This is a genomic window from Halomonas sp. IOP_14 (assembly GCF_021021315.1).
GTDB lineage: Bacteria > Pseudomonadota > Gammaproteobacteria > Pseudomonadales > Halomonadaceae > Vreelandella > Vreelandella titanicae.
The window spans coordinates 1-115,343 of sequence record NZ_JAINWD010000013.1; the positions used below are offsets into that span (position 1 = coordinate 1).

General features: G+C 55.5%; 99 protein-coding genes (1 of these 99 running past the window's edge). 50 read left to right on the plus strand and 49 right to left on the minus strand.

The features are described 5' to 3' along the window. The 7 genes from K7H09_RS11300 to K7H09_RS11330 all read right to left on the minus strand — a co-directional run. The coding region (locus K7H09_RS11300) for a non-ribosomal peptide synthetase (RefSeq protein ID WP_230804650.1) at positions 1–8,476 on the minus strand (8,476 nt) is incomplete at its 3' end. 51 nt (positions 8,477–8,527) lie between these two features. Then, positions 8,528–9,529: a TauD/TfdA family dioxygenase gene (locus tag K7H09_RS11305; protein ID WP_190373841.1), complete on the minus strand. Its 1,002-nt coding sequence runs from the start codon at positions 9,527–9,529 to the stop codon at positions 8,528–8,530. Beyond that, complete coding sequence (locus K7H09_RS11310) at positions 9,462–10,274, minus strand: 4'-phosphopantetheinyl transferase family protein (RefSeq protein WP_022522942.1); 813 nt, start codon at positions 10,272–10,274, stop codon at positions 9,462–9,464. The genes K7H09_RS11305 and K7H09_RS11310 overlap by 68 nt, the downstream gene beginning before the upstream one ends. Beyond that, entirely contained in the window at positions 10,252–10,992 is a 741-nt protein-coding gene (locus K7H09_RS11315; RefSeq protein WP_141439803.1) for a thioesterase II family protein, read from the minus strand. Before K7H09_RS11315 ends, K7H09_RS11310 begins: the two co-directional genes overlap by 23 nt. Next, positions 10,982–11,227: an MbtH family protein gene (locus K7H09_RS11320; protein WP_022522944.1), complete on the minus strand. Its 246-nt coding sequence runs from the start codon at positions 11,225–11,227 to the stop codon at positions 10,982–10,984. The genes K7H09_RS11315 and K7H09_RS11320 overlap by 11 nt, the downstream gene beginning before the upstream one ends. Before the next feature lie 255 nt (positions 11,228–11,482). Continuing rightward, positions 11,483–11,701 (minus strand): FecR/PupR family sigma factor regulator, encoded by a 219-nt coding sequence (locus tag K7H09_RS11325; RefSeq protein WP_230804654.1) that lies wholly within the window; start codon positions 11,699–11,701, stop codon positions 11,483–11,485. 129 nt (positions 11,702–11,830) lie between these two features. Then, on the minus strand, positions 11,831–12,340 hold the full coding sequence (locus tag K7H09_RS11330) for an RNA polymerase factor sigma-70 (RefSeq protein ID WP_167522510.1): 510 nt from the start codon (positions 12,338–12,340) through the stop codon (positions 11,831–11,833). A gap of 255 nt (positions 12,341–12,595) precedes the next feature. Here K7H09_RS11330 and K7H09_RS11335 point away from each other — a divergent pair, with 255 nt between their 5' ends. The 4 genes from K7H09_RS11335 (at position 12,596) to fhuF (ending at position 17,030) form a co-directional block, all read left to right on the plus strand. Beyond that, positions 12,596–14,218: an ATP-binding protein gene (locus K7H09_RS11335; protein ID WP_269063987.1), complete on the plus strand. Its 1,623-nt coding sequence runs from the start codon at positions 12,596–12,598 to the stop codon at positions 14,216–14,218. 110 nt (positions 14,219–14,328) lie between these two features. After that, positions 14,329–15,126: an inositol monophosphatase family protein gene (locus K7H09_RS11340; protein ID WP_141439807.1), complete on the plus strand. Its 798-nt coding sequence runs from the start codon at positions 14,329–14,331 to the stop codon at positions 15,124–15,126. Positions 15,127–15,325: 199 nt separating this feature from the next. Next, positions 15,326–16,093, plus strand: a complete 768-nt coding sequence (locus tag K7H09_RS11345; protein ID WP_133732970.1) for an ATP-binding cassette domain-containing protein — start codon at positions 15,326–15,328, stop codon at positions 16,091–16,093. Between the two features lie 148 nt (positions 16,094–16,241). Further along, entirely contained in the window at positions 16,242–17,030 is a 789-nt protein-coding gene (gene fhuF, locus K7H09_RS11350) for a siderophore-iron reductase FhuF (RefSeq protein ID WP_141439808.1), read from the plus strand. A gap of 24 nt (positions 17,031–17,054) precedes the next feature. On the opposite strand, the gene K7H09_RS11355 is transcribed toward fhuF, so the two are convergent. From K7H09_RS11355 to K7H09_RS11375, 5 genes are all read right to left on the minus strand, one after another. Beyond that, positions 17,055–18,707: a multidrug ABC transporter permease/ATP-binding protein gene (locus tag K7H09_RS11355; protein ID WP_141439809.1), complete on the minus strand. Its 1,653-nt coding sequence runs from the start codon at positions 18,705–18,707 to the stop codon at positions 17,055–17,057. Positions 18,708–18,905: 198 nt separating this feature from the next. Continuing rightward, a complete protein-coding gene (locus K7H09_RS11360) occupies positions 18,906–19,994 on the minus strand; it encodes a DUF1513 domain-containing protein (RefSeq protein WP_141439810.1) in 1,089 nt (362 codons plus the stop codon). Between the two features lie 3 nt (positions 19,995–19,997). Then, the gene (locus tag K7H09_RS11365) at positions 19,998–21,023 is read right to left on the minus strand and encodes an imelysin family protein (RefSeq protein ID WP_141439811.1); all 1,026 of its coding nucleotides are present in this window, start codon (positions 21,021–21,023) and stop codon (positions 19,998–20,000) included. A 23-nt stretch (positions 21,024–21,046) separates the two neighbouring features. After that, complete coding sequence (locus tag K7H09_RS11370) at positions 21,047–22,516, minus strand: di-heme oxidoreductase family protein (protein WP_141439812.1); 1,470 nt, start codon at positions 22,514–22,516, stop codon at positions 21,047–21,049. 91 nt (positions 22,517–22,607) lie between these two features. Beyond that, positions 22,608–23,906 carry an imelysin family protein gene (locus K7H09_RS11375; protein ID WP_230804658.1) on the minus strand — a complete coding sequence of 433 codons (1,299 nt, stop codon included), beginning with the start codon at positions 23,904–23,906 and terminating at the stop codon, positions 22,608–22,610. A gap of 206 nt (positions 23,907–24,112) precedes the next feature. Between K7H09_RS11375 and K7H09_RS11380 the strand changes: the two genes are divergently transcribed. Next, a complete protein-coding gene (locus K7H09_RS11380; protein WP_230804660.1) occupies positions 24,113–24,979 on the plus strand; it encodes a LysR family transcriptional regulator ArgP in 867 nt (288 codons plus the stop codon). A gap of 207 nt (positions 24,980–25,186) precedes the next feature. Continuing rightward, complete coding sequence (locus K7H09_RS11385; RefSeq protein ID WP_141439814.1) at positions 25,187–26,992, plus strand: sensor domain-containing diguanylate cyclase; 1,806 nt, start codon at positions 25,187–25,189, stop codon at positions 26,990–26,992. Between the two features lie 16 nt (positions 26,993–27,008). On the opposite strand, the gene K7H09_RS11390 is transcribed toward K7H09_RS11385, so the two are convergent. Further along, positions 27,009–27,566 carry a cytochrome b gene (locus tag K7H09_RS11390; RefSeq protein WP_141439815.1) on the minus strand — a complete coding sequence of 186 codons (558 nt, stop codon included), beginning with the start codon at positions 27,564–27,566 and terminating at the stop codon, positions 27,009–27,011. A gap of 129 nt (positions 27,567–27,695) precedes the next feature. Then, the gene (locus tag K7H09_RS11395; protein ID WP_009286891.1) at positions 27,696–28,568 is read right to left on the minus strand and encodes a LysR substrate-binding domain-containing protein; all 873 of its coding nucleotides are present in this window, start codon (positions 28,566–28,568) and stop codon (positions 27,696–27,698) included. A 101-nt stretch (positions 28,569–28,669) separates the two neighbouring features. On the opposite strand from K7H09_RS11395, the gene K7H09_RS11400 reads away from it, so the two are divergent. Beyond that, positions 28,670–29,548, plus strand: a complete 879-nt coding sequence (locus K7H09_RS11400) for a DMT family transporter (protein ID WP_141439816.1) — start codon at positions 28,670–28,672, stop codon at positions 29,546–29,548. A 125-nt stretch (positions 29,549–29,673) separates the two neighbouring features. Here the strand turns inward: K7H09_RS11400 and K7H09_RS11405 are convergent, their stop codons facing one another. Then, positions 29,674–31,119 carry a hypothetical protein gene (locus K7H09_RS11405; RefSeq protein WP_141439817.1) on the minus strand — a complete coding sequence of 482 codons (1,446 nt, stop codon included), beginning with the start codon at positions 31,117–31,119 and terminating at the stop codon, positions 29,674–29,676. Between the two features lie 325 nt (positions 31,120–31,444). Between K7H09_RS11405 and K7H09_RS11410 the strand changes: the two genes are divergently transcribed. The 3 genes from K7H09_RS11410 to K7H09_RS11420 all read left to right on the plus strand — a co-directional run bounded on the left by K7H09_RS11410 (position 31,445) and on the right by K7H09_RS11420 (position 35,868). After that, on the plus strand, positions 31,445–31,825 hold the full coding sequence (locus tag K7H09_RS11410; protein ID WP_027957199.1) for a septal ring lytic transglycosylase RlpA family protein: 381 nt from the start codon (positions 31,445–31,447) through the stop codon (positions 31,823–31,825). A 227-nt stretch (positions 31,826–32,052) separates the two neighbouring features. Continuing rightward, complete coding sequence (locus K7H09_RS11415) at positions 32,053–33,051, plus strand: NADP-dependent oxidoreductase (protein WP_009286888.1); 999 nt, start codon at positions 32,053–32,055, stop codon at positions 33,049–33,051. Between the two features lie 261 nt (positions 33,052–33,312). After that, positions 33,313–35,868 carry a glucose/quinate/shikimate family membrane-bound PQQ-dependent dehydrogenase gene (locus K7H09_RS11420; protein WP_141439818.1) on the plus strand — a complete coding sequence of 852 codons (2,556 nt, stop codon included), beginning with the start codon at positions 33,313–33,315 and terminating at the stop codon, positions 35,866–35,868. A 93-nt stretch (positions 35,869–35,961) separates the two neighbouring features. On the opposite strand, the gene K7H09_RS11425 is transcribed toward K7H09_RS11420, so the two are convergent. Next, positions 35,962–38,025, minus strand: coding sequence for a TonB-dependent receptor family protein (locus tag K7H09_RS11425; RefSeq protein WP_230804662.1), 2,064 nt, complete (start codon positions 38,023–38,025; stop codon positions 35,962–35,964). Positions 38,026–38,179: 154 nt separating this feature from the next. Here K7H09_RS11425 and K7H09_RS11430 point away from each other — a divergent pair, with 154 nt between their 5' ends. The 6 genes from K7H09_RS11430 to K7H09_RS11455 all read left to right on the plus strand — a co-directional run bounded on the left by K7H09_RS11430 (position 38,180) and on the right by K7H09_RS11455 (position 43,591). Continuing rightward, the gene (locus tag K7H09_RS11430; protein WP_009722289.1) at positions 38,180–38,353 is read left to right on the plus strand and encodes a YqaE/Pmp3 family membrane protein; all 174 of its coding nucleotides are present in this window, start codon (positions 38,180–38,182) and stop codon (positions 38,351–38,353) included. Positions 38,354–38,545: 192 nt separating this feature from the next. Continuing rightward, on the plus strand, positions 38,546–39,523 hold the full coding sequence (locus K7H09_RS11435) for a GlxA family transcriptional regulator (protein WP_022523622.1): 978 nt from the start codon (positions 38,546–38,548) through the stop codon (positions 39,521–39,523). A 183-nt stretch (positions 39,524–39,706) separates the two neighbouring features. Beyond that, positions 39,707–40,693: a TRAP transporter substrate-binding protein gene (locus tag K7H09_RS11440; protein ID WP_022523623.1), complete on the plus strand. Its 987-nt coding sequence runs from the start codon at positions 39,707–39,709 to the stop codon at positions 40,691–40,693. A 60-nt stretch (positions 40,694–40,753) separates the two neighbouring features. Beyond that, on the plus strand, positions 40,754–41,251 hold the full coding sequence (locus K7H09_RS11445; RefSeq protein WP_022523624.1) for a TRAP transporter small permease: 498 nt from the start codon (positions 40,754–40,756) through the stop codon (positions 41,249–41,251). Beyond that, complete coding sequence (locus K7H09_RS11450; protein ID WP_027957204.1) at positions 41,248–42,528, plus strand: TRAP transporter large permease; 1,281 nt, start codon at positions 41,248–41,250, stop codon at positions 42,526–42,528. Before K7H09_RS11445 ends, K7H09_RS11450 begins: the two co-directional genes overlap by 4 nt. A 46-nt stretch (positions 42,529–42,574) precedes the next feature. After that, complete coding sequence (locus K7H09_RS11455) at positions 42,575–43,591, plus strand: proline racemase family protein (protein ID WP_141439820.1); 1,017 nt, start codon at positions 42,575–42,577, stop codon at positions 43,589–43,591. A 44-nt stretch (positions 43,592–43,635) separates the two neighbouring features. On the opposite strand, the gene K7H09_RS11460 is transcribed toward K7H09_RS11455, so the two are convergent. Both K7H09_RS11460 and K7H09_RS11465 read right to left on the minus strand, forming a co-directional pair. Continuing rightward, the gene (locus K7H09_RS11460; protein ID WP_230804671.1) at positions 43,636–44,898 is read right to left on the minus strand and encodes a dicarboxylate/amino acid:cation symporter; all 1,263 of its coding nucleotides are present in this window, start codon (positions 44,896–44,898) and stop codon (positions 43,636–43,638) included. A gap of 63 nt (positions 44,899–44,961) precedes the next feature. After that, on the minus strand, positions 44,962–45,906 hold the full coding sequence (locus tag K7H09_RS11465) for an AraC family transcriptional regulator (protein WP_027957206.1): 945 nt from the start codon (positions 45,904–45,906) through the stop codon (positions 44,962–44,964). 210 nt (positions 45,907–46,116) lie between these two features. Between K7H09_RS11465 and K7H09_RS11470 the strand changes: the two genes are divergently transcribed. Both K7H09_RS11470 and K7H09_RS11475 read left to right on the plus strand, forming a co-directional pair. Further along, on the plus strand, positions 46,117–46,857 hold the full coding sequence (locus tag K7H09_RS11470) for an SDR family oxidoreductase (RefSeq protein WP_141439822.1): 741 nt from the start codon (positions 46,117–46,119) through the stop codon (positions 46,855–46,857). A 404-nt stretch (positions 46,858–47,261) separates the two neighbouring features. Then, positions 47,262–47,468 (plus strand): cold-shock protein, encoded by a 207-nt coding sequence (locus tag K7H09_RS11475; protein ID WP_007111402.1) that lies wholly within the window; start codon positions 47,262–47,264, stop codon positions 47,466–47,468. 139 nt (positions 47,469–47,607) lie between these two features. On the opposite strand, the gene K7H09_RS11480 is transcribed toward K7H09_RS11475, so the two are convergent. Next, positions 47,608–48,474: a putative RNA methyltransferase gene (locus K7H09_RS11480; RefSeq protein WP_141439823.1), complete on the minus strand. Its 867-nt coding sequence runs from the start codon at positions 48,472–48,474 to the stop codon at positions 47,608–47,610. Between the two features lie 36 nt (positions 48,475–48,510). After that, positions 48,511–49,440: a DMT family transporter gene (locus K7H09_RS11485; protein WP_141439824.1), complete on the minus strand. Its 930-nt coding sequence runs from the start codon at positions 49,438–49,440 to the stop codon at positions 48,511–48,513. 97 nt (positions 49,441–49,537) lie between these two features. Between K7H09_RS11485 and K7H09_RS11490 the strand changes: the two genes are divergently transcribed. Beyond that, positions 49,538–50,473, plus strand: coding sequence for a LysR substrate-binding domain-containing protein (locus K7H09_RS11490; RefSeq protein WP_138799706.1), 936 nt, complete (start codon positions 49,538–49,540; stop codon positions 50,471–50,473). Positions 50,474–50,512: 39 nt separating this feature from the next. On the opposite strand, the gene K7H09_RS11495 is transcribed toward K7H09_RS11490, so the two are convergent. Further along, a complete protein-coding gene (locus tag K7H09_RS11495) occupies positions 50,513–51,250 on the minus strand; it encodes a helix-turn-helix domain-containing protein (protein ID WP_141439825.1) in 738 nt (245 codons plus the stop codon). Between the two features lie 159 nt (positions 51,251–51,409). Between K7H09_RS11495 and K7H09_RS11500 the strand changes: the two genes are divergently transcribed. Next, a complete protein-coding gene (locus K7H09_RS11500; protein WP_141439826.1) occupies positions 51,410–54,883 on the plus strand; it encodes an acyl-[ACP]--phospholipid O-acyltransferase in 3,474 nt (1,157 codons plus the stop codon). Between the two features lie 232 nt (positions 54,884–55,115). After that, positions 55,116–55,463 carry a DUF952 domain-containing protein gene (locus K7H09_RS11505; RefSeq protein WP_039858901.1) on the plus strand — a complete coding sequence of 116 codons (348 nt, stop codon included), beginning with the start codon at positions 55,116–55,118 and terminating at the stop codon, positions 55,461–55,463. Position 55,464: 1 nt separating this feature from the next. On the opposite strand, the gene K7H09_RS11510 is transcribed toward K7H09_RS11505, so the two are convergent. After that, on the minus strand, positions 55,465–56,220 hold the full coding sequence (locus K7H09_RS11510; RefSeq protein ID WP_041157703.1) for an alpha/beta hydrolase family protein: 756 nt from the start codon (positions 56,218–56,220) through the stop codon (positions 55,465–55,467). Between the two features lie 182 nt (positions 56,221–56,402). Between K7H09_RS11510 and K7H09_RS11515 the strand changes: the two genes are divergently transcribed. Next, the gene (locus tag K7H09_RS11515; RefSeq protein ID WP_141439828.1) at positions 56,403–57,179 is read left to right on the plus strand and encodes a glutamate racemase; all 777 of its coding nucleotides are present in this window, start codon (positions 56,403–56,405) and stop codon (positions 57,177–57,179) included. A 16-nt stretch (positions 57,180–57,195) separates the two neighbouring features. On the opposite strand, the gene K7H09_RS11520 is transcribed toward K7H09_RS11515, so the two are convergent. From K7H09_RS11520 to K7H09_RS11545, 6 genes are all read right to left on the minus strand, one after another. Continuing rightward, positions 57,196–57,627, minus strand: coding sequence for a helix-turn-helix domain-containing protein (locus K7H09_RS11520; protein ID WP_022519612.1), 432 nt, complete (start codon positions 57,625–57,627; stop codon positions 57,196–57,198). Positions 57,628–57,719: 92 nt separating this feature from the next. Continuing rightward, complete coding sequence (locus K7H09_RS11525; protein ID WP_141439829.1) at positions 57,720–59,447, minus strand: mechanosensitive ion channel family protein; 1,728 nt, start codon at positions 59,445–59,447, stop codon at positions 57,720–57,722. Positions 59,448–59,636: 189 nt separating this feature from the next. Then, a complete protein-coding gene (locus K7H09_RS11530) occupies positions 59,637–60,170 on the minus strand; it encodes a GDYXXLXY domain-containing protein (RefSeq protein ID WP_141439830.1) in 534 nt (177 codons plus the stop codon). Next, positions 60,167–61,237, minus strand: a complete 1,071-nt coding sequence (locus tag K7H09_RS11535) for a DUF4401 domain-containing protein (RefSeq protein WP_230804673.1) — start codon at positions 61,235–61,237, stop codon at positions 60,167–60,169. The genes K7H09_RS11530 and K7H09_RS11535 overlap by 4 nt, the downstream gene beginning before the upstream one ends. Next, positions 61,234–62,205 (minus strand): DUF2157 domain-containing protein, encoded by a 972-nt coding sequence (locus K7H09_RS11540; RefSeq protein ID WP_230804675.1) that lies wholly within the window; start codon positions 62,203–62,205, stop codon positions 61,234–61,236. Before K7H09_RS11540 ends, K7H09_RS11535 begins: the two co-directional genes overlap by 4 nt. A 58-nt stretch (positions 62,206–62,263) precedes the next feature. Continuing rightward, on the minus strand, positions 62,264–63,919 hold the full coding sequence (locus tag K7H09_RS11545) for an FMN-binding glutamate synthase family protein (protein WP_230804677.1): 1,656 nt from the start codon (positions 63,917–63,919) through the stop codon (positions 62,264–62,266). A 174-nt stretch (positions 63,920–64,093) separates the two neighbouring features. On the opposite strand from K7H09_RS11545, the gene msrP reads away from it, so the two are divergent. Both msrP and msrQ read left to right on the plus strand, forming a co-directional pair. Then, on the plus strand, positions 64,094–65,110 hold the full coding sequence (msrP, locus tag K7H09_RS11550; protein ID WP_141439834.1) for a protein-methionine-sulfoxide reductase catalytic subunit MsrP: 1,017 nt from the start codon (positions 64,094–64,096) through the stop codon (positions 65,108–65,110). After that, positions 65,110–65,730 carry a protein-methionine-sulfoxide reductase heme-binding subunit MsrQ gene (gene msrQ / locus K7H09_RS11555; protein ID WP_027957221.1) on the plus strand — a complete coding sequence of 207 codons (621 nt, stop codon included), beginning with the start codon at positions 65,110–65,112 and terminating at the stop codon, positions 65,728–65,730. Before msrP ends, msrQ begins: the two co-directional genes overlap by 1 nt. 29 nt (positions 65,731–65,759) lie before the next feature. Here the strand turns inward: msrQ and K7H09_RS11560 are convergent, their stop codons facing one another. Beyond that, on the minus strand, positions 65,760–66,338 hold the full coding sequence (locus tag K7H09_RS11560) for an NAD(P)H-dependent oxidoreductase (protein WP_230804679.1): 579 nt from the start codon (positions 66,336–66,338) through the stop codon (positions 65,760–65,762). Between the two features lie 183 nt (positions 66,339–66,521). On the opposite strand from K7H09_RS11560, the gene K7H09_RS11565 reads away from it, so the two are divergent. Then, positions 66,522–67,424: a LysR family transcriptional regulator gene (locus K7H09_RS11565; RefSeq protein ID WP_022519622.1), complete on the plus strand. Its 903-nt coding sequence runs from the start codon at positions 66,522–66,524 to the stop codon at positions 67,422–67,424. 9 nt (positions 67,425–67,433) lie between these two features. Here K7H09_RS11565 and K7H09_RS11570 read toward each other — a convergent pair whose 3' ends face one another. The 6 genes from K7H09_RS11570 to K7H09_RS11595 all read right to left on the minus strand — a co-directional run bounded on the left by K7H09_RS11570 (position 67,434) and on the right by K7H09_RS11595 (position 74,082). Next, positions 67,434–68,303: an alpha/beta hydrolase gene (locus K7H09_RS11570; protein ID WP_230804681.1), complete on the minus strand. Its 870-nt coding sequence runs from the start codon at positions 68,301–68,303 to the stop codon at positions 67,434–67,436. Between the two features lie 31 nt (positions 68,304–68,334). Further along, the gene (locus tag K7H09_RS11575; protein ID WP_230804683.1) at positions 68,335–70,743 is read right to left on the minus strand and encodes a TonB-dependent siderophore receptor; all 2,409 of its coding nucleotides are present in this window, start codon (positions 70,741–70,743) and stop codon (positions 68,335–68,337) included. 83 nt (positions 70,744–70,826) lie between these two features. Next, on the minus strand, positions 70,827–71,801 hold the full coding sequence (locus K7H09_RS11580; protein ID WP_022519625.1) for a FecR domain-containing protein: 975 nt from the start codon (positions 71,799–71,801) through the stop codon (positions 70,827–70,829). After that, positions 71,798–72,322: a sigma-70 family RNA polymerase sigma factor gene (locus tag K7H09_RS11585; RefSeq protein WP_022519626.1), complete on the minus strand. Its 525-nt coding sequence runs from the start codon at positions 72,320–72,322 to the stop codon at positions 71,798–71,800. Before K7H09_RS11585 ends, K7H09_RS11580 begins: the two co-directional genes overlap by 4 nt. 268 nt (positions 72,323–72,590) lie before the next feature. Continuing rightward, positions 72,591–73,214: a LysE family translocator gene (locus K7H09_RS11590; RefSeq protein WP_138799691.1), complete on the minus strand. Its 624-nt coding sequence runs from the start codon at positions 73,212–73,214 to the stop codon at positions 72,591–72,593. Positions 73,215–73,422: 208 nt separating this feature from the next. Then, positions 73,423–74,082, minus strand: a complete 660-nt coding sequence (locus tag K7H09_RS11595; protein WP_138799690.1) for an NADPH-dependent F420 reductase — start codon at positions 74,080–74,082, stop codon at positions 73,423–73,425. A 100-nt stretch (positions 74,083–74,182) separates the two neighbouring features. Here K7H09_RS11595 and K7H09_RS11600 point away from each other — a divergent pair, with 100 nt between their 5' ends. Beyond that, complete coding sequence (locus K7H09_RS11600) at positions 74,183–75,076, plus strand: LysR family transcriptional regulator (protein WP_138799689.1); 894 nt, start codon at positions 74,183–74,185, stop codon at positions 75,074–75,076. A 9-nt stretch (positions 75,077–75,085) separates the two neighbouring features. Here the strand turns inward: K7H09_RS11600 and K7H09_RS11605 are convergent, their stop codons facing one another. Then, positions 75,086–75,577 (minus strand): MmyB family transcriptional regulator, encoded by a 492-nt coding sequence (locus K7H09_RS11605; protein ID WP_230804687.1) that lies wholly within the window; start codon positions 75,575–75,577, stop codon positions 75,086–75,088. 143 nt (positions 75,578–75,720) lie between these two features. On the opposite strand from K7H09_RS11605, the gene K7H09_RS11610 reads away from it, so the two are divergent. After that, positions 75,721–76,887, plus strand: a complete 1,167-nt coding sequence (locus tag K7H09_RS11610; RefSeq protein ID WP_230804689.1) for an MFS transporter — start codon at positions 75,721–75,723, stop codon at positions 76,885–76,887. A gap of 68 nt (positions 76,888–76,955) precedes the next feature. On the opposite strand, the gene K7H09_RS11615 is transcribed toward K7H09_RS11610, so the two are convergent. Together K7H09_RS11615 and K7H09_RS11620 are read right to left on the minus strand one after the other, a co-directional pair. Continuing rightward, positions 76,956–77,852 carry an NAD(P)/FAD-dependent oxidoreductase gene (locus K7H09_RS11615; RefSeq protein WP_138799686.1) on the minus strand — a complete coding sequence of 299 codons (897 nt, stop codon included), beginning with the start codon at positions 77,850–77,852 and terminating at the stop codon, positions 76,956–76,958. Between the two features lie 147 nt (positions 77,853–77,999). Continuing rightward, a complete protein-coding gene (locus K7H09_RS11620) occupies positions 78,000–78,449 on the minus strand; it encodes an Rrf2 family transcriptional regulator (RefSeq protein ID WP_027957229.1) in 450 nt (149 codons plus the stop codon). 265 nt (positions 78,450–78,714) lie between these two features. Here K7H09_RS11620 and K7H09_RS11625 point away from each other — a divergent pair, with 265 nt between their 5' ends. From K7H09_RS11625 to K7H09_RS11635, 3 genes are read left to right on the plus strand one after another with little or no spacing between them, the layout of a single operon-like run. Further along, positions 78,715–78,933 carry a DUF1656 domain-containing protein gene (locus K7H09_RS11625; protein WP_230804691.1) on the plus strand — a complete coding sequence of 73 codons (219 nt, stop codon included), beginning with the start codon at positions 78,715–78,717 and terminating at the stop codon, positions 78,931–78,933. Between the two features lie 23 nt (positions 78,934–78,956). Then, positions 78,957–79,841, plus strand: coding sequence for an efflux RND transporter periplasmic adaptor subunit (locus K7H09_RS11630; protein WP_230804693.1), 885 nt, complete (start codon positions 78,957–78,959; stop codon positions 79,839–79,841). 3 nt (positions 79,842–79,844) lie between these two features. Next, on the plus strand, positions 79,845–81,920 hold the full coding sequence (locus K7H09_RS11635) for an FUSC family protein (RefSeq protein ID WP_230804696.1): 2,076 nt from the start codon (positions 79,845–79,847) through the stop codon (positions 81,918–81,920). A 44-nt stretch (positions 81,921–81,964) separates the two neighbouring features. Here K7H09_RS11635 and K7H09_RS11640 read toward each other — a convergent pair whose 3' ends face one another. Then, positions 81,965–82,903 carry a LysR family transcriptional regulator gene (locus tag K7H09_RS11640; RefSeq protein ID WP_230804698.1) on the minus strand — a complete coding sequence of 313 codons (939 nt, stop codon included), beginning with the start codon at positions 82,901–82,903 and terminating at the stop codon, positions 81,965–81,967. Positions 82,904–83,042: 139 nt separating this feature from the next. Here K7H09_RS11640 and K7H09_RS11645 point away from each other — a divergent pair, with 139 nt between their 5' ends. The 4 genes from K7H09_RS11645 (at position 83,043) to K7H09_RS11660 (ending at position 86,289) form a co-directional block, all read left to right on the plus strand. Further along, positions 83,043–83,435 (plus strand): RidA family protein, encoded by a 393-nt coding sequence (locus K7H09_RS11645; protein WP_230804700.1) that lies wholly within the window; start codon positions 83,043–83,045, stop codon positions 83,433–83,435. A gap of 370 nt (positions 83,436–83,805) precedes the next feature. Then, positions 83,806–84,549, plus strand: a complete 744-nt coding sequence (locus K7H09_RS11650) for an SDR family oxidoreductase (protein WP_230804702.1) — start codon at positions 83,806–83,808, stop codon at positions 84,547–84,549. Positions 84,550–84,616: 67 nt separating this feature from the next. Then, on the plus strand, positions 84,617–85,144 hold the full coding sequence (locus tag K7H09_RS11655) for a TetR/AcrR family transcriptional regulator (RefSeq protein ID WP_089705670.1): 528 nt from the start codon (positions 84,617–84,619) through the stop codon (positions 85,142–85,144). Continuing rightward, entirely contained in the window at positions 85,141–86,289 is a 1,149-nt protein-coding gene (locus tag K7H09_RS11660) for an MFS transporter (protein ID WP_230804704.1), read from the plus strand. Before K7H09_RS11655 ends, K7H09_RS11660 begins: the two co-directional genes overlap by 4 nt. 57 nt (positions 86,290–86,346) lie before the next feature. Here K7H09_RS11660 and K7H09_RS11665 read toward each other — a convergent pair whose 3' ends face one another. After that, entirely contained in the window at positions 86,347–86,568 is a 222-nt protein-coding gene (locus K7H09_RS11665) for a hypothetical protein (protein WP_230804706.1), read from the minus strand. Between the two features lies 1 nt (position 86,569). Then, positions 86,570–87,574: an NAD(P)-dependent oxidoreductase gene (locus tag K7H09_RS11670; RefSeq protein ID WP_230804708.1), complete on the minus strand. Its 1,005-nt coding sequence runs from the start codon at positions 87,572–87,574 to the stop codon at positions 86,570–86,572. An 88-nt stretch (positions 87,575–87,662) separates the two neighbouring features. Here K7H09_RS11670 and K7H09_RS11675 point away from each other — a divergent pair, with 88 nt between their 5' ends. After that, a complete protein-coding gene (locus K7H09_RS11675; protein ID WP_230804710.1) occupies positions 87,663–88,256 on the plus strand; it encodes a TetR/AcrR family transcriptional regulator in 594 nt (197 codons plus the stop codon). Positions 88,257–88,262: 6 nt separating this feature from the next. On the opposite strand, the gene K7H09_RS11680 is transcribed toward K7H09_RS11675, so the two are convergent. After that, positions 88,263–89,156: a LysR family transcriptional regulator gene (locus K7H09_RS11680; protein ID WP_230804712.1), complete on the minus strand. Its 894-nt coding sequence runs from the start codon at positions 89,154–89,156 to the stop codon at positions 88,263–88,265. A 109-nt stretch (positions 89,157–89,265) separates the two neighbouring features. Between K7H09_RS11680 and K7H09_RS11685 the strand changes: the two genes are divergently transcribed. After that, positions 89,266–90,105, plus strand: coding sequence for an SDR family oxidoreductase (locus tag K7H09_RS11685; RefSeq protein WP_230804722.1), 840 nt, complete (start codon positions 89,266–89,268; stop codon positions 90,103–90,105). 71 nt (positions 90,106–90,176) lie between these two features. On the opposite strand, the gene aroQ is transcribed toward K7H09_RS11685, so the two are convergent. The 4 genes from aroQ to K7H09_RS11705 form a co-directional block, all read right to left on the minus strand. Then, positions 90,177–90,797: a gamma subclass chorismate mutase AroQ gene (gene aroQ, locus K7H09_RS11690; RefSeq protein ID WP_227404459.1), complete on the minus strand. Its 621-nt coding sequence runs from the start codon at positions 90,795–90,797 to the stop codon at positions 90,177–90,179. A gap of 110 nt (positions 90,798–90,907) precedes the next feature. Next, positions 90,908–91,831, minus strand: a complete 924-nt coding sequence (locus K7H09_RS11695) for an AraC family transcriptional regulator (RefSeq protein WP_230804724.1) — start codon at positions 91,829–91,831, stop codon at positions 90,908–90,910. Positions 91,832–92,128: 297 nt separating this feature from the next. Further along, the gene (locus tag K7H09_RS11700; protein ID WP_230804725.1) at positions 92,129–93,055 is read right to left on the minus strand and encodes an HD-GYP domain-containing protein; all 927 of its coding nucleotides are present in this window, start codon (positions 93,053–93,055) and stop codon (positions 92,129–92,131) included. A 136-nt stretch (positions 93,056–93,191) separates the two neighbouring features. After that, positions 93,192–95,021, minus strand: coding sequence for a GAF domain-containing protein (locus K7H09_RS11705; protein ID WP_230804726.1), 1,830 nt, complete (start codon positions 95,019–95,021; stop codon positions 93,192–93,194). Positions 95,022–95,326: 305 nt separating this feature from the next. Between K7H09_RS11705 and K7H09_RS11710 the strand changes: the two genes are divergently transcribed. The 6 genes from K7H09_RS11710 (at position 95,327) to K7H09_RS11735 (ending at position 102,731) form a co-directional block, all read left to right on the plus strand. Continuing rightward, positions 95,327–96,025 (plus strand): substrate-binding periplasmic protein, encoded by a 699-nt coding sequence (locus K7H09_RS11710; RefSeq protein ID WP_230804727.1) that lies wholly within the window; start codon positions 95,327–95,329, stop codon positions 96,023–96,025. 1,000 nt (positions 96,026–97,025) lie between these two features. Continuing rightward, positions 97,026–97,475, plus strand: a complete 450-nt coding sequence (locus K7H09_RS11715) for a (2Fe-2S)-binding protein (protein WP_230804728.1) — start codon at positions 97,026–97,028, stop codon at positions 97,473–97,475. Positions 97,476–97,573: 98 nt separating this feature from the next. Beyond that, entirely contained in the window at positions 97,574–99,688 is a 2,115-nt protein-coding gene (locus tag K7H09_RS11720) for a xanthine dehydrogenase family protein molybdopterin-binding subunit (RefSeq protein ID WP_230804729.1), read from the plus strand. 31 nt (positions 99,689–99,719) lie between these two features. Beyond that, positions 99,720–100,658 (plus strand): XdhC family protein, encoded by a 939-nt coding sequence (locus K7H09_RS11725; RefSeq protein ID WP_230804730.1) that lies wholly within the window; start codon positions 99,720–99,722, stop codon positions 100,656–100,658. Positions 100,659–100,849: 191 nt separating this feature from the next. Beyond that, positions 100,850–101,602 carry a DeoR/GlpR family DNA-binding transcription regulator gene (locus K7H09_RS11730; protein ID WP_230804731.1) on the plus strand — a complete coding sequence of 251 codons (753 nt, stop codon included), beginning with the start codon at positions 100,850–100,852 and terminating at the stop codon, positions 101,600–101,602. Continuing rightward, entirely contained in the window at positions 101,595–102,731 is a 1,137-nt protein-coding gene (locus tag K7H09_RS11735) for an MFS transporter (RefSeq protein WP_230804732.1), read from the plus strand. The genes K7H09_RS11730 and K7H09_RS11735 overlap by 8 nt, the downstream gene beginning before the upstream one ends. 101 nt (positions 102,732–102,832) lie before the next feature. Here the strand turns inward: K7H09_RS11735 and K7H09_RS11740 are convergent, their stop codons facing one another. Both K7H09_RS11740 and K7H09_RS11745 read right to left on the minus strand, forming a co-directional pair. After that, entirely contained in the window at positions 102,833–105,889 is a 3,057-nt protein-coding gene (locus K7H09_RS11740) for an efflux RND transporter permease subunit (RefSeq protein ID WP_230804734.1), read from the minus strand. After that, positions 105,886–107,007 carry an efflux RND transporter periplasmic adaptor subunit gene (locus tag K7H09_RS11745; protein WP_230804736.1) on the minus strand — a complete coding sequence of 374 codons (1,122 nt, stop codon included), beginning with the start codon at positions 107,005–107,007 and terminating at the stop codon, positions 105,886–105,888. The genes K7H09_RS11740 and K7H09_RS11745 overlap by 4 nt, the downstream gene beginning before the upstream one ends. Before the next feature lie 213 nt (positions 107,008–107,220). Here K7H09_RS11745 and K7H09_RS11750 point away from each other — a divergent pair, with 213 nt between their 5' ends. The 5 genes from K7H09_RS11750 (at position 107,221) to K7H09_RS11770 (ending at position 111,812) form a co-directional block, all read left to right on the plus strand. Then, positions 107,221–108,036, plus strand: a complete 816-nt coding sequence (locus K7H09_RS11750; RefSeq protein ID WP_230804738.1) for a MipA/OmpV family protein — start codon at positions 107,221–107,223, stop codon at positions 108,034–108,036. Beyond that, a complete protein-coding gene (locus K7H09_RS11755) occupies positions 108,036–108,722 on the plus strand; it encodes a response regulator transcription factor (RefSeq protein ID WP_009286853.1) in 687 nt (228 codons plus the stop codon). The genes K7H09_RS11750 and K7H09_RS11755 overlap by 1 nt, the downstream gene beginning before the upstream one ends. Then, a complete protein-coding gene (locus K7H09_RS11760; RefSeq protein ID WP_022519825.1) occupies positions 108,691–110,055 on the plus strand; it encodes an ATP-binding protein in 1,365 nt (454 codons plus the stop codon). The genes K7H09_RS11755 and K7H09_RS11760 overlap by 32 nt, the downstream gene beginning before the upstream one ends. Positions 110,056–110,104: 49 nt before the next feature. Further along, positions 110,105–110,530, plus strand: coding sequence for a Rid family hydrolase (locus tag K7H09_RS11765; RefSeq protein ID WP_039858846.1), 426 nt, complete (start codon positions 110,105–110,107; stop codon positions 110,528–110,530). A 130-nt stretch (positions 110,531–110,660) separates the two neighbouring features. Further along, entirely contained in the window at positions 110,661–111,812 is a 1,152-nt protein-coding gene (locus tag K7H09_RS11770; protein WP_230804740.1) for an alpha/beta hydrolase, read from the plus strand. 847 nt (positions 111,813–112,659) lie between these two features. Here K7H09_RS11770 and K7H09_RS11775 read toward each other — a convergent pair. Next, on the minus strand, positions 112,660–113,019 hold the full coding sequence (locus K7H09_RS11775) for a winged helix-turn-helix transcriptional regulator (RefSeq protein WP_138799637.1): 360 nt from the start codon (positions 113,017–113,019) through the stop codon (positions 112,660–112,662). A 213-nt stretch (positions 113,020–113,232) separates the two neighbouring features. On the opposite strand from K7H09_RS11775, the gene K7H09_RS11780 reads away from it, so the two are divergent. The 3 genes in view from K7H09_RS11780 to K7H09_RS11790 are tightly spaced (at most 12 nt apart) and all read left to right on the plus strand, a layout consistent with a single transcriptional unit that may run on beyond the window. Further along, a complete protein-coding gene (locus K7H09_RS11780) occupies positions 113,233–113,862 on the plus strand; it encodes an NADPH-dependent F420 reductase (protein WP_230804742.1) in 630 nt (209 codons plus the stop codon). 12 nt (positions 113,863–113,874) lie between these two features. Then, entirely contained in the window at positions 113,875–114,894 is a 1,020-nt protein-coding gene (locus K7H09_RS11785; RefSeq protein ID WP_138799635.1) for an alcohol dehydrogenase catalytic domain-containing protein, read from the plus strand. 10 nt (positions 114,895–114,904) lie between these two features. Then, positions 114,905–115,343, plus strand: partial view of an alkene reductase gene (locus K7H09_RS11790; protein WP_138799634.1) — the beginning only. The gene runs 662 nt beyond the window's last position; 439 of the gene's 1,101 nt are visible here — the first part of the coding sequence; it begins with the start codon at positions 114,905–114,907; the stop codon falls past the right edge of the window.

Below are 115,343 nucleotides of genomic sequence, written 5' to 3' on the forward strand. Positions count from 1 at the left end.
CATAGGCGAGATGTTCACCGTGCAGTGCCACCTCCGGGTTGGTTGACGCATGATGCGCCACGTCCAATTGATCCAGCTCGATAACGCCAAGGCTCTCAGACACCGGCAACGTATTGCGAAGGTGCTGTTGGGTAAGCAGCAGCTCAATACCGCTGTCTTCAACCATATAGGCCAGACGTTCGCTGGGGTAATCCGGATCCAACGGTACATAGGCGCCCCCCGCTTTAAGAATGCTCAGCAGCCCCACCACCATCTCGATGGAGCGCTCAACAGCGATGCCTACTCGAGTCTCAGGTTGTACGCCTAAACCAATCAGATAGTGGGCCAAGCGATTGGCCCGGGTGTTAAGCTCGGCGTAGCTGAGATGCTGATCATCGAAAATGAGGGCTGTAGTTCCAGGCGCCATATCGGAACGACGCTCAATCAAACGATGGATCGGGGCTTCCCATTCGTAATGCTCATCATTGACGCTCCACGTCTCAAGCTGTTGCTGCTCAACGTCACTTAACCAGTCAATGTCACCGACTCGGCGAGTAGCCGACTCACTCAACTGTTTCAGCACTCCCACCAGATGCTGGATCAATATCTCGGCAGCGGCATCATCTAACTGTGACCGTGAATAGCCGCAGCAAAGCTCCAACGCTTCCTTATGGAAGACGACCAGCGTGACGGGATAATTGGTTTGCTCGCGGTTATCCACTTCGCCGAACGTCAGCCCGCCTGGCAAATTCTGGTGTAACGCGGCATCAACGGGATAGTTCTCGAATACCACCAAGCTATCGAACAGTGCCTGGCCACCCTGCCCCGCCCAGCGTTGGATTTCGTATAGCGGCGTATGCTCATGCTCGCGACTCGCCAAGTTTTGTGCCTGTAACAGGCACAAACACTCGTTGACGCGAAGCGAGGGATCCAATGAAACAATGACTGGCAAGGTATTAATAAATGGGCCGATCAAGTTTTCTGCTGCCGGTAGCTCAGCGGGTCGTCCAGCCACGGTAGCTCCAAAGCAGATACTATCTTGTCCCGTATAACGTGCCAGCAGCAGCGCCCAGGCACCTTGCATTAAAGTATTGAGCGTTACACGAGTCGCTTTGGCGAAATCCTCCAACTGCTGAGTAGTCGTGCTATCTAGTGACAGGGATATCTCTCTGTACCCAGCTTGCGCCTCGTAAGGTCTAGGGGTGGTGCTCACTAGGTGCGTGGGTGCATCGAGACGCTGCAGCTGGTCACGCCAGTAAGTCTCACTGGCATTGGTGTCACGACGCTGTAACCATGCAATGTAATCACGATAGCGTCCTTCTGCAGATGGCAAGGCCTCTCCGGCGTAACAGCGCAACACCTCGCCCATCAGTTGCGACGTACTCCAGCCATCCAGCAGCAAATGGTGGCGCGTCCAGATAAAGCAGTATCGGGTTTCTGCAATTCGCACCAACGCCAAGCGCATCAGCGGCGGCGCCGTCATGTCGAACGGTTTCCGCTGCTCCTGGGCCAGTCTCTCAAGCGCCGCTTTTAGATCCACTCGTTCGCGCCAATCCACTTCAAACCACGGCAGATCAACGTTGCGCGCCACCCACTGCAACGGCATTCCAGCACTCTCCAGGAAGCCACTGCGCAGAACCTCATGGCGCGCGAGTACTGCTTGCCAAGCGAGCTGGAAGCGTTTGACATCCAGGTCGTCAATTTCTACCTGCAACTGGTTCAGATAGGCTGAATCTTGGTCATCGTAAAGGCTGTGGAACAGCATGCCCTGCTGCAACGGGGACAGTGGGTAGAGATCCGCCAGCTGGTCAGTGTCAACAGGCAAGCCGTCAAGCTGCTCTTGACTCAGCCCCGCCAGCGGGAAGTCCGAAGGTGTTGCGCCACGAACGCCACTAGCACAGTGCTCAATCAATACCTCTAGTTGCGCTTGGAAGCTTACTTGCAAGGCATGTATCGCTGCCTCGCTGTGAATCTCACGACTGTAATTCCAGTCGAAGCGCAGTTGGCCATCTTGAACCCAGGCCACCACCTCAATCCAGGTACGGCGCTTGCTTTGGGGCGCGCGAGCCTGCCCTGCATTCTCTTTAGCGAGCCGCCAGGCCCCATCGCCCTGTAGGGAGCGATCCAACTGGCCTAGATAATTGAAGGTGACCTGGGGGTAGGCACCACTAACCAGCGCGGGCTCTTCTTTCAAATAGCGCAGCACGCCGTAGCCGAGCCCCTTTTCAGGCACTTGGCGAAGTTGTTCCTTGATGGCTTTTAGGCTTGTACCGGGCTCCGCATTACCTGGGGTCAGGCGAACCGGGTAAAGCGAGGTGAACCAACCTACGCTGCGACTGAGATCGACACCCTCGAACAGGTCTTCGCGACCATGGCCTTCCAGTTCAATCAGTACGCTATCTCTCTCTGCCCATTGGCACAAGGCGCTCGATAGTGCAGTGAGGAGCAGGTCATCTACCTGGGTACGATAGGCTTTATGCACCGGCCCCAGCAGTTGCGTGGTGGCCTCGGTAGGCAAGCTGCCAACGAGCGATGCGGTATCGGCGACGGTGTTGCTGCCATGGGGATTCCGTGCCGGTAGGCTGGGCTCTGGCGCTGTGACGAGACTTTCCCAATAGGAGCATTGCTCAGCCAAAGCCTCCGATTTGACATAGTCGGCCAGGGCACGCGCCCACTCATCTAGCGAGGTGGTTGCCGGTGGTAGGTCGACTGTCTTTCCTGCATTTAACTGCGCGTAGGCCGTTTGCAGGTCGTCGAGGATCACGCGCCACGAGACGCCGTCCACCACCAGGTGGTGAGCCACTAGCAGCAATCGTCCGCCGCGCTCGCCTCCCAGTGCCATCCAGATAGCACGGAACGGCCGCGCCAAACTCAGACTGCGTTGCGCAGCATCGGCAGCCTGGGGGATGGCCTGCGCCGGATCCGCATGATCGCTTACGTCCACGTGCTCGAAGAGATCGTCGGCTAGCTTGCCATAGGCTTGTTGCCAGCTATCACCAACGCGCTCAAAGCGCAGCCGTAAGGCGCTATGGTGATCTACCACTGCCTCAATGGCACGCCGTAGCAGCGCGGTATCTACACCACTGTCCGCTTCCAGCATCAACGACTGATTCCAGTGGTGTGGCTCGGCAAAGTTCTGCTCGAAGAACCAGCGCTGTACCGGCAGCAGCGCAAAGGAAGCAGTCTTATTGGGCGCAGCCGCTTGTTTAGGAGCGGTAGCAGCCAAGGGCGTGGCCATCGCCGCCACTGCGGCAATGGTCTGCCCTTCCATCAACTGCTTGGGCGTTACCTTGTAGCCACGCTTGCGCGAGCGCGCGACGATCTGCAAGCTGAGGATAGAGTCACCACCCAGCTCGAAGAAGTTGTCGTTGCGCCCCACCTGCTCGCAGCCGATTACGTCGGCCCAGACTGCGGCTAGGGTTTCCTCCGCTGCTCCCTGGGGAGCTTCGAATGCTTTATCACCACCCGCTTGTACTGGATCGGGCAGCGCCTTGCGATCTAACTTGCCATTGGCGGTTAGCGGTAAGGCATCTAGCCGTACTATGGCACTGGGCACCATATAGTCCGGCACGCGTTCGCCAAGCTGCGCGAGTAACGCGGCGTAATCGACGTCGCTCCCGGCTGCCATAACCACGTAGGCGAATAGTTGCGCGCGGCCTTCCTCGTTTTCCCGCGCTACCACTTCGGCCTCTGCGATGCACGGTTGATCGCGCAGCAGGGTAGCGATTTCGCTCGGTTCAACCCGATAGCCGCGAATTTTGACCTGATCATCCACACGGCCAAGGAACTCCAGGCTACCATCGGCCAGTTGGCGCACACGATCACCGCTGCGATAGAGCCGCTCCCCCGCATGGAAGGGGCTGGCAACGAAACGTTCCGCCGTTTGCCCCAGCCGCTGTAGATAGCCTTGCGCCAGCCCTGGGCCGCCCAGGTAGAGCTCACCGGCAACACCCTTCGGCACCGGATTAAGCCAGGGATCGAGCACATAGGCCCGAGCATTGGCCAGCGGTGTGCCTATCGGCAGAGTGCTGGCAGCTCGATCGGCCATGTCGGCTTGCTGGGTGAGAATACCGACAGTGGTTTCCGTGGGGCCGTAGTGATTAAGCACTTGGCAGGTTGGCTTAAGCTCGGCGAGACGCTCCAGTAGCGCCCAGTCGGTAGCTTCGCCACCCAGAATCAAGCGCTCTTGCGGAAGTACATCCGCTGGGCTTGCGGCACTCAGCAGCGCCCGCAGGTGGCTGGGCACAATCTTGAGCACATCCACCTGCTGTTCCCGCATATAAGCCGCAAAGGCATCCGGGTCGAAGGCGCACTCGGGAGAAATGAGGTGCAAGGTGCGGCCGGTGCACAAGGCACCAAACAACACCGTATGCCCCAGATCCGCCGCCACCGTCGACACCATAGCCAGGTTGTGGGCATCCTCTGGTAGCGCCAGCGCCTCCAGAACGCCCTGCACATAATTGGCCAGAGCACCGTGACTCACCGCCACCCCCTTGGGCTTGCCCGTGGAACCAGAGGTATAGATCACATAGGCGGTCTGCTGGGGATGAATGACGGGCAGTTCGTGCTCTACGGCAGCCGGAATATCGTCGATAAACGCCAGCTCCATTACCGGAATGTCATCACTCCAGCCGCAAGGCGTGCTGCTCAGTAGTAAGCGAGCGCCACTGTCAGCCAATTGATAGGCCAAGCGGTCGCTCGGCAGTTGTGGATCAAACGGTACGAAAGCCCCGCCCGCTTTGAGTACGGCGAGAATGCCGAGCACGTACTCGCACGAACGCTCAGCGTGAATGGCAACACGCACCTCGGAACCAACGCCTTTTGCGATTAGTGCCTGTGCCAGATTCTGGGCTTGGGCATCCAGGCTGGCATAGGTATAACGGTACTGCCCGTCGTTTACGGCTAACTCATCAGCATGAGCTGCCACCACTTTCGACAGCAGGGTGGGTATAGCCTGAGTGAGAATCTCGCTTTGGTTTCCTTCCAGCACGGAGATAGGCTCAGGTAGCGGCAGCATCGCAGTGTGAGACCGCGGATCAGCTACGACCTGCTCGGCCAGGAATCGGAATGCCTGGCAGAAACGCTCGATCGTGGTGGCATCGAATAGCTCAGCGGAGTAAGCGAATAGACCTGCTATTCCCTCGGGTTCATCGCAAAAATCGAGACTCAGGTCGAAGTGAGCAATACCCGTGAACACCTGCTCGGCTTGAATGGCTAGGCCAGCCACATGGCGCTCCGCCTGCCACATTTCCTGCTGAGTACACTTCACCTGAAATAGCGGATGTACCCCCGGTTGCCGTTCGAGCTGTAGCGCCTCCACCACTTGATCGAAGGGGACATCCTGATGCAGCTGGGCATCGATCAGGGTAGCGTTCACCTCATCTAACAAACGTTCGAAATTTCCAGTGGGATCAATCTGAGTCCGCAGCACAACGACATTGATAAGATACCCAATTAAGCCCTGAAGCTCGGCTTTATGCCGATTGGCAATGGGAGCCCCCACCTTGATATCTGTCTCACCGCTAAAGCGATACAACGTCTGCTTCAATAGCGCCAAGATCACGGCGTAGAGTGAAACGTTTCTTTCACGGGCTAGGCTACGTAGCTGCTCGCTCAACTCGCAGGTAAGCGTAAAGCGTAGATGGCCTTCGCTCGGTGCGGATATCGCTTGGCGTGGGCGATCCAAAGGCAATGCTAGCGGAGGATGATCCCCGGAAAGGCGTTCACACCAGTGAGCAAGTTGGTTCTGTCGCTCACTACTATGTCTTTCAATACTATGCTGCTGGCGCTGCTGCCAAACCGCATAATCTGCGAACTGTATTGGCAGTTGTGCAAGCTTGGCTTCTAGCTGAATGCACACGCCTTCATAAAGTGCGCATAGATCATCGATGAGCACCTGTACTGACCAGCCATCACCAGCGATGTGGTGCTGAACGATAGCTAACACATGGTGCTCCGCGGACAAGCGGTAGAGGGCGACGGTTAAGGGAGGCGCCTGTTCAAGATCAAAAGGCTGCCGCGCCAGTTGAGTGAGTGCGTCATGCAGTACCTGCTCCTGTTCAACCACGGTATCACCGGGTATATCGTTACAGATCAGCTCAGGACTCCAGTCCTGCGCTAGCCGCTGAACAGGTTCTCCCGCCTCACTCAAGGGGTAGTAAGTACGCAAAATATCATGGCGCTGTACCAAGGCCTCCAGTGCCACATTGAGCGCTGATAGATCCACCCCCCCCTTGAGATGCAGCGCCCCTGCCATATTGTAACCAGCGCTCTGGGGATCGAGTTGCCACGTCAACCATAGGCTTCGCTGCCCTTCTGACAACGGTATATCGCCTTGACGTTGATCATCTTCAAGACGGGGAATGGCCATCCCTCGTTGATCCGATGATGCCGCCAAACGTGCTTCGATAGCGTTAGCCATGGCAGACAAGCGCGGTTGCTCGAACAGCGAGTGCAGAGATAGCTCGACGCCCCAGTAATCACTGATGATGGCGGCTAGCCGCACCGCCGCCAGAGAATTACCACCGCTGGCGAAGAAATGAGCATCGCTGCCTAGCGGCTTACTTTGCGACTGGGTGTCGTCATCCCCCAGCACCTGGTGCCAGAGCTTCGCTAACGCTTGCTCCGTTTCGCTTCCAGCTTCCGCAGTAGAGTGCGATGACTTTCCACCACCAGCATCCTCATCGCTGCCGCCACTGACAAAACGCCCAAAGGCGTGAATGGCGTAGGCATCCAGGCTACCCGCCTCCCAGCCTTGGCGGCAGGTGCTGCGCTGCAATTTACCGCTGGAGGTTTTGGGAAGACCGCCTGGGTTGAGCAGTAGCACTACCGAAAGCGGCTCATGGCAAGTGCTCCCCACTGTCTCGCTTAGCGCTTCGACCAACTTCTCGGCGGGCACTAGCTTCTGTATGCCGCGGGAGACTTCTGCCGCAATGCCAATCCCTTCAGCGCCTTCCGGCGTGGTCACTGCAAAGGCCGCCACGCGCCCTTTGCGCACTGCTTCCACCTCGGCTTCGATAGCGCTCTCGATATCCTGTGGGTAGACGTTATGGCCGCGCAGAATGATCAGGTCTTTAATACGCCCAGCGATATACAGCTGCCCTTCGTGCAGAAAGCCCAGATCGCCGGTGCGCAACCAGCGATCATCGCGGGCGTCGTGGTTCTGTGCATCAGCATCATCGGTGCGCTGCCAACTGACCCCATCGCGGGTAACAAAGGCTTGCGCTGTTGCTTCTGGGTTCTGCCAATACCCGTGCGCCACGCTAGGCCCATTGACCCAGATCTCGCCGACTTCACCACTGGGCAGCGAGTGAAGCCCCTCAGGGTCGACAATATCGATAGCGTGACCGGGTTCCGGTGTACCGCAGCCCACCAGGGTGTTGCCTTCAACCGCTGAAACAGCCTTTCCCTCGGCCAGCGACTGTTGAGAAAAAGCAGTACCCACCACGCCCGTACCGCGCGAATTACAGCTAACCAATAGCGTTGCTTCGGCCAAGCCATAACAGGGTGCTGCGGTATCAGCGGCAAAGCCCGCTGGGCGGAAGCGTTCGATAAAGCCCGTGAGGGTATCGTGGCGTACCGGCTCGGCGCCTGAGAACGCGACCCGCCAGCTAGATAAGTCGAGCGCCTCAAGCTGCTCGTCACGGATACGCTCAAGACACAGTCGATAGGCGAAATCGGGGCCACCACTAATGGTGCCCCGGTGGCGGGAGATCGCTTCCAGCCAGCGTACCGGCCGCTGTAAAAAGAAAGTGGGGCTCATCAATACCGCAGGGATACCGCGATAGATGGGCTGCAGCAGGCCACCGATCAGCCCCATGTCGTGGTAAAGCGGCAGCCAACTGACGAAAACATCGTCGGCACCAATCGAGAAGCCCGTCTCAATAGCACGCTCGTTCGCCATCAGATTGCCATGGCTCACCATCACCCCTTTGGGAGTGGCCGTGGAACCTGAGGTGTACTGTAAAAAGGCGAGATCACCACGCTTTGGGCGATGCTCAATCCAGTGTTCAGCGCGGCTCTCATCTACGGCATCCACGGGGATCAGTTCGGCGCTGCCGAAGCCTTCGCTTGCAGATGCGACCACATCGATAATCGTTGTAGAGGTGAGCACACAGGCCGCCTGGGAGTCGGCGGCAATGGCGAGCAGACGTGCCAGATGTTGCTGCTTGGCCGACTCCGGAGGAAAGACCGGCACGGCAATCACCCCGGCATATAGGCAGGCAAAGAATGCCACCACGTAGTGCTCATCGTTATCCAGCAGGATTAAGGCACGCTCACCAGCCGGGAACCGCTGTTGGAGCTCGCTGGCCAGGGCGCGGGAACGCCGTTCCAGGGTGGCGTAGTCAAGGGTGGTCTCACCTTGTGCGTTCACTACAATCAGCGCCCTGTCACTGGGCCTTTCCCGGGCCAGGCGACTTAAATGCTCAACGAAGCTGTGGTTAACAACGTTATGGGACGGGTGGCTGTTCATCGTCTGGGCGTGCCTTATATTCATATGCGTACCTGCTGGAACTCCTGGCCGTGGCGTGGGATTGAGCCGTTGTATTCAGTCTTTGGAGAGGTTGCCGTGACCTTCCGCCATGGCGACGACGACTTTGCGCGGCCCTTTGAACGGCGTGCGCGCATGGGCGACCAGCATGTTGTCGAGCATTAGCACATCGCCTGCCTGCCAGGGGAACATCACCGTTTCGTCGGCCAGTACGCCGCGGATCTCATCGAAGATGGCATCGTCGATGGGGCTACCATCGGCAAAGAAGACGTTGCGCGGCATGTCTTCGGGGTCTAGCAGCTCTTCCAGCGACTCTCGTACCTCTGGCTGCAGGTTGGAGACATGGAAAAGATGGCCTTGGTTGAACCACACCTGCTCACCGGTGACAGGGTGAGTCTCTATGCTTTGGCACAGTTGGGTGGTACGCAGGTCGCCATCGGGCTTCCACTCACAGCGAATACCCGCGCGCTGGCAGAATGCCTCCACTTCAGCGCGGTCTTCGGTGTTAAACACCTTTTGCCAAGGCATATCGAAATCGCCGTAGTTGCGTACGTAGAGAATGCCGGGGGCAAAGCGCTCGCGGATCTCTGCGGGCATACGGCGGTAAATAGCGCGGCTATCGGCTATCGGCGTCTCTCCACCTTCGGGGGAAGCGGTGACACAGTGGAACCAGATTTTCATCGGCCACTCGCGGGTGTAGGCCTGCTCATTGTGGAGGGGAATATGTTGATGAGCGGGGTACTCGGTCGAGGTATAAATGCCTGACGAAACCGCTGAACGCGGTGTTGAGGCGAACTCATAACTCAGCAGAGGATGACCAAAGGCGGCAGCAAACTGCTGAAAATCGTCCACGGAGGGAACATCGAAACCTCTTAGCAACACCCCACCGACTCTGGCCACCAGCGTCTCAATATCCGCGCGCAACTCGCCAAAGGCTTCCAGCAGTGGCTGCCCTGGGTAGGAGGGAGAAATCATAATGGGCAGCTCCGAATCAGCAGGCCCCTGACGTTTGGATATGGTGTTGGTTTGTTGCGTTGGTGTTGCGCTTTGGCTGTCCATTATTGATCTCCTGAAAATTCGTTGAGTAGCGTTTGCCCTGGGCGTTTGTGTGGGAATAGCCTGAATCGACATAGCCTGAATCGATATAACCCAGGGCAGCGGCATAGCCACTCGGCGCTGGCAGCGGCCATGCTTGCAAAGGTGATGACACGGGAAGCGAGTGCTCAAGGTGATAGGTGCCTGGCGACCCTAAAGAGGAAGTGATCGAGAGCGCCTGCAAATGATCAGCGATGCCCAGGCCCAGGGCTTTGAGCACCGCCTCTTTAACCACCCAGCGCTCCATGAAGGGCAGTGCGATGCCGTCGCGTGCGTGGTCGAGCTGCTCACTCGGCGATAGCACCAGCCCTTGCAGCGGCGCCAGTTCGGCCTCGGGTCGGCAACGCTCAATATCGACCCCCACCGCTCCGCCGGGAGCAATCGCGATCAGGGCGACATGGCCAGAGTGGGAGACATTGAAAGCAGGCCCATCAGCGTTTTCCAACGCTGGTTTGCCGTAAGCGTTCTGAGTGAACACCAACTTTTCTGGCGCTATACCGGTGTGCGCTGATAGCAGTCGCCGCAGGGCCGCTCGAGTCGCCACGGCGCGTACGACATCGGCGTGACGGCGAAGCCGCTGGGCGCGCTGCCACTCGGCTCGACTCAGCAACCGATCATCTTCGTCAGCCACCGGGGCGTTCAGACCGAGCGATAAGCGCCAGACTTCAAGCCCCTCAGGAGCCCCTTCAGCTAACTGCAGGCGCTGCATGGGGCACCTCCTCAAGCCGTCGAGTCAGCGCCCGTTCGATAGTCTCCAGCACTTGTGCTTGCTGCTGGCGAATAAAGAAGTGCCCTCCTTCGAACCAGTCCAACGAGAACGCCCCGCCCGCTTCTCGCTGCCACGCTTCTAAACGCTCTCTTTCGATATCGTCATCGCGCCCTGCGAGTACCTGTAAGGGATAACCAAACGGCGACCCGCCGCGATAGCGGAAACTGCGGCAGAGGCGATAGTCCGCCGCCAACACATCAAGAGTGAGGCGCAGCAGTTCCGGGCTTTCGAACACTTCCTCTGGGGTGCCGCCCTGTTGGCGTAGATCCGCGATTAAGGCCTTATCGTTATCAAGCCCCGCTAAACGCTCTGAGTCGCGCATTGAGGGTGCCGCACTGCCTGAGGCGAATAGCATCCGTGGCTGAGGTCGCCCTACATCGCGCAAGCGAGCTGCCATGCCGTAGGCCAACAACGCCCCCATGCTGTGACCGAACAGGGCAAAGTCGCCGCGCATCCGCGTTGCTTGCTCTTCGCACAGCCGCACGACCTGGGACTCGAAGTCATCGATGAGCGACTCACCCAGGCGCTCACCACGCCCAGGCAGCTCGACGGGATATACCTCGATCCAGGCGGGCAACTGACGCTTCCAGCGCAGATACATGGTGGCGCTAGCCCCGGCACAGGGCAGGCAGAGCAGTCTTAAACGCTTAACCTGCATCCACCTGCTCCGCCTCAGCGTTAGCCTGCTCATCCATCCACTGGCGCAGCGACAGTGGCCGCATATCAGTCCAGGTCTTTTCGACGTAGTCGAGGCAGGTTGGCTTATCGCCGAGTACGCCGGTATCGGTCCAGCCAGCGGGAATCGCTTTCCATTCTGGCCAGAGGGAGTACTGCTCTTCGTGGTTGACTAATACACGGAAGACACCATCTTCACGATCAAAACAGCTTGTCATGGGACTAACCTCATCGTTGCCAAAGGAATGAGAAATAAAACGCAATTACTTCTCATTACTCAATGACGAGTGAGGCGTCAGAAAATTTAATGTTGGGGTAGGAAAATAGAAAAAATAAGGGGAGGGGCCGCTAGGGCGTAGGCATAGAATTACCTTTGCCAGACTAAGAATTGCACCAGTAGGAGGAAGCTTTAGCTCGCGACCATTTAGTTAGCCTGACAACCGAAGGAGGAGAGTAAAAAAAACAGTGACTGATCAGTTGCGCTCATCACCACTTGGAATCATCCCCGTTAGCAGCCATAGCTGTTCGGCTTCACGAAATACACGGCGGTGCTGAGAAGAAGCCGCTAACCACGCATGAAGCGCCTCGCGATCAGCGTCGCTCAACGTCTCTTCATGCTCGCGCATCAGCCAGTCTAGCGCCGTTTGCCAAACGGCATCATCGCCGCTGTCGTTATCCATCGTTACTGTCAAACCTCGCTACTGCTGCCTGCTGAACACCTGTCTCGGGAAGCGTGTAATATTATCAACGCTATTTGCTGACAGTGTAACAAAGCGACAACAAAGAAGGGACGGAACGTGGGCTTACCGATCTGGCAACGTTTAACCTTGTAGCGACTGGCGGCAATGCGTCAATGCATCGCGAATCATAAAATTAACTAACGTGGTGGAAATACCTAACAAGTGAGCCACTTCCCGCTGCGTATGACTTCCCGAACGATAGAGCTCAAAAGCGCGCCGCGTACGCTCAGGCAGCTCGTCCAACGCGTCCACCACCTGTGCCAAGGCCTGGCGGTCAATCGCGATCACCTCTGGAGAGTGTGACGCGTAAGAGGCGGCCTCCCCTTCCTCTTCTTTTGCAAACAAAGTTGACTCAAACGCCGAACGGCGGCAGCGGTCAATGGCGAGGTTGCGCACCACACGTGACACATAGGATATGGGCTGCTTCACCTCAAAAAGCGTGGTTGCTTCCGAAATTTTCAGATAGGCATCCTGCACAACATCATCGGCTTGATCAGCATTGCCCAATACTCTTGCGGCGACACAGCAGAGCCGGGGCCGCTGATTAACGAAGATATCTTCTAACTCAGCGCTCCAGGTCTGGGTATCCACAGCTCGGCCTCCTGCCTTGATTAACACCACGGAATAAATGGCAATAATTATTATTTGCGTTAGAGCCTGACAAGTCAACTGGTGAGAGCTAACTCACTTTTTATAACGATATGCTTGTTGGCAGCACTACTTCATGAGATGTTTCTCGTCTCCTCTCCAGCCCTTGTTACTTCGTTGCCACCAACGCCTTTACCTTAGCTGCGAACAACACTCGGCGCGCTGACGACTCGTGGCTAGGCATTTCAGCCCCTGAGCATGCTAAACTACTGCTGCTCGTATCGCTGTTTCTTGCTCTGGAGACCCACCGTGACGGATGCCCACCGCCGTAAGCTACCCATCGGGATTCAGACGTTCTCGGATATCCGCGAAGGGAACTATTACTACGTCGATAAGACACCGCACATTGAGCGTTTGGTTAACCAGAACAAATACTACTTCCTCTCGCGGCCACGCCGCTTCGGCAAAAGTCTCTTGCTGGACACCCTACGTTGCCTGTTTGAAGGTCGCCAGGCGCTGTTCGAAGGGCTGTATCTCCACGACAGGTGGGATTGGCAGCAGCGCTACCCGGTGATTCGTATTAGCTTTGCCGATGGCGTGATGCAGAGCCGTGAAGGGTTGGATGAACGTATCCGTGAGCAGCTACGCGTCCAGCGTGAGCAACTCGGCATTACCCACCACCATAAAACCGATATACCGGGTGAATTTTCTGCCCTCATTCGTGCCGCCCACCAGCAGAGTGGTCAGCGGGTGGTCATCCTGATTGACGAGTACGACAAGCCGATTCTGGATAACATCCTGGCGCCGGAGCGTGCCCGGGAACTGCGCGAGGGTTTGAAGAACCTTTACAGCGTGCTGAAAGACGCCGACCCGCACCTACACTTCGTGCTGCTTACCGGCGTTTCCAAATTCAGCAAGGTCAGCCTGTTTTCGGGCTTGAACAATCTCCGCGATATTACCCTTTCGCCCGACTATGCAACCTTGTGTGGTTATACCGATGACGATATCGATACCGTATTTGAACCTGAACTTTCTGGGTTAGACCGTCAGGAAATCAAACAGTGGTATAACGGCTATCGCTGGGGTGGTCGTGAGGTTACCTCTGTCTACAATCCCTTCGATGTACTATTGCTGTTCCAAGAGCAAGAATTCGGCCCGTACTGGTTTGAGTCCGCGACGCCAACGTTTTTGGTCGATATTCTCAAACAACGCGGGGTGTTTACCCCTCGATTGGAGACCTTGCAAGCAAAAGCACAGTTGCTCGGCCGCTTTGATGTCGACGATATCACCACCGAAGGACTGCTGTTCCAAACCGGCTACATCACCATTAAAGACGTGCAGGAACCCATGCTGGGTTATCGCCTCTATACGCTGGGCTTTCCGAACAGGGAGGTAGAAAGCAGCCTTAACGATTTATTGCTGCCAGTATTGGGTATTAACACAAGCGATGCGCAAACCTACCAACTGGCGTTATTTGACACTTTTCAGCGCCATGACCTTGCTGCGTTGGAAGCTCACTTAAAGGCGCTCTACGCCGGACTCCCCCATGACTGGTACCGCAACAACCCCATCGCCAAATACGAAGGCCACTATGCCAGTATCTTTTACAGCCACTTTGCGGCCTTGGGGCTGGATGTAACCGTGGAAGACGCCAGCCACCACGGCAAGGTGGATATGAGCGTGGACTTTGGTGGGCATATCTACCTGTTTGAGTTCAAAGTGGTGGAACAACTGCCGGAAGGTAAAGCGCTGGAGCAGATCAAACATAAAGGCTATGCCGATAAGCACCGCGCTTCGGGCAAGCTCATCCACCTGATCGGCGTGGAGTTTTCCAGCGTTGAGCGCCAAATTGTGGCGTTTGAGGTGGAGACCTTGGCTTAGCTACCAATCTATCCGCCACTGTCATCTCCGCGTCATGAATGGCTAGTTACATTGAATGCATACAGTTTTTGCCATTCACTAAGGCACGATGAATGCCCAGGGGAAATACAATGCTCGATAGCAGTAACGACCTACTCGAAACGGTGAAGCAGGCGGCGTACGAGGCGGGTGCGCTGTTACGCGAGGGATATTCGCTAAAGGGCAGAATCGCCTTTGAGCAAAAGGGGGCGTCAGACTTTGTCAGCTACTACGATACGGCCGCCGAGAACATCATTATCGACTGTATCAATAGCACCTTTCCCGATATCGCTTTCCTAGGTGAAGAGAGCGGGCTTACACCCACCGATAGTGACTATACCGTCATCATTGACCCTCTCGATGGCACCAGCAACTTTTTGCATGGGGTACCTCACTTCTCAGTCTCCATCGCGGTTACTAAGGGCGATGAGCTGATCATCGGCGTTGTCTATCAACCGCTGCTTGATGAAATGCTTTGGGCCAGCCTTGGCACCGGCGTCTTCCTCAACGACACGCCGCTCACGACGCCTGAACCGCGCCCACTGAACGAGATGCTGGTAAGCACCTGCCTGCCCTACCACGCTAAAGGTGACTGTACGACGGCCCTAAATCAACTCGCTGCTCTAATGCCCCAGGTGGCCGGTATCCGCAGCCCAGGATCGGCGGCGCTGGAGATCGCCTACACCAGCCTGGGCCGGTTTGATGCTTTTTGGTCTCAAGGCGCTAAGCTCGACTTTTGGGATATCGCCGCCGGCATTGTGATTGCCAGAGAAGCTGGCTACACCGTCACGGATCTCACTGGCGAGCCGAATCCCGCTCAATGGAACAGTTTACTTGCGGCGCACCCCGAGAGGCATGGACAACTGCTAGCGTGTTTAGCGTCTTGCTGATAAACGATCAACGTCATATCTAATCACATCGGTTAGCCAATCAAGCAGAGGCTAACCGCCTGAGACCTACCCCTTGCCTGCTTTCCCCAAGCGGCGTTTGCCATCTATCACGTAAATCTTTTCATTTTTTTGTTAAAAATGAGAACCATTAGCACTAGAATGGAGGCATTATCATCAACCCTATCGCCAGGAGTCATTCATGTTCGAGGTCAAAGGCGCCACCTTTGAAATCAATGGTAAGCAGATTTTAAATCCCATTGACCACAGCTTTCATGAGGGCAAGGTTTATGGCCTGATTGGCCATAACGGCTCGGGCAAGTCGACGCTAATCAAGCTCATGGCCCAGCAGCAGCCGGTAAGCCAGGGGGAGATTCACTTTGATCAGCGCCCGCTGAGTGACTGGGGAAATCGTGAGTTCGCTCGTCAGGTGGCTTACCTGCCCCAGCATTTACCAAGTGCAGAAAGTCTTACCGGACGCGAGCTAGTCGCCTTTGGCCGCTACCCATGGCACGGACTGCTGGGCCGCCACACCCAGAAAGACAAAGATGCCATTGATCGCGCCATTGCCCTGACCCACACAGAGGCCTTTGCCGACCGCTTGGTCGACACGCTCTCTGGTGGTGAACGCCAAAGGGTATGGCTGGCGATGCTACTCGCCCAGGGCAGCCGATTCCTGCTGTTGGATGAGCCGTTAGCGGCGCTGGATATCGCCCACCAAATCGAAGTGCTGGCGCTGATCCGTAAGCTGTGCGATGAGCTAAATCTTGGGGTGATTATTGTACTGCACGATATCAACATGGCCTCGCGCTACTGCGACGAGCTAATGGCGCTGCACAGCGGTCGCTTGTTAGCCCATGGCAGCCCGGATAATTTGATGTGCGGCAGCACCTTAGAGGCTATTTATGGCTTACCGATGCAGGTCATGAAGCACCCCAACGGAGAGCACAATATCGCCGTGGCTCAATAGCGCTATTCTCCGAGGTCAGACACTTTTAAAAGCACTCATTCGCAATCAAAAGCTTCAACTGATACGCATTATCGATTAAGCTGAATGCCATATTTTACCTGTGTGCTGTGTCAAAACCTTGTGTTAAAGCCCTGTGATGGAGCCCGCGATGCCCTCTGCTCTGCGTCAGCCGCAACTGTTCGAGCCTTCGTTAGCGTCCTGCTACACCGGGCCGTTGGCGAACTTTACGCCGCCGTTAATAGGTGGAACGCCACCGCTGGAAGCGTTCAAAACAGCCCGTTGGCGGAATGCCGATTGGCTCAAAGAAGATCTCTCCCGTTTCGCTGAACAGTACCCAGACGGAGACCAGCGGGCAGTGGTATCGATCTGGTCGAAATGGCACTTAAGTGCGCTAACCGTTCCCACACTGACTGCCAACCTGCTGCTTAACCGTGACCTGCCGGTGGGGCTGGACGACATGCAGGTTATCTTTAACGACAAGGGCGCCACCTCGCGGCTGTGGTTGCCCCACGAAGGTACGCCGATAACCACACAAGATCCGTTTGAGCGTTTTGCTACCCTGATTGAGCAGCACTGGGCACCGTTGATTGAGCAATTAGCGGCTATCTCCGGCGCTGCACAGCGGGTGTTCTGGAGCAATGCCGGTGGCTATCTGGACTTTTACGTCAACGCGCTGGGCGAGCACCCGCTTGCCAATAGGCAGGCGTTTGAGGCCGCCAAGGCGTTGCTGGAAGCGCGCAACCTGCCCAACGGCAAGCGCAACCCGCTGTTTCAGCCGGTGCGTTACTTTACGCCCAAGGGTAGTGAGGAAGTTAAGCGGGTGCGCAAGCTTTGCTGCCTGCGCTATTTACTGGATGAGTTTGATACCTGCGGCACCTGCCCGCTAGAGGGCTGCGACCTGGAAGCGCGAAAGCGGGCCAAACAGGTCGCCCGTTAAAACGTGAGCTATTTTTAACACGGTTTAGATATTAATTTGCGCAACAGCATCTTCGCTTGCCCGCGCACGCTGCTCGCCTTTCAGCTCGCTAAGCTGCCCCTTCGACATCTCCAGCAACCGATCAGCGTGGACGAAGTAGCTGTCGTCATGACTGATAGCAAACACGGTTTTACCCATCGCTTTTAAGTGCGGTAACAGCTCGCGGTAGAACAGCCGCCGGAACTGCGGGTCTTGATCCGCCGCCCACTCGTCGAGGAGCAGGATATCGCGTTTTTCGGCAATCGCTAGTAGCAGTGCCAGGCGCTTACGCTGCCCCTGGGAGAGCTGGGTGTTAATAACGCGATCACCCTCCCACTGCAATTTATGCTGCATCTGCAGTCGCTCAAGCCAGGTATCAACGACCTCTGGGTCAGCAGGCAGGCCTTCAGGGCCCATGGTCTGATCAAACTGATGGAAATCGGTAAACACGCTGGCAAAGCGAGCGCGAAACGCTTCCCACTGAGCAGCGGTGACCACCTGTCCATCAATCTTAATAGTGCCGCTTTGGGGGCGGTATAACCCCGAGAGCAGCCTTGCCAGAGTCGACTTACCGCTACCGTTGCCGCCGATCAGAAACACCTGCTCACCACGCTCTAGGGTCATATTAAGAGGCCCCACCTGGAAGCCCTCACCCTGGGCAGTGTCCGGGTAATGATAAGTGACTTCCTCCAGCTCCAGACGCTGCCAATCGGCCAGCGTATCGTCGACGGCAAAGCTTGATTGGTACTCGGCTAGCTCCAGGCTGCTCAATTTATCAAACGCGACCTGGGCGCTGATCAGTGTTGGCCAGGCGCCCACCGCCTGAATCAGCGGCGTACGCAGGAACAGCAGCGTCAACGCAAAGGTGGAAGCCACCGTGGTATTCGCCCACCCCAACCCATTAGAGAGGAAAAACACCACCCCGATGGCGCCCAACATCATAATGTTAGACCAGTTGTTAGCGCTTAAATGGTAGGTATCGGCGCGGATGATGTGATGACGGTAGTCGCGGGCATTGGCGGTATAGCGCTCATCATAAAAGCGCCGGGCACGGTCGCGGTTGAGCGCCAGTTCTTTGCGCCCTTCAATGGCCGCCTGGAAATCTTTATACAGACTGTCTTCGCTTTCACGCACGAGGCGAAAATGGCGATACACCCGCGACACCAACACCCACCCCACGCCCATGGTGAACGCGATCCACAGCACCGTGATCACCACCATTTGCGGCGACAGCCAGGCCAAATAGGCCACCGAGGCAAGCGTAAGCACCACGCCCTGAATCAGCTCCGGCAGACGCACAAAACCAATGGTGATGTTACGCACATCGCTGGACAAACTGGCCAGTAAGGTGGCGTTGCCCAGCTGCTCCAAACGCTCAATATCGGTGTCGAGAATCCGCTTCACCAGCCGCGAGCGTAGGTCAAACACAAAGTGGTGCCCCAGCACGGTCAGCGCTAATTGCGTACTGAGTGTGACCGCCAGGAGCACCACCAGCAGGCCAAGAAATTGCGGCAGCGCCGCCATACTGCCTACTTCGATAAGCCGCTGATTGATAAACGCAATCACCCCGACCCCTAAGCCAGCGCTCAATAGGCTCAAAGCAATGGCGCCTAAAAAGGGCCAGCGGTAGTGATGAAATACTAAGCGCAGCAGTTCCATGGGGCTCCTTGCCTTCCTGTAAAGAGCGCTGAAGTCTAACAGCAGCGCCTCTCACCAAGAAGACGTCATTCATATTGGGTGGCAAACGAGCGGCCTGACAGAGATCTTACAAAGAGTAGTCTGAACCGGAACGCTATTCCTAAGAGCTATTCCTAAGAGCTATTCCTAAGAGCTATTCCTAAGGGCTATTCCGAAGAGCTATGTCAGATGGTTATCCCAGCGGAGTTCCAGACTGGCGACCAGCTGGGGTGTTGCCGAGCCAGGCGTTACTCGGTAGAGCCCGCCCTGGCCGGAGGAGACCAGAAAGCCGCCGTTGCCGTCGCAGCGGGCGCCGGCGGCGTCGGGCAGCGCTAGGCTGGCAACAAGTTTGCCTTGTGCGGCATCCAGCAGCAGTACCCGGTTGCCGCGAGGGGCAGTCACCAGGACATTGCCAGAAACACGGCTAAACGCCACGCTGGCAGTGTAGTGCTTCAGACTGGCGGTGACCTCATCGGCCAGCGCCAGCTCAGAGAAGTGCCCTTGGGCATCCAGACGGCAGATCAGCGGATGGGTCTCCCACTCAGGCCCCTCAAACTGGTAGCCAGCGATCACTGCACCGTCCGCCGCCACATCCAGATGACGGCAGCTGAGCTGGTGGTGCGAAGGTTCGTGACGTGCCAGTATCTCGCCGCTGTGGCGATCCAGCAGCATCAGCGCTGGTGCCATGGTATCAAGATTGAGTTTAACCCGGCCGTAGTCAGGATGGGTTCGGATGCCTCCCAAGCCAATCACCAGTGTGTCACCATCCGGCATCAGCCTAAGCTCATGAGGCCCGATACCACCCAGCGGCATATCGCGCACATGGGCGTAGTCGTTGGCAGCGTCGTAAACGCGCACTAGCCCGGCGCTGTCCCCCAAACGATTGGCGGTGACATACAGATAGCGCCCGCTCAGGTCGAAAACGCCATGCCCGTAGAAGTGGTAGCCCTCCCCGGCCGCAATGGTGTGGGCTAATTGGCGGCTGTCCCCATCGATCACATGCATCCGTGTGCCAGGGCGGCGAGCAAACAATACCGCCTGGCGAGAGTCGGGCCGCAGACAGCCTCCATGGCAGCGCTCGGGTACTTCGATCATAAAGCGGGTCTGACCATCCAATGCCACCCCGGCGATGTAATGCCCTCCGCTGGGGTCGTCTACCGCGCTGAACAGCCAAGCGGCTTCCTCCCGCGCGGGCAGCGCCCAGCTCAGCGGGGTCAGCGCCATGGCGATGCTGCCCAACCCTACTTTGAGTGCTTGGCGTCGCTGCATGGTTCAATCCCCATCGCTGGAGTTAAAGCCTCGTACCAGCCCCAGTTCACCAGCGATCTCGTTACCCAGTAAATGGCGTAGCTGGCTGATGTCGAGGTAGAGCGACTGCAGACCGCGAAACGCTTCTTCGTCTTCAAGGGAAGGCACCAAGCCCGGTGGCAGTTCGCTGGCCTGAACGAGTGTCTTATCCAACTGATCACGAAACGCCTCGGCGAGCGGCAGCGCATCGGACTCGCGCAACAGCGCGGTGAGCCCCGGCAAAAAGCCGGTACGCAGACCCTCCAGGCTGCTCTCTACCAATCGAACCGTTTGTCCACTACGCCACGCTTCCGCCAAGTAGCCGTTGGCGGGCGCGCCTTTAAGGCCCATGGGCTCACCGAGCCGTTTATCTTCGAGTATTTCGAGGGCCTGGATGGCGCTGGCCAGTGTTGTTTCAGTGTAGTCGGCAGTATCAAGATAGTGCTCACCAAAGGCCTGCCAGTCGCGATGCAGCGCGCTTGTGGTATCCGCAAGATGCGTGGTGATGGCCTGCATCAGCGAGCAGGCTCCAGTGTCGCTCAGTGCCTGTTCGTCCATGGCGTCGTCATAAAGCAAGTATTCAAGGGCGGGAAAGCCTTGGATCGCCACGCTGTCACTGGCGATATCTTGGGCATCCGGGGCTTCGGCTGCCTTCAGCCAGCCGCGCACCTTACTGCCCACCAGGTTTTTACGGTCTGGCCAGAATTGCAGTTGCCAGCCTCGGCTATTCTGCTCGACCGGGCCGAACTGAATAAAACGCACCGCCTGCCAAGCTTGATAGGCGCTCAGCCAGTCATTTTCCAGCCGCTGTCTGAGAGCTTCGTCTGGGCTCTGGCAAAAGCGTGCGGCGCTAGCTTCCAGGCGCTCGGAGGCGGCGCTCAGCTCAGCATACTGAAGTTCCACCGCGCCGTGCCACATTTCCCGCGGCACAGGGGTGTCCGTAGCAAAAGAGAGCGGCGTCGCGAGTAGCGCGCAAGCCAGCAAACTCAGGCGGCGAAGAGATGCGATCACGTTAACTCCTTAACAGTAATGACTTACAGGGATTCAAGGAAACGTATAAGTTCCGCTCGCTGGTCAGCGGGCAATGCGCGATAGCCCTGGGTAGCGCTTTCTGCCTCACCACCGTGCCAGAGTATCGCCTCTTCCAGAGTGCGGGCGCGACCATCGTGGAGAAAACCAGCCCGGGGGTTAACCGTTTGCGCCAAGCCGATGCCCCACAGCGGCGGGGTGCGCCATTCTCGGCCATCGGCCTGGAACTCGCTGCGATGATCAGCCAGGGCATCGCCCAGATCGTGGAGCAGTAGGTCGCTATAGGGCCATATTTCCTGATTGGCTAGCGCCGGACGGGCAGTATCCGCAGCGGTGCGATGGCGCGGCGTATGGCAGCTCGCGCAGCCGAGCGCGTTAAATCTCTCAGCGCCCTGTTTCACCGCTGAGTCATCCATATTGCGTCGCATCGGTACCGCCAAGCTGGAGGCGTAGAAGGTCACGAAGTCGGCCACGTCATCGCTGACCTCAGGCGTGCCACCGTTAGGAAAATCATCGCACCCCTGGCTCTCCATGCAGTCGGTTTGTGGCACCAGACTGGAGGTCAGCCCCATATCCCCGGCGAAGGCATGCAGGCCCTGCTGCTCAATGCTGGGCTCTCCGGCTTTCCAGCCGAAACGCCCTAGCACCGTGGTGCCACTGCGCACATCCCACACTTGGTTGTAGCGGCCGGAAATTCCGTCGCCATCGTCGTCTGCAGGGTCTGCGGCAGCGATAAGGTCAGCTTCAGGAATCGCTTCTAGCAGGCCCAGGCCAATCATTGGCGGTGCCAACCGTGGCGAGGTTTGCAGTGACTCCGGCAGCTCTCCGTAAGCGGGCTCGGCAATCGAGTAGAGCGGCTCCTGCAAGGTGACGCTGGTGCCATCGGTGAAACTCACTTCCCGAGGACGATACTCAATCACCAGCTTGGCCTCGGGCTTGGCACCGCTAATCGCCGCGGTTTGGAGCTGCAAACCGTAGTTAGGTACCGGAAGCGCGCCCCGCTGCTCCAGTGTTTCTGGATCCGCTTGGCTTGCGGGTAGCGAGAGGCGCAGAAACAGCGCGATGGGGTTTTCGTCGCCGGTGGGTGGGTGCCCCCGACCATCTTTAAGGTGGCACCCCTGGCAGCTATTGGTATTGAGCAGCGGCCCCAGGCCATCCCGGGCCTCGGTGCTGGCGGGCGCCGCCACCCAAGGGTTGCGAAAGAAGCTGTTACCGACGCTGAAATCCAGCCGCTTGGTCATCGACATATTACCCAACGGCAGCGAATAGGCGTTATGGTCAAACTGCTCCACCGAGCCATTGCCACCACTCATGGGCGTCGTTTGAATGGGATAATCTTGGCTAGGTGGCGCATTTTGTATAGGTGATTCGGCTGCCTGCAAGGGCACGGCCAACAAGAACAGTAAGAAACTGCTGTGGGCTAATGTGCTGGGCACCCACTTGGCTAGGACAATAAACCGGGGTAAGCGGTACATGGTGATACCTTGAGAAGGAAGATACTGACAAAACCAACAGAGCCGCGCGATAGCAACACTATCGGCGGCTCATGGTAGACGCTAGTCCGCTCTAGAACCGGTGACCGGCATCATCAGGCTGTAGGGAGGTCACGCCCAGTTCACCTGCGGCCTGTTCGATAGACCCTGTTTGCGCCACCAGGGAGAGAATCGCCTCGTTGATCAATTCACTGCCCTGCTCGTTACCCGGCGCAATCATCATATCGAATGCCATCGGCGAGCTTTCCGCTTCAGCCGCCTGCTTGATAGCATCAAGCCTCGCCATGGTGGCTTCAAGCTGCGCACCAAGGGTGTCGGCTAGCTCGCTATCTGCTTGAGACAGTAAGTCTTGCAGCGAAGGCCCCTCTACCACACTGCCATCAAGGCGTTGATAGCTGCCGGTGTAGATATTCTGAACACCCTGGCCGTTGTAGTAGTGAGAGTTGTGGGTATTGTCACTGAAGCAGTCGTGTTCATCCTCAAAAGAGTTGGCTTCCAGCGCTACCTTCATGCGCTCACCCGCCAGCTCGCCAAGCGACAGCGAGCCCATGCCAAACAGCATGCGGCGCAGGCCTTCCTGATCGCTCTCCGCCAGCAGCTCCTGGCGATAGTTGCCTTCAGTTTCCGGCGCCCACTGGGCCACCATCCACTCAAGGTCGTCAACGAGCAGGTCGGACACCGCGTCCAGATAGCTGCGGCGGCGATCGCAGTGGCCATGAGTGCAGTCATCGCCGGTTTGGTAATCACTCACCGGTCGTTCGCCGTTGCCTTCCTCAAAGCCATGCAGATCCTGCCCCCAGAGCAGAAACTCGATGGCGTGATAGCCGCTGGCGACGTTAGCCTCCGAGCCGCCAATTTCATTCAGGTCGGCGAGTAATGCTGGGGTAATGTCGCTAACGTCCAGAGTTTCGCCGCCGACAGTGATTTGCTCGTTGGCAATAATATTAGCAGTGGCGCCTTCGTTACCCAGCTCATGCTGGTAGTCGTCGCCTTCGACATAATCGATCATGCCTTCGTCCAGGGGCCAGGCGTTGAGCTGCCCTTCCCAGTCGTCCACCACCGCATTACCGAAACGAAACACTTCGCTCTGCTGATAAGGCACCCGCGCCTGCAGCCAGGCTTGCTTGGCTGCGCTCAGGGTTTCGGCCGTGGGATTGGCGAGCAATTCGTCGATACGCTCGTTCAATGCTTGGGCAGCATTCAGTGCATCGGCGTAATTGGCATGAGCCAGATCGGCGTAGTGTTTAACCACGGCGTCAGCGCTAACGGTGCCGTCAGCAGCAGCAGTGTCGACAGCAACTGGGGCAAAAGGCATCAGCGCGCTAAGCGCAACGATGCCAGCAAGAGGGCGACGGAGCATGATGGCGGGCATTACAGTGTCCTTTAGGCTGTGGCATTACAGAAACTACTCACATAAAGTGCTAGGCGACCCCTGAGGGTTTGGTGCTCTAGCCCTACCTGAAATGTAATTCATTGACCTATGAGATTCAATCCTATTTGAGCTTAAATAAGAGCACTATGCCGTTTCATCACCATTTTTTGCTCTGTGTCACTTTTTGCTGCCTTGGGAAAACCGACATGCTGGATTATAAACTGCTTCATGCCTTGGCAATCGTGGTGGAATGCGACGGTTTTGAGCGCGCAGGCGATGTACTGGGGCTTTCGCAGTCAGCTGTCTCCCAGCGCATTAAGGCACTGGAGGTTCGCCTTGGGCAGCCGGTGCTTATACGCTCTCCCCATTTAGCTCCCACCCCTGCGGGCCAGCGGTTGTTGACCCATTACCAGCAGGTACAGCTTTTAGAGCGCGACCTCCGCGGTTCTCTACCCACGCTGGACGACCAGGCACCGCGCCTGCGGATCGCCATCAATGCGGATAGTTTGGTCACCTGGTGGGCCGAGGCCGTTGCCACTATCTGCCAAGAGGAGGGTCTACTGCTGGATCTAGTGATTGAAGACCAGGATGTCGGGCTCAAGCGCTTGCGCGATGGCGATGTAGCGGCCTGCCTGTGCGCCACACCACAACCAATAGCCGGTGCACGCAGTGTTGCGCTGGGTGAAATGCGCTACCACCCTTTGGCGACACCGGCTTATATCGAACGCTACTTTCCAGAAGGCCCTTGCAAAGAGAGCTTTCAATCCGCGCCAGCCATCGTCTTCGGCCCTCACGATCAGTTGCAGCATCGCTTTCTTGCTCAGTGCGGCTACCACGGCCACTTTCCTTATCACCTCTGCCCATCTTCAGAAGGGTTTGTGCGCTTAGCCACAGCCGGGGTCGGTTACGGCATGATGCCTCAGTTGCAGGTCGGCGAATTAATGACCAGTGGCCAACTAGCCAGTGTTGCTCCCGGTCATTTTTTAGCAGTGCCCTTGTACTGGCATTTTTGGCGCCACAGCGGGCAACTCATTCAACGACTTACGCAACATTTAAGTCGTGCTATGACTTAAGCATGAGAGTTTTCAACGTTTCCTTTCACCAAAGCCAACTACACTCAAAGAGCTTATCGTACGGCACAAGGAAATTTGAGCTGCTTTTGAGCGGGGTGGCATGCAAACCGCATCTGAGCGCTATGCCGACGAATTAGCGGCCCCCGGCGGGTAAGGGAACCCAGGGAACAGCGAACGGGGTAAAAAAAACGAAAAAAGCGATACCCTATGCATGCACAACGTTTAACAGCGGGTGTTTACACCGGCTTATTACTGCTGCTTGCGGTTTGTTTTATGCCCTGGGCGCAGGCAAATACTCTCCTATCCGCATCGCCAAGCCAGGCGAGCTATTCACTTGCCCCTTATAACGAGTTCTGGCACGCCGACGAACAGTCTGTAACGCTTAACGATTTGCTCGCCCAATCGCGTACTTTTACACCCACGCACCAAGCCCAAGATTTAAATTTCGGCTATACCCGTGGTGATGTGTGGCTGCGCACTCAGGTGCGCAATGATTCGTCGGAACCCCAGCGTTGGATGGTGGAGTTTGAATACCCGTTCTTGGATTACGTTACCCTTTATACGCTTCGCCAACAGCTAAGAAGTGTGCAACGAAGCGGCAGCGCGGTTCCCGTTGAACAGCGTGCGCTTGCCCACCGTCAGGCAGTTTTTCCATTGGAGCTGGCCGCCTTTGAAACCGTCACGCTGTACACCCATGTGGCTGCCTCAGGCAGCAAGATGCTGAGCTACAACTTATTAACGCCAGAGAGATTTTATACCCAGAATGATCGCCATAATTTTTGGCTGGCGACTTACTTCGGCATGCTACTGGCGATGGGGTTATATAACTTACTGCTATTTTTTGGCTTAAAAGAGCGCATATTTCTTCACTACTCGCTTTTTGTCGCTGGCTTTGGGCTTGCCATTCTGGCGTTTAACGGAATTGGCACACTCATGTTTTGGAGTTTTCTGGGTGAGAACACGTCTCGCTTGGTGGCGCTCGGTTTCACCTTTGCCTCTACCATGGCCACACTGTTTGCGCAGAGCTTCCTAAACACAGAGACGTATTGCCCACGCTGGCACCAGGTATTAAACACCTTTCGCAGCTACTGTTGGCTCGCCGTCATTGCCTCGCTGCTGCTGCCCATTCCTGTGGCCCTCCACCTAATGGATGTGACGGGGTTTATGGCGGCTTTACTGCTCCTGATATGCGGCAGCTACTGCAGCTTTCGACGCATACCCAGCGCTAGACTCTTCGTGTTTGCGTGGTCGATATTTCTGCTGGGTGCAGGTGTCTTTACACTCCGCAACCTGGGCATACTGCCGGCTAATTTTATTACCCTACACGGCATTCAAATTGGCTCGGCGCTAGAAATGTTACTGCTTTCGTTTGCACTGGCATCACGCTTTAACAAACTTAAACGGCAAAAAGAGCGCGCTCAAGCCGCTATGCTAGCTGCGCTAAAAAAGCAGGAAGCCGTGCTGGAACAAAAAGTCGCTGCCCGAACTAAAGCGCTAGAGCATTTAGCCAACGGCGATATGCTGACCGGTTTATTAAATCGCCATGGCCTGGCGCGCTGCGCCGCAGAAGCTCTGGAGCGTAATCGTCAAAACGGCCATCGCTTGGCGCTCCTGATGCTTGATCTGGATCGTTTCAAACCCATTAACGACTGCTACGGCCATGAGGCAGGTGATTTTGTCTTACAACAAGTTGCCAAACGTATTGCCCATATGGCGCGTACCGGTGACCATTGTGCACGCTTTGGTGGTGATGAGTTTATTATTATCATGGAGAACATCGAACCTCACGATACGCTTGAGAATATACAGGCACGTATCGACGAAGCCATTCGCTCACCCATCAAACTCCCCTGCGGCGAGCGAGTTAGTGTTAGCGTGAGCATTGGGGTAAGCACTTGCCAGGGAACAGAGGGCGCCACTCTTGAGAGTTTACTGCGTGAAGCCGATAGCCATATGTACGCTGTCAAATCACGCCAAGCGGTAGAGTTCTATCGCTACGGCTCGGCGAGTTAGGTATTAACCTTGGTCATTAATCAAACAGGCTCATACGTTTCATAACGTTATCGCGTTTGATTTTCCAATGGAATATGGCACCGGCGACGTGCAGTACCACCAAGCCTAAAATAACCCACCCCAGGCGCCCATGCCACATAAAGAGTTGTTCAGATAGTTGCTCGCGCTCGCCAATCAAACCGGGTAAATGCCAGTGGAAAAACTCCACGGGAAAGCCGCCGCTTGCGGTAGCCGCCCAGCCCAATAAAGGCATAACGATCAACGCCAAGTAGAGCAAATGGTGAACGCTGGTACTCACCACCCTCTCGAAGGCATTTAGAGGCGGTTCATGGTCAGGCACCACAAAGGCCAGGCGGGTAATAATACGTAGCGTCATTAGCAACAGGATCAGCACACCCAGCGTCTTATGGCTGGTATACAGCAAGTTCGTCAACATATTACCGACTAGAGCGAGGGTGCGTTCATAGCCCAAAAAGCCTAACGTTAAACCGCTGGCCAAGGAGAGCAGCACCGCGCCAGCCACCAGCCAGTGCAACACCCGATGCGGGTAGATATAGTGATCCAGTTCGTGCATGCAGTGCTCCTAACAGCCAATTCATTTGCTCTTCATTCTAGTCAGTAACGCTCCCTTACGCTGATTAAAGCACTACACGGCCATCAACGCTAAGCATTACCTAGGCTCTACTTGGTCTCAAAAGCCACTTTATAACGCTTGTTCGGGCACTGCCAGCTGATCGCGTATTAACTCTGCCAAACGGCGCGCAGGCTCCGAAGGTCGGTGCGGCGCCCGGTGCAGCGCCAACTCAATCATCGGCAGCGCAGGCAGCCCACTGCTCTCATCCAGCGGTCTCAGTGCAGGGGTTAGCATGCTGCGAGTCACCACCACGATGGCCAGCCCAGCGGTCACAATTGGCGCCAGCCCCGCCATGGATTGGCTGGTATAGGCCACGCGCCAGCTGCGCCCCGCCGATTGCAGCGCCTGCTCGGCCACTTCACGGAATACGTCAGCCCCCGGTGAGTAGAGCGCCAACGGCAACGGGTCGCTTAGCAGCGGCTGCTGGTTCATACCGACTGCCCACAACAGCGGTTCCCGGCGAATCACATCGCCGCCCGGCGAGTTGCGCTGTCGGGTCACCAGGGCGAGATCCAGCTCTTTAGCTTTAACCTGCTCAACGAGATGCGCGCTAGTGCCGCAGATCACCTTTAACCCCACAGCGGGGTAGAGCTGATGAAAGTAGGCAAACACCGAAGGCAGCAACGAAGCATAATCTTCAGGAATGCCGAGAGTAAGATCGCCTGTCACCTGGCGCGCCTGCATATCGCTCCACGCGTCATCGTTAAGTGCTAATAGCCGTCGGGCGTGGTTAAGCAAGCGTTCACCTTCTGAGGTAAAGCGTATTCGCCGCCCTTCCCGCTCGTGCAGCGTGAGCGAGAGCTGCGCTTCTAACCGCTGGAGCTGCATGCTCACAGTGGACTGGGTATACGCCAACCGTTTAGCAGCTGCGGTCACACTCCCAGTGTCCGCAATCGCCACCAGGGTGCGTAGCAGGGTTAGGTCTAACGTGGGGGCACGCATATATCACCAAGCTTGATGAAAACGATCACAAAAGATCGATATTGTGATGCATTGATGATGAGTATGCTGCTCGGTACATGCTCAAATCAAGGAGAACTCTTATGCATCCCGTTCACTCCCCTGCGTTATTCCCACGTTGGTACAGTGTTGGTGCGGCGCTGGTGGCCGTGATGCTTTGGAGTGCGGCACCGCTGCTGGCTGAGTTTGCCAAAGCGACACCGCCCTTGCAGTTAACTGCCGTTACCCTGTTAGCGGGATCATTGGCGACGCTACCATTAAGCCGCCGCGTAAACGTCGCTGCCAGCGGCGTGGGTTGGCAACTCAGCGTTTGGGTGGGTATCCCACTGCTCATCTTTGGCGCCGTCAGCACCTACTTTATTGGTATGCGGCTAGCCCCCGCCGCCGAAGCGGCGCTAATTACCTACACGTGGCCTGTGCTGTTCGTGCTGCTCAGCCAATGGAGCCGTTTTGGCCGCCTACGCATCGCAGGGGTGGTCGGCGCTCTGATTGCGTTTTCAGGCGCTGCGCTACTGCTGGTTCCTCAAGCCATCAGTGGAGGGCTGGGTGGTGCCACCACGGGCTACGCGCTAGCACTGCTGGCCGCCTGCTGCTGGGCGATCTATTCATGGTTAAGCCAAGCTGCACCAGTGGCCTTAACACCCCTGCTGCCGCGGCTACTGCTGATTGCCTGCGCTATTGCCGTGGCAGCCAGCTTAATACTGGAAGGCACCCTCGCCCTCCCCAGCGGTGAAGCGTTACTCGCGGGCACCGCACTGGGCTTAGGGCCTTACGGAGTAGCCATGGTGGCCTGGGATAAAGCATTGCGCTGGGGGCACGCGAGCCTTGTGGGCAGCTTGGCGTATGGCGTGCCGATTCTAGCCGCCCTACTGCTGGTGCTAGCAGGCATGAGCGTGCTCGACTGGCGCCTACCCGCCGCGACCGTGCTGGTAGTGGTAGGCTGCCTCAAAGCTGGCCGTTAACCTCCTAACGCCTAACTATTTACGCCTCACGCCTCACCATTTACTCATCACCATCGACCAATAAACCAACGCCCCTATCACGATAAGCAACAGGGGCGCTGGGTATTATCGATTAACGCTAACAATTAAAGCTCTGGGGGAATGTCCGTCGGCTCCATGTCGAGGCTTAGTTCAAATAAGCCGCTACCGGTAGCGCTAAACCCGCGTGCGCTTACCGTGTAAGTGCCGGGCAGCAACTGCTCTTGAAGCCGTGAGTCGGTACCGCCCGCGCCGTCGTCATCGCTGGCGACAAAACCCTGACCACTGATCTCAATAAAGGTATCAAAATCGTCAGAGCGCATTTCCAACGTCACTAACGAGCTCTCTTCTACTTCCAACTGATACGTCAGCGGTTCACCGCTATACCAACCGTTAAGCGCTTCACCAGGGGTAAGCGTGCCTTCATTACGCAGATTAACATCTGGCATATCACGCGGTGCCATGGAGAGCGTAAACATGCCACTGCTCTCGCCATAGGCAGTACGTGCCGTTAGCTGATACTCACCGGGAGCAAGAAAATCAGCGATGCTAGCATCCAGATTGCCGGCACTGTCATCATCTTCGCGGTAGTAACCGTTAGGCCCTTCAAGCACCAGGTAGGAATCGATATCGCTGGAGCGCATCTCAATTTGGTACATGCCTGCTTCTTCTACTTCTACTTGGTAACTAAGCCCCTGGCCACTAAACCAGCCGTTGAGAGAGTCATCGGGAGTGAGCGCTCCATCATTACGCAGCTCACCATCACCCGGTAACTCGTGAGGCTCTACTGAAAGCGTATAAACGCCATTGCCATCATCGTAGGCGCTACGTGCCGTCAGCGTATATTCACCGGGTTCAAGGAAATCAGCGATGCGCGCGTCTAAATCACCGGCGCTGTCGTCGTCTTCGCGGGCGTAACCGTTCGGCCCTTCAATCTCCAGGTAAGCGTCGAAGTCGTCAGAGCGCATTTCCAGTTGGTAGAGGCCTGCCTCTTCTATGTTCAAGGTGATTTCACGGGCATCCCCTTGCAGCCAACTATCGATGGGCTCGCCCACTGCCACTGTGTCAGCATCCGTCAGCTCAACGGTTCGGCTGACAACGGTAAACGGGCCATAACTGTGGGCATCGGCACCGCTAACCACCACTACATAGTCGCCGCTCTCTTCTATACGGTGACGAACGATAGGGGCATTATCGAGCAGCTGTAGCTGATCATCATAAAGCGCCACAACACCTTGCAAGGCTCCGTTGAGAGAAATCTCAACAATCTCACCCTCTTCCAGTGCGATGGCGTAGCGCATGAAGCGGCTGCCATCGTTACCGTTCAGCTCGCTGGCCGAGGTTATTTCGCCACGCATGCGCTCATCAAGCGTGAGCTTTTCAAGGCCAACAATAGCCTCGGCAACGGACGGCTGATCAGTTGTCTCAGCAGTTTCGGCAGGCGCTTCATCGGCGGTTTGCCCCGGTAAGGGAATAATTTGAGCAGCGAGAAAACCAACGGCTGCGCCACCGATCGCCACCAATACAAACGTAAACGAAGAAGATCTAGCCATGAGCGGTTCCTTGTTGAGTCGCAATGACAATCATTAATTAGATAAGTGTCAGTGATTATAAGATGCTTACTCAATTAAAGTGAGCGTTTCATGAAGAATGCTGCTTTGCACAAAGTGCTTTCTCTATTCATTTCATACCTGGGTTGATAAGTCACTGAAACCCAAGGCCACATAAGCAGAGATTTAAAAATCTTGAAATTGAACCTATTTGCATCGATCTTCTCAAAGCTTGCTGACTCGTTGCGACAAGGGTAGTATCGAAAAGCCTATTCAGGCACCTCATCAAGAGTGCGGGATTCGCAACAAGCAAAACCGAGGTACTCCCATGGGAGCCGAAAAACGACTGATCCGAACGATTTGTTTGGCAGCGATAGTGGTAAGTAGCGCTGCTAATAGTGCTTTTGCACATGAAACAGAAACGCAGGAAGGCGTCGCCTCCTTTTACAGTGACCGCTTTCAAGGAGCGACCACTGCCAGTGGAGAGCCCTTTGACCAGCAGGCGTTGACCGCCGCCCACCCGAGTTTGCCGTTTGGCACCAAGGTGTTGGTGACACGCCCGGACACGGGGCAAGAGGTAGAAGTACTGATCAATGATCGTGGCCCTTTCATTCAAGGACGCATTATTGATTTATCTAAACGCGCGGCAGCGAAGCTTGGCATGATTCGCCGCGGTACAGCTCCAGTGATGGTAACGCTGTTGGATTAACGGATAACACATCCTTGGTTGTTGTGTGATACCCATTAGCCTAATCAATGCGACAGCACACGAAGCATCGTTATCTTAAAGTAGTCAACAGACAGGGTGACCAGCAATGGTCACCCTGTTTCTTTATGTGGCTACTTTCCGATACATTAACGAACTTGCAAGCAGGCTAATGGTCTCTATGCTGCAAGGAGTTCGATACACGCCAAGTATTTGCAGGAGATACATCCATGCAGTCACAATTTTACACGCTTACCGATTATCCCAAAGGCCTGCCCGATCGCACGCTCTTCAAGCTAGAAACACAAACCCTACCCGACCTAGCCGAAGGCGAAGTGCGTATTCGCAACCGCTGGCTTTCCGTCGACCCTTATATGAGGGGGCGCATGAGCGGCATTCGCACCTATGTGGAGCCGTTTGAACTCGGCAAACCGATGGAAGGCGGCGCCATTGGCGAAGTCATCGAGACCAATGATTCAAGCTTAAAAGTGGGCGACAAAGTGAGCCATATGGGCGGTTGGCGGGATATTGCCCAACTGCCTGCGCAGGGCGTCACGCCGCTACCCGATATCGATGTTCCCGAACAAGCCTATCTGGGCGTACTCGGTATGCCTGGCATGACCGCCTGGACTGGCCTCAACCTGATTGCCGAATGCAAGCCGAGTGACAATGTGTTGGTTAGCGCGGCTAGCGGTGCCGTAGGCTCCCTGGCAGTGCAGTTGGCCAAAGCCAAAGGTTGTCATGTGGTCGGTATTGCCGGGGCTGCGAATAAGCTGGCCTGGCTTGAATCATTGGGCGTTGAACCGGTTAGCTATCGTGACCGTACCGCACAGGAGTTAAGCGACGCCATTAAGCTCGCCAGCCCCAACGGCATTGATGTGTATTTCGAAAACGTCGGCGGTATCTGCCTAGAAGCAGCATTGAACCAGCTAAATGAAGGTGCGCGGATTGCCGTATGCGGCATGATCGACAGCTACAATGCAAAAGAGCCTACCCCCGGCCCGAGCAATCTCTCTCAGTTGGTAGTGCGCAAGGCCAAAATGCAGGGCTTTATTGTGGCTGACCATTGGGCTAGCTACCCCTATTTCCTGAACGAAGTAGCCCCCCAAGTAGCGGAAGGTAAGCTGGTATATAAAGAGACAGTGAAAGAAGGCCTGGAGAACACCCCCGATGCATTCCTGGCCCTGTTTGACGGCGGCAATACCGGTAAAATGCTGGTCAAGCTATAAACCTCACGCCTTCTGGCTAACCCTACCGCGACATCAACTACCCTGGCGGTAGGGCACCCGCCTTAGAAAAAAACATCAAATCGTTAGACCAATAGCGAATTGATTATTAAAATCATCCACCATAGCGGTGTGTTTTAACCCATCGGCGCCGCCGATGGGTTAAAGCGCGTTGCGGGTTCGCCGCTTGGCACTTATTGCTTGAATTTAGGGTTTAAGCGGCATGCATTAACGTATTAAGTACGTTTCATTAGGGGAAATCTCATGGAAGAAAGCACGCGCGCTCACAGTAAATGGCCAGCTATTATAGTTGGCCTGCTACTATTTATTATCGGCTTGGTGCTTGCTTTTGGCGGCAGCAAGCTCGTCAGCGTAGGCGGCAGCGCCTACTACTTAATTGCCGGGCTTAGCATTATTGCTTGCGGCATTCTATTTGCCCTGCGCAAAGGCGCCGCTCTGTGGCTCTACGCGCTGATTCTTTTTGCCACATTAGTGTGGGCTCTGTGGGAGGTTGGTCTCGACTGGTGGCAGTTAGTGCCTCGCGTTGCCATTCTCTGTTTAATAGGTATTCTGCTGCTCCTGCCCTGGTGGCGTAAGCCACTACACTCAAAAGGCGGCAGTCTGGCGCTTGTTGGCAGCATTACTGCCGCTGTTATCGTGGCCATTGCCAGCCAGTTTAACGATCCCGGTACTATCGAAGGGTCGCTAGCCGCTAACAACCAATCAACGACCGATAGCGTAAACCCTGCCCAAATGGCGGGCGATGATTGGCCCGCCTATGGCGGCACCAATGCAGGCACCCACTACTCTTCCCTTGATCAAATTACGCCGGAAAACATCGGCGAGCTTGAAGAGGTATGGCGGATTCAAACCGGTGACAAAGCGGGCCCCAATGCGCCCCCGGAGATCACCAATCAAAATACCCCGCTGAAAGTGAATGACAGCCTGTATATCTGTACCTCTCACAGCCGGGCAATGGCGCTGTCACCCGAGACCGGTGAAACCCTGTGGGCATTTGACCCCGAGATCAGCACCATGGGGGCGGATGACTTTTCTGGCTGGGCACATATGACCTGCCGCGGCCTCGCCTACTATGACGCCGCAAACTATTCTACTGACACTAATGACTCTGCAACCGATAGCACAGAAGTGACGAACAGTGACGCTGCCCCGAACAGTGCAACGGCACTCTCTTTTGATATCTTCGATGACAGCGATATTTTCAGTCTGGATCTCTCCTTCTTGTCACTGCTGTTTGGTGTTGAAGAAGAAAACGGCGCCCCGCAGCAACCCATGCTCAGCGAGACCGACGTCATGTGCCCACGCAGGCTCTACCTGCCCACGGCGGATGCACGCTTGATTGCGCTGAATGCGGATACGGGTGAGCGGTGTGCCAGTTTTGGTAATAACGGAGAAATCGATCTCACCAACAATATTGGCGATTTCTCACCGGGCGGTTACTACTCCACCTCCCCTGCGACGGTAACCGAAAATCTGGTTATTCTGGGCGGCCACGTCACCGACAACAGTTCCATTGACGAGCCCTCAGGCGTTATTCGTGCCTTTGATGTGCATACCGGCGAGCTGGTATGGAACTGGGATAGCGGTAATCCCGACGACACCGACCCGCTACCAGAAGGCGAAACCTACACCCGCGGCTCCCCCAACGTATGGGCACCGATCAGCGTTGATGAAGAGCTAGGCCTGGTTTACCTGCCAATGGGTAACGCCACGCCTGACCAGTATGGCGCTGACCGCACCGAGAACGATGAAACCTACAGCGCGGGTCTAGTGGCACTCAACCTGGAAGATGGTCAGGTTGAGTGGGTTTACCAGTTCGTACACCACGACCTATGGGATATGGACTCACCTGCGCAACCGGTACTGATTGACCTGGCCACTAGTGATGGCACCCAGCCCGCGGTTATTCAGCCGACCAAGCAGGGCAGCCTATATGTATTGAACCGTGAAACCGGTGAACCGATTGTGCCCATTGAAGAGGTTCCTGCACCTCAGGGCGCCGTGGAAGGCGACTGGACCGCCGAGACTCAGCCGCGTTCAGCGCTTAACCTGCTGCCACCGCCGCTCACCGAGCGCGACATGTGGGGCGCTTCACCGTTTGATCAAATGATGTGCCGTATTCAGTTCAACTCTTTGCGCTACGAGGGCCAATACACGCCACCTTCGCTGGAAGGCAGTATTGTTTATCCAGGTAATGTCGGTGTAATGAACTGGGGTGGTGTGGCCGTTGATCCCGAGCGCCAAGCGCTCTTCACTGGCGCTAAATACCTGGCGTTTGTGTCTACGTTAATTCCTCGTGAAGAGGTAGAAGAAGGCCAAGGCTCTGCCAGCGAACAGGGTTTACAAGCCAATGAAGGCGCACCTTATGCCGTTGAGCTTGGCCCGCTGCTTTCAGTGCTCGGCCTGCCCTGCCAAGCGCCCTCCTGGGGCGATGTAGCCGGTATCGATCTGCAAAGTAACGAGGTGGTGTGGAAGCACCGCAATGGCACCACACGCGACAGCATGCCGTTTGATCTACCGATTGGCTTGAACGTCGGCGTTCCTGCACTAGGCGGCCCGCTGACGACGGCTGGCGGGGTGTCGTTCTTAAGCGGCACGCTGGATCAGTACCTGCGCGGCTACGACATCACTACTGGCGAAGAGCTGTTTAAAGCACGCCTGCCAGCAGGTGGCCAAGCCACGCCGATGACCTACACCGGCCAGGATGGCCGTCAGTATGTGGTCGTCACGGCGGGTGGACACGGCACCTTTGGCACCAAGATGGGCGATTACGTGATTGGTTACGCTCTGCCTGAGTAAACGGCTAACTTAGCGTTATCACCCACAAGAACGGGCGGCCTCAGCAATAATGAATGAGCGCCGCCCGTTTTTATTTACTTGCAGTATTTCGACTTAAAAGCGTACTTCTAAACCGCCATACACACTGCGCCCCGGAGCAGGTTCATAGAAGCGACCAAAGGTGCCGTTCAAGCGCACGTTGGCGTAGTGCTCTTCATCTAAGAGATTGCGCACGCCCACATACGCATTTAGCCGTGTATCGCTTCCCAACTGCCAACCATCACCCACCCGCAGGTTCACTAGCCAGTAGCTATCGACTTCTGTCTCATTGGCGTTGTCCGCCACCATATCGCCTACGTACTCGGTTTCCAGCGTGGCAAAGCGCTCATCCAGCCCCTGCCAAGTGAGTTGATTGACCCAGGTTTGCTCGGGTAGGCCAGGAATGCGATTCCCGCCAAAGCTTTCAGTGGGCGTAGCAAATTGATCAAACTCATAGCTCGCCAGCGTAACGGCGCTATTCAACCGCCATTGGTCGGCGAGCTGCCAGCCTAGCGCCAGCTCAATGCCGTCGCGGTCGGTGTCGCCTGCGTTTAGGTAGAAGGTGCGACCGCCGTCATCATACGGCACGAGCTCGTCACGTACGCGCACCGAAAATAGCGTTAAATCGTAGTCCATGGCCAGCGGTGCAACATAGCCACGCGCGCCAACTTCACGGTTCCAGGCTTTTTGCGGCGACACGGACGGGTTGAAACCGCCCCCCAATGGATTGGCAAACTCTGAGAACGTCGGCGTTTCAAACGCCGTACCGGTATTCACATAAACCTGATGTTGGGGGCGATAGCGGTAGCTAAGACCCGCTGAACCGCTCCACTCATTGAAAGTTTGCTCACCGCTTTGGTCGCCATCGCTCAGGTAGCTGTCGTCTACCTTTAACTCAACGCTATCAAAACGCGCGCCAAGCGAGAGCGTTACCTGCTCGGTCAGCGCTAAATCACCCTGGGCAAACACTCCTGCGGAGGTCGCCGTCTGGGTCTCTTCCGCCAACTGCTCGCCGACCACACCTTGGCCATTTACCGCATTACGAAAGCGCTCATCGTCTTGACGCGCCACATCGACACCGGTGATATAGCTCAGCGGCAGGCTGCCCAAGCTGACTTCATGGTGATACTCAGCACTCGCGCCCAGATAATCACGCTGGTAGCCGATACGGCTATCGCCCACGTAGGGTAGCTGCTGCTCAAAATCACGCTGCGCAACAAAGCCTTTTAAATAGAACTCACCAGGGCCGGCGGATAAATCTTCGTACTGTAAGCCAAGAAGCTGCTGATCTACGTTCTGTCCTGCATCCAACGCCAATGAGTTCGGCGCTGCTTGATCACGGCCACTGGCCACTTCACGCGCGTTCAGCGCGCCAGGGTCTTCGGAACGGGGATTTTCAAGCAGGTTGATAATCGCGGTTAACGCCCGATCACTGCCTAACTCTCGGCGCAGTTTGGCATTCAGCAGGTATTTCTCCGTAGAGCTCTGCTCCCGATAACCATCCACATTGAGTGCCGAGAAGCTGACGTGGTGCGACCAATCACCCTGGGCTCCACCGGTTTGTACGACTGCCTTACGGTAGCCATCACTGCCCACCTCGGTGCGCACGCTTGAGCCAGGGTTATCGCGACCATCGGCGGTGGTCACATCAATTACCCCACCCGCTGCGTTGCCGTAAAGTACCGAAGAGGGCCCGCGGATAACTTCGATGCGCTCAGCGCTGTCCAGATCAATGGCATCTAACTGTGCCTGACCATCGGGTAACGTATACGGAATGCCATCCACCATCACGGTAATACCGCGAACGCCAAACGGCGCCCGAGCGCCGAAGCCGCGAATGGAGATTCGCTGGCCTTGGGCAAAGTTATCGCGGTTTTGCAAAAACATGCCAGGCACGCGCACTAACGCCTCATCCAGCCGTGTGCGCTGCTGCCCCTGAGCAATCGCCTCACGGTCGAGCGTTGAAACCGCAGCGGGCGTGGCGTAAAGCTCTCGCGATAGTCGTGGCGCCGTCACTTGAAGTGTGGCCAGCGTGTTGTCAGTTGTCGGGCTCTCTTGCGCCCAGCTTTGGCCTGCGCCAAGACAGCTTAATAAACAAAAAGACGTGGTGGTTACTTTTAATGGCACTTTGATGAACACGGAGTCCCTCCCAAACAGCGTAGAGCGGAAATAAATGGCGGAATTGAACGATTGCCTACTTGGCCAGTCATAGGAAATTAGCCAAGGCATGGATAAATAAGTTGATCGTGCCTACACTTGTACAAGTTACACCAATGAAAGCAAAGGAGGCTTCATGGCGTTTACAGCGACTGATCCAATCAAGATGATTTTTGCCGTAATACTTCCCCCACTCGGCGTATTTTTTGAGGTCGGTTTTAAAGGGCATTTCTGGCTGAATATTATTTTAACGCTATTTGGCTTCGTACCGGGCATTATTCATGCGTTTTATGTGATATTGAAGCACTGATACCCGAGAGCAGTAGATTGCTTTAACTAAACAGGCGTCTCTATTTAGGGGCGCCTGTTTGGGTTCAAATGGGATCGTTATCGATGACTACTATGCGTATGGATATGCGTAAAGTCCGGCCATGGCACCTTAGGCTGGCTCAGGGCATACTCTAAGGAGTCGTGCCCACTCACCATCAAGAGCCTCGCCCCTATGCCATTGGGCCATCAACCGCCTCTGCGCGTCGGATTTATCCTACTCCCGCTATTTACCATGAATGCCTTTGCAGGGTTCATCGATTCATTGCGCTTGGCTGCCGACAAGGGTGGCCGAAGCAGGCAAATCCACTGTAGCTGGCAGATCATGGGGCCCGGCCCAATCACCTCCAGCTGCGGCTTGGAGGCCCACCCACAAACACCATATCGTGAACCGGGTGAATTCACTCATATTGCCGTTTGTGGTGGTAATGACTATCTCAATCCCCACGAAGATCAGGCACTGAGTCAATATCTCAAGGAAGCGCATAGCAAAGGAGTGAAACTTGTCGGTGTATGTACTGGCACGTTTGCCATTGCCCGTGCAGGCCTACTGAGAGGCCAACGGGTATGTGTGCACTGGAACGTAATCAATGATTTTCGCCAACAGTTTCCCAAAATCGATGCCACTCCCGATCGAATATTTCTGGAATCCGCCAGGGTAATCACTTGTGCAGGCTCGTCAGGTGCAACGGATATGGCCCTGCACCTGATTCATCGCACATGTGGCCCCGAGAAGGCCCAGCAGGCGGTTCGTCACATGATCTTAAACGGCATGCGTACGTCCAACTCTCCACAAACACACTTTTTTGAAGCCATCCATGAAATTCGCGATGAGCGAGTCCGGGTAGCCGTACTCACCATGGAGCAATCGCTGAATACCCGTCTAAGTGCTTGTGACCTGGCCAAGCGGATCAATTTAAGCCCCCGACAGCTTGATCGACTCTTTCGTCAAGAACTGGGAATCACACCTATGCGCTACTTCAAAATCATGCGCCTGCGCTATGCAGACTGGCTACTCCACCATACCGACAGCTCAATTGCCGATATTGCCGCTGACTGCGGTTTCTCCGATGCCGCTCATCTCGCCCGAGACTTTCATGCGCATTTCGCTTGTAGCCCAGGCCAGTCACGCAGACAGGAAAAACGTTTGTAGCTCTTCGTTAGCCGCCTGCTGTCATGATTTTCAAACAGTTACTACGTGCGCAATCCGTCCAAAAAATTCAATTTTCTGTCTCTTTTATTCTATAAATCATGGTGGCGCAGACCTACTCTAGAGACACGTGATCGTAAAGGTCCGTGACATGACTCCCGCAAAAACAACCTCCGGAGCGTCACCATGAAAGCACTTTCCTCCGTACGATATATTGCTTCCTTCGCCCTAGGGCTCGGTTTGGCAGGCCAGGTAGCAGCCGCCGAGCTAGAGCTTCGAGCGGCGACCATTGGAAGCCAGCAAGGCATCCAGATGGCGGGGTTGAATGCCCTAGCCGCACACGTGGCAGAAGCGACCAATAACAGTGCCGACATAAAACTTTTTCATTCTGGTTCACTTGGCGATCAAGTCAGCAATATAGAAGCAATAGATACACGCTTGTTAGATATCGCCACTATTGAAACGCCGATTACTACCATTGATGAAGATATGGGTATTCTTTCACTTCCCTATCTATTTCGAGACAGGGAGCATGTGAGCAATGTCCTGAGCGGTGAAATCGGTCAAGAATTAAAAGACAAGCTTCAAAAGCAAGGCTACCGTGTTATCGGTTTTTATGAAGGAGGTTTCCGTCATATTACCAACAATAGTCATGCCATTGAAAAACCTGAGGATCTTGACGGGTTAAGAATCCGTACCCCTGGCAGCCGCCAGCGTGTCGAGATGTTTAATGCCTATGGCGCTAACGCTTCCCCGCTGCCTTATCCAGAACTTTACTCCGCCCTTCAGACCGGTGTCTTCGATGGCCAAGAAAATCCTCTCGTCGAAGTAGAGGCCAGCCGCTTTTACGAAGTACAGGATTACCTTTCACTCTCTGGGCATGTTTACACCGTCGGCTTCCTGCTGATGAACGAGTCACGTTTCCAGGATCTTGATGCCAGCGTTCAGCAAGCTCTACTCGAGGGTGGCGAACAGGCCTTCGAGGCAACGGTTAACTTTGGAGAACAAGCGGATCAGAGCGTCGTGGAGCTTGTAAAAGAGAACGGCATGGAAGTGAACGAGGTAGACACTGACGCCTTCATAGCAGCCTCTCAACCTCTATGGGACTCCTTTACCGAAGGACTGTCACAAGAGGCACGTGACATGGTGCAACGCATCGCCGACCTCCCCTAACGACAGAGCACACTTCCCGGCGGGCACTTCCTGCCCGTCGCTACTCCCGGGAGCACTACCATGCTTGATCGTTTTTTTGAAGCGGTCGCGGCACTGCTGTTGGCTGCCATTACTCTCCTGGCAATAGCGGCAGTGGCTGCGCGCTACATCCTGAATGCCTCGCTATCGTGGAGCGCCGAAGTCTTAGTGGGTCTGCTGGTCTACATTACCTTTTTCTGCGGTTATCTGGCACTCAGGCAAGGCGCTCACCTACGTATTGATGTTATCGCTGCCTTACTTCCCTATCGCGGTCAATGGGTATTGTTCTTTATCAACCAGACACTGATAGGGCTGGTCTGCGTCATCATGATCGTGTGGGGCTTGGAACAAACACTCACCTTTTCCAACCGTACAACGCTGATGCTAGGTGCACCTCAGTGGCTTTTCTACTCCGCCGTGCCTATCTCCGGCGCGGGCATGTTGCTGGAATTGGTTCGCCAGTGTGTCGTTGCCGCCAAGGCAAAGATACCGCCCTATGAAGCCGCTCGAAGAGCCGCTCTGGAGGAGTCAGAGCTATGATTCTACTCGTCATACTACTTGCACTTCTGGCTCTGATTGGGCTGGCCATGCCAATCGCCTTCGCTTTGACACTTGTTTCTATCGGCGTACTCGCTTTTTCCGGTGTCGATATGCTCGTGCTGGTACAGCGCCTATACCGAGGTACCGAGTCCTTTCCGCTATTGGCTGTTCCGCTGTTCATTCTAGCGGGCCAGATAATGAACCACAGCGGTATTTCAGCACGGCTTGTCGATCTGGCTCGTTCCATGGTGGGGGCCATACGGGGTGGGCTGGCGGCGGTCAATATCTTGACCTCCATGTTCTTTGCAGGCATGAGCGGCACCTCCATGTCAGATACGGCCGCCGTGGGCGGTGTGATGATCCCCCAGATGGTCAAACGGGGTTACTCCGCACCCTTTACTGCCGCCGTGACTGCCTCCTCCTCCACTATTGGCATCATCATTCCTCCCAGCGTGCCCATGGTATTATTGAGTGCCTATATGGGACTTTCGACAGGGGCGTTATTTGCTGCCGGTCTAGTCTCAGGGCTCCTCATTGCCATAGGACTCATGCTGATGGCGTGGTGGATATCGGTGAAACGCCAATATCCTATCGAAGCTGCATTTTCGATCAGGCAACTGGGCAGTAGCTTGGTCAGTGCATTCCCGGCCCTGCTAATGCCAGTCATCATCCTCGGCGGTATCCTCGGCGGCATTTTCACACCGACCGAAGCCTCCGCCGTGGCAGTCGCTTATGGCATCTTCGCTGGCATGGTGCTTTATCGTTCGCTTTCACTACGTGCGCTTTATCGTGCCCTGGTTGAGAGTGCCGTGTTGACCGGTGCGGTCATGTTTGTGACGGCAGCGGCACATACACTCGGCTACACCTTCACTTACCAAAGTCTCGGGCAGCTAGTTCTCGGGCCGATCGCAGCTCTGGATATGGGCCCCATCGGCTTTCTACTGATTTTGAGCATCGTCTTGATTATTGCCGGTACCTTCCTCGATGGCATCGCGATGATGTTCATAGTGGTGCCACTGTTCCTGCCCAGTGTTCAATTGCTAGGCATAGACCCTCTCCAGTTCGCCATGGTGGTCATTCTTTGCTGGGGTATTGGCCAGCAGACGCCACCGGTCGGGGCCGCCTTGTTTATTACGAGCGTGATTTCACGTGTCGATATCATCCGCATTACCTACGCCAACCTACCGTTCATTGCCGTGATGTTGGCAGTGCTGCTCGCCGTGATTGTCTGGCCTGCTGGCATGGTCATGAGCGTACCCCGCTGGTTTGGTCTTTAACCCAAGACTAATAACCCAACCGCACAGCCCACAGGAAGAAGCAACCATGAAAAACCAACAGTTCCTTGACGTTATCTATACCCATACGGAAGGCGAGCCAACCTGCATCGTGCATGCTGGCATTCCCTACCCGTATGGCAGCAACATTCTATCCAAACGCGCTTATTTGAAAGAGCATCACGACCATGTCCGCACTAGCCTGATGCGTGAGCCCCGCGGCCACCAGCACATGTTTGGTGTTTTTCTAACCCCACCTTCCGATGAGCATCATGACGCTGGCATGCTATGGATGGATGGCGAACAGTTCGTCGACATGTGTGGTCACGGCACCATAGCCCTTTCCATGGCGATGGTTTCTCACCGCTTGGCGCCACCAGCACAAGAAGACGGCATGACACGCATCCGTTTTGAAACTACCGCTGGCACCGTCGTCTCGGAGGTCAAAGCCGATGCCGACAAAGTGCATTGGACTCGCTTTGAAAATGTGCCCGCCTTCGTGATGGAGCAGGACATTCCTGTTGACGTTCCGGGGCTGGGTACACTAAAGGCTGACCTGGTATTTGGTGGCAACTTCTTCGCTATCATTCGCATTCCATCTGACAAGCAACCCATCTGCCCCGAAAATGGCAGTTATTTTTCGATGGCGGGAGAGACGGTCAAGGCAGAATTGAATAAACGCATGACGATTCGTCACCCCGTACATGCTCACATCAATGGTCTAAATTTCGTTACGTTCTGGCATGAGGGAACGCAGCCAGATTCACTTTACCGCAACGTCCATGTGTTCTCAGGCGGCAAGCTGGATCGCTCGCCTGGTGGCACTGGAACCAGCGCCATGATGGCCATGTTTCACGCACGAAATGAACTGGAAGAGAACAAGGAAATCTACTCGGAAGGCCTGCTGGGAAGCGGCCGTTTCACGGGCAAAATATTGGGTAAAACCGAAATTGGTGGTTATTCTGCCATTCGTCCAAGCGTGCAAGGTACCGCTGAACTGATCGGTTATGCCAAATGGCTGATTGATGAGAGAGACCCCGTGGGTCGCGGCTTTATGATTGGTTAACGCGATCTCCCCCCTAAGTCGTTCTCAGGGGGGAGATAAACGCACTACCCTCTTACTGCCAAGCCCGCGTCTTCGACGGGCTCCTCTTGCAACTCCTCGCCTTCACTACGGGCTATCACGGAGGTGCCGACCAAGTCGCCTGTCACGTTCAGCGCAGTACACCCCATTCCCACCAGTGCATCGATAGCGGTGAGCAACGCGACGGTTTCAATTGGCAGGCCCACCTGAGCAAACACCGTGGCAATCATTATGATACCGGCCCCCGGCACCCCTGCCGTGCCCACCGACACTAGCGTGCCGATCAACACTATTTGCACCATGCTGATGAAATCCAGCGGTGCACCAATCACGTTGGCGGCAAACACCGCCGAGATGGCGATACGAATCGCCGCTCCATCCATATTTAAAGTAGCCCCTAACGGCAGACTAAAACCATAGATGCTTTTGGGAATTCCTAAGCGGTGGGCAGCATTAACCGTTAGCGGTAACGTACCCGAGCTACTCTGGGTAGCAAACGCCGTGGCCATTGGCGTACGGGCTTCGCGAAAAAAGGTGCGCAGCTTCACGCCAAACAGCCGCATGATGCCGCAATAAATCAGCAGCTGGGTTGCCAGGGCGATATAAAGCACAATCACCATATCGCCCAATGAGAGCAGCGTTGCCAACCCCTGCTGACTCACCGTTTCGGCGACAATCGCAAACACGCCGATGGGCACGTAGTGCAATACCCCCGACATCACTTTTAGAGTGACCTCGTTTAGCGCTTCAATCACCCCATAAAGGCGTTCCCCCATGGCATGCTGGCGCTCCGACTGGCGCATTTTTAGCAGCGCGATGCCAAACACCAGCGCCGTAAAAATAATGCCCAACATGTTGAGTTCGGCAAACGCACCAATAATATTATCCGGCACTATATTCAGCAGCGTATCGACAACGCCTGGATTCTCGGGCACCGAGAAACTGGCACTCTCATCCAACGTCATACCGCTGCCGGGACTAAACAACGTGGCAACCGCTAAGCCCACCATGATCGCCAGCGCTGAAGAGGTAAGGTAATAACCAAACACCTTGCCGCCCACGCGGCCAGCTCTTCCCTCCCGGGACTGATTCACCCCCACCATCAGCGTAAACAGTACAATGGGGACAATCAGAAAAGTAAGCAGCCGTAGCAGCAGGTCACCCAGCGGCGCTAGCCAGGCAGCCACTGTCTCACCACCAATAAGCCCAACGACAACGCCCAGAACAAGCGCAACAGTGACGCGTAAAATCAACGATGCCTGAGCATAGGCCTTCCATATACGAGTCATTTGCGTCCCTACAGATTTGAAGAAGTTGGTAGGTCTAATTTGATAAGCGTACATCACACTCTATTAGTGTGGCACAGCGATATCTACCAGGTGAGTAGGCGGCAATAAATCAAGGCTTGCCTTCATGGTACGCACCTCCTCTGCTGGTGGGCGGCCAAAGAAGCGCTTGAATTCACGACTAAACTGGGAGGGGCTTTCATAGCCCACTCGGCTAGCGGCCGCGGCAGCCGTCAACCCATCACGTATCATTAACAGCCGAGCATGGTGCAAGCGGGTGGATTTAATGTACTGGATAGGTGAGGTCTGGGTGACCGCCTTGAAGTGTACGTGAAAGGCTGGCGCACTCATGCCAGCTTCATTCGCCAGGCTTGCTACTTCCAGCGCATCGGCATAGTTAGCATGAATACGGTTGAGCGCCTTAGCAATTTTACCAAATTGCCCATAATGGGAGAGCGCTGTTCGAACACTGCCGCCCTGCTCTCCCGTCAATACCCGATAGCAGATCTCCCTAACAATAAAAGGGGCAAGAATATGCGCATCCGTTGGTGAGGTAAGCGCATTCAATAAACGTAATGTCGCATCTGCCAGCGGCTCTTCCAGCGGGCTTGAAAGCATGCCGCGCGGCGCCTCAAACCCATACTCGCCTGACGCCTCCAACATCGTCACCAATTCGGCGATTACTACCGCATCCAGGCGGATAGCAATACCCAGCATTGGCTCGTCAGGGCTGGCTTCTGTTTCCGAAGTAAACGGCAAGGGTACTGATAGCACCAAATAGCGCTGCGCATCGTAGATATACACCTCATCTCCCAAATAGCCACGCTTTCGGCCTTGGCAGATGATGACGATACTCGGCTCGTAGAGCACAGAGGTGTTTTTAAGCGGGCGGTTAGAACGCATAAAGCGTACGCCGTCCAGTAACGACTGGGTATATCCCTCGTGTGGTGCGAGTTGGTATAAGCATTCGACGATATTGCTGTAAACCACAGAATCGCTCTTCAGTGTCATGTTAACCACCTTGGTCATGCGTGCCGCACCTGAATCAACCCTAAGAGCCAATAACACCATAAGAGCAATATACATGCTGTGTTGCTTGTCTCGCCGCCCACCTTTAACAAACAAATAGGATTAGGCAAGCATGCAATAGGATTGCCTATACAGATGCCTGCCGCAGCAGCTTAATCTTCTCCGGGTACCCACTACCCTGAGGATTATCCAATGACTGCTTTATCAACCTCGTCTTCCAAAGTCGTTTTATTGACCGGTGCCAGCAGCGGCATCGGTGAAGCCACTGCTCGCTGGCTTGCAGGTCAAGGGCACCGTTTGATTATTGGCGCACGCCGAACTGACCGATTGGAAGCATTGACCCAATCACTTCGCGAAGAAGGAGGCGTAGTGGATTTTCAAGCGCTGGATGTCACCGACCTTCAGGACATGCAGTCGTTTGCAGATTTCGCGATCAATACCCACGGCCGCATAGATGTGATCGTCAACAACGCAGGCGTTATGCCGCTATCACCGTTAGCAGCACTTAAGGTAGATGAGTGGAATCGTATGATTGATGTCAACATTCGCGGTGTACTCAATGGTATCGCCGCTGTTCTGCCTACTATGGAGGCCCAGGAAAGTGGCCAGGTGATCAACATCTCCTCCATCGGTGGCCTCACTGTTATGCCCACCGCAGCAGTCTACTGCGCCACTAAATATGCGGTGCGCGCTATTTCCGATGGGCTACGTCAGGAAACCGACAAGATCCGCGTGACCTGTGTCTACCCCGGGGTAGTGGAATCAGAGCTGGCCAATACCATCACCGACTCTGAAACCGCAAAGGCAATCGACCTTTTCCGCCAAATTGCCCTCAAGCCCGAAGCGATCGCCTCCGCCATTGCGCATGCCATCAACCAGCCCGATGACGTGGATACCAGCGATATCGTCGTACGGCCTACGGCGAGTCACTAACTGCGCGTCAGGTGCTGTCCGAGCTTTTGGCCAAACGTAAACATTAGCACGAGCGATATTCATGTAAGAAAACAAGCTTCCCATTTACTGGAAACGTGCCCTGATGGTCGCTGGCATTATCACTATTTTCCAGCGACCACCTCTAATAGAGGCTCTCACTGCGCCCCATAGGCAAGACAATCCAGAAAGGCTTTGACACGCGCTACAATTCATGACAATGTAGCGCCAGTTGGTTAGCAAGCAAGCATGGTTTCAGAAGTGTACGAAAAAGATTTAGAAATGTACGAGATAGACGTGTACAAAATCTTTCGGCAAGACTGTAATTGTATTCCTTGTTTTATCCGCTATTAATCTGGGTGATACCAGGAACTTTACAAAGCGCTTTGCGCGAAAGGATTTTTACTATGTCTACTGGCACAGTTAAGTGGTTCAACGATACTAAAGGCTTCGGTTTTATTGCTCCTTCTGACGGCGGCGATGACCTGTTTGCCCATTTCTCTGAAATTCAAGCAGACGGCTTCAAAACCCTGCAAGAAGGCGCTAACGTTTCCTTTGACGTTACCCAGGGTAAGAAAGGCCTTCAAGCTTCAAACATCAAGCAAATTTCCTAAGCCCTAGCGCTTAAGAATTTGCTCGAACCTTCTAAGGTTCGAATAACAAGGCCCGCTTATGCGGGCCTTGTTGCGTTTGGGCATATTAAAACTGCGCGTTTAGAGCAGACTAAAGGGAAGCTGCGTTTGCACTACCCTTCTATATTCGCATGTACATCACTATTCGCACATCCACCGTCACCACCAGCACCTCAAGTGCCGCTGCGCGATCACGCCCCTCAGGGCTGGTTCGGTAAAGATGCGGCGTCATCGCCAACAGATCGGCAATTTCCTCACTTCCATTTAGTGCAATTGAGTAGCTTACCCTCTCGCTGCCATGGTGAATAAAGCCATCGGGCACTACCGTCTCACTCGCACGTTCAGCTTTTAACGTGGGGTAGATAATCTCCCGCAGCTCCCTCAAGTGATTAGGCCCCGCTTCAACCTGCAGTAGTACGCCACCGGTTTTCAACACACGAGCAAACTCGCTTACCACTGGAAAGCCAAACATACACAGCACGCTATCCAACGTTCCCGTCTGCACCGGCAAGTGTGCATTACTCCCCACGACCCAGCTGCTTAGCGGTGCCTGCTTAGCATCCTGTTTTGCTGCGGCCAATACCGCCCATTTAGAGATATCCAGCCCCATCAGTGAAAGTGGCTGCGCGTTAGTCGCCGCGTCAGCTAATTGGCGAAGGTAATAACCTTCACCGCAGCCCGCATCCAGGCAGCTAAAAGGCAGTCTGTCTGCCTTTTGAACCTCGGCATGGCCCAACACAGCATGACTGACTGCCTCCGCAATGGGTTGATAGTACCCCGCGTTAAGAAAACGCTGGCGAGCAGCTACCATCGCCTTGCTATCACCCGGATCGTGGGAACGCTTTTGCTGCACAGGTAGTAAATTAACGTAGCCCTGCTTAGCAATATCAAAGCTGTGACCATCAGAGCATCGCCAAACACTATCCGACCAACTGAGTGGTTTTCCGTCTAGCGGGCACGCCAGTGCTTGAAAAGGGGTGATGCTCATATCGGTGTCTTCGCAAAGGTAGATGGGTGCATGCGTTTAGCGAGTCACCAGAATGATGCCAACTAAAATAACGCCACCGCCGATTATAAAATTAATACTCAGCGGCTCATTGAGCAGTAGTGTACCAAACAGAATACCGAAAAGCGGCGCCAAGAAAGAAAACACGCCTAACTGCGAAGCGCGGTAGCGGCGCAGCAAGGTAAACCATAACAGCAGCGCAGCAAACGAAATGATCAGCGTCTGAAAACCAAGGCTGGCTAACGCCATTGGGGTAAACTGCGCGCTCATTAGCTGCCCGGATATAGCCGCCACCGGCAGGAGCAACAACGCCGTCACGCTCAGTTGATAGCTCAGAGTGAGCTCTGCTGGCGCCTCAGAAAGCGAAGTCTTGCGGATCACGACGGTCGTGGCCGCCCATGAGAGGCCAGCGAGCAAGCCCAGCGTATCCCCAATAAGAATCTCGGTGCTGTAAGCACCGCTTGGCGCCATGGCAACCACCATTCCCAGAAATGCCAAGCCAACGCCCCACCACTGGCGAATGGAGAGCTGCTCGCCAGGTACCCAAAGATGCAAACCCAGGGCAGCGAAGATGGGCGCAGTATACAGAAAGACCGACATGTGGGACGCCAAGGTATAGGTTAATCCCCAGGCGATAAAAGCGAACTCAGCCGCAAATCCCAGGCCCACCAGCAACCCAGGGCCCCAATGATGCCCCACATCCGCCCAGCGAATACCGCGCCAAGAAGCCAGCCCGCCGACCAGACACACCGCCAAAGCTGAGCGCAGGGCCATCTGCACCACGGGTGAGATATCCTCAGCCACACCCTTGATCGCCACCTGCTGAAAACCCAACACCAGGCAAAATAGCAGCATCAACGATGCTGCCGTTGCGTCCACTGACTTTCGCTGCGATCGACCAACCATGCAGACAGTGTGGTTGGTGGAGGCTATTCTTTGATTACTCATTGCGGGCTCCTATAACATATAGGTGCCCATTGCAGCAGTAGGCGTCATTGCATACAAACGATTACTTATCGGATCTAGGCTTAGGAAAACTCACGCTATGAGAATAGAAAGGCTACCGCTGAATGCACTACGCGCATTTGCCGAGGCCGTGCGCGAAAATAGCTTCAAAGCCGCCGCTTATCGCCTCGGGGTGACGCCTGGCGCCGTTAGCCGACAGGTCAAACAGTTGGAAGGCCACTTAGGCGTGGTGCTGTTTGAGCGTCATGCCAATGGGGTATGCGTTACCGAAGCAGGCCGGGTACTGGCTGAAGATGTGCAGGCAGGCCTTTTGCGCATCGCCAGCGGTGTACAGAACGTCACCGAGCGCTCAGAAGAGGCTTTTCGATTGTTACTGAGTGCACCGCCCTCCTTTCTACAACTCTGGCTACTCCCCCGCTTACCCCGCTTTGAAGCTAATGAACGGCAAATAGAAATCTCTCTGGATGCCGAGGCGCGCTTAACGCCACCGCTGTGGTTGCCCAACAGGGCACGCTTATCATTGCGCTATGGCCAGGGCCCTTGGCCCGGTGTCACCAGCCTACGCCTGTTTGAAGACACGTTATTTCCGGTTTGTTCGCCCTCTCTATTAGCGCAGGCAAACATGCAAACCCCCGACGATTTGCTGGCACAGACACTGCTCACCGTGGATTGGTGTAGCCACGCAGGCCACCCCATTCCAAGCTGGAGCGATTGGTTTAAAAGCGCTGGGGTAGCGCTAACCAAGATGCCCAACCAGCGGCAATACTCGCTTTACAGCTTGGCTCTCGATCAGGCCATTGCCGGGCAAGGCGTGGTACTCGCCAGCTACCCACTGGTGGCTGACCGGCTAGCGAGCGGTGTATTGGTACGCCCTTTTGCGGAGCAGTATCCTCTCGCTTCTCCATTCGCCTACGAACTGATTCTACCTAGTAATGGAGAAGCGCCACCGGCGGTAGCTCGATTCACGGAGTGGCTTGAGCACGAAGCTGCCAGCTTTCGTGATACATCACTATAGCGGTGGCAGTCTCAACCTTTATTTCATCTACCTTCTTACTTAACCCTCACGCTTATAGCCTTGGAACAGCCCATACTGCCACTGCCGTACCGCCAGCACCGAGGTCGTGCCAAACCGCTGATGAATGGGTAGCCCACTCTCTCGTTCGCATAGCGCATGAAACTCTTTCGCCAAGCGTTGCATGGTCTGCTGCCATTCAGCATTTCCCGCAGGGGATAATAGTCCGTTAAGGACAATGAGTTTTTCGCTGTCACTATCAAAACGGGAACGGAAAAACTCGTTAGCGATATGCTGCTGAAAGAAACGCTGGATTGGCCCATCCGCTCGCCAGCGGAAATTAGCAGCGACCCGCCGCCGGATCCGGTTATCGGGAAGTAGCTCTATCAGCGTAAGCCGCTCAAGCTTCAGTAACTGCCGGATACACTCTGCTTCACTTAGCTGGTACTGGTGATGAATTTCGTCGAAGCTATAGCCATTGATGACGCAGACAGCCACCAGAAACAGCTCACGGTCATCCACAATACTCTGCTCTTGGGCATGGGTTAGCTCCTGCAAACGCTGCTCGTCCGCTTGCATGGTCTGCACCAGCTCGGCGAATTCGATATTTAGCTGGTCGCAGATGCACTCTAACCGCGATAGCGTAAAGTGCTTCTCTGCGAACAGGCGCTTCACGGAGGCCTCGCTCAGTGCCAACCACTGAGCAACATCGGCATAGGTTTTACCCTGAGCGCGGAGCTGGCGCTTCAGCGTTTCAATCAGCGAATCGGCTTGGGACATTGAAATCTCATCAGTGAAATGAAAGAACAGACAACATAAAAGTAGCAAATAACGATACCAACCAGCACCCATAACACAACTTTGTGCAAATGAGTTGCAACCAGTAAGCCTCACAGAGAAAGTGCTACGACTTCCAGGGATTAAGAAGGCTAAACAACGATGCATCGACTACTGCACTTGAAGGGCGCTTTGCCCTATTTGATCGCTATTTTTCTCAATGCCTTTGTGGATCTAGGCCACAAGATCGTCATTCAGAACACGATCTTCAAAAGTTACGATGGCGAAGCACAGGTCGTGCTCACTGCACTGGTCAACGGACTTATCCTACTGCCGTTTATTTTACTGTTCAGCCCGGCGGGCCATGTAGCTGACAGCTACCCCAAGGTACGCATTCTGCGTACATCGGCCTGGGCCGCCGTCGTGGTCTCACTGGGCATCACCGCCGCTTACTACCAGGGCTGGTTCTGGTTGGCTTTTTCCATGACGCTGCTGCTGGCGATTCAATCAGCCTTTTACTCGCCGGCCAAATACGGTCTGGTAAAAGGGCTATTCGGCAAGCCGCGCTTGGCGGAAGCCAACGGGCTGATCCAGGCCGTCACGATTGGAGCCATTCTGGCGGGCACCGTGGCGTTTACCGCGCTGTTTGAAACCTGGATTACCCCTGACGATCAAACCCCAGCGCAGCTGTTGCGCCAAATAGCCCCTCTGGGCTGGCTGCTGGTGCTCAATAGCGCCATCCAGATGGTGGCGCTTTACCGCCTTCCGCTTGATAACACCACTCGGTCAGATATACCGCTGACCTGGCAGCGCTACATCAAGGGTGCTGCCTTGAAAGACAACCTGAGGATTATCGCTCGCCAGCCTGTCATCAGGCTCTCCATTATCGGCCTTGCCACCTTTTGGTCAGTGGGCCAAGTACTGCTGGCGGCTTTTCCCGCTTATGCCAAAGATGCCCTGAGTATCGATAACACCTTAGTGCTTCAGGGAATTCTCGCCGCTAGCGGCATCGGAATTGCACTTGGCTCGCTATTCGCCAGCAAACTTTCCCACAACCGTATTGAAACCGGCTTGATCCCCGTAGGCGCTATTGGGGTGGCCGTGGGTTTATGGTGCTTGCCGCTGTTGACCACACCCGTTGGCCAAGCGCTGAACTTTGTGTTCATCGGCATCATGGGTGGGCTGTTCATCGTGCCGCTCAATGCGCTGATTCAGTTTCACGCCGCCGACAACGAGCTAGGCACCGTACTGGCCGCTAATAACTGGATTCAAAACATCGCCATGCTGGGCTTTTTGGTGCTCACGGCGCTGTTCGCGTTGGCGGGAGTGAATAGCCACTACCTGCTGCTACTTATCGCTACCGTGGCCATGGTGGGCGGTGGTTACACCATTGTTAAGCTACCCCAAAGCTTGGTGCGCTTTCTGTTGAGCTTCCTGCTGACACGCCGCTATCGCGTAGACGTCCATGGCTTGCAGAACCTGCCCGCCCAGGGCGGCGTGCTGCTATTGGGCAACCATATCAGTTGGGTGGATTGGGCCATGGTACAGATCGCCAGCCCTCGACCGGTGCGTTTCGTGATGCTCAGATCGGTTTACCAGCGTTGGTACCTGCGCTGGTTCTTCAAAGCCTTGGGCTGTATTCCCATCGAGCGTGGCAGCGGTGCCGAAAAGGCCCTAGCCGGTGTTGCTGAACAGCTCAACGCAGGCGAAGTGGTGTGCCTGTTTCCTGAAGGGGCGATCAGCCGCACTGGTCAACTGGGCGAATTCCGCCGCGGTTACGAGCGTGCCTGTGACATGGCAAATCCAGACGTCAAAATTGTGCCCTTCTACCTGCGAGGCCTGTGGGGCAGCCAGTTCTCCCGATCTTCCAGCAAGCTTAAAGAGCTGCGCAATGCGCCTCTGCACCGCTCGGTAGTGGTCGCCTTTGGCAAGCCGCTGCCCAAGGACACCCCCGCCGATGTGCTCAAACGACGTATTTTTGAGCAGGCTACCCGCTCTTGGCAGCGGGCCATGGGCGAGCTCCCGAGCCTGCCTAACGCCTGGATTCAAAGCGTTAAGCGCCGCCCTAGCGACCTTGCCCTGGCCGATACGCTGGGCCGCCCACTCAGCGCAAGCCAAGCGTTCACTGCCAGCCTGCTGATGGCAAAACGACTTCGCAAGCTCAACCCAGGGCAGAACGTTGGCCTACTGCTACCTACCAGCAGTGCCGGGGCTATCGCCAATATGGCCACGCTGCTAGCGGGTAAAACGGTGGTGAATCTTAATTACACCGCCGACCACGAGGCGCTGACCTCTGCCCTTTCCCAGGCGGAAATCGCTACCGTCTTCACCTCACAGCGCTTTGTGAAGAAGCTCGAGCAGCGCGGGCTCGACGTTAGCCAATTGCTTAGCGAGAAGCAGGTGGTCTTTTTAGAAGACCTGCAGACCACGATTGGCCATGCCGAGCGTTTGAGCACTTGGCTTGCCGTGCGCTTATTACCCACGTGGCTACTGCAGCGCTGCTTCTGCCACGGCCATGATGCCGATGCCACCGCCGCCATCCTTTTCTCTAGCGGCAGCGAAGGCGAGCCCAAAGGCATAATGCTCAGCCACCGCAACCTGATGGCCAATATCAAACAGACCTCTGACGTACTTAACACCCAGAGCAACGACGTGGTAATGGGCTCACTCCCGCTGTTTCACGCCTTTGGCCTTACGGTCACCCAACTGCTGCCGCTAATTGAAGGGCTGCCGCTGGTGTGCCACCCCGACCCCACCGATGCTCCTGGCATTGCGGGCGCGATTGCCAAGCACAAAGCCACTATTATGTTCGGCACCTCCAGCTTTTTAAGGCTGTTTGTACGTAGCTCAAAAGTGCATCCGTTAATGCTGGAAAGCTTGAGAGTGGTGGTTGCCGGGGCGGAAAAACTCGACGACAACGTACGCACCAGCTTTGCGCTGAAATTCCACAAGCCCATTTACGAAGGCTACGGCGCCACCGAAATCGCCCCCGTTGCGTCAGTGAATCTTCCCGATGCCATGGGCGTTCACTATCAGCAAGTGCAGCGTGGCAGCAAGCCAGGCACCGTGGGTATGCCGCTGCCCGGCACCAGCTTCAAAATCGTCGACCCGAAGAGCTTTGAAGAACTGCCCACCGGCGAGGCAGGCATGATATTGATCAGCGGCCCGCAGATCATGCAGGGCTACCTCAATGACGCCAAGCCCACGGCCAAGGCGCTCCACGAGGCCGATGGCCACCGCTGGTACATCACAGGAGATAAAGGCTTTATCGACGAAGACGGCTTTTTAACCTTGATTGACCGCTACGCCCGCTTCGCCAAGATCGGCGGCGAAATGATCAGCCTCAGCGCCGTTGAAGCGGCAGTTAAAGCGGCCTTGGAGAATACAGACACGGCGTTGATGGCGGTTAGCATCCCCGATAGCCGCAAAGGCGAGCGCATTGTGCTGCTGTCAGAAACAGCACTAGACGCCAACACCGTTAAGGCCGCCATGCTCGCCAACGGTACATCCTCAATGATGATCCCCAGCCACTGGTTGACGGTGGAGACCATTCCGCATCTTGGCTCTGGAAAAGCGGATTTTGCAGGGGCGAAACGTTTGGCCCAAGCACTAATAGAGGAAGAACTGAAGCATTAAAAGCTAGTGTTGGAGTGAGATACTGTACAGCAAAGCCCAAACTCAATATGCGCTGTGCAGTATCGAGCTCTTCTTAATAAATCAGTTCTAAAATCAGCAGGCCGCTTAGCTTAGCCATTGCTCAATCAGCAGCATGACTTCATACCTGATATTACATCTTCAGCGCCACTTGACCTCAAGTTAACTTTAGGTTTTAGGCTACCTTAGTCGGAAAAAAACCACTGGAGCTCTTATGCGCTTATTCAGAGTCGTTAGTAAAACTATTTGGGATCAAACTCAGCAACTTGGCTATGTACCCCGCTGCGGAAACGATCATAAGCTCGACTGCGTTCATTTGAATGTTGAAGAAGCTGTTCTTTTTATCGCCAACAAATACTTCGTCTATGCAGAAGCACCGTTGGTGTTAGAGATTGATGATGCGCTATTTAACGACCGTATTGAGTGGTTGCCACCCAGTGATGAGCAGCCCTGGCTGCAACCGAGAGCGCATATCGACAACCTGCCCCAAGCAGCCATCATCACCGCCATACCTCTTAGCTACCGAGATGGGCTTTTTGGATGGAAAAATGAGGAACAGTGACTTACAGGTGTTTTGAAAAGAAATCTAGCAGCAGCCCATAGTGCTTATTCTGCCCTGAGCTACTAGGTATATGATCTTCACCTTCGTAGTAGTGAACTTCTGGGGAGCGGCCATGCTCGCGCAGGCGTTGTTCCAGGCGTTTGGTCATTTCCACCGACCACATTCGGTCTTTGGTGCCATGGGAAAGTAGTAGCGGCCCAGGGTAGCGTTCGATTTCGATCGGCGTGGTCGGTAGCAAGCTTTCGTGACTGTCACGCCATGTCCAGGCGCGTTTGCTGACGTCCCAGGCTTGCCAGCCTGGATCCCCTACATCGCGAAAACTACGTGCATCAAAGGCCCCGCACACAACATCCGGCGGGCTATGCGCAGCGATGGCATCAGGTGCGCCCTTGATCTTATCTCTTGCCATTAGGGAAGCGAGCAATAACGCATGCTCGGCACCGCGTGAAATACCATAAAGCCCTACCCGCTCATCAGCGAACTGGAATTCTCGTAGGGCTTTAAATGCCTCCACGCTGCGATCCAGTGGGTAATCGATAATATGCCCCGCATTCCATGCATTACCGCCGCTTGAGTAGCCATAAGGGAACGCCAAGAAGCCATGGGCGGCGAATAGCATCGCATCACGATGGCTCCACCCCGCCCATGCGCCTTCAGAACCATGCAACAACATGACGGCTGGAAAAGAGTCATGGCCCGGTGGGCCATAAGTAACGCCCCAGCCGGGTAGCAAACGCTGCACAATATTTAACGACATTTAGACAACCACTCATTCACCATAAATTTCTCTGCCATCACCATGCTATTCATTTCGAATTTATGCGATGCCGTGCCCCAGCATCGTATAAAGTTTAACTAGCATAGTAGCTAAAAATGACGCTTCCATCGCATTAGAATATTATGGATCATTAGACTTTAGCCGACACCCAGGATATTACTATGCACCAGCCAATCGCTGTTTTCGACGCTGGCATTGGTAGCTATGCCATTGTTGCCGAGATACATAAGCGCCTTCCCAAACAGGATATTGTTTATTTCGCTGATCGGGCGAGCTTTCCTTATGGGAGCAAAGGGCGTGAAGAGCTACTCGCTGTCATGCATCGCACACTGCGTTTTCTTGAGGGCTATGCACCCTCTGCCATCGTCATCGCATCGAACGCACCGTCTATCATGGTGCTGGATGACGTTCGCCAAAGCACCTTGGTGCGATTGTTCGGCGTCTACCCGCCCATCGAAGAAGCACTCGCTATGTCGGCGAGCGGCAAGATCGGCATCATGGGGGTGCATTCACTCATCGAAAGCTCGCCGCTCAAGCAGTTCATAGCTCGCCATGCACCCCACCCGGAGAATGTCAGCCTGATCAATGCTTCGTCCATGGTGGAGCTTGTCGAGAATGGCTCCTTTCTCTTCGACCCAAAAGCGACGCAGAAAGCGGTCACTGCTTTTATCGACAGCGTCTTCCGGCAGCACCCCGATATCGACACGCTGACACTTTCCAGCACGCATTTACCATGGCTTCGCTCCTTCTTCGAAGCGGCGAGACCCAGTTGCCGATTCCTCGACCCCGCCGAATCGATTGTCGCTGGATTAGGCGATGGCACGCCGGGCACAGGCCAAATTCAAGGTCTGGTGACAGAAAGCGAGGCCTATGATGTTGAGACATTCCGACGTATGTTGCAGCAGTTCGGCGTCGATATACCGCTAGAGGTAGTCTAAGCGCCATAAGGCTTTATCAGGTCAAAACGCGTAGTTTTTCCCTGGGTTCTTTAAACGAGTCGGTAGCGATGCCAAACCGTTCCGAAAGCTCGCAGATTTGGCGCCAGTTCAGCTTGCGGCGCCCACTGAGAACTTCAGACACCACTGATTGAGCGCCAACTTCAGGTAGCTCGCTCTGCGCTATCCCATGCTCTTGCATAAGGTAGCGAAGTACCTCACTTCCAGACACCTCAGGCATCGGGCGATGTGCTTCATCATAGGACTCAATGATATCACCCAAGCGATTCGCCAGGCCGACAAGTGGGTGTGTCTCATCGTCACCGACAAGATCAAGAATTTCATCAAGCGCCTCGACCCGGGCATCGTATTCAGCTTCGGAATGTGGATCGCTAAGAAGAGGGGCAAGATAAACCCAGTGTTCCGTCGCTTGCTCAACGAGTGCGTGCATAGTCACTCCTTTTTCCACTTACCCTTGTCATAACAAGACTACTCTATGGATAAAATACGCAAAAGCGTTATCTTCCGCTGCACAATCCCCCTTTATTCAGATGGTTTCACCTCAACACTATCCATTTCCCCCGAGCTTTTCCCTTGCGACCCGCGGGCGATATCGTTGTGACTGATAACCACAATTTCACGTGGCCACCACTCTGGATGGTTATCGCGGATAAACGCCAACAGCTTCTCGCGCAAATTCATTTCCGCTGTCCAACCCGCCAAAGGGTCTGAGGTCATGAGGTAACAGGTGACGGTTTGCGCCGTTCCTGTTTGTGCCGTTACGTAGCAGAGCAGCTTATGGTGTTCGATAACGCTGTCTTCTTCTTTGGCGACCTCGAGAAATTTCTCTCTTAACAGTCCTATATCGGCGCTTAAGTGAAGCGTCAGCGTCAATGACCGGTACATCTTGGTACTTTTTACCGACAAATTGTCGAATGGCTTAGAAGTAAAATAGGTAACGGGCACAATCAAACGCCGCTCATCCCATGACCTCAACCGGATAAAGGTATAAAAAATACCTTCGACATAGCACCACTCGTCTTCAAAGATCACCAAATCGCCAATGCGAATGGGTTTAGCAAACGATAACTGAAATGAAGCGAGGATATTGCCAAGTACCGTTTGGCCCGCCACGCCCACTAATACGGCCAATACACTGGCAGACGCCAGAATCGATAAGCCAAGGGTTTCGAAGAGCTGAACCTGGCCCAGTATGTAGATGGATACGCCGGTAACGGTGATCAGAATAATGACTCGGCGCAACGCGTAGAGTGACGTCAGTAGTCTGCGCTCGTCTCTGGGCTTGGTATCATCGATTTCCCCCACTATACGCCGCGTTAAACGCAGCATAATGGTATCCACTAAGCGCAACGCAACCGTGCCGACTCCCCAGGCCAAAATACTGATGAGTAAAACTCGGAAGGTCGTCGTGGCAACCGCTGAAAACGACACCACATAATCCAGCACCATCTGGGTAACCAGCGACATCGCAATCAGCGCCCCAGGCATACCGATTTGGCTGGCAAAAATGCTCGACACTCCTGAAGGTAACCATTTCGACATCAAGCTGATCAGACGGTGAACTCCCCACCCTACGAGCCCGATAAATAGCACAAACAAGGGAATCGCGATCCATTCCCAAATTCTCAGGACGCCAAACGAGGTCTGGAAGCGTTCGGGAATATAGCTTTCCAGAGCTGAGGGGCCGTACTGTTCATACAGCGCCGGAATATAAGACACACTGATAGGCATGATTAGCCAGACTGGCTCCTGGTCACCCACGCGGTATCGACCCAAGCGGATATCGTAGGTTTCGCCATCGGCTTTTAAAGAGGAGACCTCAACGTTGCGACGGGTCTCGCCAACGCGGGGGTTTTGGCCTGCGGGATCTTCAATCACCGCGTCTTCGCGACCGGGCAGATCGGAAACGCTCAACCAATCGCCGCGTTGAAAAACCTCTGCCAGTTGCCGGGCGAGTTCACTCCCCTGCTCGCGTTGTTCATCCTCTGAGAACTCGGAAAGGTTGAGCATATGGGCAGCGGCCTCATACTCCTCCTGATCCGTTAGCTTCAGAAAACTCCTGATCGATTCTCGCGGTGTTACTCGGTTTGCCTCTTCGGGAGGTTCACCAAGCCCCGTATTTAACGCATCGATGGTAAACCACCGCTCACTTTCGCTCTCTCCTCCTTGAGTTTGTGCCGCGCATAGGTTGGAAAAGGTCAGTGCCATCACCAACAAAACCCATGCGAGCCACGAGCTGTTTGCTTTCATAAATGCCTTATTCATTGAAGTGGGTCAGTTTGACTACCCACCGACCGGCCCTATCGAGCCAGTCCAGCGTCATTACTGGACTATCCATGTCAGTGGAGGAACAAAGTACAGCCTACCTTACTGAATGAAGCAAGACAGAATGCAATAGTGAAAAGTGGGATGAGAACAGCTCGCCAGATAAAGTAAATTTTACTTAACGCTTTCTCCTAACTTAGTTAATTCTGCATTGTATAAAGCCACCAGCAAGGGCTCGCCCTTGGTATTCACCCTAAACTGACCATAACGCGCTGGCTCATAGCGCTCACCGTACCCCTCCTGAAAGAAAAACGCATCGGTGGCAAAGCGTACCTGACCATTGCGTAGCCGGTAGCGCAGGCGTTGTTCGTCGTCGCGTAAAGAAGTACCTTCATCCAAACGCTGGAAGTGAGCAATACGCTGTTCATCCAAACGCACCACCACATGGCCGTTACGTGTTTTCAGCGAGTCTTCATCACGCTCACTCTGATGAAGCGCGCTTTGAATTTGGTTACCCAGCGCAAAGTTTAGCGCCATATAGTCGCCCTGCATCAATGAGCGCGGGTCGACGGGCGCCAGTTCCAAGTAAACAATTTCACCTTCGGCTAAGTGATGCTCTTTCTGCCAAATTGCCCAGTTCACCGCCACCAACACAACGACGGTGGTTAACACTATGATCCAGCGATTTCGCTTGGCTTTCAGCATCATTTCCCATGTCCTTCCACAGAGGTCGACGGACTATTTTCCGCTACGCTCAACCACTTGAGCAGCGTCCAACGTAGCGCCAGCAGCCCTCCCCCCAACACCAGCAACGTTAGAGCCTTGGTTAACAGTGTTGCGTCCAGCCAGTAGTAATAGCTGCCAATGCCCATCAGCAGAGAAAGCACTCCAAGCCCCAGCACTAGGCGATGCCCGATCGCGAACCCTAACAGTACGACGACCAAACCTTGGCCCACACTCGGTGCATAAAATGAGACCAACAGCAGCGCTAAAGGACTGAGATACAACCCCCAATGGGTTTTGGAATGAGGGATGGTATAGAGCAGCAACGCCAGAGAGAGTGCCACTAACACGGCGTTCAACCAGGGTGCTGACCATGCAAAAGCGTTAGTGCTCTGTGCGTCAAACCAGAAGGCAAAGGAGTGGCCGCTATGCGCTAATCCCTGCATCATCAAGAGGCCTATCAAAAGGCCGTAGCCCCATGCTTGCACATCTTGAATACGGCCAGGACAGCGAAATTCATTCAGCCAGAGCAGCGCCAGTGCCAACAGCACCAATCCACCCGCTGCTGGCGCCATAGCGTTCACTGCCAAAACCATATAGAGCGCCAAGCTGGCGGCAAAGGCTGAAAAGGTGCGATGTACCTGGCTTGGCATTACCAGCGCCAGTGCGCACTGTAAGGCCAGCAGCGACCACCACAAATAAGTGGACACATTCCAGAACTCGACCAGCGCCCACGCTATTAGCAGTTGCCCGGCTAAGCTAACCGCAAGCGCCAAGTGCTCGAGCACATCACCGCGAGCTTTGCAAAACAGCCCATAAGCCGCGCCGATCATCACAAGCCCCAGGCCCAACGACGCGGCGGGGCTCTCCACCATGAACACCACGCCCATGGCGATAAAGCCGAGCAGAAATAGCGCCGCTAACCAGCCTGAAAAGGCCTGCAGCGCACGTACAAACCAAGGCGTTTGCAACTGCGCTGGGGAAGTAGGCTCGTTTAACGGAATACCCGCTTGGCTCAGCCTAACGCTTAAATCATTAACGTTGTTCGTCACTGGGAAATCTCCCGATGTAGCCGCTTTAGCCATACCACGGCCCCAGCGCCCATCGCCAGTACCGCGATGGTGATCAGCAGCAGACTTCCCTCCTGCCAATCGCCTTCCCAGAGCAACAGCCTGGCAAGCAGCAGTGTGGTCACCGTTAACGCCGAGACACAGCCGCCCGCGATCATAAACAGGTCAGGCCGCCAATAGCGATAAACGCCATACAGCACCGCCAGCCAGAGTGAGTAAATCGCCAGCATTGGCGACCATACGAGGCCTGCATCGACTATCAACCTCATCGTTAACAGCGTCATAGGCACCCCGCTACCCACCGCCAGCAAGCGTAGTGCCCACTGCCGTGACCAGTTCCGGCAACGAGCCCCCCATTCCCATGTCGCCAAGGCAAGGGTATTGAGCCCAAACAGCCCCCAAAGCGCGGCATCGCTACTGACCAAAACGCCAAACGGCCCGCCCCAGGTACGAAAATAGAGCCCGACGGCCAAATTAAGTAACCCCAGCCACAACACCCAGAGCAGCTCAAAACGCGCCATCCAGACCCAGGGCAACGTGAGCACCGCCCAAGTAAAAAACAGTTGCCACGGATCGGCACCGGTCTGGTACACCTGCCCGAACAGCGCTAACAGCACCCCCAACAATAATGTGGCCGAGGTTAGCGCCACACGCTGAACCATCGGGCTGTACTTGGGCCAAATGGCGACAACTACCGCCAGCACCATCGCTGCCTGCACCACGCCAAAGCGCAGCCAACGGCCCATCTCAGCCCAGTTATAAGCGATGAAAAACAGCACCGCGAAGGCCAGCGCCAGTCCGCCTAGCCACAGCAGTAAGCGATCAATAAACAGAGCCCAAGCGCGAGGCGAAGGGTGCAGCCCAGAAGCTTGCACTGCGCGCGTCACCTGTTCAGGCGGTATCACGCCCTGCTCAATCAGTGGTATCAGTTCACGGCGGGTAGATGCCATGGGGGCTCCCTTCTAAACGGCGCAGTGGAAACAAAGTAATCTAGGCTAAGCGCCACGATCACTCCAACTTAGTAAAGCGCAACCGAGCAACCTGCGCAGGCGGCTGGAAGGAGTCGGCTCGGGCATTTTCCCAATAGTGCTTGAATACCGTGTGCTCGCACTTTGCATTGAGCAGTTCATTGGGTTTTAAGAAGGTGAATATCTGATCGTAGGACTGAATCTCGTTTTCCGAGACACGCCGGATAATGTGCTCGGGCCCCAGCTCACTAGGGTGGCTAAGCCCTGCGGCACCTAGCATTTCCGCCAGCGCTTTTAAGGTATTGCGGTGGAAGTGGTAGACCCGCGCTGTTTTATCGACAATGTCCAAATGGCGGCTGCGGTTAGGGTCTTGAGTAGCCACGCCGCTGGGGCATTTGTCGGAATGGCAGTTAAGCGCCTGAATACACCCTAATGAAAACATAAAGCCCCTGGCCGAATTGCACCAATCAGCCCCTAGTGCCATGGTTCGGGCAATGTGAAAACCGGACATAATCTTACCCGCCGCGCCGATACGAATCTCCTCGCGCAGCCCGGCCCCCACCAGGGTATTGTGAACCAGCGTAACGGCTTCTGTTAAAGGCACACCTATACGATTGATAAACTCCAGCGGTGCCGCACCGGTTCCTCCTTCGCCACCGTCCACCACTATAAAATCAGGACGCTCGCCGGTTTCTAGCATTGCCTTAACGATCGCAAACCACTCCCAGGGATGGCCAATCGCCAGCTTGAAGCCGATCGGTTTACCCCCAGAAAGCGAACGCAGGCGGGCAATGAATGCCATCAGTTCCAGCGGCGTCGAGAAAGCTGAATGGGCAGCGGGTGAAATCACGTCCTGGCCCATGGGGACTTCTCGCGCTTCGGCAATTTCGGCAGTTACCTTAGCCGCTGGCAATATACCGCCATGGCCCGGTTTGGCGCCCTGGGAAAGTTTGATTTCGATCATTTTCACCTGATCGGCACTGGCGTTAGCTGCAAAGCGCTCCGCATTAAACGAGCCATCGTCGTTGCGGCAGCCAAAGTAACCAGAGCCTATTTCCCAGACGAGATCACCTCCATGCTTGCGGTGATAGCCGGAAATAGAGCCTTCACCAGTATCGTGATAGAAACCACCTTTACCAGCGCCCGCATTCAGCGCCTCGATAGCGTTGCCCGAAAGCGAACCGAAACTCATGGCCGAAATATTGAAAACACTCGCCAGGTAGGGTTGGCTGCAGCGGCTACCGCCCACCCGAATCCTGAAGTCACTGTTTTCGATAGCCCGGGGAAGTAGCGAGTGGTTGATCCACTCATGCCCCGGCTGATACATATCCAGCAGAGAGCCAAAAGGCTTTTTATCACTCTCATTTTTAGAACGCTGATAGACCACAGCGCGCTGCTCGCGGGAAAATGGTCGTTCGTCAAGATCGGACTGGATAAAATACTGACGTATTTCCGGCCCAATAGACTCTAGAACATAGCGAAAATGGGCCAGAACAGGATAGTTACGGCTCACCGTTCGCCGCGTTTGGCGTAGATCATAAAGCCCCAGCCCAGCGAGCATGCCAAAAATCGCCACGCCCCAAAGCCATGCTAAAGAAAACACCACCCCCACCAGCGAAACCAACAGCAGAATCAGGCAGGCGACAAAGACGGCATTACGCAGAGGAATACGGGTCAATCCCCGGGCTTCGATCATCTGAACACGAACTCCTTATCAACAGTTCACCACAGGGGCGACCAGCTACCCCGACAGGCTCAATTTAAATCGTAAGGGTTTTGTGTAAGTTTTGGCGAACTTACTACACCCATTAATATCGAATGCTGCACTCACCTCGTATGCTACCCACAAAGGCCTTAGTGGAGACACCCAATGCTAATAAAGATTGCCAAACCGAGTGATTTACACGAATCCGATGTCACGCCGGAATCTATCTACCTCTCCCGGCGGCGTTTTATGGGCGGTATCGCAGGCCTAGGTGCAGGGCTCGCCCTATCCGGCCACGTCCGCGCTAACGACAACTACTCCGATGTACCCGAAGGCGATTCACCAGCGTGGTTAAAGGAGAAAATCAGCGAAACCCAGTGGCGAGCCGTCACCCCTAGCGATCCTGACAAAGATAAAATTGCCCCCTTTGATGACGCCAGTGGCTACAACAACTTTTTCGAATTCGGCACCGACAAGGGCGACCCTGCCCGCCATGCGGGCAGCCTGGAAACCCAGCCCTGGAGCGTGGTGGTCGATGGCGAGGTCAATAACGGCGGGCGCTTTGCCCTGGAGGACTTCGCCAAGCCCTCGCAGTTTGAAGAGCGCATTTACCGCCTGCGCTGCGTTGAGGCATGGTCGATGGTCATTCCCTGGCTGGGTATTCCGCTGGCCGATATCATCAAACGCGCCGACCCCACCAGCAAAGCCAAATACGTACGTTTTGAAACTCTGGTGGATCCAGAGCAAATGCGCGGGCAGCGCTCCTCGTTTTCGATCATTGATTGGCCCTACGTGGAAGGCCTACGCCTGGACGAAGCCATGCACCCGCTGACGATACTGGCCATGGGTATGTACGGCCGGGAATTGCCCAATCAAAACGGCGCCCCTCTGCGGCTGGTCGTGCCGTGGAAATACGGCTTCAAGAGCATCAAGTCGATTGTGCGGATATCGCTGACGGAAGAACAGCCGGTGAATTCCTGGCAGAAGATCGCCGCCGACGAGTACGGCTTTTACGCCAACGTGAATCCCAACGTCGACCACCCCCGCTGGAGCCAGGCCACCGAGCGCCGGCTGCCCAACAGCCTGTTCAACCCCAACACCATTGATACCCTGATGTTTAACGGTTACGCCGATGAAGTCGCCGAGCTCTATGCGGGTATGGATTTAAAGGAAAATTATTAATGGCCAGCCCACGTATATGGTTAGCATGGCGCGTGGGCGTGTTTCTGGCCGCGCTAGCACCGCTGCTGTTTTGGAGCTGGCAGGTGGCAAATAACGCCGCAGGCCCCGAACCGGGGCGCTACCTGCTGCTGAATATCGGCATCGGCGGGCTGTGGATGCTGCTGCTCACGCTCAGCCTTACCCCACTTACCAAGCTCACCCGTTGGAAAGGCTTTGCACTGATTCGGCGCCAACTGGGCCTATGGACACTCGCCTACGCCACCCTGCATATGCTCAGCTACGCGCTGTTTATTCTGGGGCTTAACTGGGCACTGCTTGGCAGCGAGATCATCAAACGCCCCTACATCATCGTCGGCATGATCGCGCTGATCGGCCTTGCTGTGCTGGGTGCCACGTCCAACCGCTGGGCAATGAAGCGCCTGGGCAAACGCTGGAAACCGCTGCACAAATTTTCCTACGCCATTTTAGGGCTGGTACTGCTGCACTTCTTCTGGGTGGTGCGCGCGGATATGCAGGAGTGGGCCATGTATGCCGCCATTGCGGCGCTCATCATGTCCACTCGCCTGTCCCCAGTTGCCCGTACTCTGCCTAAACTACGCCATCGATTGAGTCGTACTTAGGGCTTGTAAGAGATATCAACCGACGAAACCTAGCCAAGTACGCAGCGCAGATGCTTACGATAAGCCGCTTTATCGCGATCGACATCCGGCATCTTCATTACATCGTTGGCGATAAAGGTCGGCAGCGCTTCTAAGCCGATAAATTCCTGAGACTTATGGAATGGGAAGTAGACACCATCCACACCGCGCCCTTCGAAGAAGTTGTCAGGCTCATCGAACGCTTCCAAAGGCGCGTTCCAGGTCAGCGATAGCATATAGCGACGGCCCTGCAGCAGGCCACCACTGCCGTACTGCTTGGTCGGATCTTGGCGGCTGCGGCCATCGCTGGCGTAGAGCGAACCGTGGCCTTCTGTGAATACCTCATCGATGTAGCGCTTAACGATCCAGGGCGTTCCCATCCACCAACCCGGCATCTGATACACAATGGTGTCCGCCCATAGGTAGTTCTGCACTTCGGTCTCAAGATTGTAGCCTTGATCAACCACCGTCTCGCGCACCTCATACCCCATTTCCTGCAACGTACTCACTGCCACGCCGTGCAGGGTATTATTGAGCTTACCGCCAGAGTGGGCAAACGCCTTGCCCCCGTTAATCAGTAGAATCTTCATCTAACGCTTTCTCCCAAAGAGTTTCATCATCAAAGCTAACCGAGTAGATTTGACGTTAATGGCGCGTATTGTGGGAGTAACAGCGCGGAAAAAGAAGCGACGTACCAGCAAGACTCTTTTGATTTTAAATCAACAATGTTAAACACTCACTAAGGCAAACGGCAGCGCTATGAAAAGCAATTTATGAAAAGCACCCTTGAAGAACAGAAAGCATTTGTGACAGTCGTGGATAGCGGTTCTATCACAGGCGCCGCTGAGCGGCTTGGCATGACCGTTTCCGGGGTTAGCCGTACGCTTAACCGTCTGGAGCAAAAACTTGGCGCCACGCTATTACGTCGCACAACGCGCCGCTTGGAACTTACCGAAGAGGGAGAAACGTTTCTAAACCACTGCCGCCATATTCTGGCTGCCGTTGAAGAAGCCGAAGAGGCAATGCTGGATCGCCACAACCAGCCCCAAGGCAGGCTACGAGTTAACGCCGCCCCCAGTTTTATGCAGTTCGTGATTGTGCCGGTGATTGGCGAGTTCCGCGCCCGCTACCCTGGTATTACGCTGGAGCTGGATACTCATGATCGCTTTGTCGACCTGTTGGAACAGCGGGTTGATTTGGCCATCCGCATTGGCAAGCTTGAAGATTCGTCGCTGCACGCCCGCCTCCTTGGCTACAGCCCGCTGCGCCTTCTGGCCAGCCCCGTCTACCTTAAACGCCAAGGCGCGCCGCAAAGCATCGACGACCTTCAAGATCACAGCTTGCTAGGCTTCAGCCAGCTTGATCATCTCAACCGCTGGCCACTGTTCCGCGCCGATGGTCAACCCCTGCACATCACCCCAACGCTGGCGGCTTCCAGCGGCAGTACACTAATCGAGTTAGCCGTTGCGGGAGAAGGCATCGCTTGCTTAGCCGACTTTATGACCATCACTCCCCGTCAAAACGGCACACTGGTGGATGTACTACCCGACTGCACAGAAATGCAGACCCAAGCTGTGAACGCCGTGTACTACCGCCAAACCACGCTTTCACAACGCACCCGGCTGTTTATGGAGTTTTTAGCTGAACAACTGCCAGGGAAGTATTTGATCGCTTAAAACACTCGGTCAGCCGCCCCGAGTGCCCAGAAGCTGTTTGAGAACACGCGACTCCAGCACAAAGGGAATAGACATATGATCTTCGCCCTCTACTTTGTGAAAACTGCTACGCAAACCATATGCCGACAGGTCTTCAAGCCGCTGATAAAGCTGACTAGCATCCTGCTGGTTCTGGAGTGAGTCGTTGTCGGCCACGACCAATGAAAGGCTGTGATGGATGGCATTAACCTCCCCTGCCTCCACCTGCTGACTGAAGTCCCTTTCATGTTTCAACAGGTAGCTATTGTTCCACCAGAGACTGGGGCTGGCCGCGACAATGTGGTTAAACAGCTCCGGCCGAGTAAATAAGGCATAAATCGCAAACATACCGCCGAAAGAGTGGCCATAAAGACTCTGGTGATTAGCATCTACAGGAAAGCGCTCGGCAATAGCAGGCATCAAGCTCTGCTCGATAAAATCCAACAGCTCATCCTGTCCGCCCTGAGGTGGCGTGTTGTGCTCCTCGGCCACCGGCGGTGATAAGTCGTAAGAGCGGCGCAAGAAGTTATGCGGCGCTTCGCCCGGATAAGCGATGCCCACAATAATGGCCTGGCGGAACGGCTCCTGTGCCCGTTTGGCCTCATGCAACGAAGCGAAATAAGCGTTGCCATCCAACACATAGATCACCGGGTAACCGCCGCTGTAGGGTACCTCGCCTTCCGGTTTGCTGATCAGGATACGATAGACGGCACCTTGCTGGTTTTGCATCGTCCATTCCAGCGTCTGATCAAGGGTCACTTGACGCTCAGCCGCCACGTCTGGCTCATCTGCGTATGCTGCCCCTGAACCGGCCATTAAAACCAACCCAGCAAACACTAAACTACTCACAAAAAGTTTCATGACTCGTTGCCCCCGCGACGCTGCCACTTCATCACCACTGGTAAGCGATGCTACCAATCAGACTGCGACCGGCACCGCGATAGCAATAGATGCCCTCACAGGAGATATGCTCTTCATCCGTTACGTTAGTGGCGTTGAGGCTGGCACGAACCCCCTGTAAAGAGCCCGCGAAATCATAGTGAGCCGCCATATCAAACAGGCTGTATGCAGCGTTTTTATTGCTGTTGGCATTATCAATGTACTCACTACCGATATAGCGCACCCCACCGGAAAGACGCAGCCGTTCCAACGCAGGAACGCGATAATCCAACCACAGGGACGCCAGGTGACGCGGGGTATTCGCCAGGTCACTGCCCTCGTTGCCATCATTATCTGCGGTGATTTCGCTGCGGTTGTAGTTGTAGCTTGCGGTCATGCGCAGGTCGTCGGTGACATTCCCAACGGCCTCAAGCTCCAGCCCACGGGTACGCACTTCTCCGGTTTGTACTTGAAATAGCGGGTTCTCGAGATCAGTGGTTTTACGATTGGCCTCATCGATCTGGTAGATCGCCGCAGTCAGCATCGCGTCACTGCCCGCTGGCTGATATTTCAGCCCCAGCTCAAACTGCTCACCTTCAGTAGGATCGAAGTCATTGCCGCTCACATCGGTACCGCTCTCAGGCAGGAACGATTGCGCATAGCTGAAGTACGGCGACAGCCCCGAATCAAATGCGTAGAGTGCGCCAAAGCGCCAAGTGTTTTTCTCATCCCGGCTTTCGCTGGCAGTACCGGTGAGGTGGTTGCGAGTCTCGTCACGCGCCCAGTCGCGGCGGATTCCTGCGGTCAAACGCCAGTTATCGAGCTTGACCTGATCCTGTAAATAAAGACCTCTACGGTGGGCTTTCCCACTGTCGTTTGTCCACACGTTACTCGGCTGGGCTACAGGCTGACTGTAATCCGGGTTGTCGATATCGATCGACGGCGCGCTGCCGCCCGCATAAATGACATCGTTCTCGAGATAGGCGTAATCGGCGCCTAGCATCACCTCATGTTCCACCCCGCCCTGATCAAAGGTTGCCATCAGCCTAGTATCAGTACTAAGAGACTCCATCTCTTCGTAAAGGCCGACACTGCTTCGGCTCAGCGTTGTACCGGATAAGGTGCCTGCTGAGAGGTACTGGTTGGTGGTATCCACCTGGCCGTAGCGCACATTTTGCTGCAGTTGCAGCTGGTCACTCCAACGGTGGTTAAATTCATAACCTAGTGCCCACTGCTCTTGATCCAGCTTGTCAAAGTCTTCATCGCTGGACCAAAAATGAGTCAGGTTATCGCCGTCCTGATAAGGACGCGGTGAAGCAGAGGTCTGGCGTTCCTGATACTGGGTAATAAAGGTAATGTCGGTACGATCGCTAATCTGCCAATAAAGAGATGGCGCCAGCAGCGAGACGTCATTATCCACCTGTTCAATGTCCGTTTGCGCATCGCGCATAACGCCCACCAAGCGGTACTGCACATCGCTGCCCATATCACCACCCACATCGAACTGGCCTTGCAGATGGTCATGGCTGCCCACCTGCAGTTGCACTTCCTGTGGCGCATCAGCACTTGGACGTTTGCTAACCCGGTTCACCAGCCCACCCGGTGATAGCTGACCATAGCGCATCGAATCAGGGCCTTTGACTATCTCAATTCGTTCCAGATTATAGGGCACTGTGGAGTAGTAGGAGAGCCACCCGCTATTGGGTTGGCGCAAGCTATCAAGGAAATCGCCATGATATACCGTCGGATACCCCCTCACCGATATCAAGTCAAAGCGCGGATCCATCCCCGCTGCTTCAACCCGAACCCCAGCCGTATAAGCCACCGCCTGCTCTACTGACGACGGCTGCCGGTCACGAAGCTGCTCTTCGGTGACCACACTGATACTTTGCGCAAGCTCTATCAGCGGTGTGTCGGTTTTGCTGCCCGCTGAGGTGCTGTAAGCCAAATAACCGTCACTACTGATTCGGCTGCCTACCACTGCCACGGTATCCAATACCATGTTTTCTGCAGTACCTGCTTTTTCCATTACATAGTCCGCGGCCCCCCGCTTGACCACTCTCAAACCACTACCCTGAAGCAACTGGGCAAACCCCTCCTCCACGCTATAACGCCCATTCAATCCAGCGCTTTGCAGGTCATCAGTGAGGTCAGCGGGGAAAGACAACACAATGCCCGCATGGCTGGCGAACTTGCTCAATACACTGCCCAACGATCCTGGTTCGATGCTGTATGCCTGCTGGCTAGCAGCCTGTTGCGCCTGCCCGTCCGCTGTTTGTGCTTGCGCTGCTTGTAGGGGCAACAGCGACATCGAACTCATCAGGGCACAGCCTAGTGCGATACCGCCAAGCGCGCACGAAGGTTTGCCATGATGGTATCGAAGGGATATGAGTGTCTGCTTGGGGTTAAAGGGTTTGGTCATCTTTATCTCGTTAATTCCAGAATCGGTTGCTTTATCTCTGGGTCGAACGAGATCGGAAAAGGGACAATAAATAATCCAACTTTTTATTCGCTAGATTTGAGAGTTACCCAATATTGGGTCAGTCGGTCGACGCTAACCGGCAGCGCATTGGCAATGGCTTGCAGCGCCCGGTCGGTATCATCAATAGGGAAAGCGCCTGATACCCTCAGCCCGGCAATGGCGGGATCACAACGCAGCACGCCTGTACGGTAACGGCTCAACTCTGCTACCAAACGGCTCAACGGCCAGTCCACCGCTACCAGCAGACCGCGTGTCCAGCTATCCGCCTGGGCGGTGGCGGTGGCAACCTCTACAGAGCGTGAGCTCATCTGCGCCTGCTCTCCAGCAACAAGGCGCTGGGTCTTGCCACCAGCCAACTGCGGAATCAACTCGACCTCATCCTCCAGCACGGTGACTTGGGTAGACGTGCCCTGCTTGCGCACGGTAAACACGGTGCCCAACGGCACAACAGTGCCTTGCTCGGTATGCACCTGCAGCGCTTTAGCGGCGGCAACGCCTTTCGCCCCTTGGCCCGTGCGAATAAAGATTTCGCCTTCATAGAGGCGAATCAACCGCGTGGTCGAGGTTTCCACTACATCCAGCGCGGTGGCCGTGTTAAGTACCAATTGCGTACCGTCGGCCAGGGTATATTCACGGCGTTCTCCCCGTGCGGTGCGGTGGCTGGCCATCCAGCTTTCTACTGGCGCCTGTTGCCAGGCCAACGAGCCCAGCGCGCTTCCTGCTGCCAATAAAGCAAAGCCGCGCAGCACTGCTCGTCGGCTATGACTCTGACGTTGTTTGATCTGCAACGCATTGAGCGAAGGAGTACCAGGAATCACCTGCAATTGCTGACGCAGTTTTTCTACCTGTTGCCAAGCCTGAATGTGGGCCGGATCCTCCGCTAACCAAGCCGCATGTGCGTGTTTTTGCTGTGCAGTAACATCTTCCGAGCACAACAGTGCGTACCAGCGGGCCGCAGCTCTGAGGGTATCTTTGCGGGTTGCCTGGGTATCGCTCATAGTGGTTCTTCAAACATCAGCAGCAAGCAATGTTCAGTGGCTTTGGCCATGTACTTTTTCACCGAGCTGACGGATACCCCCAAACGTTCGGCGATCTCGGCATAACGCAGACCCTCCAAATGGCAGAGCAAAAACGCCTGGCTTACCTTGTTGCCTAACCCTTCCAACATTTCATCGATCTGAAACAGGGTTTCCAGAATCAAGGCCTGCTCTTCCGGCGAGACGACCACCGGCTCAGGTTGATGCTTTAAGGCTTCCAACCAGGCTTTTTCCAAGGCATCCCGACGCACAAAATCCACCCACACCCGGCGAGCAATGGTGGTCAGAAAGTTACGCGGTTCATGGAGTTTGCTAATTTGGTCGGCGTTACTCGGAGAGGTGAGAATGCGCAGAAAGGTATCCTGAGCCAGATCAGCCGCCTGCCAGCTACAGCCCGTTTTGCGCTGCAGCCAACGCTGTAACCAGCCATGATGTGCATTATACATCTCGGCCAATGGCGTATTCTCAGCTGAAACCGGCATCCCCCCTCCCAAACGATCAGCAAACGGAGGGATATTCTAGTAACAGCTGCCAGTTAATACAAATCATTATTATTTTCTTTAACCACACTATTGTCCCTCGATAGCTGCCGCTGAAAAGTGGACGTACAGCCCGCTCTTATTGAACTGCAGACCCAAGCTGTGAACGCCGTGTACTACCGCCAAACCACGCCTCCCAGCGCACCGGCTGTTTATGGAGTTTAAGCAGTGCAACTGCCGGGATGGTATTTGCAAGGGTGAAGGGCGAAGCCTACCCTACGCCATTGCGTGCCAAAAGGGCTCCAGCACCGAGCATTAATCCACCTGTCACTCGATCCCACCATTGGCGAATATTCGGCTTGCGCAATATATCTGCGACACGCTGCATTAGCCAGACAACACCCCACCACCAAACAACACCAATAACCACATCGAGTACACCGAGGATCAAAATCTGACGCACGACATCAGCAGCTGGATCCATGAACTGAGGTAACACACTAAGAAAAAAGACAATGGCTTTGGGGTTGAGCACATTTGTCAGAAAACCACTCACGAAGGCTCGGCAATGGCCTGTGCAAGCGTCTTCGCATTGAACCTCGTCTTGTACAATTTGATGTTGTTCGCTTTTACGCAGCACGCTAATACCTAGCCATATCAGATAAGCCGCGCCTACCCAGCGTATCACTACAAAAAATTCTGCAGATTGCGCAGCGATGGCTGAAAGTCCCATAGCCGCCATTAACATATGCAAGCAAAGACCACTCTGGGCACCCAGAGCAGCGGCGAAACCTAGATGTTTATGCTGCACGGCATAGCGGCTCACTAACAAAAAATCTGGCCCGGGAATTAGATAGGCCAGGAGTACCACAGCGATAAATCCCACCAACTCCATACAACCCTCAGATTTTTATCTAGCATGCAGGAGATTAAGCATGGTTTAGAAAATACAATGCTGCCATTAAATCGCTATGGCCATTCACTTCTTTAGCTTTGCAGAAACGGAACTATAGATAGAGTTTCTGGCAGCTTTCAGTTTAGGTCAGCCCACTACCCACCCGTTTAAGGCGCATGCCTCAGCATCGTTCTCTTTGCTTCTCCTTTCACCGACGCCATGATCCTTCCGGCATATCAATGTCGCGTTGAGCCTCATCGAGCGCCTGACGCACCCCCTCCCGATCAAACGGTATACAGTAAGCTGGTTTGGCGCGCTCAAAACGCCAGCTTTCCGCCAGCGACCCAGCATCGACAACGTCGAAGCCGAACTGTCGCACCAACCTTGCGACGCTCTCCTTAGCCGCATCGTCATCTCCCGCTATCGGTAGGGCGCGCCGGTTTCCCGAAGGCAGCGTCTGCCCACCCTTCTCCAGATCGGAGGCCAGAATCGCGTTGAATGCCTTCACGAGACGGGAGCCTGTCAAATGCTGCGCCAGCAGTCCACTCGTCGTCGCCCTGCGCTCATCCAGTTCGGGGATCGATCCATCTCGATCTGGATAGTAGTTATTGGCGTCCAGCACTATCTTGTCACGCAGTGGCTCAACCGGAAGAGTGGCATATTGATGAAAAGGAATGGCGATCAGTATAATTTCGCCGAAGCCTATGGCTTCATGCAGGCTGCCAATCTGTGCTCCAATTTTCGGCGGAATGCTGCGGAGTGTCTGCGGCCCCCGCGAGTTGCTGATCATGACGTCATGGCCTGCCGCAATCACCTGGCGTGCAAAGGCTTGTCCGATAAAGCCCGCACCAATAACCCCAATCCGCATGTCTTTCTCCCGACCGTTTTAAGATAAGCAGTACTTTATTGCGTTACTCAAACGTGATAAACAGGTCTTTATTGACTTAATAATCCACTGAGAGTTGATAATGCTGGATCGGTTAACGAGCATGGCTATTTTTGTGAGGGTTGCCGATCTTGGCTCTTTCACAGCCACCGCCGCAGAATTCGGCCTATCGACGCAGATGGTTTCCAAACACATCATGGCCCTGGAGCAGTTGCTTGGGTCGCGGCTCTTGCACCGCACCACGCGCAAACAGAGCCTGACCGAGATCGGACATCTCTATCACGAACGATGTCAGGTTATCCTTGCAGAAGTCGAGGCGGCCGAAGCGCTGACGGAACAGGCCCGGGCCGTTCCACGGGGTCGCCTCAGAATCAACGTGCCCGTCACATTTGGCAGTCAAAGCCTGGTGCCTCTTGTCACCCGCTACCTTCGTAAGTACCCAGAGGTGGAGGTCGACCTCACCTTGTCGGATCGTCTGGTCGATCCTATCGAGGAAGGTTACGAAGCTGTCATTCGCCTCGGGCCCATCAGCGACAGCACCACATTGGTGGCACGTCCGCTTGCCCCCTACCAGCTCATCGCCTGCGCCTCGCCTGCCTACTTAGCGAAGCATGGAGAGCCGGAGACGCCTGCGGATCTGGTTGAGCATGAGTGTCTGGGGTTCGCCTATTGGTTCGGCACCTTGGGCAGGCAGTGGCGCTTCAGTCGCGACAACTGCAATTTCGACGCTTCCGTGAACGGGCGGCTACAAGTCAACGACTGGAAGGGGCTGCTTCGCGCAGCATTGGAAGGATTCGGCATTACATTGGGCTACGAAGCTGCATTGACGGAGGCGTTATCCACCGGGCGGCTGGTGCGCATCTTGCCAGACTATGATGGGCCATCAAGACCTATGCACCTGCTCTACGCCGCCGATCAACGCATGACGCCGAAGCTACGCCATTTCATAGACGACGTTGTGACCACGTTCGCTTAACTTCCACCGTTACCTCGCGCCTTTGTCGTCCCTCACCCAGCGGGTAAAAGCAGCACTCTGAGGATCCGCCTCCTTTACGGCATAATAAACCAACCGTAAGTGGCGCTCTTCATCAACGGTTAACGTCGTGTGCTCGAACGCCACTTCGCCCAACTCCTCAAGGTAAAGATGACGTACTCCCTGGCAAGGGGCGTTGACCTCCTGGGTTTTCCACAACTGCTTAAACTCAGGCGATACTTTGGTTAACTCTTCGACAAGCTCATCAATGGTGGGGTCTTGCGCCGCGCGGGCAAAGTCGCGCCGAAAGCTGGATAGCATTTGGCTGACCTGCGTTTCCCAGGGTGACAAGCGCTGACGCACTTCTTCACGCCTTAACCCCGGCGTACGCCTTCGGCGGCCACGAGGAAGCCCCACCTCTTCTGGTGCGATTTTCTCTCGGTGCATGCGTAGAAACTCAGCTAGGTCTTCCCGCGTTCGAGTCAGCGTCCGTGGAGCGGTCATTTTATTACCTTGAATAACTTATCACTTTTAGTAATAGCATAAATAGTTAAATTGTACCCCTTTTAAAGCCTCTCCAGAATAGCCCTTCGCTGGCAAAACAGCGCTGGCGGATTCTTTTCTAATGCTTATGCCTGGAGTGCGTTATGGCTGACCAATCTCGTTTATCGGTATATCTCGTGGCACTGGGTGCGTTTGCACTTGGGATGGCCTCTTATGTCACTGCGGGGCTAATTCCCCTGATCGAAGACGCCTTTAGTGTCTCTGCGGCCACGGCTGCTCAGTTAGTCACGGCATTCACCTTAGCCTATGGCTTAGGCTCGCCTGTCGTCGTTGCGCTACTACCTGGCAAGTACCAACGCCTGGGTTTACTACTAGCGTTAGCCGTTTTTATTGTGGCAAATATCGCTAGCGCCCTCGCCACCAGTTTTATATCACTCGCGATATGGCGGGCGGTCGCTGGCGTTGGCGCAGGGGTTTACCTTGCCATGGGCATTGCCGCCTCAGCCGCTATAACGGTTGAGGCTCACCGCGGTAAAGCGATTGCCATCATTATGGGTGGTATGGCGAGCGGCACGGTACTGGGGGTGCCTATCAGCCTGTTACTGGCGGAGCGTTTAGGCTGGGAGTCAGCGATGTGGCTTATTTCAGCACTTGGGTTAATCGCCTACGCGGGGCTACAGGTAAAACTACCTGCGCTTCCATCCGCACCAACGCTTTCACTTGTTCGCAAGCTCGCTATTTTGCGAAGCCCTCATGCCATGGCCATTCTGGCGGTTTCCTTATTGGGCGCTGTGGCCAGTTTGGGGATGTATACCTTTATTGCCCCGTTTATGGCGGCCACCGAGTCAGGTGCTGTTCAGTCGATTACCGGCTATTTATGGGTGTGGGGGATTGGCGGCGTCGTGGGCAGTTTTCTGATTGGGCCTCTGGTGGACAGGTTTATCGGCCCTGTGATTACCCTGGCGATTATGTTGCTGCTCTTTTTGGCGCTCATTGCTCTACCTTTCACGGCGTCGGTTCACCCACTGCTGACGTTACTTCCAATTGCGCTTTGGGGTGCTGTGGGCTGGGCGCTTCAAGTGCCACAAAACAATGAACTCGTTCGTGCACGCCAAGCCCACGGCGACGGTAACCTGGCGGTCGCACTCAATGAATCAGCGCTCTATTTAGGCAGTGCGATAGGCGCGGCGTTCGGGGGCGTTTTGCTGGCTTTCCACCTTCCCGTTTCGACATTAGCCATTGGCGCGGGGGTTATTGCCGCTGCAGGTGCAGCAACACAGCTAATCATCGTCATGCGCATGAAGCGCTAGATCAGTTAGTGCACGCCAAGTGGCACTCTTCATGCCCCTTGGCGGCTCTGCATAGATCAGTCTTTTGCTTAACACCCAAACATCAGCGACCGGTGTGTAGAAAGCCCGGCCATGGCGCCATCAGCCACGGCAAAGGTGACCGACCCTGCGGCGCGGGCCACATCACCGCAGGCGAAAACACCGGGGATTGAAGTGGCCTGCATTGCATCGGTTTTAACAATGCAGCCCATGGGAGACTCCTCTAGCTCGCATCCCAATTGAGCTGCTAACGGGCTAAGGTGAATGCGCGGCGCGACAAATAAGCCCACCAATGGAAACACCCGCCCATCCTGCATTACCAGCTCAACGCCAACCTCCGTTTGGGAGACTAGCCGTGCCGCTGCGCCATATTCGATATGAGTACCGCGCGCCTTAAGCTGAGCCAGTTGCTCAGCAGTGGGTTCAAAGGCATCGTTAACAAACAGCATGGTTGCGCCCCAGTCGGGCAGCATCAAACCATGGTGCATCGCGAGTTCTGAGGTTGCCAGCACACCGATACCCTCTTTGCCCAGCTCATAGCCGTGGCAGTACGGGCAGTGGAAAACGCGTTTACCCCACAGCTCGGCGAGCCCCGGTAAGCCTGGAAGCTCATCGGTAACACCCGCGGCCAGAATAATGCGCCGTGCCTGATAGGTGCTTCCATCGGCCAGCGCCACCAAGAAATTATCAGCCGTCCCCGTTACTGCCTCCACCCGCCCCGTGCGCCACTCAACCGTTGGGTACTCCATCAGTTGGCTACGGGCCTCTGCTGCTATCTCTGCGGGTGGTGCACCATCCTGGGTTAAAAAACCATGGGAGTGAGAAGCAAAACGGTTACGGGGTTGTCCCGCATCTATCAGTAATATTTTCCGCCTTGCTCGGGCTAGCTGTAGCCCTGCCGCCATGCCTGCGTAGCTGCCACCGATAATCACTGCATCAAAACTCATTGCCCTTCCTCCGTGTACTCCCAGTCTTTTAAGCCCATGGTGAATAAACTCACTTCATGTATCTTTTATTGATACATTACAAAGCGCACAGAGGTCAATGGCAATGTTGAGAATGCCGATTAACGCTAATCGGGTTGGTGGTGAAGATTAAGGCGTCGGCAGCTGGTAGCCTTTGCGCGTCGCAATATCGTCAAACTGAGTGGCTAGTTCCGCCAGCGTGACCGCTCCCAAGCGGTCGATCAGTAGCGCTTCTGCTTCGCGCATGGCATCAAAAAGCGCCGCATTAACCACCTGCTCTACCGCGCAGTCCGGGTTATCACGGTCGGTGCCGATGGCGAAAATGCGCGGCCCGCCTACAGCGTTGTGTATATCCAGCAGCGTTACGCTGTGCAAATCACAGGCGATGCGCCAGCCACCGTTGTGGCCCTTCTCAGACTTTACATAGCCCGCTTTCCGAAGGCCTGCCATAGTGCGCCGTACCACGGCAGCGTTGGTGCCCAGCATGGCACCAATCTGCTCTGAAGTAATCGGTTGGGATTCCCGCGCGATGTGCAGCAGCACATGCAGCATACGAGAGAGGCGGCTATCTGTTCTCACGGGCAACAGTCAACTATTCAGCGGATCAACAAAGGAAAACGACGAAGCTGCACTTTAGCACACCCGCGAATAAGGCTGGGAATGAACCCAACCAAGGCCACCGCACACGCACCTACACCTCGTTCGCCGTTATAAGGCAAACTATGCTCTCGCTCTCTATACTGGTGCTGAGTCACTTTCACTGGCAGGGGATTAATGTCTGGCACGTCATTAGCCCCATTTAGCGCCTCCCATTGTCGTTACTTCCAGGCCACTTAAGGATGTTATGGGTCTTCAAGAAATCGCTGTCGGTGGCATCTACTTAAGCCCTCTGTTGATCTACGCGCTGATCGGCTTTGTGGCTACGCTGACCATTCGTTCACTACTGCACTGGGTGGTCGGCGAGTACGCGCTCTGGTACGAGGCGTGGTTCGACATTTCATTGTTTGTCATCCTCACCGCTGCCACCACGTTCATTTTTACTGTTTTGCTTCAAAGCCCTTAAGACAGCCCTTGAGAGAATCGCCGATGCGCCCTTCGCTCCGTATTTTGCTCACCCTCGTTATTGTCGCCATTGCCGTTGCCGCCGGCGCATGGCTATGGCACTACTACCTCTATACCCCCTGGACTCGCGACGCTCGGGTTCATGCGGAAGTGGTGACGATTGCCCCCGATGTCTCCGGCTGGGTACGCACACTTGAAGTAGTGGACACCGATCAGGTTGCCCAAGGCGATACGCTGTTTGAGATCGATAACACGCGTTACCAAGCGGCGGTGGACAGCGCCCAGGCCACGGTTGACCATCGCCAGGCGACCCTGGAGCTAAGCCGCGCCGAGGAGGGTCGACGTAACCAGTTGAGTAACAATCGAGCGATTAGCGCAGAAAACCAGCAGATTGCCCAGATCAACTCGCGCATTGCCGCTGCCGATTTACAGCAGGCCCAGGCAGAGCTGGCCAGCGCCCAGCTTGATTTAGCGCGCACCCAAATAACCGCGCCGGTAAGCGGCCATATCCTCAATGTCCATCTTACCGCTGGCACTTACGCTAATCGCGGCACGCCGGTGATGGCGCTGATCGCGGATAACTCCTTCTATGTCGTGGGTTATTTCGAAGAGACCAAAATGACGTCGATCGACATGGGCGATCCGGTGGATGTGATTCTGATGAACGGCGACACCCATCTGGAGGGCCGAGTGGCGGGTATTGGCCGAGGCATTGCCGATAGCAACACAACCCTTAACCAGCAGTTGCTACCGCAAGTGGAGCCCACCTTTAGCTGGGTGCGCCTGGCTCAGCGTATTCCGGTGCGCATTTCACTGGAAGACGTCCCTGATGACACTCTGCTAAGCGTCGGCATGACGGCAACCGTGCGTGTCCGCCCTGCTAAAAACGCTGCCGATCAGTCTGAGTAACCCATGTCGCCGTTTGTTAGCACCTATCTGACGCCCAACGCCACGGCGGTCAAGTTTGCCATCAAGACCACTCTGGCAATGATGCTCGCTCTCTATATCGCGTTGATGTTCGACTTGGAGCGCCCCTACTGGGCGCTGATGTCGGCGGCGTTTCTACAGATCCGCCCCATGAGTGGCATGGTGGTCGAGAAAGGCATCTGCCAGCTTGTCGGCACCTTTATTGGTGCCGTGGCAGGCATCGTGATCATGGCCCTATTTGCCCAGGCCCGCGTACCTGCGCTTATCGTGCTGACCGCTTGGATTATGCTGTGCACCTACGTGGGCTCGCTGTGGCGTAATAACTACACTTACGGCTGCCTGATGGCCTCCGTAACGGCCATGCTGATCGTGGTTATCTCCAGCGGCAGTTCGCCCGCCGGGATCTTCGATATCGCCGTGGCGCGCCTTACCGAGCTCGGGCTGGGCGCCATCTGCGCCATGCTGGTCAGCTCGCTGCTCTGGCCATCCCATGTGGGCACCCACCTGGCCACTCAGGCCGACAGCGTGATCAACGAAGCCTTCGAGCATGCCGCCCTGCGCTTAGAAGCCAGCGACGATATTCCGGCGATGCAGAAAGCCCTGCGCAGCAGCCTCGTGCCATTAACACTGCTGGAAACCGACAGCCAGGCCGCCCGCTTTGAAGGCCCAGTAGGCCCCGGCCGAGTGCGCGCAACCCACGTGCTAACCCGCCGCACGCTGCGCTTTTTCGCCAACCTGCAAGCGCTGCACCAACTGATGCACGACCACGCTGACCGGCTCGCCCCACAAAGTATCGAACTCGCGGGCGAGGTCGCAAAAGGCTTTCGCGATGCTGAACACGTCAAGGGGGTCGTTGAGGCCAGAAAAGCCCTCCAGTCGCTACGCCACCGGGTTCATGAAAGTGAGGAAGAGGCCAGCTTAGCCCCTCTTGATCGGCGTCTGCGGTTGGGGCTACGTGAATCGATCGGCCACGCCATGATCATGCTTGATGCCCGGGAAGCGATTGCCTCACCGGAGAGCCATAAACTGCGCTCATCGCCACTGGCCTGGCACCGCGATCACCTCGCCGCCGGTATTAACGCCATTCGCTCAGGGCTAGTATTTTCGCTACTGGCAACTTTCTGGATCGTCACCGCCTGGCAGAGCGCCATGATCGCGATGATGCTGGGCACGCTATTTTCAGCTTTTTTCGCCAGCCGCGATAATCCCCTTACCATCACCATGATGTTTTATAAGGGTATGCTGGCGGCGATTCCCAGCGCTTTTCTGTTCGGCCATGTGTTGCTCTCCCAGGCCAATGGCTTCCCGATGCTGGCCATGCTGTTTGGCACGCCGCTGTTTTTAGGCCTGCTGGGCGCCACTAACCCGGCGACCATGGGTTACTGCCTGGCATTTACCATTTTCAATATTCTGCTCACCATGCCCGGAAACGGCATGGATTTCTCGTTCGATAGTTTTGCCAACCGGGTGGTGGCCGTAGTGATTGGGCTAAGCTGTGTGGTCATGGGCTTTCGCCTGTTGCCGGGGCTAGGCACCCGACTTCGGCGACGGCGTTTAATCAAGGCGATTTCCACCGATATCCATGAGCTAAGCCAGCGCTCGATTCGCGACGCCGAAACCCGCTTCAGCGGCCACATGGCGGATCGGCTTCTGCAACTGGCGCAGCATGACGACATGCTGCCTGAAGACCAGCGCCACCTGTTTATTCTTGGTTTGACGGGGCTGGATGTTGGCACCGCTACCCTACGCCTGCGTGATCGGCTTGATGATGCACCTCACCCGCGCATCCGCGAGGCGCATCGCCACCTACTAGGCACGCTAGCTGGCGGGTTTGAAGAGAGCGCCAACGGGCGGCCACCCCAAGGGATTCGTGAAGCAGGTAAACAGCTGGATGAGGCGATAAAGGCTTACGGCGATGTCCCCGCCGACCGCCGCGTACTGCTGGAGGGTTTGATCGAACGGCTCGAACTGGCCCTAGAGCGCCTTGCGCGCATCATGGCGGAGCGGCCACAGATTAAGTCTATGCCTAAAACCACGAGCACTCCCGTGCTAAAAAAATAAGTGTCCTCTCATAGAATTACCTGAGTAAAGCGCGAGTGAGCTAGCTACTTGTATCGCGGTTGCTCCCGTCGATCCACCATGGGCGCATGCTGAGCCATCAACTCTACGATCCAATCGATAAACACGCGTAGCTTGGCGCTTACGTGCCGATTCGGTGGGAAAGCGACGTACATCGGCATTGGGTCGAGATGCCAGCCATCAAATAGGCGAACCAGCTCCCCGCTAGATACGTGCTCACTGGCCATGTAGTCAGGAAGCCACACTACGCCGAGCCCCGCGATGCCTGCCGCAAGACCAGCATTACCGTCATCAACCGAAATCACATAGCGCCCTTGTACAGTGACCCGCTCTCCGCTGCGGTACATGGCGTAGGGAGAACCCACCCCGGCACGAGCCCATCGGAGCCCTACAATGTAGTGAGGGGGAGCTGAGAGTTCTTGCGGGTGCGAAGGCAAACCAGCACTTTCCAGATAGCTCGGCGCTGCGTAAATACCGATCTTCAGGTCGCCTACGCGGCGCGCCACTAACGATAAATCCGTGAGTTCTCCGCCACGCACCACACAATCCACGCTTTCACCTATCAGATCCACCATGCGATCACTCGCCCCCATATCGATTTGAATATCGGGGTATTGAGCGTGGAAAGCAGGCAACGCTGGTATCAAGATCATCCGCGCGAACGGGCTGGGCACGTCCACCCTTAGTCGGCCGCGAGGCAACACCGATGCGTTGGACAGGCTCGTTTCAGCATCATCCATATCGGCTAATAGCTTTATAACGCGCTCGTAATAGGCAGCACCGTCAGCCGTGACGTTAACCTTACGCGTGGTGCGGTTGAGCAGCTTTACCCTCAGCCTTGCCTCTAATTGTTGCACCAGTTGGGTCACGCTGGTTTTGCTCATGTGCAGTGTTTCAGCTGCTTTGGTAAAGCTGCCCGTTTCCACTACTCGGGCAAATGCCTGCATGGCGTTAAAGCGATCCATGGCTATACCAGTCCTTGTGATTGTTTGAAAACTACAAACAATGTTGAACAGAATTCGCCGTTTATCCACCAAAAATGGAGGTCTAAAGTGACTTCATCGTAAACAACGGGTCGGTTTTGACCTACTGAAGGAGATTCACATGGCTAAGCGTGACGCTGTTTTCCCCTCGGGCCGCCAGGCACTTTATGACCAGAATACCTATTCCGCCGCCGTTCGCTCGGGCGATTTTCTGTTTGTCTCGGGCCAAGTGGGCAGTCGTGAAGACGGCTCGCCCGAGCCAGATTTTGCTGCTCAGGTGCAGCTTGCTTTCGACAACCTACAGAGAGTACTGGAAGCAGCGGGCGCAAGCTTTGACGATATCGTCGATGTGACGAGCTTTCATACTGACCCGGAGGCTCAATTCCCTATCTGGTTGGAAGCCAAGGCGCGCGCGTTTCCAGAAAAACCCTACCCAAACTGGACGGCGGTCGGCGTCACTTGGCTGGCGGGTTTCGATTTTGAAATCAAGGTCATTGCCAGACTAGCTGGGTAATCAAGTGCCATGTGGCACAAGCGCCTATTCGCAGGGACATCGCTGCATGGTTACTGGCTGCCTCGATAGTTTTCTGACAGCGCAGCCTGTTTAGCTGCGCTTGGCATACGTCCGGGTGGCCTATTTGAGTGGATTCGTCTGATTTTCTCCCGCCTTTCAACTCAACGTTAGCAAGATGCTGAAGGTATTCACCCGCCCCTGCAGGATCAGGCAAGTTTTGCGCAAGGGTTGGCAAGCCCTGCCGCCGTGGAATTGTTAAAAAGTAAAGGTAAGCGCAGCCGTTCAGGGGCCTCACCAACGAAGCGGTTCGAGCAGCGCGACTATCGATATTGATGGCATTGAATCCTAATGATAGGCGGAGTGTATAACAGTGAAAACATCAGGAAACACCATTCTCATCACCGGCGGTGGCTCCGGCATTGGCCGTGAGCTTGCTCTACGCTTTAACGCGCTGGGCAACACCGTCATCGTCGCTGGACGGCGCATGGAAACGCTGGAGGAAACCATTGCCGGTCAGCAGAACATGCACGCGATGGTCATTGATGTCGAGGATTCAGAAGACATCGCCGCCTTTGCGAAGCGCGTCGTCGCGGAGCACCCCAACCTCAACGTGCTGATCAACAATGCGGGCATCATGCGCCGCGAGGACTTGACCAGTACCCATGACCTCATTGATGCCGAACAGACGGTCGTCACCAATCTGCTAGGGCCTATCCGGCTGACCAACGCACTGACCGATCACTTGGTAAGCCAGCCAGACGCGACGATCGTGAACGTATCCTCCGGGTTGGCGTTTGTGCCGTTAAGCGGCACGCCCACCTACAACGCCACCAAGGCGGCCATTCACTCCTATACGATTTCGCTCCGCGAACAACTCAAGGGCAAGGTCGAGCTCATTGAGCTGGCGCCCCCCGCCGTGCAGACGGAACTGACACCCGGCCAGTCGACTCGCGAAGGCTATATGCCGCTCGATGACTTTATCGACGAAGTCATGACGCTGTTCCAACAAAACCCCACACCCAAGGAAATTCTCGTGGAAAACGTCAACTTCCTGCGCTGGGCGGAGCGCGACGGCCACTTCGATGAAGTGGTGGAGATGCTCAACAAGATGTGAGTTCTTTGTATTTCATCACGAGTAGGTAACAATTGATCATGTAAAGTGATCGTTTTACACTGCTCACATGGATACCAAAACAAAGCTTATTTCGGCAGCAGAGCAGCTTTTCGACCGGCACGGTTTTACCGCTACCGGGATGGACAAGCTAACCAAGGCGGCTGGCATGTCGAGCCGAACGCTCTACAAGCATGCGGGTAGTAAAACGGCGCTGATAACGGAGGTGCTTAAAGAGCGCCATCGACGGTTCCAGCCACACATCGAAGTGGGCAGCGTTGATGCACTCTTCGACGCGCTGGAAGAATGGATAAGGAGCGAGAGCGCAAGAGGATGCCTTTTTCTGCGTGCCTACGGCGAAACCGGCGGAGACATACCGGCAATCACTGAGGCCGTGCTGGCTCACAAGGCAAGGCTTTATGACAAGATCCAGGACATTGTCGCGATAGAAACCGATGGCCAGGCGATGCCGGAACTCGCCGAGCAGATCCTTATCCTGTACGAAGGCGCCACCGCGGCCGCGATTTACCGTGGCCCGAAGGCGGTAGTCTCGGCACACAAAGCCGCATCAGCACTGCTCAAGCAGGCACGCTCATGAGACCCAGCGTATACCTCGGGGCGGCGGGCTTTGGCCTGATTGCGGTGTGCTATGGCTTTGCGCGCTTCGCCTTCGGGCTCTTTCTGCCCCAGATCGATACCGACCTTGCTCTCACGCCCACCTTGAGTGGCTTCATATCGGGCGGGGCTTTTCTGGGCTACTGTCTCGCCATCATTTTGTCAGCGTACCTAACCGAACGCATCGGCGCCCGCGCCGTCGCCATTGGCGCGGCACTGGTCGCGGCAGTCGGCATGGCAGGCATCGCCACGGCGCCCTCCCCACTATTGCTCGCCAGCGCGGTCATGCTGGCAGGCTCAAGTACGGGGCTAGCATCGCCGCCCATGGCGGCAGCGGTGGCCACTGCCGTGCGACGTGATCGGCAAAGTGCCACCAACACGATCATTAATGCCGGAACGAGTGCCGGTGTGGTGCTTTCAGGGCCGGTCGCGTTACTGATGGGAGGTCAATGGCGGCTGGCTTTCGCTTGTTTTGCCGTGGCCGCTTTTGTGATGGCGGTAGTTGCCGCGCTCAGCGTACCAGGCGGCACCAAGGCGACCCAGGTCTCGGGCGGCTTGCCCCCCTTTAACAGCGTTATTATGCGCTTGATCGCCGCTGCTTTTCTGATGGGCGCGTCCAGCACCGCTATTTGGTCTTTTGGCGGCAAACTCGTCGCGCTGCAGCTTAGCTGGGACAATACAGGAGCCGGGCTGCTTTGGATCGCTATCGGCACCGCCGGTATTGTGGGTGCCGGCGCAGGCACGTTAGTGACGCGCTTCGGGATCGACCGGGTGCATTGGCTCTTTCTGGGCGTATTGGCAGCAGGCATTATTTTGGTTGGTACCAGCGCCACCACTCCCCTACTGGCAATTGTCGGCGGCATGCTGTTCGGCGCGGCTTACATCATGGTGACAGGTGTCTATCTGGTATGGGGCGTCACGGCATTGCCCGACCGGCCCGCCACAGGCCTGATGATCGGCTTCCTGACCATCGCGATCGGCCAGACGGCTGGCGCCCCACTCTTTGGCTTTTTGGTGGATCGGCTGACCCCCGACTATGCCGTGCTGGGCTTCGCATGCCTTGCCTTGACCGCGGGGCTGGCAAGGGCCGGCAGCGCCATACCCAGGCCTGCCCCAAAAACCATCTAGTTAGCACAAGAGGTAAGTCGCCTGATAGCGGGGTTAGTGGCCATACATAGACAATAACTAGGCAGCGTTACCGCTCCTGACACTACACGTTGAAACAGCCATAACGACATAGGAGCGGCACCAGGCAGCGCCGTGGCAGTCTGCATCAGCTACACTGCCAGAAAGATGATGGGCACCCGTCATATCGAAGACAGCTATCAAGTTGCCCTGGCGACACTGGAAAATGACCGAGAACTCGTTGTCGTTGCCGACTACCCGACAAACCCTCCGGGTCACCATGCTAGCCCTCCAGCGTCATGACGCTTCCACCGGCTTGCTTCAAGCGGTCAAAATAGGAAGAAGCTTCTAGCAGCTGGTAGGGAAAGTAGAGGCCAGGTGGCGTCGCCGGGTTACCATCCAATCCGGTGAGCTTCTCAAGCACCAGGGCCACACCGAGCCCTGTCAGAGGCATCTGCCCTTGCGGATGAACGATGGCATGGCGAGTACGCAACGCTTGACCGTAATGATCCTCACCCTCAAGTTCGATAATAATCTCGGTCGATATCGGCTCGCCGCGACGGCGGCTGGAGCTCTCTCCAATTGCGAGGTTGAATTGCACATTGGGTGTATCGAGTACAGTCGCCAAGCCGACAACATCATTCGGCGATAGCGCAGACGCTTCCATTTCTGTGCCATCCACGGCACGGAAACGGGCCATGGCATCAGCATCTCTGCGCCAGTAATAGGCGCCGTCACGGCGGGCAAGCGCGACGGGCATCGCTTTCGTTTGCCGCTCAAGATCTACTTCTGCGGCCGGTCCAAAATCATCTTGCTCATCCAGCAGTGCACCAATAACAAGTTTATGGACACGGCTGAACGTCTTGGAAAATTCGAGTGTAGGCACGGTGGTAGCCCCCACCAGCCACTCGGTACCGAGAACCACAGGAGCAGCACTTGGGTTGTGCATATAGGCGGCGACTTCGGGGCCTAACTCAAAGATACCCGGTGAAATGCTAATATGCGGCACACAGCGTGATTGAGCAAAACGAAGTGCGGAGACCCGGTCATCCATAAAAAGCGTAGCAACAGCACTGATGTTGTGATCCCCCAGCCCAAGATCAGAAGTGGAAAAATCAACTTCCAAGCCCTGCGCATTGCCTAATTCGGCCGCCCACTCCTGGGCCTTGGCAAGGTTGCGTCCGCCAATCAGTAACGGTACATCTGGGTAAGCAGAGCGCAGAAAGTGCGACGTCCACCGACCGACAATGCCATAACCGCCTATAAGCAAAATAGAATCCTGCAGCATGATTACACTCCTCAGCATTAACCTACCATTAGTAGGTTACACCTACTAATGGTAGGCTTCAACAAAAATCAATACAGAGAACCTCGTTATGCAAGGCAAATCAGGCGAAACAAAAACACGTAGACTTTCCAAGGCAGAGCGTCGGCACCAGTTGCTCGACACGGCGATCACGATTGTTCGTGAAGAAGGTGCTGATAGCTTGACGTTGGGGCATTTGGCCAAGCGAGCCGGCATCTCCAAGCCTGTCGCTTACGAGCATTTCGGTACACGGTCAACGCTTTTGATTGAACTCTACAGATCAATCGACGCAGAGCAGGCAAACGCGCTCCGCGCCGCGTTGACTACCGGTGAGAGAAGCTTTGCAGAAACAGCTGACGTGCTGGCAAGCACCTACATCCATTGCTATGCCGACACCAGCGGTGAATGGCACGCAGTGGGAGCCGCATTGGCAGGTAGTGAGGAAAAGGAAGCCGTGTACCAGGAACTGCTCGACGGGTATGTTCAGCTATTCGCCGCTGTACTCAAGCCACACAGTGCTTTACCGCTAGAAACGTTAAAACAACGCTGCATTGGACTGATCGGCGCAGGCGAGGCCCTTTCGTCAGCCATGGTTCGCGGCAAATGCAGCGAAGCTGAAGCGGCCCAGACGTTCGCTGCGCTTATTCAAAGTGGGTTGCGCTAATAGAGACTAAGCTCGCAACTCTCGCAGCAGATCGATAAAAGCCCGCAGGCTGGGCGGTACATGACGGTTATTGGGGTAGTAAAGACACAGCCCAGGGATGCGGGGGCACCACTCCTCGAGCACGGTGCCCAGCCTTCCATCCCTTAAATAGGCGAGTGCATATGACTCTGGCACGTAGGCGATGCCTAAACCATCGGCGGCCGCTTCCACCATCAGTTGGCTACTGTCCAAGGTCAGCGCTCCTGGCACATCTACCGCCACATCCTGGCCATGCTGCTGAAACTCCCAGCGGTAGAGTTTACCGCTCGGCAGCCTTTGCCGTATGCATTGGTGAGAGGCCAGATCATCCGGCGTCTTTGGTGCCGTTCGGCCGTGCAGGTAGTCAGGGGAGGCAACGGCAAGAAAACGCAGTTCATGCCCCACGGGGATGGCGACCATATCCTGAGGAACCGCCTCTCTGAGTCTTACGCCCGCATCAAACCCCTGCCCGACAATATCGACAAGTCGCCCCTCTGCCACGAGATCAAGCTCAACGCCATCATGAAGGGCAAGAAAACGCGGTACTACGGTTTGCAGCAACAGCCGCACGGCCCCTTCGCTGCCATTGATACGCAGCCGTCCCGTGATCTTGCCTTCGGCGCTGGAAGCATCCTCCAGGATCGCTTCCAAGTCACTCAATAGCGGGCTCAGCCGCAAGAGCAACTGCTCGCCACTCTCGGTCAGTGAGACGCTACGTGTGGTTCGGTGCAGCAGCCGGGTACCCAGCCGTTGTTCCAGCGTACGCACGGTGTGGCTGAGGGAAGAGCGGCTGACTCCCATCAGGTCGGCTGCTCGGCGAAAACTGCAGTGTTCTGCCACGGCCTGAAACGCCTTCAAGTCGGTTAACGTTGGCTTGCCCATTGGTGAATTACTTTCACCTCCTCGTGCCAATTGATGAGTATTCTCTTACTAGTGTTACTGCCCTAACCTTTGTCTTGCAACACTTGATGAATGACTTAGGAGAAATCTCATGGCTAAAACTTGGCTTATCACAGGCACATCCACCGGCCTCGGCCGACTACTTACTGAACGGCTACTGGAACGCGGCGATCGCGTTATAGCAACGCTACGCCGCAAGGGGTCTCTGGACGACTTGCTCTCCTTGCATGGTGATCGCTTGCAGATACTTACCTTCGACGTGACGGATACACCAACGATGAGAGATGCCGTTTCGCAAGCGTTCACGACGTTCGGGCGAGTCGATGTCGTCGTCAGCAATGCGGGGTATGGTCTCTTTGGCGCTGCCGAAGAGGCCAGTGATGAACAGATTGAGCGGCAAATCGCGACTAACCTCACAGGCTCCATCCAGTTCCTTCGCGCCGTACTACCACATTTACGCGAACAAGGGGGCGGCCGCATCGTTCAGGTATCGTCGGAGGGCGGCCAGATCGCCTATCCAAGCTTCAGCCTTTATCACGCCACGAAGTGGGGCATCGAGGGGTTCGTCGAATCCGTCGCGAAGGAAGTCTCGCCTTTTGGTATTGATTTCATTATCGCCGAGCCGGGGCCCACTGCGACCCACTTTGCTGAAGGGCTGGATCGCACACCCACGACGCCGATCTATGAAGATACCCCAGCAGGCGAGCTGCGTAGGGCCCTGGCGTCAGGTGACTTGGCCATTAAAGGCGATGCAGGCAATACCGTTGATGCCATCATTAACATAACGGATATGCCGACCCCACCACTGCGTATTACGTTAGGCAGCACTGCCTATGACTCCATTAGCAATGCGCTTAAAGAGCGCCTTGAGTCGCTCGAAGCGTATAAGGAGGTAGCTCTATCCGCGGACAGGGAGGAAACACGTCGATAGGCGTTTCTCCGTAGGATCCAACCAAGCCGAATCAAAAGTAGATACGCGCCCCTTTCTTGCCAACGCTGAGCCTATTGCACGCCTGCAGTGTCGGTGGCTTCGTAAAGTGGGCGTAATGCCTCTTCCCGGGCGACACCTCCTACACCGTCATCCACCAAGGTTTCGGCATTATTTTCAAGATATTGTTTAACTCCTTCGCTTTCAGCAACACGCTCGAAGTCGCGAAGTGAAGCCATCAGTTGTGGTGTCAATTGGTCAAGTTGGGGGCGAATATCTTCGGCAAGGTCTGGTGGGGATTCAAAAGGAGGCTGCTCTGTTTGCCTCCATTGTTCATGGAGCCGGTGCTGGATAACCTTGCTTGCCTCAAACTGATGTTTGAAAAACGTCTGGGCAAAGGCCTCATTGATACCCGCCCGCGTGGCTTCAGCCACGACCCTCTCTAGAATTTGCGCTTCTCGTGCGGGAGCATCAATAGGAGCACCAGAGTTCCATTTAGCCTTTGCAACATCGGGTGCAATAGCAAGCCGCTCATCAACCAACCGAAGCAGCTGATCCACCGTCTGTCTGACGTCATTGGAAGGCTCGGCGGCACGGGCCTGATATCCAACACCGAGCGCCAGCGCCACCAGGAGAATGGCGCACAACATGACACGCAGGGAAGCAAGAGAGATCGTTCTTGAAGTGTCCATCATGACCGTCCATAGCTAGTTAGAGTGAATTCAATTTTTCTGTTTGCGACGCGCCAAAGTTTAGCAAAAGGCATAGCGGTCAACACGCTTACACATTCAATGGGATGCAAAGGTCACGCTGTGCTAACCGTTAACGGCGATACCCTATGTTCGATAGATCTCCGAGCTAGCAGAGCGTCCTGTTTCGGTGGTTTCTGAAACAGCCGCCCATATTCTCGGGTAAATTGGGGCACGCTCTCGTAGCCCACTTCAAAAGCAGCGCTGCTCGCTGAGAATCCTTCATTGAGCATCAAGCGGCGCGCTTCAATCAGGCGAAGTCGCTTCTGGTACTGCCCCGGCGTGAGCGACGTCATGTGTTTAAAGTGCTTATGAAACGAGGTGCTACTCATTCCCGCTTCTGACGCAAGTCGCTCAACGGGCACACGCGACTGATACTCGTCTCTGAGGATCGCAATGGCGGCGGCAAGACGGCTCGCATGGCTGTCCGGGTCTGCCAGCGCCCGCAAAGCATCGCTGTGAGGCCCAGACAGGAGCCAGTAGTGCAGCTCCCGCATGATTCCTGGGCTCAAGAGCGGCGCCGCTTCTGGGCGATCCAACAGGCGCATCAGCCTTGATGCGCAATCGAGCAGTGCAGCTTCGGTGTCGACGGCGAATAGCGTAGGCATCTCCGAAGTGCGCTGCGGGCGGGGGGTATCGATATGAGCGGTGAGCTCCCGCAACAGCGCCACCTCCAGTTCGACAGCGATCGCCAGATAGGGCTCGCTCTGGCTTGCCTGCACGACCCGTCCGGTGACCGGCATGTCAGCACTAACGAGGACGGACTGCCCGCTAGAAAAAACCTGTTCTTCATCCCCCACTATCAAGCGCTTCGCACCCTGCAGAACCAGGCATATCAGCGGCCTGTAAACCGAATGCAGGTCTCCAGACGGCGCCTTGAGGCACATCATACGTAACCCTGAGATCGGGGTTAGCGACATACCACGGTTGTCGGCGTAGCGGCTGGTATAAGACCGGACAGCCTGTTTGAGCGAGTTCATAGGTTTCCTCACGCATTTTAGCTGGAACTTATCATGAAGGGATGGCATGAGGGGATGGTTTCAAACTTCGGTCTCACCCCATCCAACTTTGCGTTCGCGAAGCATCTAAGCTCCAAGTGCCTGGGCCTGCGGCACTAATATAGAGAAAACCCGAGCTATTTCGGTAGGCACACTATGCTGGTATCAAAGAGGTGGCAGTGTACTTCTCACTTTCCGTCAGCCACCCTCTTCACTGGGGAAATCAAACGCTATGTTAAGCTATAGATGTGAGGCTCAAACTTTTCAGCAAGCGGCTCATCATCCTAAATATTGCTCAATATCCACCTCGTCAATCTGTTCTGGGCGCATATAACATTGAGCGTAGGTTCGGTAGATACCAGATTGTAGAAAGAGTTGAAAAATATCATCGTCAATATGCTGATCCTTGACCATAAAGGACATGATTTTGATGGCTTCTGAGAGCGTTTTTCCTTGTTTATAGGGGCGGTCGGCGGCAGTTAAGGCCTCAAAAATATCGGCCACGGCCATCATGCGGGCAACTGGCGGCATTTCATTCCGGGTGAGGCCCTTGGGATAGCCGGTGCCGTCCATTTTCTCGTGGTGTCCACCGGCAAGTTCAGGAACACTCTGCAAGTGTCTAGGAAACGGCAGATTTTCTAGCATTTTAATGGTTTGAACGATGTGCTCATTTATCTTGTAGCGGTCTTCGTCCGTCAGGGTGCCACGAGCAATCGCCAAGTTGTGTAACTCGCCTCTATGATAAAGAAGTTCCGGCACCGCCATTTTAAAGCCCCAGCGATTATCAGCAGGCAATTGATCCGCCTCGGAGCGAGGGAAAAGATGCTCCGGCTTATCGGCTAGCAGGACCTCTTCTACGGGTAGCGACACGTCAGCCACCCTACCTTTTCTCTCAAGTTCGGCCTGAGAAACGCCAAGACGGTCATCCAGGGTGCGCGTCCAACGTCGTTGGGCAATACGCTGCAATCGTTCAAGTTTTTCCTCATCCAGAAAATCGCCACCCTGATTAAGCTGTGCGATAAAGGCGAAATCATCGTCCAACGCGGTGAGTTCCTCGGCAAGTGCTCCCTCATCGATGGCCGCTCCTGCTGCGCGAAGCATCTCCCTTAAGCGGTTAATTTCCGCTTCGCGCTTCATGACTTCTACACGCATACGAACTTCATGAATACGGTCGTAGATGGTCTCGAGTTTAGTGGCTTTATCCATGACGAATTCCGGCGTCGTAATCTTTCCACAGTCGTGAAGCCAGGCCGCTACGTGTAGGGCTTCCCACTCATCGCGGGTAAGACTGAAATCTTTGTAGGGCCCGTCAGAAGCTTCACAAGCCGCCTGTGCAAGAGATTTAGTAAGCTCCGGTCCGCGCGCAGTGGGCGCCGGTATAAGGGCTTTTCGCATCGATCGCGCCGGCAATCAGTTGAATAAAACTCTCAAAAAGCTCTCGCTGTGCGGCAATCAGTCGACGAGCCTCCACCGATACCGCCGCTAATCCCGAAAGAGCCTCTGTAAAACGCACCAGCGCCGGGTCTATGGTCCCGTCTTCGACCAACAGGATAACGCCCACCAGCTCATTCGAGCGGTTAAATAGAGGAGTAGCTAGAAGCTCGGCTGGCGGCTCAGCAAGTATATTGATTAGGTCTTCGAGCCCCATGCGCTCTAGCTCTTGATTCGATGCTATTACGTTTTCAGAACGCTCATACCTAGCAGAGCGCACTACCAGGGCCTCCTGAAATGACAGCGGCACCACCATAGATGCTACCTCTAGCGACTCTCCCTTAGCACGTCGGGACACAAAAGGAACCAATGCTTGGCCATCTTCATCGGTGAGGTAGAGAATGCCCGCTTGCGTCTCAGTAGTAGCAATTATTTCATCAAGAATTTTGATGAGCAGCGTATTGAAATCCTCTTCTGCGGCAATAGCTCGGTTAATATCCAAAAAGCGTGAGATGGTTAAACGCAACCGATCAATCGTTTCTGCCAGCGCCACCGCTTCGCGGACGCGGGTATTCACTTTGATGGGATTAGCGAACTCAAACGCTGCCAGTTCATGAACATCTTTAGAGAGCTGTCTCAAGGGCAGAGTAATTTGACGAATAATTAGCAGGGTAATGAAAATACAGAGTAATAGGAGCAGCAATATCATAATGCCCTGATCGCGGATAATGTCACGCGTCGCCGCAAATAGCTGCTTCGTGGGCACAGCAAAGAGTAAGCGAACGTTCTTACCCATGCCAATATCCAATGGCTTGCTTGATACGATCCACTGACTCTCGGCGGCCGTCACCATGCCATGCTGATAGCCACCCGACAAGCCGTACTGCTGAGCGACCGCGCTCAATACGGGAGATGTCAGACTTTCAATATGCTGCCGTACCACCTCTCCTGAGGCGGTACGTCGCACGACCTGCGAAAGATCCGGATAAGCTATCAGCGTGCCATCCTCTTCAACGATCGCCACCTCACTGCCCGGTGTTAAACGAAGATTTTGCACTTCAGTGGCAAGTTGACCTAACGTAACATCAAAACCGATCACAGATGCCGCACTGGCCGAGCGTTGCGACAACGTAATGCCGATTGCTCCAGTACTGTAAAAGACATAAGGCTCGCTTGTCACTGGCCGGTTAGCGCCTTCGCTCGCCAGATACCAGGGACGATCACTGGGATCATAGATATAGTCTGGCTTTAGCTGCACGTCTTGCAGGTGCAGATCGGCATCATAAAATCGGTACTCGCCTACCATCGTGCCGTCGTTATCGAGCGTTTGTGTTTGAACAATATAAATGGCGGTATCGTCGAGCCCGAATTGAACGCGTTGCTCGTCGTTCTCGATTTTTCTGATCAATAAGAACTCGCCATTAGGATAGCCAACATACAGATTTTGAAGTGTCGGATTGCTATCAAGCACTGACGACAATACTGGCAGCCGGGACAGACGTGTTGACAGATCCGAAGCAATCGTTACTTGATCGTGCACCAGCATGGCGAGTTGCGACTGCACCGGGTCGACCAAGCGTCGAGCGCGCTCACGTAACATTACACCCAGCGTTTCAAACTGCTCTTCCAGAGCAACGGTCAGAGCATCGTTCGCACCTTTGTAGCCAAGCGTCAAGATTGTTCCGCCAATGGCGAGCACCATGATAACACTGGTGGAAATAAGCAACGTTTGGACAGACACCAGAAACTTCTTTGGTTTTCGGTATGACATTAGACCGCTGCTCCGTCAAGGGCGCCCTTTTAAGCTTGAAGTAATCTTGTGGTCGGAATTATTTTGAGTCCAACTCAATAACAACTTTGTTAAAATAAACTATATTCAGTCAATTTTCTGAGCTTGTGAACACTTTTTTTGATGTGATATTTTTGAGGGCATCCCTTGTGCGGCTAATTTTCTTTTACGTTGCGATATGGATAGCGAGCAGTGTTCCAGCCCTAGCTAATGAACTCGACCCGTATGGCTGCAAGAACAATCCGGTAAGGGTCGGAATGACCAATGCAGGTATCATGTATCACAACGGTCAGGGTGCGGATCAGGATCTGTTTGCACTATTAAGCGATATCACCCATTGCACATTCATAACTGTCCCCATTGCCCGCAACGATGCATTTGACATGGTCGAACGTGGTGAAATCGACCTGTTTACCAGTGCCCACCGCGAGCCCCATCGTGAGTCTTTTGCCTGGTTTATTCCCTATTTTGAAATTAACTTCTTGTTACTGGTTAATGCAGACAGGCTGCCCAACGTGGCAGATATGGAAGAGTTCAAGCTGGCAGGCGACGCCACGATAGCACGCACAACAGGTGGCGGTTATAGCAGTTATTTCAACTATCAGTTATCAGAGTTGGAATCACTTGGTAGAGTGCAGTTTTATGACGACTATGCAGAAACCGTCACGGCCCTGCTTAATGGGCAAGTGGATGCGACGTTGAGTGTACCGCAAATTTACCGGTTGTTTTTCTCTAAGGGTGAAGCTCCCATCCCTATCCGAATACTTGATGTGTCACCTGCACCTCCCACTACCGTCTCGCTGATGCTCGGTAAACAGCGGTTTTCAGCATCTCATGCGGCTAACTGGTTGCGCATCATCGAAGAACTGCATCTAAACGGCCAGCTTGAGTCCCTATTGGCGCGATATGTCTCTACTAATGAGGCGGCAGCCATGGTGGGCGTTAGCTCTCGCTAGTGTTCAGCGCCACACCAACTTGAGCAAAGTATAATCTGCTTCCCCACCGATGGCGCTTCGGCCCAGACGTCATTGGTAGCCTGTTGGCGCATTCGCTGTCAATTTTTGGCGTGTGGGGAGTTGTGGGCAATGAATCCTGCGTTGGCAACGCTGGAAATTTTTTAGGTATCAGAAGTCTACACTAGCGGATGTTGCCAGGTTTCGCAGTGGTCGCGCGATGCGGCTCGCGATGAAGGCGCCGATCAAAGCAAGCATGAGTGTGGTAAACCCAATCGACATCAGTGGTTCTGATGTCCACAAGCTTCCCTTAACCAGTATCGTATATAGCTGCCTTCGCTCGCACGCAGCGCCTGCTCCCTCAAGGAAGGTGGTAGCGATTCCATATGGCGGGTCACGGATGATGCTCGGCTGATAAATTCCGCTTTCGCCTCAGCGTCGAACTTCTTGGTGTACTCATCCGAGGATATGAGGAAGGTAATTGCCTGTGAGACGATCAATGCTGCGAGCGTCAGCCCGATGAATTGTATAGCCAGGCTCTTTCTCCAAAGACGGATCATTCGAAAATAACCTCAGTACATAGGCTGTAGCCGCCCCCCCTTTCAGCAACGCTGACCTTGTGACCTTGCTGCTCGAGATACTCCCGCACCAAATCCCGTATATCCTTATTATCATCAACGACGACTACATGTTTGGCCTCGTACATTGCCCTAACCTCCGCCGTAAAGCTGAAACTCGCGTATGACGTCAGAATCGACCAATAGAGCGAATCTATCTATTTCCCTGCCGCATTCAGGTTGAACTTAGCATGATGTCGAAGGCCTTCATCGCCCCTGCAGGAAAAGGCAAGGTTTGCGTAGGTGCTGGCAAGTATTGTCTCCATCAAGTTGTTAAAAAAGATAACGCAGCCTTGGCCGAAGCCAACTGCTGCCTCTAAGGCAATCGAGAAGAGCCAACAACCCTGCCATGTTACGGCCCGAAACGAGGCCAAGGAGAAACACCCATGACAGCATTTACGATCAACGGACGTGCGGTAGACGTGACCGCCGAGCCAGGTACACCGCTTCTCTGGGTGATCCGGGAACAACTGAAACTCACCGGCACCAAGTTCGGTTGCGGCATCGCGCAATGCGGTGCCTGCATGCTGCATGTGGATGGCGAGCCGGTGCGTGCCTGTGTTTTCCCGTTATCTGGCGCCGAAGGCAGAACCGTCACCACGATCGAAGGGTTGTCCGAAGATGGCTCGCACCCCGTCCAGCAGGCCTGGGTGGAACTGGATGTCCCGCAATGCGGCTACTGCCAGTCGGGTCAGATCATGAGTGCCGCTGCGCTTCTGGCACGCACTCCGAGCCCTAGCGATGCACAGATTGATGACGCAATGAGCGGCAACCTTTGCCGCTGCGGCACCTATGTGCGCATCCGAGCGGCCATACACCGTGTCGGCGAAAGCTAACCGCGCTGTGTTACCTAAAAGCTTATGGAAAGTACAGGCCAGCAATGAAAACAGATCATATATCCTTTAGCCGTCGCGCCTTTCTAGGCGGCACCATAGTGGCGGGCGCCGCGCTCATCATTCCCCTTCGTCTCCCCACGGTTTGGGCACAAGAGAAAGAGGATCCCCGCCTTTCGCATGCTTATATCCGCATCGACACGAGCGGCCAAGTGACCTTCCTGCTACCCACCAGCGAAATGGGCCAGGGCATCCATACGGGCCAGGCCCAGATTCTCGCCGAGGAGCTGGGCGCCGATTGGTCGCGCATTACTGTCGGCATGCCGAATCAGCTCTCCGACGCCTACAGAATCCCCTTCATCGGCCAGATGCGCTCTGTGGGCTCGTTCGGCATCCGTTTCTGGCACGACCCGCTGCGCCACGCGGCCGCCCAGGCGCGGGAAATGCTGACCCATGCGGCGGCGGAGCGGCTGGACGTAGCAGCGGCGGCCTTGCACGCCGAGAACGGCTTCATTGTTCACGCCGACAGCGGCCGAAGGATTCCCTTCGGTGACCTGGTGGAAGACGCCATGGCGCTGCCGATGCCCGAGGAGCCGACCCTGCGACCCGATAGCGAACGCACGCTGACCGGGCGCAAGGTAGCGCGACTCGATACCCCAGCAAAGGTGACAGGCAAAGCCGTATATGGGATAGACGTCGAGCGCGAAGGCATGCTGTATGGCGCCGTCCGACTCGCCCCGGTCTTTTCCGCCGACGTCGAGACATTCGATGAGAGCAGCGTATCCGGGATACCGGGCGTTGTCGCCGTGGTTCGCGTGCCGCGCGGCGTAGTAGTGGTTGCCGACTCTTGGTGGCAGGCCAAGCAGGCCGCCAACGCCCTGGAGATCGCCTTCACACGAACATCGGCGGACACGCTTTCCACCGATGAGATAAATGCAATGCTCCGCCAGGGACTGGATCGAACCGATGTCCCTATCACCACGCTGCGTGGCGAGGCTGAGGCAACCCTGTCGGAAGACGGCCAGGTCGTCGAGGCCGAATACTCGGTGCCGCTTCTGACTCATGCCAGCATGGAACCGATCAACTGCACGGCAGAGTCCACCGAGGAACGAACAGAACTATGGATCGGCACCCAGGGCCAGGACGTCGTGCGCATGACGCTCGAAAATGCGATGCAGGTACCAGCTGACCGGTTTTTCATCAATACCACCTATTTGGGCGGCGGCTTTGGGCGCAAGACCCACGGCGAGATCGCCCTTCAGGCAGCACTCGCCAGCCGCGCTGTCGATGGTCGGCCGGTCAAGGTGCTATGGGCGCGCGAAGATGACGTTCAGCAGGGCCAGTATCGCCAGACGATGATGTGTCGTTTCCGGGCGGTTCTGAACGAGGCCGGCCAGATCACCGGCATGCGCATACGCGTTGCCGGGCCGCAAATGGGCCGCGAATACGGCATTGATCCAGAGCAGCGGGCACAGTCGACGGGCAATCTCGCCAACTTCGATCCCTTCTCGCTCGCAGGGCTGTCAGACATGCGCTACGTCATCCCCAATTTTGTCGTGGATCATGCCGTGGTCGACCTGCCGATCCCGCTTTGCCCCTGGCGTTCGATCGCTCACTCCTTCAACGGCTTCTTCTTCGAAAGCTTTATGGACGAATGCGCGGCGGCAGCGGGCCGCGATCCGCTGGAGTTTCGCAGAAGCCACTGCACCGATCAGGCGAGGATGCTGGCCGTCCTCGACCGGGTCGCCGAGATGTCGCATTGGCAAGAGCCTGCGGCAGAGGGAATCTCGCGCGGCTTGGCCGTGGTAGAAAGCTACGGCTCCTATGTTGCCCAGGTAGTCGAGGCTCGGGCTGACGATGAAGGCATTCAAGTGGAACGTGTCCATGCCGCTATCGACTGCGGACGCGCGATTAATCCGGGCCAGGTGGAAGCGCAACTGCAGGGCGCCGTCATCGATGCGCTCGGAGCCGCCACAGGGCAGAAGGTGACGATCCGTGACGGCCACGCCGAGCAGTCGAACTTTCACGACTATCCCTTACTGCGCATCGGGGAAGCGCCAAAGGTAGCGGTGAGCATCGTCGATATCGGCTCGCCGCTAGGTGGCGTAGGTGAGCCGGGCATTCCTCCCCTTGCCCCGGCGCTAGCCAACGCGCTGTTTGCCGCTACGCAGCAACGAATTCGCCACCTGCCGCTTACCGATCATGTTCAGGGTTAAAGCAGCTGACCACAGATTGACGAGGCCTACTATGTATCTGGAACACGCACAGGATGTCCTTGGACAGTGGCTCGACTGGCGCAGCAAAAGCAAGGCGGCACTGGTCATCGTAACCGCGACGGAAGGTGGCGCCGTGCGCATGCCGGGCGCCCTGATGGCCGTGTCTGCCTCTGGTGATCGTTGCGGCTACATTTCAGGCGGGTGCATCGACGCGGATGTGGCCCATCATGCGCGGCAAGCGCTTAGCACGGGGCGGATCAAGCGCCTGAGGTACGGCAAGGGCTCACCGTTCATCGATTTGCCGCTACCCTGCGGTGGGGCCATTGACGTTTGCGTACTGCCCAACGCCCAGACCAGTGTTCTGCGTGCCTGCCATGATCAGCTCGCCTCGCGCCAGCCGGTATCGATCACGCTTTCTCAATCTGGTTCGCTAGTATTGGAACATCTGACCACCCCAGGCGCTCTTTCTTTTCAGTACATACCCAAGCTCCGCATGCGCATAGCCGGGCGCGGCGCCGATATTCTGGCGCTTGCCCGACTTGCGATGGCAAGCGGTATACAAACCGAGCTGCAACTCGGCGATGATGCCGAAGCTCAAGATGCTCAGCTTTTAGGCATAGAAAAAGTCACACTACTTACCCTTCCATCAACGCTGCCGAAGATGGACGATGATCCATGGACAGCATTTCTGCTCGCTTTCCATGATATCGATTGGGAGGAAAAGCTCCTAGCCCAAGCCCTAAAGGGTTCAGCTTTTTATATCGGCGCCGTTGGCAGCACTTCAACGCATGCGCGACGCTGTGAGAGTCTTCAGACAATCGGTTTTACCCAGAAACAAATCCGTCGAATCCATGGCCCCGTTGGGTTGATTCCCTCCATGCGTGATGCGTCGATGCTTGCCGTGTCTGTACTCGCTGAGATCGTGGCAGCCTATCAACTCAAGGTGAGGTTTCCATTTATATCAACGTGACGGGATGCTGAACTCAAAGTACAGACCTTTGGCCAATATGGCATTAAATGCTCTCTCTTAGCCAAATCTGGAAAGCTGTATGCTCTCCTCACGGCAAATAATGCTATTCGAGCCCCTAGCACTCCATGCATAAAAATGCTAAAAAATGCACAATAATGCAAATAAATGCAAAATTACGCATAGGAGATATAATGCTTAACGTTCCCGAAACCCGGCAGCAGCAGTTATTAGCCAAGCTTGCCATTGGCGAACAGCTGATCGCGCAAGACCTTGCGGTTGAGTTCGAAGTGTCGTTGGACACCATTCGCCGAGACATCATTGCACTTGAACAACAGGGCAAAGCACAACGGGTTCGAGGTGGAGCGGTTGCTACTGCGCCAGCTTCACCTCCCTTGCAGTATCGGGTTCCGGGCCAGTCACCGTCCATTGATGCCATCGCCGACCGAGCTTTGAGCTTAATTAACCACGCTGACACCCTACTGCTTGATGGCGGAGCTACAGTACTCGCGCTCGCCGAGAGACTACAACCGAAACCCAGGCTGCTGGTGATGACACCCTCCCCCTGGGTCGCGGTGGCATGCCAGAAAAATGGCGTCGAAGTCTTTATGCTGGGAGGACAGCTGGGCGTGCGCGGCGGCGTCAATGTCGGTGACACTGCACTGCTTGCCGCTTCCAACCTCTATGCGGACATCGCCGTACTTGGTGTCTGCGGTCTTGATGCTGAATTTGGACTCAGTGCTGACGACCTGCAGGAGGCGCATCTCAAACACGCCATGTCCCGGGCGGCGAAAAGCACCCTGGTGCTGGCTTCACGTGAGAAAATTGGACGACGCGCACGGCATAGAGCAGTCGCTATCGAAGATATTGATTGCCTGATCACTGATGCAGAGGCGGTAGAAGTGAAGGAGTTTGGTCGCTCAGCCATGGAGGTTGTGCATGCCTAGTCCTCGACGCGTCTGGCTCGCTGTCGCCGCCATGTTCTTTCTCAACGGTGGCCTGTTCGGTACCTGGGCTTCGCGCATTCCCACGGTGGCGGAGCACCACAACCTGGATGGCGGCTGGCTCGGCCTACTGCTGCTCGTGCTTGCTTCCGGCGCTCTGATTTCGTTTCCGCTGGCTGGCAGGGCGTCGGATACTTTTGGCGCCGCGCGCGCGACACTCGCCATTGCGGTCGCCTATACCCTTGCCTTAGTGATGATCGCTTGCGCTTTCAATCTCTGGTTGACGGCTGCTGCGCTGTTTCTCTTCGGTGCCGGCCATGGTGCCATGGATGTCACCATGAACAGTTGGGCCGGCGAGGCGGAGCGTTTCATCGCAAAGCCGGTCATGTCCTCGTTTCATGCCATGTGGAGTTTGGGGGCGGGAGTCGGTGCCGCTGCGGGCTATATGGCAGTCAGCCTGGAACTGTCGCTGCTTACGCACTTTTCGCTCATCGGCATCACAATGTACGTAAGCACGATTTTGCTGGGCAGCATCGGCTGGCAGTCTGAAACGAGGCCGCGCGCGGCGGGTGCGAAGCGCTTTCCGTTACCCCATGGGGTGCTACTTTGGGTCGGCATCATCGCCCTTTGCGCCTCTCTGGGCGAAGGCGCCATTGCCGATTGGAGTGCTCTGTTTCTGGTCACCGTCACCTCGGCGACCACGGCCCAGGGAGCGATAGGATACGCCGTATTCTCGCTGGCAATGGTCATCATGCGTTTGATCGGCGGCAGCGTAATTTCCCGGTTAGGCCCGGCGTCCGCCGCACGCTTCGCAGGGTGTTCGGCCTCTATTGGCATACTGCTTGCCGTACTTCCCGCCAATTTCATGGCAGCACTACTTGGTTTTTTCTTCCTCGGTATTGGCTACGCACTCATCATGCCCCTGGCCTTTTCCCGTGCTGCCAACGATCCCGATACCCCCCCCGGTATCGCTATCGCCAGCGTGGCGACCTTGGGCTATGGCGGCATGCTGCTCGGGCCGCCGTTGATCGGCTTTACCGCCCACTTTGTCACGCTGCACTATGCCTTCGGGATACTTGGCCTTCTGGCGCTGTTCATCGTATTCATTGCACCATCTCTTGAGCGCTTCTAGTAGATGCTGTCCTGCGAGCGCTAGTCGGCAATTAAGCGCAATTACGGGCAACGACCCTCATTCAAGGAATTAATACCAAGCTATCCGATTAAAAGCCGTACTTAGGTGCCCATTGTGTATGTGCTTCGCTTCACACAATGACGCAGCCAATTCACAAGGTCATCTACATAGCTGTAAAAGACAGGAATAACCAGCAGGCTCAATAGCGTCGACGTGATCAGCCCACCAATGACCACAAAGGCCATGGGGGCCCGGAAGCTGGGATCGCCAGCCCATCCTAGGGCGATCGGCATCATGCCCGCCCCCATGGCAATGGTGGTCATCACGATGGGCCGGACACGTTTTTTGCAGGCATCAACAATGGCGTCCACACGTTCCAACCCATGCACCCGACGGGCGATGATGATGTAGTCCACCAACAGGATTGAGTTCTTGGTGGCGATGCCCATCAGCATGATCAACCCGATCATGGCGGGCAGCGACACGGGCGTCTGCGTGAGGAACAGCGCCAGGAAAGCCCCAGGTACGGAGAGCAACAGCGCCACCAGAATAGTGACCGGCTGCATGAAATCCTTGAGCAGCAGCACCAGCAACATATAGATACACAGCACGCCGGTCAGCATGGCAATCCCGAAGCTTGAGGCAAGCTCCTCCATTTCCTCTGCATCGCCTTCTGGTGTCTGAAACACGCCGCGTGGCAACTGACGTAAACTGGGCAGTGCCTGCACGGCCTGTTCGATTTCTCCCAAAGGCTGCCCTTGTAGGCTCACCTCGAAATTGACGTTGCGCAGACGGTCATGCCGGGTGATTTCCGAAGGGCCGCTGCTCCACTCGAAGGAGGCAACACTCTCGAGTGGCACCCTCCTCCCATTAACACCAGGCACAGGCAGCCGTTTAAGGGTCGCCATATCCTCCCGCGCGGCATCCGCCAGCCGAACCATCACCGGCACCTGACGCGAGCTGAAATTCAACTTAGGAAGATCCTCGGCGTTATCGCCCACGGTCGCGATGCGCAGCGTATCGGCGATGGCCTGAGCCGAGACCCCAAGGTCGGCGGCGCGGGCAAAATCAGGGCGTACAATGAGCTCAGGCCTGACCAGGCTGGCCGTCGAACTCACCGCGCCGATGCCCGGAATGGCGCGCATCTCCCGCTCGACTTGGCGAGCATGCAGTTCAAGCACCCGGCTATCCTCACCGGCGAGCACCAACTCATAGCCATCCCCCTCATCACCTACGCGAGTTCGCACGCCGGGAAGCGTGGCGAGTGCAATACGTAACTGCTGCTCTATGTCTTGCTGCGTAACGCCCGCGCGGGTTGCGCGATCCGCCAAACCAACGGTCAGTTCCACAGAGGTCACATCAGAGTCACTGCTGCCGGAGTTCTCACCGATGGCCGCAAAAACGCTGACTACATGCCGTTGCGTCACCAGTCGTGAGCGTGCCTGCTCGGCAAGCGCCTCCGCTTCAGACAAGGTGCTACCGGGCGGCAAGGTGAGCGTCGCCTGCGTCTGGGAATTATCATCGGGGGGTATGAAGGTTCCCGGCAGGGTCGAGGCCAGCCAGATACCTCCTGCAAAGCAGGCCGCCGCCGCGAGGAGCGTGGTCTTACGGTGGCACAGGCACCAACGGGCGACGACAAGATAGACGTTAATCCACGTTGGATCGCGCGAGGGATGTTGTGGTTTGCGCAGCAGATACGCAGCCAGCATGGGCGTGAGAAGGCGCGCCACCAGCAGCGAAAACAGCACCGCTACCGAGGCCGTCCAACCGAACTGAACGAAGAATTGCCCGACGGTGCCGCTCATAAAGGCTGTGGGCAGAAAAACGGCAATCAATGTAAAGGTGGTAGCGACAACGGCCAGGCCAATTTCCGCCGCCGCGTCCATGGCGGCCCGGCGCGGGGGCTTGCCCATTAGCAGGTGCCGTTCGATATTCTCAATCTCGACAATGGCATCGTCCACCAGCACCCCGATCACCAGCGAGAGCGCCAGCAACGTCACCACATTGAGCGAGAAGCCCATCAGGTGCATGAAAGCGAAGGTGGGGATGATCGACAGTGGCAGTGTGACCGCCGCAATCAGCGTGGCCCGCCAATTGCGCAGGAAGCAGAACACCACCAGCACCGCCAGCGCCATCCCCTCGAATAGCATGTGCATGGAGCCCTGGTAGTTCTCCAGCACCGGCCCAACAAAATTGAAGGCTTCTTCGACCTCGACATGGGGATATTGCGCCTGCAAGTCGGCAACAGCAGCCTGCACCCCCTCGGCCACATCTACCTCGCCGTACCCCTCGGCACGGGTCATCTCGACGCCGACGACGGGCGCGCCATCAAGCAATGCCATCGAGCGCCGCTCGGCCACGGTATCGGTAACCGTCGCCACCTCATCAAGGCGAATACGCCGACCGTCGCTGAGTGCCAGCTCCATCGTCGCAAGCTCAGCTGCGGATTCAGCGTTGGCGATGATGCGCACGGCCTGTTCGGCGCCGCCGACATCCACGCGCCCACCGGGCGCCTCCAACTGCGCCTGGCGCAGCTGGTGTGAGATATCCAACGCTGTCGTGTTCATCGCCAGCAGGCGGTTCGGATCCAATGCCACGCGGACTTCGCGATCGACCCCGCCGATACGCCGAACCGAGCCAACGCCTGGCACCGACAAGACGGCCTTGGTCATTTTGTCATCGACGAACCAGGAGAGTGCCTCATCGTCTAGATCGGAGGAGCTCACCGCGTAGCGTACAATCGGCTCACTGAAAAACTCACCCTTCCGAATCACTGGATCACGCAGGTCGGCGGGTAGATCCGAGCGGATGCGAGCAACAGCGTCGCGCACATCCTCCAGAGCCTCTTGCAAGGACTTTTCCAGTCTGAATTCAATAGCAATGTCGGCATTGCCATCCGTCAGCGTTGTAGAGATGTTTTTGACGCCGGAGACGGTAGCGATGGAGTCCTCGATCTTGCGGGCAACCTCGTTCTCCATTAAGGCGGGAGCCGCCCCCGGCAACGAGGCGGATACCTCTACGAGGGGCAGCTGTACATCCGGCAAGTCCTGAATAAACAAGCCTCGGAAGGAGATGAGCCCCCAGAAGGTCAATAGGATGAAGAGCAGAACAACCGGAATAGGGTTGCGAATCGCCCAGGATGAGGTATTCAGCGTCATACCCCCTCCTCGGCGTCGGTCTCAACCACCCGCACCTGATCACCGTTGCCAAGAAAAGCACCGCCCGAGGCGACCACCAAGGCGCCAGGTTCAAGGCCGGAGAGAATTTCGATTCGATCCTCCGTGTGCTGGCCCAAGGCAACTTTCTGCTCCGTTATCTGGCCTTCACCGCTGACGCGATGTACATAGCCAAAGCCGTCGCGTAGTTGCACCGCGGCACGGGGAAGCGTCATCACTTGGCGGCTGCCCAGTTCAAATTCACCCCGTGCAAACATTCCCGACCGAGCGATGTCGCTTAACGGTAGGTCGACATAAACCAGCCCATTGCGTGTAGCGGTGTCCACTAGCGGCGCAATGGTGCGCAAGCGCCCTTCGAGCTCATATCCACCGGGCACGGTGACCCTGGCAGTCTGGCCCGGTCGCAGCTCATTCAGATCGGACGCGGCGACCTCTGCCCGCCACTCCAGGCGACCATGGCGCGTCAACCGGAACAGCTCCTGATCAGTGCCGGTGACAGCACCAACAGTGGCCGTGCGGGAGGTAATCAAACCGTCGTCCGGGGCGACCACCTGCGTCTGAGCCAAGCGTAGCTCTTGGGCTTCATGCTGCGCTTGCGCAACGCCTAGCCGCGCACGGGCGGTAAGTTCGGCGGTTTCGTATTGCTGAATTTGCTGCTCTGAAAGCGAGCCGGTGGTTTTCAAACTTCGGGCACGCTGGGCGTTGGCCGTTGCTTCCGCAAGCGTCGCCTCGGCTTCTGCCACGGCGGCGCGACTCCTAGCCAGCTCTGCGCGCACCGTCGAGTCGTTATAAACGGCCAGCACCTGCCCTTCTGTGACCTCATCACCCACGTCTACCGTGACGTCTACCAGCCTCAGGCCACCGATCTCGGTACCGATAATGATCTCCTGCCACGCAGCGATATCACCATTGGCCGCAATCGTCGTCGGAAGCGTCTGAGGTTCTAATGTCGTCACGTTGACTGATAGTGAGGGCTGCGCCGTCGGTTCGGCGACGGCATCACTTTCCGACGACACCGCCTGCATACATGCCAGCGCGGCAGCGCTAGCAATCACGACAATCATAATGCCGAAACAACTTTTTCGTTTTGGAAATGGCATAATCCAGGCCTGCTTCAAAGGGTTCAATTCATTGATGAAAAAGAAAATCCAAGAATTTCAGTTGAACCACTATCGGCCTGCCTTCCTTTCTCATTTCTTACTGACGTCACGTTTTAAATAAATCCGGCACCAGTAAGAAACGCGTAAGATAGCGCTCCTGATGATGGCACTTTCATACCACTCTCACTTTCAAACCATGCTAGGAGTGCCACCATGAGTTATCATCAGTCGCTATTACTGAACGGCCGCCTCATCACTATAAAATTGGCGACAGCCGCATGTATCGGTGGTCTTGTTATTGTCTCTCCGTTGGCGTTCGCCGACGAAGAGGACTCAGACGAAACCACTTGGGGATTGGGCGTAGGCGCAATAAGCGAACAGGATCCCTATGCCGGTATCGACAGGGAAAACACCCCATTTCCCTTGTTCCTGATCGAAAACCGGTACATTAGTGTCTTCGGATCAGAAATCGAATTTAAACTGCCGAGTCTTGTCATCAACGACTCACAACAGCTCAATTTCGGCATCGTCGCCCAGTACGATGAGAGCGGCTACGAGCCAGGCGATGCCCCGATTCTCAACGGCATGCGTGAGCGCAAGGGCGGATTTTGGGCGGGGGCCAAAATGGAATGGGAGACCGACTTCGTTGATGTTAGTGCCGAATGGCTCACCGACGTCTCCGGCAACAGCGACGGACATCGCTTCGATCTTGGCCTGGAGAGAACGTGGGAATTCGGCGAACATATAATGGTAACCCCACACGTGGGGGCGTCCTGGCAGGACGACAAGAACGTCGATTACTACTTCGGCGTTCGCGATAATGAGGTTCGCTTCGATCGCCCCGCCTATAAGGGAGAGTCGGCTACCAATATCGAGGCGGGGGTGCGCGGCGTGTACCAGTTTGACCAGCATCACTCTGTGCTGTTAGGTGTTGAGGTCACGAGCCTGGCGAACGAAATCAAAGATAGCCCACTGGTGGATCGTTCGACCCAAAACGCCGTGTTAGTTGGCTATCTTTATACATTCTGATGAGCCGCATACTACTGATCGAGGATCATGACCGGCTAGCCCACTTGATGTGCAAAGGGCTGGTGGACGCCGGTATCGGCGTTGATGTGGTCGACCGCATCGATTCGGCTTGGGCTGCCGTTCAGCAGATGCCCTACCAGGCACTGGTACTCGATCGTGGCTTGCCGGATGGCGATGGGCTGCTATTGCTCAAGAAGTTGCGCAACGCGGGCCTTAGCGTGCCCTGCCTGGTGTTAACGGCTCGCGATGCGCTGCATGACAGGCTAGAAGGCCTCGAAGCCGGTGCCGACGACTACCTCCCCAAGCCGTTTGCCATGGATGAGATGGTGGCACGTGTCCGTGCCTTGCTACGCCGCCCTGCGGAATTCCATTCAATCGACCCCATTCACGGCGACCTGAGGCTGCATACGGAAAGCGGCGTTCTGTTTAGCGGCGACAAGAGCATTACCCTCGCCCCGGCGGAGCTGCACATCATGCAGTTGCTGTTATATAAGCACGATGAGGTAGTTCGCCGCAGCGCGCTGGAAGCAGCGGCCTGGGGGCTAAGCGAGGCGGTGACGCCGAACGCCTTGGATGTCGCCCTGCACCGTTTACGCCGCAAGCTGCTTGCCATCGGTTCGCGCCAGCGGATCGCCAACGTGAGAGGGATGGGATATGCGCTTCGTCAAGCGGATGACGCTCAATAGCCTGAGGCTGAAGGTGCTGCTGGCCTATTTGGCAGGTATGGTGCTGAGTATCACACTGCTGGTAATTGCCGCAGCAGTGGTGCTTCAGAGCGATCTACTGCCTCGTATGGATATGGCCGACGCGGCCGATGGGCTGGTGGACAATGTCGAGTTCGACAGTCGTGGCCGGCCCGTTGGTTTCGACGCCAGCATGGACGACCGCGCTTGGCTATACGAAGGCCCACAACCCGAAACGGCGTACCGTATTCTGGATGATGCCGGGAACGTGGCGGTGACCTCGAGTGCCAGAGAAGCTTTCTGGCCAGCCGACGGCGAGGTTCTACGTTTGGCGCGGGGCACCTTTTCCTTTGAGTATGACGACAGAACTTTCTACGGTGCCACGGAGCCCTTTGAGCATGGTGAAAGAACGTGGTATCTGCAGTTCGTCGCCAGTTCAAGATTCGTTGATGTCCTCTATCTCGTCGCCTTTCCACTGGTGGCAGCGGGCGTACTGGTGTTTGGCTTTGTCATGTTCGTTGCCTTCGGTCTATGCGCCTACATTACCTTGCGCTTAACCCTCAAGCCTCTGCGCGATGTTTCCAAATCGGCGGCGGCTATCTCGCCGCGCTCTATAGACGCCCGGCTCGATACGGACGCCGTGCCTGTGGAAATTGCCCCGCTGGTACATAGCTTCAATCACGCTCTGGAACGCCTTGAGCGGGGTTATCGCCTGCAGCAGGAGTTTCTCGGCCACGCGGCCCACGAGTTAAAAACGCCCCTGGCGCTGATCCGCGGGCAGGTTGAGTTGCTCGAGGAAGGGCGAAATGACCGCAAGGCGCTATTGAGCGATGTCGAGTACATGACCCGCCAGGTGCAACAACTGCTACTTCTGGCCGAAGCGAGCGAGGCGCACAACTACCAGTTTAGCGTTGTTCGAATGCACGACATCGCCCACGAAGCTTCCATCTACTTGCAACGCATGGCGGAGTCCGCCGACGTGCATTTAACGGTGCTTGCCGCGGATCAAGGGGTGACATGGAAGGCTGATCACGGGGCATGCTTCACTCTGCTCAAGAACTTGCTGGAGAACGCCATCCAGCATGCCCCCGCGCAGACTCTCGTCAGCATGGAAATCCAGAGCAATACGATAACCGTGCGTGACCGAGGGTCTGGCGTCGAGCCTGAACAGCTGTCTCTGCTGTTCTCTCGTTTCTGGCGAGGTGCACATCGACGCGACCATGGTGCTGGTTTGGGGCTGGCCATCTGCCAGGAAATCGCCATGGCACACGGCTGGGTGCTTTCGGCTCACAACGCCCATCCCGGGTTGATCATGACGCTACGCAAAGAAGCCTAGGGTTAATCCCTGCAAACAGCGCCCTACATCACTTATCAACGAGGTGGTCATGCAAATTTTAAGACGCAAGCCCCTAAATCCGCCCAACCTGCCCGATACCTTGATCGAAGGTCACAGCCAAGCCGTATTAGTTCAGGGAGGCTCCCGGGTGCTGATGTCCAGCCAGGTAGGGGTCGATGCCGAAGGCCATTTAGCGGGCCCTGAACTTCCCGAGCAGACCGAAGCAGCGCTGAACAATATCGAACGATTGCTATCAAGCCTCGGCGGCGATCTCTTGCGGGTGGTGATGTTGAGAATCTACTTAGCCGAATCCGCTCGCTACGACCAGCAAGTGGTAATGGAGGCGCTGAAGCATCGTTTCCCCACCGCCCCGCCGGCTGCTACTTGGTTGATTGTGTACGGCCTTGCCGAACCAGAATGGTTAATCGCTATCGAGGCCGAGGCAGTGCTGCCGGGGTTTGCCTTAAACAGTTAAATAACCGTAACAGTCGAAATAATAACGCTGCTTGTTAAACACTACATAGCCCGCCTGCCCGACCATTCTAAGTAAGAGGGAGCACATTTGTGACTCTCTGTTAGAGGCAAGCACCGACAGAGAGGGTTCCATGATTAGCCGCCTTAGCGTTCTACTTTTCACACTCTTTCTGCTGACTTCCTGCGCCGTGCCGCCAGATTTCCCTGGTTTTCAACCCTCAGAAAATCTGCCTCGCTATGATCAGGAGAGTTTCGACCAATATGTGCACGATACACGTGCATGGATTGCGGATAACCGCGCTTTCATCAGCGAAGATCGTGACCTTGAAATAGAGCTCAATACGCCGTTCGAACTCCGCCCTGATAAACCGGCGAAACGCGGTATCCTGTTAGTTCATGGACTGGGCGCAAGCCCGTGGTATTTCATCGATATCGCCACCGCCATGGCGAATGACGGCTGGCTGGTTCGCTCCATTCTTCTGCCTGGCCACGGCACACGCCCTGCCGATCTTATGCTGCCTGATAATGATGATTGGGAAAAAATAATTGCCCATCACGCCAAACTGCTGGCAGCCGAGGTCGATGAACTTTGGCTTGGCGGTTTCTCAACCGGAGGTAACCTGGTCACCTCTCATGCGTTCACAGACGACAATGTCGATGGCCTGCTGCTGTTTTCTCCTGGATTTTACCCCGATACCCACTATCTATTTCTCGCCCCGACCATTGCCTATTTATGGGACTGGCTCGATATCGATGATGAAGACAATATCGTCACTTACCAATCATTTCCTGCGCGAGGGGCCTCGCTCTATTATCACTCGGTCAGTACCGTGCAAAAAAATCTCAAAACCTCACACTTTAATAAACCTGTCCTGATGACGATGAGTCAACATGATAGTGTCCTTGACCCCAACGCGACGCTCATTGCCTTTCAAAACCGCTTTCCCAACCAACAATCGCGCTTCATCTGGTACGGCGATCCACCACAGCACCTTGACGACCCCCGCGTCACCGCCTTTACCAGCCACCTTCCCGACCGGCGAATCAGCAACTTTTCCCACATGAATGTGCTGTTTGCGCCCGAGAATACCTATTACGGTCAAGCGGGTAGCTACCTCATGCTGGAAAACGGCCAGGATGGCCTCGCGCCGCCCGACGACCCGGATGCCCTGTGGTTCGGCGCATGGGGTCAGAGCGACGCGGAAAAATACCACGCTCGCCTGACCTGGAATCCCTATTTTTACGACCTCCTCGATGGTATTCGCGAGGTAACAGGAGACTAATCGACGTCCCTCCCCGACTGAGCTTTTCGGGGCTCATGGAGAATAGGTGCAATAAAATGGTTATATCTATACTTTCACTATCCAAGCATTTTTTTGTAACGCTATACATGAAAGAGAAAACGTCATTCTCAAATATTTGGTTCCCGGAATCCCCTGGAGCACTAAGCCATTCACAGTGCTTTGCTTTACGCATTACAATAACGTTAACTGCTGATGCTTCTTAATGCTGGATCAATTGAAAGCGTCATTGCCGTCTTCAGCGTTGAAGCTAGCACTACGGCCTTAATCTTTTCCAAAATAAAATCAAAAAGCACTACAGCTTGGCTACTGAGTGATATTGAGGATGAGATACTAGAGTGCACCAATACAATAGGAGTGGCAGGCGTAGGGGCTCTTTTAGTTATATTTTTGTTGGCCTAATCCACTTCTTAATTGCTGTGCTGAATATCAAATGACGAATTAATCATTAATAACGACTTGGCCGCAGGCTCTGAGAAAAGCAGCCCCCGATAATACTTGCTGGCAGAAATAAGCAGCGTGTATATGGACTCCTCCTCGTCTACAAGCACAGAAGGTCATAGCGGCACAGTCGACTGCTAGCGTATATCCGGTCTCGTAAAGAATGCCTAACATGTGGGCATCAGAGCTTAATGGGCTATTCGCACGTCGGTGCTACCGCTTTCCGCGCTGGCCGACCTGAACGAGTCTGTCAACACGGACAGCATTCGGCGGCTGGACGGGCGCCATACGGTGACGCTGAATATCGTGCCACCACGCTCGGTGGCGTTGGAAACGGCGTCGAATGAAGAACGATATGTTAGACAACATGCCATTTTTTGATCTGCAATCAGGCTTCTCCACGCTTGGCGAGAGCTGAAGCGATCATGTCCGAATTCTCTGTTCCCCATTCGCACAGCGGAACCAGAGCGCGTGAGAGGCTCCGACCGCTTGACGTCAGAGCATAGTCCACGCGCGGCGGGATCTCCTTGTGATCGGTTCTTGATACGACACCATCGGATTCCAGCTCTTTGAGCTGCTGGATGAGCATCTTGTCGCTAACCCCCCGAACGCAGCGCTTCAGCTCGCCATAACGCTTCGATCCATCATGCAGGAAAAAGAGGATCAGCGGCTTCCACTTACCTCCTATTACGCGAAATGTGGCGTCCAGACCACACGTAAACGGAGGAATAATATTGGCTGTTTTCATTTCGATCTCCCTACTTACCAAAAGGTGCATACTTGTATTAAGTATACTGCCCGACCTACAGTGCTTACGTCAACATGAACGACAGCGGCCACTTCATCGCTGAAGAAAAACCCGACGCGACCATCCAGCTTCTGTTCGGGTTCTCCAGCTCGGTAGCTCGTCGTTAGGCACATCAAAACCGCATTGACGGATCTAACCATGAGAGGTGGAAACATGAACATCGGCATCATTGGCGCGGGTCAAGTGGCTCAGGCGTTCGCCCGCAAGGCGATAGGAGCCGGGCACACCGTCGTCCTCAGCAGTCGTCGCGGCCCAGACAAGCTGGCTGCTCTGGTAGATGATCTCGGGCCGTTGGCGAACGCCGTCACGCCTGAGGATGCGGTCGAGAATCCGATGGTACTGCTTGCGGTGCCCTGGCCGGGAGTCGATGCGGCTCTGGGATCGCTGCCCACATGGCATGGACAGATATTGATCGATGCCACCAATGGCTTCGAGGATGGGGGGCTCGTCGACTTTGGTGACGGAAGCTCCAGCGAGATGGTCGCATCACTCACGCCTGGGGCGCGTGTCGTCAAGGCGATGAACTCGCTCTTCATGACGAACTTCGAACTGGATCCCACCTCTGGCGACTTTCGTCGGGTGATGTTCGTCTCGGGCGACGACAGTGCTGCGAAGACTGAAGTCGCGGATCTCTTCGAGAGTTTCGGTTTTGCCCCAATCGACCTGGGAACCCTGCGCCAAGGCGGACGCATACAGGCGGTGGGCGCACCGCTTGCTGGCCATGACTTTTTCCTGCCTTGGCCTGCACCGCGTTCCTTTCCTGCCTTCAATGGCGAACGATAGCAAGGCAATGATATGGACACTCAAAAACGTACAGGACAGCGCATCATCCAATACCGCTACGGCGATCCCAACGAAGTACTCCAGGTCGAAGATGCGACTTTTGACCAGCCCCTCGGCGCCGGTGAGGTACTCGTCAGGGTCACCCGCAGCATGATTCATCCGGGGGATTTGCAACTGATCGCGGCACGTTATTCGAATCCATCCGAGCCGCTTCCCAGTGGCCGCGTCCCAGGGTTTGAAGCCGCTGGGATCATTGAGAAGGCCGCGCCAGGCGCGCTGGAAGGGACAGGACTTGCCCCTGGAATGCGGGTCGCCTTCTTTGCTCCGGGTGCCTGGCAGAGTTATGCGGCCGTACCGGTGACGTCGCTCGTCGCGCTGCCGGGCGAGCTCTCGGACGACGTGTCGACTCAGGTCATTATCAACACCATCATCGCACGCCAAGTGCTCCGTCTCGGCTTGCGAGATATGTCGCCAAGGCCGCGTCTCATTCTTCAGTCAGCCGCAAACTCGGCAGTGGGTAAGCTCATTACGATTTTTGCATTGCAAGAAGGGTTAGAACCGATCCGCCTAGTGCGCGAACCAAAGAGCGCGGATTTGCTCCGAGGCATCCTGCCCGGCGGCCATGTGATCAGCACCAATGCCGAGGGGTGGCAGTACGAGGTGCGCAACGTGGCGCGTGGCGATATTGCACTAGCTGTGGATGGGGTTGGCGGCCCGATGCTGACTGACCTATCTCGCCTCCTAGCCACCAAGGGGCGCGTCGTATTGTACGGCACCCTCGCAGACGCACCGTCGGATATGACGCTCTATTCGCATAAGGCGCTTACCGTGACCGGTACGACCATTCTGACCTGGCAGGACGACACAACACCGAAAGAACGCGATGCCGACATGCGTGCTGCGATCGAGGTCGGCCTAGCCCAGAAGAACGTGTTCGGCGGCAGCAGCGAGTTCACTCTGAAAGAGCTCGACAAGGCGATCAACGCGGTAACGGCACCGGGTAAGAGCGGCAACATTATCCTGAAATTCTGAGGAAAATCTAATGAATAACCACGACAGCATATTGTTCAATCCGGTCAAACTCGGCGAGGTCGAACTGCAAAATCGCATCATCATGGCTTCCATGTCACGGGCGCGAACCAGCAATCCCGAACTGATCCCGATCCCGCTGCAGGTCGAGTATTACAAGCAACGGGCGTCAGCCGGGCTGATCCTCAGCGAAGGAACTTGGCCGAGCCGCGAGGCAGTCGGTGCAGTCGATGTGCCCGGCCTCTTCAACGACAAACAGATGGAGGGCTGGAAGCCGGTAACCGAGGCGGTTCATGAGGCCGGTGGTCGGATCTTCGTGCAACTTGGGCATTGCGGCGCGGCCTCGCATCCAGACTTGCTTGGCGGTGCGTTACCTCTAGCGCCTTCAGCGGTGAACCTGAATCACCAGGTGTTTGCTGGCAGCTTTCAGCAAACGACCACGCCAGGAGCGA

Coding starts and splice junctions, on each gene's coding strand:
- K7H09_RS11305 (WP_190373841.1), bottom strand. CDS start 9,529: ATGGACAGCCAAAGCGCAACACCAACGCAACAAACCAACACCATATCC.
- K7H09_RS11310 (WP_022522942.1), bottom strand. CDS start 10,274: ATGCAGCGCCTGCAGTTAGCTGAAGGGGCTCCTGAGGGGCTTGAAGTC.
- K7H09_RS11315 (WP_141439803.1), bottom strand. CDS start 10,992: ATGCAGGTTAAGCGTTTAAGACTGCTCTGCCTGCCCTGTGCCGGGGCT.
- K7H09_RS11320 (WP_022522944.1), bottom strand. CDS start 11,227: ATGACAAGCTGTTTTGATCGTGAAGATGGTGTCTTCCGTGTATTAGTC.
- K7H09_RS11335 (WP_269063987.1), top strand. CDS start 12,596: ATGCTAAACTACTGCTGCTCGTATCGCTGTTTCTTGCTCTGGAGACCC.
- K7H09_RS11340 (WP_141439807.1), top strand. CDS start 14,329: ATGCTCGATAGCAGTAACGACCTACTCGAAACGGTGAAGCAGGCGGCG.
- K7H09_RS11345 (WP_133732970.1), top strand. CDS start 15,326: ATGTTCGAGGTCAAAGGCGCCACCTTTGAAATCAATGGTAAGCAGATT.
- fhuF (WP_141439808.1), top strand. CDS start 16,242: ATGCCCTCTGCTCTGCGTCAGCCGCAACTGTTCGAGCCTTCGTTAGCG.
- K7H09_RS11355 (WP_141439809.1), bottom strand. CDS start 18,707: ATGGAACTGCTGCGCTTAGTATTTCATCACTACCGCTGGCCCTTTTTA.
- K7H09_RS11360 (WP_141439810.1), bottom strand. CDS start 19,994: ATGCAGCGACGCCAAGCACTCAAAGTAGGGTTGGGCAGCATCGCCATG.
- K7H09_RS11370 (WP_141439812.1), bottom strand. CDS start 22,516: ATGTACCGCTTACCCCGGTTTATTGTCCTAGCCAAGTGGGTGCCCAGC.
- K7H09_RS11375 (WP_230804658.1), bottom strand. CDS start 23,906: ATGCCCGCCATCATGCTCCGTCGCCCTCTTGCTGGCATCGTTGCGCTT.
- K7H09_RS11380 (WP_230804660.1), top strand. CDS start 24,113: ATGCTGGATTATAAACTGCTTCATGCCTTGGCAATCGTGGTGGAATGC.
- K7H09_RS11385 (WP_141439814.1), top strand. CDS start 25,187: ATGCATGCACAACGTTTAACAGCGGGTGTTTACACCGGCTTATTACTG.
- K7H09_RS11390 (WP_141439815.1), bottom strand. CDS start 27,566: ATGCACGAACTGGATCACTATATCTACCCGCATCGGGTGTTGCACTGG.
- K7H09_RS11395 (WP_009286891.1), bottom strand. CDS start 28,568: ATGCGTGCCCCCACGTTAGACCTAACCCTGCTACGCACCCTGGTGGCG.
- K7H09_RS11400 (WP_141439816.1), top strand. CDS start 28,670: ATGCATCCCGTTCACTCCCCTGCGTTATTCCCACGTTGGTACAGTGTT.
- K7H09_RS11405 (WP_141439817.1), bottom strand. CDS start 31,119: ATGGCTAGATCTTCTTCGTTTACGTTTGTATTGGTGGCGATCGGTGGC.
- K7H09_RS11410 (WP_027957199.1), top strand. CDS start 31,445: ATGGGAGCCGAAAAACGACTGATCCGAACGATTTGTTTGGCAGCGATA.
- K7H09_RS11415 (WP_009286888.1), top strand. CDS start 32,053: ATGCAGTCACAATTTTACACGCTTACCGATTATCCCAAAGGCCTGCCC.
- K7H09_RS11420 (WP_141439818.1), top strand. CDS start 33,313: ATGGAAGAAAGCACGCGCGCTCACAGTAAATGGCCAGCTATTATAGTT.
- K7H09_RS11430 (WP_009722289.1), top strand. CDS start 38,180: ATGGCGTTTACAGCGACTGATCCAATCAAGATGATTTTTGCCGTAATA.
- K7H09_RS11435 (WP_022523622.1), top strand. CDS start 38,546: ATGCCATTGGGCCATCAACCGCCTCTGCGCGTCGGATTTATCCTACTC.
- K7H09_RS11440 (WP_022523623.1), top strand. CDS start 39,707: ATGAAAGCACTTTCCTCCGTACGATATATTGCTTCCTTCGCCCTAGGG.
- K7H09_RS11445 (WP_022523624.1), top strand. CDS start 40,754: ATGCTTGATCGTTTTTTTGAAGCGGTCGCGGCACTGCTGTTGGCTGCC.
- K7H09_RS11450 (WP_027957204.1), top strand. CDS start 41,248: ATGATTCTACTCGTCATACTACTTGCACTTCTGGCTCTGATTGGGCTG.
- K7H09_RS11455 (WP_141439820.1), top strand. CDS start 42,575: ATGAAAAACCAACAGTTCCTTGACGTTATCTATACCCATACGGAAGGC.
- K7H09_RS11460 (WP_230804671.1), bottom strand. CDS start 44,898: ATGACTCGTATATGGAAGGCCTATGCTCAGGCATCGTTGATTTTACGC.
- K7H09_RS11465 (WP_027957206.1), bottom strand. CDS start 45,906: ATGACACTGAAGAGCGATTCTGTGGTTTACAGCAATATCGTCGAATGC.
- K7H09_RS11470 (WP_141439822.1), top strand. CDS start 46,117: ATGACTGCTTTATCAACCTCGTCTTCCAAAGTCGTTTTATTGACCGGT.
- K7H09_RS11475 (WP_007111402.1), top strand. CDS start 47,262: ATGTCTACTGGCACAGTTAAGTGGTTCAACGATACTAAAGGCTTCGGT.
- K7H09_RS11480 (WP_141439823.1), bottom strand. CDS start 48,474: ATGAGCATCACCCCTTTTCAAGCACTGGCGTGCCCGCTAGACGGAAAA.
- K7H09_RS11485 (WP_141439824.1), bottom strand. CDS start 49,440: ATGAGTAATCAAAGAATAGCCTCCACCAACCACACTGTCTGCATGGTT.
- K7H09_RS11490 (WP_138799706.1), top strand. CDS start 49,538: ATGAGAATAGAAAGGCTACCGCTGAATGCACTACGCGCATTTGCCGAG.
- K7H09_RS11495 (WP_141439825.1), bottom strand. CDS start 51,250: ATGTCCCAAGCCGATTCGCTGATTGAAACGCTGAAGCGCCAGCTCCGC.
- K7H09_RS11500 (WP_141439826.1), top strand. CDS start 51,410: ATGCATCGACTACTGCACTTGAAGGGCGCTTTGCCCTATTTGATCGCT.
- K7H09_RS11505 (WP_039858901.1), top strand. CDS start 55,116: ATGCGCTTATTCAGAGTCGTTAGTAAAACTATTTGGGATCAAACTCAG.
- K7H09_RS11510 (WP_041157703.1), bottom strand. CDS start 56,220: ATGTCGTTAAATATTGTGCAGCGTTTGCTACCCGGCTGGGGCGTTACT.
- K7H09_RS11515 (WP_141439828.1), top strand. CDS start 56,403: ATGCACCAGCCAATCGCTGTTTTCGACGCTGGCATTGGTAGCTATGCC.
- K7H09_RS11520 (WP_022519612.1), bottom strand. CDS start 57,627: ATGCACGCACTCGTTGAGCAAGCGACGGAACACTGGGTTTATCTTGCC.
- K7H09_RS11525 (WP_141439829.1), bottom strand. CDS start 59,447: ATGAAAGCAAACAGCTCGTGGCTCGCATGGGTTTTGTTGGTGATGGCA.
- K7H09_RS11530 (WP_141439830.1), bottom strand. CDS start 60,170: ATGATGCTGAAAGCCAAGCGAAATCGCTGGATCATAGTGTTAACCACC.
- K7H09_RS11540 (WP_230804675.1), bottom strand. CDS start 62,205: ATGGCATCTACCCGCCGTGAACTGATACCACTGATTGAGCAGGGCGTG.
- K7H09_RS11545 (WP_230804677.1), bottom strand. CDS start 63,919: ATGATCGAAGCCCGGGGATTGACCCGTATTCCTCTGCGTAATGCCGTC.
- msrP (WP_141439834.1), top strand. CDS start 64,094: ATGCTAATAAAGATTGCCAAACCGAGTGATTTACACGAATCCGATGTC.
- msrQ (WP_027957221.1), top strand. CDS start 65,110: ATGGCCAGCCCACGTATATGGTTAGCATGGCGCGTGGGCGTGTTTCTG.
- K7H09_RS11560 (WP_230804679.1), bottom strand. CDS start 66,338: ATGAAGATTCTACTGATTAACGGGGGCAAGGCGTTTGCCCACTCTGGC.
- K7H09_RS11565 (WP_022519622.1), top strand. CDS start 66,522: ATGAAAAGCACCCTTGAAGAACAGAAAGCATTTGTGACAGTCGTGGAT.
- K7H09_RS11570 (WP_230804681.1), bottom strand. CDS start 68,303: ATGAAACTTTTTGTGAGTAGTTTAGTGTTTGCTGGGTTGGTTTTAATG.
- K7H09_RS11575 (WP_230804683.1), bottom strand. CDS start 70,743: ATGACCAAACCCTTTAACCCCAAGCAGACACTCATATCCCTTCGATAC.
- K7H09_RS11580 (WP_022519625.1), bottom strand. CDS start 71,801: ATGAGCGATACCCAGGCAACCCGCAAAGATACCCTCAGAGCTGCGGCC.
- K7H09_RS11585 (WP_022519626.1), bottom strand. CDS start 72,322: ATGCCGGTTTCAGCTGAGAATACGCCATTGGCCGAGATGTATAATGCA.
- K7H09_RS11590 (WP_138799691.1), bottom strand. CDS start 73,214: ATGGAGTTGGTGGGATTTATCGCTGTGGTACTCCTGGCCTATCTAATT.
- K7H09_RS11595 (WP_138799690.1), bottom strand. CDS start 74,082: ATGCGGATTGGGGTTATTGGTGCGGGCTTTATCGGACAAGCCTTTGCA.
- K7H09_RS11600 (WP_138799689.1), top strand. CDS start 74,183: ATGCTGGATCGGTTAACGAGCATGGCTATTTTTGTGAGGGTTGCCGAT.
- K7H09_RS11605 (WP_230804687.1), bottom strand. CDS start 75,577: ATGACCGCTCCACGGACGCTGACTCGAACGCGGGAAGACCTAGCTGAG.
- K7H09_RS11610 (WP_230804689.1), top strand. CDS start 75,721: ATGGCTGACCAATCTCGTTTATCGGTATATCTCGTGGCACTGGGTGCG.
- K7H09_RS11615 (WP_138799686.1), bottom strand. CDS start 77,852: ATGAGTTTTGATGCAGTGATTATCGGTGGCAGCTACGCAGGCATGGCG.
- K7H09_RS11625 (WP_230804691.1), top strand. CDS start 78,715: ATGGGTCTTCAAGAAATCGCTGTCGGTGGCATCTACTTAAGCCCTCTG.
- K7H09_RS11630 (WP_230804693.1), top strand. CDS start 78,957: ATGCGCCCTTCGCTCCGTATTTTGCTCACCCTCGTTATTGTCGCCATT.
- K7H09_RS11635 (WP_230804696.1), top strand. CDS start 79,845: ATGTCGCCGTTTGTTAGCACCTATCTGACGCCCAACGCCACGGCGGTC.
- K7H09_RS11640 (WP_230804698.1), bottom strand. CDS start 82,903: ATGGATCGCTTTAACGCCATGCAGGCATTTGCCCGAGTAGTGGAAACG.
- K7H09_RS11645 (WP_230804700.1), top strand. CDS start 83,043: ATGGCTAAGCGTGACGCTGTTTTCCCCTCGGGCCGCCAGGCACTTTAT.
- K7H09_RS11655 (WP_089705670.1), top strand. CDS start 84,617: ATGGATACCAAAACAAAGCTTATTTCGGCAGCAGAGCAGCTTTTCGAC.
- K7H09_RS11660 (WP_230804704.1), top strand. CDS start 85,141: ATGAGACCCAGCGTATACCTCGGGGCGGCGGGCTTTGGCCTGATTGCG.
- K7H09_RS11665 (WP_230804706.1), bottom strand. CDS start 86,568: ATGGTGACCCGGAGGGTTTGTCGGGTAGTCGGCAACGACAACGAGTTC.
- K7H09_RS11670 (WP_230804708.1), bottom strand. CDS start 87,574: ATGCTGCAGGATTCTATTTTGCTTATAGGCGGTTATGGCATTGTCGGT.
- K7H09_RS11675 (WP_230804710.1), top strand. CDS start 87,663: ATGCAAGGCAAATCAGGCGAAACAAAAACACGTAGACTTTCCAAGGCA.
- K7H09_RS11680 (WP_230804712.1), bottom strand. CDS start 89,156: ATGGGCAAGCCAACGTTAACCGACTTGAAGGCGTTTCAGGCCGTGGCA.
- K7H09_RS11685 (WP_230804722.1), top strand. CDS start 89,266: ATGGCTAAAACTTGGCTTATCACAGGCACATCCACCGGCCTCGGCCGA.
- aroQ (WP_227404459.1), bottom strand. CDS start 90,797: ATGATGGACACTTCAAGAACGATCTCTCTTGCTTCCCTGCGTGTCATG.
- K7H09_RS11695 (WP_230804724.1), bottom strand. CDS start 91,831: ATGAACTCGCTCAAACAGGCTGTCCGGTCTTATACCAGCCGCTACGCC.
- K7H09_RS11700 (WP_230804725.1), bottom strand. CDS start 93,055: ATGGATAAAGCCACTAAACTCGAGACCATCTACGACCGTATTCATGAA.
- K7H09_RS11710 (WP_230804727.1), top strand. CDS start 95,327: ATGACCAATGCAGGTATCATGTATCACAACGGTCAGGGTGCGGATCAG.
- K7H09_RS11715 (WP_230804728.1), top strand. CDS start 97,026: ATGACAGCATTTACGATCAACGGACGTGCGGTAGACGTGACCGCCGAG.
- K7H09_RS11725 (WP_230804730.1), top strand. CDS start 99,720: ATGTATCTGGAACACGCACAGGATGTCCTTGGACAGTGGCTCGACTGG.
- K7H09_RS11730 (WP_230804731.1), top strand. CDS start 100,850: ATGCTTAACGTTCCCGAAACCCGGCAGCAGCAGTTATTAGCCAAGCTT.
- K7H09_RS11735 (WP_230804732.1), top strand. CDS start 101,595: ATGCCTAGTCCTCGACGCGTCTGGCTCGCTGTCGCCGCCATGTTCTTT.
- K7H09_RS11740 (WP_230804734.1), bottom strand. CDS start 105,889: ATGACGCTGAATACCTCATCCTGGGCGATTCGCAACCCTATTCCGGTT.
- K7H09_RS11745 (WP_230804736.1), bottom strand. CDS start 107,007: ATGCCATTTCCAAAACGAAAAAGTTGTTTCGGCATTATGATTGTCGTG.
- K7H09_RS11750 (WP_230804738.1), top strand. CDS start 107,221: ATGAGTTATCATCAGTCGCTATTACTGAACGGCCGCCTCATCACTATA.
- K7H09_RS11755 (WP_009286853.1), top strand. CDS start 108,036: ATGAGCCGCATACTACTGATCGAGGATCATGACCGGCTAGCCCACTTG.
- K7H09_RS11760 (WP_022519825.1), top strand. CDS start 108,691: ATGCGCTTCGTCAAGCGGATGACGCTCAATAGCCTGAGGCTGAAGGTG.
- K7H09_RS11765 (WP_039858846.1), top strand. CDS start 110,105: ATGCAAATTTTAAGACGCAAGCCCCTAAATCCGCCCAACCTGCCCGAT.
- K7H09_RS11770 (WP_230804740.1), top strand. CDS start 110,661: ATGATTAGCCGCCTTAGCGTTCTACTTTTCACACTCTTTCTGCTGACT.
- K7H09_RS11775 (WP_138799637.1), bottom strand. CDS start 113,019: ATGAAAACAGCCAATATTATTCCTCCGTTTACGTGTGGTCTGGACGCC.
- K7H09_RS11780 (WP_230804742.1), top strand. CDS start 113,233: ATGAACATCGGCATCATTGGCGCGGGTCAAGTGGCTCAGGCGTTCGCC.
- K7H09_RS11785 (WP_138799635.1), top strand. CDS start 113,875: ATGGACACTCAAAAACGTACAGGACAGCGCATCATCCAATACCGCTAC.